The 113312-nt window shown below is 67.7% G+C and carries 110 protein-coding genes and 4 tRNA genes (1 of these 114 running past the window's edge); 28 read left to right on the forward strand and 86 right to left on the reverse strand.

The features are described 5' to 3' along the window. Positions 1-74 precede the first annotated feature (74 nt). The 5 genes from CUR96_RS06895 to dusB form a co-directional block, all read right to left on the reverse strand. Positions 75-150, reverse strand: a tRNA-Asn gene (locus CUR96_RS06895). A 96-nt stretch (positions 151-246) separates the two neighbouring features. Continuing rightward, entirely contained in the window at positions 247-1020 is a 774-nt protein-coding gene (locus CUR96_RS06900) for an ATP-binding cassette domain-containing protein (RefSeq protein ID WP_102192572.1), read from the reverse strand. A gap of 36 nt (positions 1021-1056) precedes the next feature. Beyond that, positions 1057-2913 carry a DNA primase gene (dnaG, locus tag CUR96_RS06905; RefSeq protein WP_102192573.1) on the reverse strand — a complete coding sequence of 619 codons (1857 nt, stop codon included), beginning with the start codon at positions 2911-2913 and terminating at the stop codon, positions 1057-1059. Continuing rightward, complete coding sequence (locus tag CUR96_RS06910) at positions 2913-4286, reverse strand: deoxyguanosinetriphosphate triphosphohydrolase (RefSeq protein WP_102192574.1); 1374 nt, start codon at positions 4284-4286, stop codon at positions 2913-2915. The genes dnaG and CUR96_RS06910 overlap by 1 nt, the downstream gene beginning before the upstream one ends. Then, positions 4276-5430, reverse strand: a complete 1155-nt coding sequence (gene dusB / locus CUR96_RS06915) for a tRNA dihydrouridine synthase DusB (protein ID WP_102192575.1) — start codon at positions 5428-5430, stop codon at positions 4276-4278. The genes CUR96_RS06910 and dusB overlap by 11 nt, the downstream gene beginning before the upstream one ends. Positions 5431-5490: 60 nt before the next feature. Here dusB and CUR96_RS06920 point away from each other — a divergent pair, with 60 nt between their 5' ends. Both CUR96_RS06920 and CUR96_RS06925 read left to right on the forward strand, forming a co-directional pair. Continuing rightward, positions 5491-5994, forward strand: coding sequence for a glutathione peroxidase (locus CUR96_RS06920; protein WP_102192576.1), 504 nt, complete (start codon positions 5491-5493; stop codon positions 5992-5994). Between the two features lie 108 nt (positions 5995-6102). After that, positions 6103-7326, forward strand: a complete 1224-nt coding sequence (locus CUR96_RS06925) for a metallophosphoesterase family protein (RefSeq protein WP_245861111.1) — start codon at positions 6103-6105, stop codon at positions 7324-7326. Positions 7327-7407: 81 nt separating this feature from the next. Here the strand turns inward: CUR96_RS06925 and CUR96_RS06930 are convergent, their stop codons facing one another. Then, positions 7408-8082 carry a DsbA family oxidoreductase gene (locus tag CUR96_RS06930; RefSeq protein WP_102192577.1) on the reverse strand — a complete coding sequence of 225 codons (675 nt, stop codon included), beginning with the start codon at positions 8080-8082 and terminating at the stop codon, positions 7408-7410. A gap of 53 nt (positions 8083-8135) precedes the next feature. Here CUR96_RS06930 and CUR96_RS06935 point away from each other — a divergent pair, with 53 nt between their 5' ends. Beyond that, the gene (locus tag CUR96_RS06935; RefSeq protein ID WP_102192578.1) at positions 8136-8747 is read left to right on the forward strand and encodes an AAA family ATPase; all 612 of its coding nucleotides are present in this window, start codon (positions 8136-8138) and stop codon (positions 8745-8747) included. On the opposite strand, the gene CUR96_RS06940 is transcribed toward CUR96_RS06935, so the two are convergent. Continuing rightward, positions 8690-9490, reverse strand: a complete 801-nt coding sequence (locus CUR96_RS06940; RefSeq protein ID WP_102192579.1) for an isoprenyl transferase — start codon at positions 9488-9490, stop codon at positions 8690-8692. The genes CUR96_RS06935 and CUR96_RS06940 overlap by 58 nt on opposite strands. After that, a complete protein-coding gene (gene recO, locus CUR96_RS06945) occupies positions 9487-10230 on the reverse strand; it encodes a DNA repair protein RecO (protein WP_102192580.1) in 744 nt (247 codons plus the stop codon). The genes CUR96_RS06940 and recO overlap by 4 nt, the downstream gene beginning before the upstream one ends. A gap of 34 nt (positions 10231-10264) precedes the next feature. Here recO and CUR96_RS06950 point away from each other — a divergent pair, with 34 nt between their 5' ends. After that, complete coding sequence (locus CUR96_RS06950) at positions 10265-10951, forward strand: trimeric intracellular cation channel family protein (RefSeq protein WP_102192581.1); 687 nt, start codon at positions 10265-10267, stop codon at positions 10949-10951. Here the strand turns inward: CUR96_RS06950 and leuA are convergent, their stop codons facing one another. Beyond that, a complete protein-coding gene (leuA, locus tag CUR96_RS06955; RefSeq protein ID WP_102192582.1) occupies positions 10952-12706 on the reverse strand; it encodes a 2-isopropylmalate synthase in 1755 nt (584 codons plus the stop codon). Between the two features lie 195 nt (positions 12707-12901). Between leuA and CUR96_RS06960 the strand changes: the two genes are divergently transcribed. Beyond that, positions 12902-13555: a hypothetical protein gene (locus CUR96_RS06960; protein ID WP_102192583.1), complete on the forward strand. Its 654-nt coding sequence runs from the start codon at positions 12902-12904 to the stop codon at positions 13553-13555. On the opposite strand, the gene CUR96_RS06965 is transcribed toward CUR96_RS06960, so the two are convergent. The 16 genes from CUR96_RS06965 to lepA form a co-directional block, all read right to left on the reverse strand. Next, complete coding sequence (locus CUR96_RS06965) at positions 13552-14541, reverse strand: NADP-dependent oxidoreductase (RefSeq protein WP_102192584.1); 990 nt, start codon at positions 14539-14541, stop codon at positions 13552-13554. The two genes, CUR96_RS06960 and CUR96_RS06965, sit on opposite strands and share 4 nt — an antisense overlap. After that, the gene (locus tag CUR96_RS06970; RefSeq protein ID WP_146008133.1) at positions 14493-14921 is read right to left on the reverse strand and encodes a hypothetical protein; all 429 of its coding nucleotides are present in this window, start codon (positions 14919-14921) and stop codon (positions 14493-14495) included. The genes CUR96_RS06965 and CUR96_RS06970 overlap by 49 nt, the downstream gene beginning before the upstream one ends. A gap of 50 nt (positions 14922-14971) precedes the next feature. Further along, positions 14972-15955, reverse strand: coding sequence for a hypothetical protein (locus CUR96_RS06975; protein ID WP_102192795.1), 984 nt, complete (start codon positions 15953-15955; stop codon positions 14972-14974). Then, the gene (locus tag CUR96_RS06980; RefSeq protein WP_102192586.1) at positions 15948-16469 is read right to left on the reverse strand and encodes a sigma-70 family RNA polymerase sigma factor; all 522 of its coding nucleotides are present in this window, start codon (positions 16467-16469) and stop codon (positions 15948-15950) included. The genes CUR96_RS06975 and CUR96_RS06980 overlap by 8 nt, the downstream gene beginning before the upstream one ends. Positions 16470-16523: 54 nt before the next feature. Further along, complete coding sequence (era, locus tag CUR96_RS06985; protein WP_245861113.1) at positions 16524-17420, reverse strand: GTPase Era; 897 nt, start codon at positions 17418-17420, stop codon at positions 16524-16526. Beyond that, entirely contained in the window at positions 17413-18708 is a 1296-nt protein-coding gene (locus tag CUR96_RS06990) for a hemolysin family protein (protein ID WP_102192588.1), read from the reverse strand. The genes era and CUR96_RS06990 overlap by 8 nt, the downstream gene beginning before the upstream one ends. After that, a complete protein-coding gene (gene ybeY, locus CUR96_RS06995) occupies positions 18705-19163 on the reverse strand; it encodes an rRNA maturation RNase YbeY (protein ID WP_102192589.1) in 459 nt (152 codons plus the stop codon). Before ybeY ends, CUR96_RS06990 begins: the two co-directional genes overlap by 4 nt. A gap of 16 nt (positions 19164-19179) precedes the next feature. Continuing rightward, a complete protein-coding gene (locus tag CUR96_RS07000) occupies positions 19180-20205 on the reverse strand; it encodes a PhoH family protein (RefSeq protein WP_245861133.1) in 1026 nt (341 codons plus the stop codon). Positions 20206-20254: 49 nt separating this feature from the next. After that, positions 20255-20605: an HIT domain-containing protein gene (locus CUR96_RS07005; RefSeq protein ID WP_102192591.1), complete on the reverse strand. Its 351-nt coding sequence runs from the start codon at positions 20603-20605 to the stop codon at positions 20255-20257. 55 nt (positions 20606-20660) lie between these two features. Further along, positions 20661-21389, reverse strand: a complete 729-nt coding sequence (locus tag CUR96_RS07010; protein ID WP_102192592.1) for a 16S rRNA (uracil(1498)-N(3))-methyltransferase — start codon at positions 21387-21389, stop codon at positions 20661-20663. A gap of 15 nt (positions 21390-21404) precedes the next feature. Further along, a complete protein-coding gene (dnaJ, locus tag CUR96_RS07015; protein WP_102192593.1) occupies positions 21405-22520 on the reverse strand; it encodes a molecular chaperone DnaJ in 1116 nt (371 codons plus the stop codon). A 40-nt stretch (positions 22521-22560) separates the two neighbouring features. Further along, the gene (gene hrcA, locus CUR96_RS07020; protein WP_102192594.1) at positions 22561-23595 is read right to left on the reverse strand and encodes a heat-inducible transcriptional repressor HrcA; all 1035 of its coding nucleotides are present in this window, start codon (positions 23593-23595) and stop codon (positions 22561-22563) included. Positions 23596-23749: 154 nt separating this feature from the next. After that, the gene (locus CUR96_RS07025; protein WP_102192595.1) at positions 23750-24313 is read right to left on the reverse strand and encodes a DUF6630 family protein; all 564 of its coding nucleotides are present in this window, start codon (positions 24311-24313) and stop codon (positions 23750-23752) included. Between the two features lie 57 nt (positions 24314-24370). Next, entirely contained in the window at positions 24371-25588 is a 1218-nt protein-coding gene (gene hemW, locus CUR96_RS07030; protein WP_102192596.1) for a radical SAM family heme chaperone HemW, read from the reverse strand. A 16-nt stretch (positions 25589-25604) separates the two neighbouring features. Beyond that, positions 25605-26258, reverse strand: coding sequence for a DUF1990 family protein (locus CUR96_RS07035; RefSeq protein ID WP_102192597.1), 654 nt, complete (start codon positions 26256-26258; stop codon positions 25605-25607). 73 nt (positions 26259-26331) lie between these two features. After that, positions 26332-28182 (reverse strand): translation elongation factor 4, encoded by a 1851-nt coding sequence (gene lepA / locus CUR96_RS07040; protein ID WP_102192598.1) that lies wholly within the window; start codon positions 28180-28182, stop codon positions 26332-26334. A 239-nt stretch (positions 28183-28421) separates the two neighbouring features. Here lepA and CUR96_RS07045 point away from each other — a divergent pair, with 239 nt between their 5' ends. From CUR96_RS07045 to CUR96_RS07065, 5 genes are all read left to right on the forward strand, one after another. Next, positions 28422-29405 carry an ABC transporter permease gene (locus CUR96_RS07045; RefSeq protein ID WP_102192599.1) on the forward strand — a complete coding sequence of 328 codons (984 nt, stop codon included), beginning with the start codon at positions 28422-28424 and terminating at the stop codon, positions 29403-29405. Next, on the forward strand, positions 29405-30331 hold the full coding sequence (locus CUR96_RS07050) for an ABC transporter permease (protein WP_245861114.1): 927 nt from the start codon (positions 29405-29407) through the stop codon (positions 30329-30331). Before CUR96_RS07045 ends, CUR96_RS07050 begins: the two co-directional genes overlap by 1 nt. Next, positions 30328-32259, forward strand: a complete 1932-nt coding sequence (locus CUR96_RS07055; RefSeq protein ID WP_102192601.1) for an ABC transporter ATP-binding protein — start codon at positions 30328-30330, stop codon at positions 32257-32259. Before CUR96_RS07050 ends, CUR96_RS07055 begins: the two co-directional genes overlap by 4 nt. A gap of 117 nt (positions 32260-32376) precedes the next feature. Further along, positions 32377-34089, forward strand: a complete 1713-nt coding sequence (locus tag CUR96_RS07060; protein ID WP_102192602.1) for an ABC transporter family substrate-binding protein — start codon at positions 32377-32379, stop codon at positions 34087-34089. A 70-nt stretch (positions 34090-34159) separates the two neighbouring features. Beyond that, positions 34160-34924, forward strand: coding sequence for an alpha/beta hydrolase (locus CUR96_RS07065; protein WP_102192603.1), 765 nt, complete (start codon positions 34160-34162; stop codon positions 34922-34924). Here the strand turns inward: CUR96_RS07065 and CUR96_RS07070 are convergent. Then, the gene (locus CUR96_RS07070; protein ID WP_245861115.1) at positions 34890-36110 is read right to left on the reverse strand and encodes an MFS transporter; all 1221 of its coding nucleotides are present in this window, start codon (positions 36108-36110) and stop codon (positions 34890-34892) included. The genes CUR96_RS07065 and CUR96_RS07070 overlap by 35 nt on opposite strands. Beyond that, entirely contained in the window at positions 36107-37483 is a 1377-nt protein-coding gene (locus tag CUR96_RS07075) for a GH1 family beta-glucosidase (protein WP_102192604.1), read from the reverse strand. Before CUR96_RS07075 ends, CUR96_RS07070 begins: the two co-directional genes overlap by 4 nt. 255 nt (positions 37484-37738) lie before the next feature. Here CUR96_RS07075 and rpsT point away from each other — a divergent pair, with 255 nt between their 5' ends. Beyond that, positions 37739-37999, forward strand: a complete 261-nt coding sequence (gene rpsT / locus CUR96_RS07080) for a 30S ribosomal protein S20 (protein ID WP_102192605.1) — start codon at positions 37739-37741, stop codon at positions 37997-37999. Positions 38000-38048: 49 nt separating this feature from the next. Here rpsT and holA read toward each other — a convergent pair whose 3' ends face one another. The 5 genes from holA to CUR96_RS07105 all read right to left on the reverse strand — a co-directional run bounded on the left by holA (position 38049) and on the right by CUR96_RS07105 (position 46163). Beyond that, positions 38049-39086: a DNA polymerase III subunit delta gene (gene holA / locus CUR96_RS07085; protein ID WP_102192606.1), complete on the reverse strand. Its 1038-nt coding sequence runs from the start codon at positions 39084-39086 to the stop codon at positions 38049-38051. A gap of 9 nt (positions 39087-39095) precedes the next feature. Beyond that, positions 39096-41447 carry a ComEC/Rec2 family competence protein gene (locus tag CUR96_RS07090; protein WP_102192607.1) on the reverse strand — a complete coding sequence of 784 codons (2352 nt, stop codon included), beginning with the start codon at positions 41445-41447 and terminating at the stop codon, positions 39096-39098. Further along, on the reverse strand, positions 41444-42040 hold the full coding sequence (locus tag CUR96_RS07095) for a ComEA family DNA-binding protein (RefSeq protein WP_102192608.1): 597 nt from the start codon (positions 42038-42040) through the stop codon (positions 41444-41446). Before CUR96_RS07095 ends, CUR96_RS07090 begins: the two co-directional genes overlap by 4 nt. Before the next feature lie 209 nt (positions 42041-42249). Further along, positions 42250-44829 (reverse strand): leucine--tRNA ligase, encoded by a 2580-nt coding sequence (gene leuS, locus CUR96_RS07100; RefSeq protein ID WP_102192609.1) that lies wholly within the window; start codon positions 44827-44829, stop codon positions 42250-42252. Between the two features lie 32 nt (positions 44830-44861). Further along, a complete protein-coding gene (locus CUR96_RS07105; protein WP_102192610.1) occupies positions 44862-46163 on the reverse strand; it encodes an anthranilate synthase component I family protein in 1302 nt (433 codons plus the stop codon). A 42-nt stretch (positions 46164-46205) separates the two neighbouring features. On the opposite strand from CUR96_RS07105, the gene CUR96_RS07110 reads away from it, so the two are divergent. Genes CUR96_RS07110 through CUR96_RS07120 form a run of 3 tightly spaced genes read left to right on the forward strand, consistent with a single transcriptional unit; the run spans position 46206 to position 48844 of the window. Then, on the forward strand, positions 46206-46877 hold the full coding sequence (locus CUR96_RS07110) for a DedA family protein (RefSeq protein ID WP_102192611.1): 672 nt from the start codon (positions 46206-46208) through the stop codon (positions 46875-46877). 4 nt (positions 46878-46881) lie between these two features. Then, entirely contained in the window at positions 46882-47907 is a 1026-nt protein-coding gene (locus CUR96_RS07115; protein ID WP_102192612.1) for an App1 family protein, read from the forward strand. A gap of 1 nt (position 47908) precedes the next feature. Beyond that, positions 47909-48844, forward strand: coding sequence for a 3-methyladenine DNA glycosylase (locus CUR96_RS07120; protein WP_245861116.1), 936 nt, complete (start codon positions 47909-47911; stop codon positions 48842-48844). Here the strand turns inward: CUR96_RS07120 and CUR96_RS07125 are convergent. From CUR96_RS07125 to CUR96_RS07150, 6 genes are read right to left on the reverse strand one after another with little or no spacing between them, the layout of a single operon-like run. After that, positions 48748-49929: a glycoside hydrolase family 3 N-terminal domain-containing protein gene (locus CUR96_RS07125; RefSeq protein WP_102192613.1), complete on the reverse strand. Its 1182-nt coding sequence runs from the start codon at positions 49927-49929 to the stop codon at positions 48748-48750. The two genes, CUR96_RS07120 and CUR96_RS07125, sit on opposite strands and share 97 nt — an antisense overlap. Positions 49930-49968: 39 nt before the next feature. Then, complete coding sequence (locus tag CUR96_RS07130; RefSeq protein ID WP_102192614.1) at positions 49969-50625, reverse strand: SDR family oxidoreductase; 657 nt, start codon at positions 50623-50625, stop codon at positions 49969-49971. Positions 50626-50646: 21 nt separating this feature from the next. Continuing rightward, entirely contained in the window at positions 50647-51174 is a 528-nt protein-coding gene (locus CUR96_RS07135) for a hypothetical protein (protein ID WP_102192615.1), read from the reverse strand. Next, the gene (locus CUR96_RS07140; protein WP_102192616.1) at positions 51171-51962 is read right to left on the reverse strand and encodes a hypothetical protein; all 792 of its coding nucleotides are present in this window, start codon (positions 51960-51962) and stop codon (positions 51171-51173) included. Before CUR96_RS07140 ends, CUR96_RS07135 begins: the two co-directional genes overlap by 4 nt. Positions 51963-51966: 4 nt before the next feature. Continuing rightward, positions 51967-53073: an NAD(P)-binding domain-containing protein gene (locus tag CUR96_RS07145; RefSeq protein ID WP_102192617.1), complete on the reverse strand. Its 1107-nt coding sequence runs from the start codon at positions 53071-53073 to the stop codon at positions 51967-51969. A gap of 47 nt (positions 53074-53120) precedes the next feature. Then, a complete protein-coding gene (locus tag CUR96_RS07150; RefSeq protein WP_219721968.1) occupies positions 53121-53561 on the reverse strand; it encodes a GNAT family N-acetyltransferase in 441 nt (146 codons plus the stop codon). A gap of 115 nt (positions 53562-53676) precedes the next feature. Between CUR96_RS07150 and CUR96_RS07155 the strand changes: the two genes are divergently transcribed. Then, positions 53677-53752: transfer RNA gene (locus tag CUR96_RS07155), tRNA-Ala, on the forward strand. A 56-nt stretch (positions 53753-53808) separates the two neighbouring features. Here the strand turns inward: CUR96_RS07155 and CUR96_RS07160 are convergent. After that, a complete protein-coding gene (locus CUR96_RS07160; protein WP_102192619.1) occupies positions 53809-54366 on the reverse strand; it encodes a dihydrofolate reductase family protein in 558 nt (185 codons plus the stop codon). Between the two features lie 116 nt (positions 54367-54482). On the opposite strand from CUR96_RS07160, the gene CUR96_RS07165 reads away from it, so the two are divergent. Then, positions 54483-54680, forward strand: coding sequence for a hypothetical protein (locus tag CUR96_RS07165; protein ID WP_102192620.1), 198 nt, complete (start codon positions 54483-54485; stop codon positions 54678-54680). 12 nt (positions 54681-54692) lie between these two features. After that, positions 54693-55613 carry a magnesium transporter CorA family protein gene (locus tag CUR96_RS07170; RefSeq protein ID WP_102192621.1) on the forward strand — a complete coding sequence of 307 codons (921 nt, stop codon included), beginning with the start codon at positions 54693-54695 and terminating at the stop codon, positions 55611-55613. Between the two features lie 8 nt (positions 55614-55621). Here the strand turns inward: CUR96_RS07170 and CUR96_RS07175 are convergent, their stop codons facing one another. From CUR96_RS07175 to rplU, 12 genes are all read right to left on the reverse strand, one after another. Then, the gene (locus CUR96_RS07175; RefSeq protein ID WP_245861117.1) at positions 55622-55849 is read right to left on the reverse strand and encodes a hypothetical protein; all 228 of its coding nucleotides are present in this window, start codon (positions 55847-55849) and stop codon (positions 55622-55624) included. A 151-nt stretch (positions 55850-56000) separates the two neighbouring features. Beyond that, entirely contained in the window at positions 56001-56306 is a 306-nt protein-coding gene (locus CUR96_RS07180; protein ID WP_102192623.1) for a hypothetical protein, read from the reverse strand. A gap of 53 nt (positions 56307-56359) precedes the next feature. After that, a complete protein-coding gene (locus CUR96_RS07185; RefSeq protein WP_245861118.1) occupies positions 56360-57655 on the reverse strand; it encodes a threonine/serine exporter family protein in 1296 nt (431 codons plus the stop codon). A 46-nt stretch (positions 57656-57701) separates the two neighbouring features. After that, positions 57702-58079: a ribosome silencing factor gene (gene rsfS / locus CUR96_RS07190; RefSeq protein ID WP_102192624.1), complete on the reverse strand. Its 378-nt coding sequence runs from the start codon at positions 58077-58079 to the stop codon at positions 57702-57704. Further along, entirely contained in the window at positions 58079-59266 is a 1188-nt protein-coding gene (locus CUR96_RS07195) for a hypothetical protein (RefSeq protein ID WP_102192625.1), read from the reverse strand. The genes rsfS and CUR96_RS07195 overlap by 1 nt, the downstream gene beginning before the upstream one ends. Next, the gene (gene nadD, locus CUR96_RS07200) at positions 59263-59865 is read right to left on the reverse strand and encodes a nicotinate-nucleotide adenylyltransferase (protein ID WP_102192626.1); all 603 of its coding nucleotides are present in this window, start codon (positions 59863-59865) and stop codon (positions 59263-59265) included. The genes CUR96_RS07195 and nadD overlap by 4 nt, the downstream gene beginning before the upstream one ends. Positions 59866-59871: 6 nt before the next feature. Then, positions 59872-60096, reverse strand: a complete 225-nt coding sequence (locus CUR96_RS07205; protein WP_102192627.1) for a hypothetical protein — start codon at positions 60094-60096, stop codon at positions 59872-59874. Between the two features lie 51 nt (positions 60097-60147). Further along, the gene (locus tag CUR96_RS07210; protein WP_102192628.1) at positions 60148-61401 is read right to left on the reverse strand and encodes a glutamate-5-semialdehyde dehydrogenase; all 1254 of its coding nucleotides are present in this window, start codon (positions 61399-61401) and stop codon (positions 60148-60150) included. A 9-nt stretch (positions 61402-61410) separates the two neighbouring features. Continuing rightward, positions 61411-62196 (reverse strand): glutamate 5-kinase, encoded by a 786-nt coding sequence (gene proB, locus CUR96_RS07215; protein ID WP_102192629.1) that lies wholly within the window; start codon positions 62194-62196, stop codon positions 61411-61413. Then, a complete protein-coding gene (obgE, locus tag CUR96_RS07220) occupies positions 62193-63692 on the reverse strand; it encodes a GTPase ObgE (protein ID WP_102192630.1) in 1500 nt (499 codons plus the stop codon). Before obgE ends, proB begins: the two co-directional genes overlap by 4 nt. Before the next feature lie 77 nt (positions 63693-63769). After that, a complete protein-coding gene (gene rpmA / locus CUR96_RS07225) occupies positions 63770-64027 on the reverse strand; it encodes a 50S ribosomal protein L27 (protein WP_028501603.1) in 258 nt (85 codons plus the stop codon). A 19-nt stretch (positions 64028-64046) separates the two neighbouring features. After that, the gene (gene rplU, locus CUR96_RS07230; protein WP_102192631.1) at positions 64047-64355 is read right to left on the reverse strand and encodes a 50S ribosomal protein L21; all 309 of its coding nucleotides are present in this window, start codon (positions 64353-64355) and stop codon (positions 64047-64049) included. 235 nt (positions 64356-64590) lie between these two features. Between rplU and CUR96_RS07235 the strand changes: the two genes are divergently transcribed. After that, positions 64591-64857, forward strand: a complete 267-nt coding sequence (locus CUR96_RS07235) for a DUF4031 domain-containing protein (RefSeq protein ID WP_102192632.1) — start codon at positions 64591-64593, stop codon at positions 64855-64857. Here the strand turns inward: CUR96_RS07235 and CUR96_RS07240 are convergent. Further along, positions 64822-66522, reverse strand: a complete 1701-nt coding sequence (locus CUR96_RS07240; protein WP_432612416.1) for an Rne/Rng family ribonuclease — start codon at positions 66520-66522, stop codon at positions 64822-64824. The genes CUR96_RS07235 and CUR96_RS07240 overlap by 36 nt on opposite strands. On the opposite strand from CUR96_RS07240, the gene CUR96_RS18870 reads away from it, so the two are divergent. After that, positions 66454-67569, forward strand: coding sequence for a pentapeptide repeat-containing protein (locus CUR96_RS18870; protein ID WP_432612417.1), 1116 nt, complete (start codon positions 66454-66456; stop codon positions 67567-67569). The two genes, CUR96_RS07240 and CUR96_RS18870, sit on opposite strands and share 69 nt — an antisense overlap. A 33-nt stretch (positions 67570-67602) precedes the next feature. Beyond that, positions 67603-68214, forward strand: a complete 612-nt coding sequence (locus CUR96_RS07245; RefSeq protein WP_102192634.1) for a vitamin K epoxide reductase family protein — start codon at positions 67603-67605, stop codon at positions 68212-68214. A gap of 60 nt (positions 68215-68274) precedes the next feature. Here the strand turns inward: CUR96_RS07245 and ndk are convergent, their stop codons facing one another. The 5 genes from ndk to CUR96_RS07270 all read right to left on the reverse strand — a co-directional run bounded on the left by ndk (position 68275) and on the right by CUR96_RS07270 (position 75058). Continuing rightward, a complete protein-coding gene (gene ndk, locus CUR96_RS07250; RefSeq protein WP_102192635.1) occupies positions 68275-68691 on the reverse strand; it encodes a nucleoside-diphosphate kinase in 417 nt (138 codons plus the stop codon). A gap of 1 nt (position 68692) precedes the next feature. Continuing rightward, positions 68693-69109 (reverse strand): DUF4233 domain-containing protein, encoded by a 417-nt coding sequence (locus tag CUR96_RS07255; RefSeq protein ID WP_245861119.1) that lies wholly within the window; start codon positions 69107-69109, stop codon positions 68693-68695. After that, entirely contained in the window at positions 69106-70458 is a 1353-nt protein-coding gene (locus CUR96_RS07260; protein WP_102192637.1) for a bifunctional folylpolyglutamate synthase/dihydrofolate synthase, read from the reverse strand. The genes CUR96_RS07255 and CUR96_RS07260 overlap by 4 nt, the downstream gene beginning before the upstream one ends. Beyond that, on the reverse strand, positions 70455-73820 hold the full coding sequence (ileS, locus tag CUR96_RS07265) for an isoleucine--tRNA ligase (RefSeq protein WP_102192638.1): 3366 nt from the start codon (positions 73818-73820) through the stop codon (positions 70455-70457). Before ileS ends, CUR96_RS07260 begins: the two co-directional genes overlap by 4 nt. Positions 73821-74164: 344 nt before the next feature. Further along, positions 74165-75058, reverse strand: coding sequence for an endonuclease domain-containing protein (locus tag CUR96_RS07270; RefSeq protein ID WP_245861120.1), 894 nt, complete (start codon positions 75056-75058; stop codon positions 74165-74167). Positions 75059-75246: 188 nt separating this feature from the next. Here CUR96_RS07270 and CUR96_RS07275 point away from each other — a divergent pair, with 188 nt between their 5' ends. Then, a complete protein-coding gene (locus CUR96_RS07275; protein WP_102192640.1) occupies positions 75247-75897 on the forward strand; it encodes a pentapeptide repeat-containing protein in 651 nt (216 codons plus the stop codon). Between the two features lie 12 nt (positions 75898-75909). Here CUR96_RS07275 and CUR96_RS07280 read toward each other — a convergent pair whose 3' ends face one another. Genes CUR96_RS07280 through CUR96_RS07295 form a run of 4 tightly spaced genes read right to left on the reverse strand, consistent with a single transcriptional unit; the run spans position 75910 to position 80816 of the window. Further along, a complete protein-coding gene (locus tag CUR96_RS07280) occupies positions 75910-77406 on the reverse strand; it encodes a dipeptide ABC transporter ATP-binding protein (protein ID WP_245861121.1) in 1497 nt (498 codons plus the stop codon). Continuing rightward, positions 77403-78215, reverse strand: coding sequence for an ABC transporter permease (locus tag CUR96_RS18770; RefSeq protein WP_102192642.1), 813 nt, complete (start codon positions 78213-78215; stop codon positions 77403-77405). Before CUR96_RS18770 ends, CUR96_RS07280 begins: the two co-directional genes overlap by 4 nt. Further along, a complete protein-coding gene (locus CUR96_RS07290; protein WP_102192643.1) occupies positions 78212-79159 on the reverse strand; it encodes an ABC transporter permease in 948 nt (315 codons plus the stop codon). The genes CUR96_RS18770 and CUR96_RS07290 overlap by 4 nt, the downstream gene beginning before the upstream one ends. Positions 79160-79202: 43 nt before the next feature. Further along, positions 79203-80816: an ABC transporter substrate-binding protein gene (locus CUR96_RS07295; protein WP_102192644.1), complete on the reverse strand. Its 1614-nt coding sequence runs from the start codon at positions 80814-80816 to the stop codon at positions 79203-79205. 169 nt (positions 80817-80985) lie between these two features. Here CUR96_RS07295 and valS point away from each other — a divergent pair, with 169 nt between their 5' ends. Beyond that, on the forward strand, positions 80986-83610 hold the full coding sequence (gene valS / locus CUR96_RS07300; protein ID WP_102192645.1) for a valine--tRNA ligase: 2625 nt from the start codon (positions 80986-80988) through the stop codon (positions 83608-83610). Next, on the forward strand, positions 83610-83825 hold the full coding sequence (locus CUR96_RS07305) for a hypothetical protein (protein WP_102192646.1): 216 nt from the start codon (positions 83610-83612) through the stop codon (positions 83823-83825). Before valS ends, CUR96_RS07305 begins: the two co-directional genes overlap by 1 nt. A 10-nt stretch (positions 83826-83835) precedes the next feature. Here the strand turns inward: CUR96_RS07305 and CUR96_RS07310 are convergent, their stop codons facing one another. From CUR96_RS07310 to tdh, 4 genes are read right to left on the reverse strand one after another with little or no spacing between them, the layout of a single operon-like run. After that, the gene (locus tag CUR96_RS07310) at positions 83836-84054 is read right to left on the reverse strand and encodes a hypothetical protein (RefSeq protein ID WP_102192647.1); all 219 of its coding nucleotides are present in this window, start codon (positions 84052-84054) and stop codon (positions 83836-83838) included. A gap of 2 nt (positions 84055-84056) precedes the next feature. After that, complete coding sequence (locus tag CUR96_RS07315) at positions 84057-84662, reverse strand: ArsR/SmtB family transcription factor (RefSeq protein WP_102192648.1); 606 nt, start codon at positions 84660-84662, stop codon at positions 84057-84059. A 60-nt stretch (positions 84663-84722) separates the two neighbouring features. Beyond that, a complete protein-coding gene (locus CUR96_RS07320) occupies positions 84723-85901 on the reverse strand; it encodes a glycine C-acetyltransferase (RefSeq protein ID WP_102192649.1) in 1179 nt (392 codons plus the stop codon). Beyond that, positions 85901-86944, reverse strand: coding sequence for an L-threonine 3-dehydrogenase (tdh, locus tag CUR96_RS07325; RefSeq protein WP_102192650.1), 1044 nt, complete (start codon positions 86942-86944; stop codon positions 85901-85903). Before tdh ends, CUR96_RS07320 begins: the two co-directional genes overlap by 1 nt. Positions 86945-87025: 81 nt before the next feature. On the opposite strand from tdh, the gene CUR96_RS07330 reads away from it, so the two are divergent. Genes CUR96_RS07330 through CUR96_RS07340 form a run of 3 tightly spaced genes read left to right on the forward strand, consistent with a single transcriptional unit; the run spans position 87026 to position 90590 of the window. Beyond that, positions 87026-87934, forward strand: a complete 909-nt coding sequence (locus CUR96_RS07330; protein WP_102192651.1) for a LysR family transcriptional regulator — start codon at positions 87026-87028, stop codon at positions 87932-87934. Further along, entirely contained in the window at positions 87931-89982 is a 2052-nt protein-coding gene (locus tag CUR96_RS07335; RefSeq protein ID WP_102192652.1) for a M3 family metallopeptidase, read from the forward strand. Before CUR96_RS07330 ends, CUR96_RS07335 begins: the two co-directional genes overlap by 4 nt. Beyond that, positions 89979-90590, forward strand: coding sequence for a class I SAM-dependent methyltransferase (locus CUR96_RS07340; RefSeq protein ID WP_102192653.1), 612 nt, complete (start codon positions 89979-89981; stop codon positions 90588-90590). Before CUR96_RS07335 ends, CUR96_RS07340 begins: the two co-directional genes overlap by 4 nt. Before the next feature lie 15 nt (positions 90591-90605). Here CUR96_RS07340 and CUR96_RS07345 read toward each other — a convergent pair whose 3' ends face one another. From CUR96_RS07345 to CUR96_RS07395, 11 genes are all read right to left on the reverse strand, one after another. Next, positions 90606-91319: a peptidase E gene (locus tag CUR96_RS07345; RefSeq protein ID WP_102192654.1), complete on the reverse strand. Its 714-nt coding sequence runs from the start codon at positions 91317-91319 to the stop codon at positions 90606-90608. After that, positions 91316-92584, reverse strand: coding sequence for an ATP-dependent Clp protease ATP-binding subunit ClpX (gene clpX / locus CUR96_RS07350; RefSeq protein ID WP_102192655.1), 1269 nt, complete (start codon positions 92582-92584; stop codon positions 91316-91318). Before clpX ends, CUR96_RS07345 begins: the two co-directional genes overlap by 4 nt. Positions 92585-92709: 125 nt before the next feature. Further along, positions 92710-93561, reverse strand: coding sequence for an aldehyde dehydrogenase family protein (locus CUR96_RS07355; RefSeq protein ID WP_102192656.1), 852 nt, complete (start codon positions 93559-93561; stop codon positions 92710-92712). After that, positions 93558-95000 (reverse strand): aldehyde dehydrogenase family protein, encoded by a 1443-nt coding sequence (locus CUR96_RS07360; RefSeq protein WP_102192657.1) that lies wholly within the window; start codon positions 94998-95000, stop codon positions 93558-93560. Before CUR96_RS07360 ends, CUR96_RS07355 begins: the two co-directional genes overlap by 4 nt. A gap of 13 nt (positions 95001-95013) precedes the next feature. Beyond that, complete coding sequence (gene deoC / locus CUR96_RS07365; protein ID WP_102192658.1) at positions 95014-96015, reverse strand: deoxyribose-phosphate aldolase; 1002 nt, start codon at positions 96013-96015, stop codon at positions 95014-95016. Continuing rightward, a complete protein-coding gene (locus CUR96_RS07370) occupies positions 96012-96947 on the reverse strand; it encodes a sugar-binding transcriptional regulator (protein WP_102192659.1) in 936 nt (311 codons plus the stop codon). The genes deoC and CUR96_RS07370 overlap by 4 nt, the downstream gene beginning before the upstream one ends. Before the next feature lie 188 nt (positions 96948-97135). Then, positions 97136-97777, reverse strand: a complete 642-nt coding sequence (locus CUR96_RS07375; RefSeq protein WP_102192660.1) for an ATP-dependent Clp protease proteolytic subunit — start codon at positions 97775-97777, stop codon at positions 97136-97138. A 19-nt stretch (positions 97778-97796) separates the two neighbouring features. After that, positions 97797-98393, reverse strand: a complete 597-nt coding sequence (locus tag CUR96_RS07380) for an ATP-dependent Clp protease proteolytic subunit (RefSeq protein ID WP_102192661.1) — start codon at positions 98391-98393, stop codon at positions 97797-97799. Positions 98394-98474: 81 nt separating this feature from the next. Continuing rightward, a complete protein-coding gene (locus tag CUR96_RS07385) occupies positions 98475-98969 on the reverse strand; it encodes a tetratricopeptide repeat protein (RefSeq protein WP_102192662.1) in 495 nt (164 codons plus the stop codon). A 72-nt stretch (positions 98970-99041) separates the two neighbouring features. After that, positions 99042-100523, reverse strand: coding sequence for a trigger factor (gene tig, locus CUR96_RS07390; protein ID WP_102192663.1), 1482 nt, complete (start codon positions 100521-100523; stop codon positions 99042-99044). A gap of 63 nt (positions 100524-100586) precedes the next feature. Beyond that, a tRNA-Pro gene (locus tag CUR96_RS07395) sits at positions 100587-100660 on the reverse strand. A 107-nt stretch (positions 100661-100767) separates the two neighbouring features. On the opposite strand from CUR96_RS07395, the gene CUR96_RS07400 reads away from it, so the two are divergent. After that, a tRNA-Gly gene (locus CUR96_RS07400) sits at positions 100768-100838 on the forward strand. 101 nt (positions 100839-100939) lie between these two features. Continuing rightward, on the forward strand, positions 100940-102133 hold the full coding sequence (locus tag CUR96_RS07405) for a hypothetical protein (RefSeq protein WP_102192664.1): 1194 nt from the start codon (positions 100940-100942) through the stop codon (positions 102131-102133). A gap of 58 nt (positions 102134-102191) precedes the next feature. On the opposite strand, the gene CUR96_RS07410 is transcribed toward CUR96_RS07405, so the two are convergent. The 10 genes from CUR96_RS07410 to uvrA all read right to left on the reverse strand — a co-directional run. Next, a complete protein-coding gene (locus CUR96_RS07410) occupies positions 102192-102545 on the reverse strand; it encodes an RNA polymerase-binding protein RbpA (RefSeq protein WP_102192665.1) in 354 nt (117 codons plus the stop codon). Next, entirely contained in the window at positions 102545-102793 is a 249-nt protein-coding gene (secG, locus tag CUR96_RS07415; RefSeq protein WP_102192666.1) for a preprotein translocase subunit SecG, read from the reverse strand. Before secG ends, CUR96_RS07410 begins: the two co-directional genes overlap by 1 nt. 81 nt (positions 102794-102874) lie before the next feature. Continuing rightward, entirely contained in the window at positions 102875-103666 is a 792-nt protein-coding gene (tpiA, locus tag CUR96_RS07420; protein WP_102192667.1) for a triose-phosphate isomerase, read from the reverse strand. Next, positions 103657-104871 carry a phosphoglycerate kinase gene (locus tag CUR96_RS07425; protein ID WP_102192668.1) on the reverse strand — a complete coding sequence of 405 codons (1215 nt, stop codon included), beginning with the start codon at positions 104869-104871 and terminating at the stop codon, positions 103657-103659. The genes tpiA and CUR96_RS07425 overlap by 10 nt, the downstream gene beginning before the upstream one ends. Positions 104872-104878: 7 nt before the next feature. Beyond that, on the reverse strand, positions 104879-105889 hold the full coding sequence (gene gap, locus CUR96_RS07430) for a type I glyceraldehyde-3-phosphate dehydrogenase (protein ID WP_102192669.1): 1011 nt from the start codon (positions 105887-105889) through the stop codon (positions 104879-104881). Between the two features lie 103 nt (positions 105890-105992). Further along, entirely contained in the window at positions 105993-106619 is a 627-nt protein-coding gene (locus CUR96_RS07435; protein WP_102192670.1) for a superoxide dismutase, read from the reverse strand. A 137-nt stretch (positions 106620-106756) separates the two neighbouring features. Then, positions 106757-107734 (reverse strand): DNA-binding protein WhiA, encoded by a 978-nt coding sequence (gene whiA, locus CUR96_RS07440; protein WP_102192671.1) that lies wholly within the window; start codon positions 107732-107734, stop codon positions 106757-106759. 68 nt (positions 107735-107802) lie between these two features. Further along, positions 107803-108675 carry an RNase adapter RapZ gene (gene rapZ / locus CUR96_RS07445; RefSeq protein ID WP_102192672.1) on the reverse strand — a complete coding sequence of 291 codons (873 nt, stop codon included), beginning with the start codon at positions 108673-108675 and terminating at the stop codon, positions 107803-107805. 28 nt (positions 108676-108703) lie between these two features. Next, complete coding sequence (gene uvrC / locus CUR96_RS07450; protein ID WP_102192673.1) at positions 108704-110614, reverse strand: excinuclease ABC subunit UvrC; 1911 nt, start codon at positions 110612-110614, stop codon at positions 108704-108706. After that, positions 110614-113312, reverse strand: partial view of an excinuclease ABC subunit UvrA gene (gene uvrA, locus CUR96_RS07455; protein ID WP_102192674.1) — the 3' portion only. It continues 190 nt past the right edge of the window; only the last 2699 of its 2889 coding nucleotides appear in the window; the start codon falls outside the window, past its right edge; its stop codon occupies positions 110614-110616. Before uvrA ends, uvrC begins: the two co-directional genes overlap by 1 nt.

Raw genomic sequence — 113312 nt, forward strand, 5'->3', positions numbered from 1 at the left:
GTCGTGCGCGTATCAACGCGCAGTACATGGGAGAAGGCGCCCCTCCCGCGACTCGCGGGAGGGGCGCCTTCTATTGGCTCCCCGGCTTGGACTCGAACCAAGAACCTGCCGGTTAACAGCCGGCTGCTCTGCCAATTGAGCTACCGAGGAATGTGCTCCGCTGCGCGGGCAACTCGACAAGCTTAGCAAACTCCGGACGATGCTCGTGACACGGGGCAGCCTCTTCGAGAGGCGTGTCGCGCCGGATCAGTGTCGAGAATCGGCCTCGGCGTTCGGCACCCAGAGCAGGTCCTTGCCGACCCCTCTCGCGACGACGTGGCCGCCGCGGAGCATCAGAGTCTCGGCGTTCAGCTCGCGGATGAAGTCCGCGTCGTTCGTGACGAGCAGCGCCCCCATCCCCTGCTCCTTGCGGCGCCGGGTGATCGCGCCGAACACGACGGGGCGCACCTCCAGATCGAGGTTGGCGAGCGGCTCGTCGGCGATGAGCACCTTGGGCTCCAGCACGAAAGAGCGGGCGACAGCGACGCGCTGACGCATGCCGGCGCTCAGCTCGTACGGGAACTTGTCGGCAGTTCCCAGCGGGAGATGGAGCTCGTCGAGGAGAGTGGCGACCCGGATCGAGAGCGCCTTCGTGTTGACCCGCTTCTCGCGCAGGAGGATGGGCTCGGCGATCACCTCGTTCACGGTCAGGCGCGGCGGGAGGTTCGCCCCCGCACCCTGGGGCAGGAAGCCCGTGTGGTAGGTGAGCAGTCGGTGCTTGCGCCCGGGCCTGCGTACGTCGACGCCGCACACCTGAGCCGTTCCGCCGACGATCCGCACGGAGGGATCCGTCGACCCGGCGAGGGCGGCGACGAGAGTCGACTTTCCCGACCCGGTCGGACCGGCGACGCAGATGAGCTCACCGGGGGCGAGGCTGAAGGTGACGCCGTCGACAGCACGCGTCGGCGCTCCATGCCCGATCCGATCGATGACCAGGTCGGTGCAGTCGATCACGTTCGAGGATTCGGGCCGACGCGACATGATCCCATCCTGCCCTGTATTGAAGCGGGCCGGACGTTACGACTCGGTGAAGCGCTGCCGCTCCGCGTCGAGGTCTCGCAGGCGCATCCGCAGCGCGCGGCCGCCATCGGAGTCCGCCGGCACCCGCTGCAGGGCCGAATTCAGCTCGAACTTGTCCTGCTGGAGCCGGCGCAGGATGAGCCGCCGGGCGAGATCGGTCGTCGAGGCTACTGCACCCTCCTCGTTCCGCGCCGGAAACGGAGTCATCAGGAGCTCTCCGGCCAGCGACCGGTACGGCTCGCGCACTGCGTTCACCGCGTCGGTGGCCCATCCCGCTCTGGCACGGTTCGCGGCGGATGCCACCGCCTCGCGCACCGCATCCAGACCGGGGGTCCGGAATTCGTCTGCCAGCGCACGGGTGAGCAGGTCATGGTCGACCTGATGGCCGTACTGCAGCGCGCCCATGAGCGCGTCGCGCTCCAGCGCCGCATCCGCCGTCCGCGGCAGACTGCCCAGCGTCACCGGCGCGATCCCCGTGGTTCCGGAGCCCGCATCAACCGGAACGGGTTCCCGTCGGGTCTGCGTCTGCGCGCCACCGCGCGCGGCTCGCTCCACCTCGCCGTGCACCTCTGTGGGATCCATGCCCAGACGCCGCGCGAGCACGCGCTCGTATCCGGGGCGCAGCAGCCGATCCCGGATCTCGGCGACGATCGGCGCTGCCGCCCGCAGCGCGCCGACGCGTCCTTCGACCGTGGAGAGGTCGAAGCCTCCGAGCTTGCGGTCGAGCGCGAACTCGAACATCGGCACCTTGGCGTCCATCAGAGCACGCACGGCGGCATCGCCGCGCTGCAGCCGGAGATCGCACGGGTCCAGCCCGTCCGGGGCCACCGCGACGAATGTCTGCGCATTGAAGCGGTCGTCCTCGGTGAACGCGCGCAGGGCCGCCTTCTGCCCGGCCTCGTCGCCGTCGAAAGTGAACACCACCTCGCCCGAGGCGTTGTCGTCGCCCATCACCCGGCGCAGCACCTTGATGTGGTCGGTGCCGAATGCCGTACCGCAGGTGGCGATCGCCGTCGTGAGTCCGGCCAGGTGACAGGCCATCACGTCGGTGTAGCCCTCGACGACCACGACCCGCCGCGGATCTCCCCTGGCGATGTCGCGCTTGGCCAGATCGAGCCCGTAGAGCACCTGTGCCTTCTTGTAGATCGGCGTCTCGGGGGTGTTCAGGTACTTGGGACCCTGGTCGTCATCGAACAGCTTCCTGGCTCCGAAGCCGATCGTCTGACCGGATACATCGCGGATCGGCCAGACCAGCCGCCCACGGAACCGGTCGTACACGCCGCGCTGCCCTGTGGACACCAGACCGGCGGTGCTCAGCTCGTCGCGGGTGAAGCCCTGCGCGGTGAGGGCCTTCAGCATCGCATCCCAGCCCTTGGGGGCGAAGCCGACTCCGAAATGCGCAGCGGCACCCGCGTCGAAGCCCCGCTCGCCGAGGAACCGGCGGCCGATCTCCGCTTCCGGAGACAGCAGCTGCGCACGGAAGAACTCCGCAGCCGCCGTGTTCGCGGCGTACAGACGGCTGCGGCCGCTCGTCTCCGGAGCCGAGCCGCCGTCCTCGTAGTGCAGGGCGAAGCCGATGCGACCGGCCAGGCGCTCCACCGCCTCGGTGAAGCTGACGTGGTCCATCTCGCGCAGGAACGAGTACACGTCGCCCGACTCGCCGCAGCCGAAGCAGTGGTAGTAGCCGACCTGCGGGCGCACGTGGAAGCTCGGACTCTTCTCATCGTGAAAAGGGCACAGGCCCTTGAGGGATCCGACCCCAGCCGACTTCAGCGCGACCCGCTCCCCCACGATGTCCGCGATGTTCGTCCGCGCCTTGACCTCGTCGACGTCCGCCTGCCGGATCCGGGGCATCAGACTGCCCCTTCGGGGACCGTCTGCCTGCCGGCGTGCCCACGGGCACCCGGACGCGCGTGACGCGGGCTCCAGATCCCGACCTCGGCCGGATCGATCTCGCCGACCAGCCGGTTATGCCAGTCGATGGCGCTCTGGTCCGTCAGACTCGCGACCTGATCCACGACGACCCTGGCGCGTTCGGCGTCGGTGGTCGCGGCGACGAAGTCCGCCGTGAATGCCGGTTCGAGCACCTCGGCGCCGGCAGACCACAGCGCATCCGTCGACCAGAGCGAGTCCGCGAGCCGGCGCAGCACGCGCCGCTGCTCCTTGTAGACGCCCTTGCGCGCCTCGATCGTGACGATGGCCTGCCCCATGATCCCTTTGAGCACTGCGATCTCGGCCTCGACGACTCTGGGCACCACGACGTGAGCGTTGTAGCGCACCAGCGCGGTCCCCGGGTACGCCTCGCGCGTGGCCGACACCGCAGCACGCGCGAAACGTCCGATGAGGTCGCTGGTCAGGTTCTTGAGGCGGGCGAGGTCCCGTCGTGAGCGGTCGAAAGACGACAGCCACATCGACTGCGTGGCCAGCCGGTACAGGGCATCGGCCAGCTCATCGCGGGTGAAGTCGTACCCCACCCACTGCTGGATCCTGCCCACGAGGGCGTCATGCTCCAGGGGGTCGGCCAGCTGTCCCACGTCGAGGTAGCCGTTCACGATGGCGTCCTCGAAGTCGTGGACGGAGTAGGCGATGTCGTCGGAGAGGTCCATGATCTCGGCCTCGATGCAGCGCAGCCGCCGCGGCGCTCCCTCGCGCATCCAGCGGAACACCGCCTCGTCCTCGGGGTAGACACCGAACTTCAGCCGTCCGCCGGGGTCCGGCACCGGGCTGTCGACCGTCCACGGGTACTTGCAGGTCGCATCGAGGGTCGCCCTGGTGAGGTTCAGGCCGACCGAGTGGTCGTCGTCGTCGAGGACCTTCGCCTCCAGCCGGGTCAGGATGCGCAGCGACTGCGCGTTGCCCTCGAAGCCGCCGATGTGCTCGGCCCACTCGTTCAGGGCGCGCTCGCCGTTGTGGCCGAACGGCGGGTGCCCGAGGTCGTGACTCAGGCAGGCCGTGTCGACGACGTCTTCGGAGACACCCAGCGCGGTCGCGAGCTCACGTCCCACCTGCGCCACCTCGAGCGAGTGCGTCAGGCGGTTGCGGGCGAAGTCGGCGGTGCTGGCCGGGCTCAGGACCTGCGTCTTCGCAGCCAACCGCCGCAATGCCGCCGAGTGCAGCACGCGGGCCCGGTCTCTGGCGAAGTCGTTGCGCTCGGAGCGATGGGTTTCGGCGAAGAAGCGCTCGGCGTCGCGCGGGTCGTAGCCGTCCGTACGCAGATCAGCCACCACTGTTCTCGATCTCCGCTCCTCGCATCATCTCCGATGCCGATGACGCGAGTTCCCGCGACTCCAGCCACTTGTCCGGCAGGGCTGTGCGCTTGGCGTGGCCTGCGCGTCCACGCTGGCCCTCCGCATCCGCACCCGGATACGGGGCGGTGTGGTCGAGCTGGCCGAGGAGGTCGTCGATCTCGGCGAGGCTCGACGCGGTCGCGAGTCCGGTGCGGATGTCGCCGCCGACCGGGTAGCCCTTGAAGTACCACGAGACGTGCTTGCGGATGTCGCGGCATCCGTGCGCCTCGTCCTCATAGAACTCGACGATCAGTTCGGCGTGACGGCGGAAGGCGTTCGCGACGAAGCCCAACGTGGCATCGACGGGACGCGACGGCGCCCCGAAGGCGGCGGCGAGCTCGCCGAACAACCAGGGGCGGCCGAGGCATCCGCGCCCGACCACCACGCCGTCGCAATCGGTCTGCGCCATCATCCGCACGGCGTCGTCCGCCGACCAGATGTCGCCGTTGCCCAGCACCGGGATGCTGGTGACGGCCTGCTTCAGTTCACCGATGGCGTTCCAGTCGGCGTGCCCCGAGTAGTACTCTCCCGCGGTTCGCGCATGCAGCGCGACCGCTGCCGCGCCGGCATCCTCCGCGGCCCGGCCCGCTTCGAGGAAGGTGAGGTGATCCTTGTCGATGCCCTTGCGCATCTTGACCGTCAGGGGCACCGGCCCCGCTGCCTTGACCGCCTGGTCGACGATGTCGGCGAACAGCCGGCTCTTCCACGGCAGCGCCGCGCCACCGCCCTTGCGGGTGACCTTCGGCACCGGGCATCCGAAGTTCAGATCGATGTGGTCGGCGTGATCCTCGGCGACGATGATGCGCACCGCCTCGGCGATGGTCTTCGGGTCGACGCCATAGAGCTGGATCGAACGAGGCGTCTCGGACTCGTGGTGGCGGATGAGTCGCATCGTGGTCTCGTTGCGTTCGACGAGCGCGCGCGAGGTGATCATCTCGCTGACGTAGAGACCCGCACCGTACTCACGGCAGAGACGCCGGAAGGCGGTGTTGGTGATCCCCGCCATGGGTGCGAGGACGACGGGCACGTCGAGGGCGATCGGCCCGATGCGGAGCGGGCGCACGGTGGCTGGAGCAAGAGTCATGACCTCTCCATTCTCCCAGACGCGGAGCCTGTGGCGGGCAGCCGCGTTTAGGCTGGGGATATGACCGATTCCGCACTCCGTTCCATCCCCTTCACCGACGCTCAGGGTGCCGAGAAGACCATCGATGATCTCGGCGCAGACGTGGTGCTCGTCGTCAACGTGGCGTCGAAGTGCGGCCTCACCCCGCAGTACGAGCAGCTCGAGGAACTGCAGCGCCTCTACGGCGACCGCGGCTTCACGGTGCTCGGCTTCCCCAGCAACCAGTTCTTCGGGCAGGAGCCGGGGTCGGTGGAGGAGATCCTCGAGTTCTGCTCCACGACCTACGGCGTGACCTTCCCGCTGGCGGACAAGGTCAAGGTCAACGGGCGCAACGCCACGGAGCTCTACAAGGCCTTGAAGCAGACCCCGGATGCGGGCGGCAAGGCCGGACGCGTGGAGTGGAACTTCGAGAAGTTCCTCGTACTGCCGGACGGCGAGGTGCGCCGCTTCCGGCCGAAGCAGACGCCGGACTCCCCGGAGATCGTCGACGCGATCGAAAGCGCCCTGGTCACAGCCCGCAGCTGAGGACAGGTGCCCGACGGCAAGCGCCGTTCATCTGCAGGCCAGTCCCCCGCCATCTGCGCTCCCTAGTCTCACCGCGGCGAATCCGCCAGGAGACGAAGGAGACCAGTAATGCCCGATGGACTGTCGATGAGCCGACGCAGCGTGATCACTGCAGGGGCGCTGGGCGCTCTCAGCGCCGCGCTCCCGCTCGGCGCCGCGCACGCGGAGTCCGCGACACCCTCCGATTCCGCGACCGTCACCGGTTTCGCCTCGGGGAGCCCGCGTCCGAACGCCCCGCGACTTCGCTTCCGGGCCGACGGAACCTTCAAGATCGTGCAGTTCAATGACACGCAGGACGACGAGCAGACCGACCGCCGCACGGTCGAACTCATCGAGAAGGTGCTCGACCAGGAGCAGCCCGACTTCGTCGTCATCAACGGCGACGTGATCTCGAGCGGCTGCGAGACGCCCTTGGCCGTCAAGCAGGCGATCAACAACGTCGTGTGGCCGATGGAATCGCGCCGCATCCCCTGGGCGGTGACCTACGGCAACCATGACGAGGACTCGCTGCCCGAGTCGGGCGTCGATGAGGCCGGGATGCTCAGGATCTACCGCTCGTACGACTACAACCTGAACGCAGACAACGCCCGCGGGCTGACCGGCACGAGCAACACGATCGTGCCGATCTCGTCTTCACGGAAGAAGAACCGCGACGCGTTCTCGCTGTGGATGATGGACTCGGGCCGCTATGCGCCCGACGCGATCAGCGGCCAGGACTTCGCCGGTTATCCCACCTGGGACTGGCTGCGAATGGACCAGGTCGCCTGGTATCGCGAGCAGTCGCAGCGGCTCGAGCGGCGCAGCGGCCGCAAGGTTCCCGGTCTCATGTTCATCCACATCGCCCTGTGGGAGCACCGCTTCATGTGGTGGGGCGGGGTCGACACCCGTACGGAGGCCGACGCCGCGCGCGGCAGGGCGCGCCACGGCATCGTCGGTGAACGCAACGAGGACGAGTGCCCAGGGCCGTTCAACTCCGGCATGTTCAACGCGATCCTCGAGCGAGGCGATGTGAAAGGCGTCTTCGTCGGTCACGACCACGTCAACGACTACGTGGGCGACTACTACGGCGTCAAGCTCGGCTATGCCCCCGGCACGGGCTTCGGCGCCTACGGCCTGTCGGGAGACGAGCGCAACCGCATGCGGGGCGGCCGCGTCTTCGAGCTCACCGAGACGGGCGACGACGTGTCGATCGCGACGCGCGTCGTTTACGCGCGTGATCTCGGTATCGATCTGACCGCGGACGACCAGCCCATGGAGCCGCTGCCGCTGGCACCCGCGCAGGAGCATATCTGACCGTCACCGGCCGTGACGACGAGGCGGAGACCCGGGCATGGGTCTCCGCCTCGTCTCGCATCGTCGACGCGAGTCGAGGGGTCAGGCCTCGACCGGTGCTCCGCGCTTTGCCCAGAGATCGCGCAGCACGTTCTCGAAGGCGGCCGGAGGCTGCGCGCCACTGATGCCGTACTGGCCGTCGATGACGAAGAACGGCACCCCTTGGATGCCGTAGGCGCGTGCCTGATCCTGATCCTGACGCACGGCAGGCAGGTAGCGGTCGGACTCGAGGGCTTCGCGTGCCTCGGCGGCGTCGAGGCCGACCTCGGCCGCGAGCTCCACGAGATCGTCGACGCGACCGACGTGCTTGCCCTCGGTGAAGTAGGCCGACATCAGCCGCTCCTCCATCTCGTGCTGCAGATCCTTCGCCTTCGCGAAGTGGAGAAGCTCATGCGCCTTCACGGTGTTGGTGTGCTGGAGCAGATCGAAGCGGTACTCGAGTCCCGCCTTCTCAGCGACGCCCGTGACGTGAGACAGCATCTGCTCGACCTGGTCCCTGGGCATCCCCTTGTGGCCGGCGAGGAAGTCCACCTCGTCGCCGTCGAAGTCGACCGGGGTGTCCGGGGAGAGCTCGAAGGAGTGGAAGGTCACCTTCACCTCCGGGGCATCCTCATCCGCGGCGACCGCGGCGAGGCCGGTCTCGAGGTTGCGCTTGCCGATGTAGCACCAGGGGCAGGCGATGTCGGACCAGATGTCGATGGAGATGGGTTCAGTCACGTCTTCATCCAACCGCATGCACCGAGCGGCTATTCCGCCGATAGGATTTCCGAATGCTCTCCGCGGACGATCCTCTGCCGTTCCGGCCGCAGCGCGTGCTCATCGCCGGTGTCACGGGCTCGGGGAAGACCACGCTCGCTGCTCGCATCGGAGGCTTGTGGGATCTCCGCCACGTCGAGATCGACGCCCTGTTCCACGGGCCGAACTGGACGCCCCGACCGGAGTTCCTCGACGATGTCCACGCCTTCACGGCCGAGGAGCGCTGGATCACCGAGTGGCAGTACACCAGCAAGGGCACGGACGAGATCATGACACCGCGCGCCCAGCTCGCGATCTGGCTCGACTACCCGTATCCGGTGGTGCGCTCGCGGCTGATACGCCGCACACTCGGACGCAGCATCCTGCGCACCCGCATGTACAACGGCAACGTGGAGAAGCCGATCTGGAAGCTGCTCGCGACCGGCGACCCCGACGAGAACATCCTGGCCTGGCAGACGAAGACCCTCGGGAACTGGAGGCAGCGGATGCCGGAGATCGAAGCACGATTCCCGCACCTCACGATCGTGCGACTCCGTCATCCCCGCGAGGCCGATCGATGGCTCCGCGCTCAGGCACTGCCGGGAGCGTCCACCGCGCCGCCGAAGCGGCGGTCTCGCGAGAGGTAGATCCCGATCGCGCGCCACAACTCCTCACGGGAGAAGTCCGGCCAGAGCGTATGGAGAAACACCATCTCGGCATAGGCCGACTCCCAGAGCAGGAAGTTCGAGGTGCGCTGCTCGCCGGAACTGCGCACGAACAAGTCGACGTCCGGCATGTCCGGCACGTAGAGGTTCCGGCGCACCATCCTCTCGGTGATCGCGTTGGGCTTCAGCCGCCCGGCCGCGACCTCCGACGCGAGAGCGCGCATCGCGTCGACGATCTCCACGCGCCCGCCGTAGTTCACGCACATCGTGAGTGTGAGCACGTCGTTGCCGCGGGTGAGTTGCTCGGCGTACTGCAGCTCCTTGATGACGCTGCCCCAGAGGCGCGGCTTGCGCCCGGCCCAGCGCACCCGCACGCCCCACTCGTTGAGCTGATCGCGGCGGCGATGCAGCACGTCGCGGTTGTACCCCATCAGGAAGCGCACCTCCTCGGGGGAACGCGCCCAGTTCTCGGTCGAGAAGGCGTACACCGAGAGGTGCTTCACTCCGGCCTGGATCGCGCCGGCGACGACGTCGAGCAGCACCTCTTCACCCGCCTTGTGCCCTTCGATGCGGCTGAGACCCCGACGGTTCGCCCAGCGACCGTTGCCGTCCATGACGACGGCGACATGCTCGGGGACCGCGGGGAAGGCCGGCGGGTGGATGCCGGTCCAGTCCAGCGGGCGATACGCGACGGCGTCCTTGTGGGTGTACGGCTTCGGGGTCACCGGAGTCCTTCCCGTGGCGGGGCGGAGATGTGAGCGAGCGAGCGGATGCCGCGCTCGAGATGCCACTGCGCGTAGGCGGCGATCAGGCCTGATGCGGATGCGGTGGCGATGGGTGACGCCGCGTCGACCGCATCCCACTCCCCCGCCATCAGCGAGCGCAGGAGCGCCAGCGTCGCCTCCGCGATGCGAGGGCTTCCTGCCGGAGCGCAGTTCCCGCAGACGAGCCCGCCGAGCTGACCCACGAACGTCGTGTGCGGCCCCGGCGCGGCGCACCGAGCGCAATCGTCGAGCGACGGCGCCCAGCCGGAGAGCGCCATCACCCGCAGCAGGTAGGAGTCCAGGATGCTGCGCGGCGCATGCTCACCGCGCGACAACGCGCGCAGCCCGCCGACGAGCAGCAGGTACTGGTCCGGCGTCGCCTCGGAGTCGCTGAGACGGTCGGCGGTCTCCACCATCGCACTGGCCGACGTGAAGCGTTCGTAGTGCGCGGCGATCTCGCTGCCATACGACCCCAGGGACTCCGCCTGCTGGACGATGTCGAGAGAACGACCCTGGTAGAGCTGCACATCGGCAACCATGAACGGCTCGAGGCGCGATCCGAACTTCGATGAGGTGCGCCGCACGCCCTTGGCGACAGCACGCACCTTGCCATGCCGACGCGAGAGCATGATGACGATGCGATCGGCCTCACCCAGTTTGTGAGTGCGCAGGATCACCGCTTCATCTCGATAGGTGGGCACCGTTCGATTATCCTCCGTGCGGGAGAATAGAAGGGTGACCGAACCGCAGTTCTTCATTCCCCTCTGGGCCGACCTCCTCGGAGTCGGCCTGGGCGGCATCCAGGGAGCGATGTTCGCCTCCGGATTCCAGGGCCAGCGACGACTCGATCTGCTGGGCGTGGCGATCATCGGCATCCTGATCGGAATGGGCGGCGGTCTCATCCGCGACCTGCTGCTGGGGCAGCCGCCGGCGACGCTCCAGAACAACTGGTATCTGGTCACCGCCGGCGGCGCCGCCATCATCGGCATGCTTCTGGCCGGTCTTCTGAACCGTGCCAACGCGATCATCGTGGGTCTCGATGCCGTCGTCATCGGGATGTTCGGTGCTTTTGGCACCAGCAAGGCACTGGGACTGGGGGTTCCCCCGGTGCCCGCGGTCTTCATCGGCGTGTGCGCCGCCGTCGGGGGCAGCATCCTCCGCGACGTCATCATGGGGCTGCCGGTCGCGATCATGCACGTCGGATCACTGTATGCAGTGGCGGCAGCAGCCGGATGCGCCGTGATCGTTATCGCGAACGCGCTCGGCGTGAACCTCGCGCTCGCCGGAGTGATCGGCATCGTGGTCACGGCCGTCATCCGGGTGCTGGCCGTCGCCTTCGACCTCTCGCTGCCGGAACAGCGCCGTCTCTACCGCCGCAAGGTGGCGGCAGAGACGGGCACCATCCCGATCGTCAAGCCGTGATCAGACGGCGGCGAGTTCCTGCTGGCGGGTGCGGATCGAGCGGTTGACGCCCGAGACGATCGCCTTGAGGGATGCCGTGGAGATGTCGCCGTCGATGCCGACGCCCCAGAGCCGCTGGTCGCCGACCTGCAGTTCTACGTAGGCCGCTGCCTGGGCGTCGCCGCCGGCACTGAGAGCGTGCTCGACGTAGTCGTAGACCGTGATGTCGAAACCCTGCGCCCGCAGCACCTCGACGAATGCGGCGACCGGGCCGTTGCCCGAGCCGGCGACCGCGAGTTGCTGCTCGTCGTCGCGGAGCACGACGTCGAGCACGACCTCGCCCGACATGTCGCTGCGCGTCTGCGTGGCGAGGAGTTCGAATCGTCCCCACTTGGCCGCCGCATCCGCGGCGGGCAGGTACTCGTCGTTGAAGATCGACCAGATCGCGTCGCTGGTGACTTCGCCGCCCTCTGCATCGGTCTTGGCCTGCACGACGCCGGAGAACTCGATCTGGAGCTTGCGGGGCAGATCGATCGCGTGATCGGCCTTCAGCAGGTAGGCGACGCCGCCCTTGCCGGACTGCGAATTGACGCGGATGACGGCCTCGTAGGAACGGCCGAGGTCCTTCGGGTCGATCGGCAGGTACGGAACCGCCCACTCGATCTCATCGACGGTGACACCCTCGGCATCGGCACGGGCCGCCATGGCCTCGAACCCCTTCTTGATGGCGTCCTGATGCGATCCGCTGAAGGCGGTGAACACCAGATCGCCAGCCCAGGGGCTGCGCTCGGGCACCGGCAGCTGGTTGCAGTACTCCACGGTGCGCTTGACCTGATCGATGTCGCTGAAGTCGATCTGAGGGTCGATGCCCTGGGTGAACAGGTTGATGCCCAGGGCGACGATGTCGACGTTGCCGGTGCGCTCGCCGTTGCCGAACAGGCAGCCCTCGATGCGATCGGCGCCGGCCATGTAACCGAGCTCGGCCGCGGCGATCGCGGTGCCGCGGTCGTTGTGGGGGTGCAGGGAGAGGATGACGTTCTCACGGTGCGCGAGGTGACGGCTCATCCACTCGATCGAGTCGGCATAGACGTTCGGGGTCGCCATCTCCACCGTGGCGGGCAGATTGATGATGACCTTGCGGTCCGGCGTCGGCTCGAAGATCTCGATCACCTGGTTGCAGACGTCGACGGCGAACTCGAGCTCGGTGCCCGTGTAGCTCTCCGGTGAGTACTCGTAGTACACCTGCGTGTCCGGAATCGTCTTCTCGAACTTCCGGCACAGGCGCGCGCCCTCGAGGGCGATGTCGATGATGCCCTGTTTGTCGGTGCGGAACACGACCTCGCGCTGCAGCACGCTGGTGGAGTTGTACAGGTGCACGATCGCCTGCTTCGCACCGACGATCGACTCGTAGGTGCGCTCGATGAGGTGCTCGCGCGCCTGGGTCAGCACCTGGATCGTGACGTCATCGGGGATCAGGTTCTCCTCGATGAGCTGGCGGACGAAGTCGAAGTCGGTCTGGCTCGCGGAGGGGAAGCCGACCTCGATCTCCTTGTAGCCCATGCTCACGAGCAACTCGAACATGACGCGCTTGCGCTCGGGCGACATCGGGTCGATGAGAGCCTGGTTGCCGTCCCGGAGGTCGACGGCGCACCAGCGGGGAGCCTGCGTGATGCGGGCGTCCGGCCAGGTGCGGTCAGGCAGGTGGACGGAGATCTGCTCGTGGAACGGCCGGTACTTGTGGATCGGCATCGTGGACGGGCGCTGAGTGTTCTGCATGATGGGCTTCTTCTCTTCGTCAAAATGATCGGGCCAACACGAGCGCCGCGACGAGGAAGGCCCTAGCTGGAGGACTCGTCGCGGCAGCTAAGAAGAAGCAGACCGCCGAAAGGCATGCGGCAATGGTAGCAGTCCTCGCCGGACGGATCGAGCGGCGGTGCTGAGACGAATCGCCTCGACCTGACACTGTGAGGTATGAGCACTCTGCGCCGTCCTCTGGTTCTCGCGTCGACCGCCCTGGTCGGGCTGCTGCTGATGAGCGGCTGCACGTCTGGGCCGGGAGATTCGCCCGCCCCGACGAGCGCCGCGGGCGATCCGGCCGTCGAGCGTCTCGGTGCCATCGCCCCCGCTGCTCCCCCGGACGGCCGCGTCCTGGGAGTCGGCATGGTGATCGACGTCGCCGGCGAAGCCAGACTGTGCGACGGACAAATCATGGAGTCGTATCCCCCGCAGTGCAACGGAATTCCCATCGATGACTGGACCTGGGAGGGTCTCGACGGCTTCGAGACCAGCGGTGACACCCGATGGGGTTCCTATGCGGTCTACGGCACCTACGACGGCGCCAGGATCACCCGCACCGATGAGCCGATCATGCTGGCACTCTTCGATCCGATCGCACCGGCCGACCCGACCGGCGGCGTTGAGGGCACCACCTCGGAGGCCGAACTCACGCGCATCCAGGATGATCTCGCCGCGCGACTCGATACGGATGCCTTCCGCGTGGGAACACACGAGGGCTACGTCTGGGTGGATGTCCCGTGGGACGACGGGAGCTGGCAGCAGGCGGCCGATGCGGAGTTCGGCGAAGGAGTGGTGATCGTCGTCTCGCACCTGCGCGAGGTCGACTAGGGCGGCGGCAGCAGCGCGATCTTGCCGCCGGGGTGCCCCTCGGCGAGCATCCGCAGGGCGAGCGGAGCCTGGTCGAGCGGGAAGGTGCGCGCCATCGGCACCACGAGATCACCGTTCCCGGCGAGGGCGATCAGTTCGGGCCGGACGCGATCGCGAAAGCGCGCGCTGTCAGGCATCGATCCCGCGATTGCGCGGATGCCGTCGGATGCCGCGCGGCCCGGGGCTGCGATCGTCACCACCCGTGAGCGATCCGCCACGAGTTCGAGTGAGACGTCCACGGCCTCGTCGGTCCCCACCGCGTCGAGTGCGGCGGAGATCGGGGCATCCGCGATCGCGCGGACGCGATCCGCGAGTCCGGGACCGTATCGGACCGGGACGCCACCGAACCGTCGCACCTCGTCCGCGCGCGTGTCGCTCGCGGTGCCGATGACGCGGATGCTGCGCAGGGCGGCCTGCTGCAGCACGCTGACGCCGACCGCCCCCGATGCTCCGTGCAGCAGGATCGTCTCCCCCGCTGCGGCACCCGAGACGGCGAGCATCTCGGCGGCGGTCGTGCCGGCCAGAAGCAGGTTCGCCGCTTCCGGGTGGCTCAACCTCGCGGGTTTGGCGAACACCTTCTCGGCCGGCACCGTGAGTTCGGCGGCGTAGCCGCCCTGCACCCGGAACGCGAGAACCTCGTCGCCCACCTCTGCGGGTCCCGATCCGATGACGGTGTCGGGACCGAGCGCGGAGATCACGCCGGATACCTCGTAGCCGATGGGGACCGGCGGCGTCACGCCGGGACGAGGTGCAGCCACATGCTTTGAATCGGCAGGATTGACACCCGCCGCGTGCACGCAGATCGTCACCTCTCCCCGCACGGGCATGGGGGCGTCGTACTCGACGAAATCCCAGGATTCAGGTGGTCCCCAGACCGTGGCGACCCAGTGCCGCCCCACTACAGGACGCAGCGAACATAGGTGGCCGCGCCCAAGATGTTCGCCCATCTACCGGCATAGGCAGTGGCGAAGACCGATCCGCCGTTCCGCGCCTGCGCGTAGCCCGAGGATCGAGCGTTCGCGAGCGACAGCGCGGTGAAGTTCGATGGGATCGAGTGGTCGCCGCAGGAGCCCCAGCTGAGCGACGGGCCGGTCAGCGAACGGCCACTGAACACGCATATGCGTCCGCCAGGGCACGCCCCGACGGATGTGAACGTCGTCCCGGCGTGCGCTCCCGGGACGGTCATCTCCATGTCCAGCGCTGGCCAGACCGCATGATTCGCATCGACGAGGACGCCGCCGGGTACCGCATCCATCATCTCGACGATCCGCGGATCGGCGTCGGGACCGTCCGGCGGCCCCTCCGCGACGGCAGGGGCCGCCGCCAACACACTGACAATCAGTCCGAGTACCACTCCGACAACTGGTCTCCAGCGCTTCATCGCACCATCTCGTCCGTCATGTCCCACAGCCGGTAAGCGATGATCGCTCCCTTCGGAAGGACGTCATCGCCCTTCACGCTCGTCGTCTCCATGCCGACGATCCGGCCGGTCTCCAGCGAGATCAGAATGACCTCGGTCGCCGCCAGATTCGGTGAAGGCACGCTGATCCCTGCGACCGGACGACCGAGCCGGTCGGTCGTCTCGCCGAGCGCCGTTGCTCCGCCAGTCGAAGCCACGAGATCCAGGAGGTGTCCCTCCTGCTCGTTCGTGAGCGTCCACTGACCGACGGCGTCGCTGATGCCCCGCATGAGCTCGCCGGCGGACGGATCGGCAGGCACGCCCAACGCCGTGAGCATCGCGCGCATGTCCTCCGCCGAAGGTCCGGGCGGGTCGGCGATCGGGCTGCCGAACTGTCCGGGTTCCATGATGAGTTCCGTCACGACCTCTCCGCTGCTGGAGACCTCCGCATTCACATTGGCTGCGGCGTCATCCGGATCGTACGGTTCGCCTTCGACGATCGTCACCCGGCCGGATTGATCCGCCTCCCAGCTCAGGGTCGACAGCTGGGGAACGATCTTCGACTCCTCCATCGTCATGTCGATCGAGTAGCCCCACCAAGCGGTGCGGACGAATCGCAACGGCTCCGGCGGCCCCGGCGTCGCGGCGAGAGCCATCTGCGCGTCGTCGACGATCTGCTCCACCGTGCTGGATCCGGTGAACGTCAGAGGATCCGGCGTCCCGGCGACCGCCTGGCCCTGCGAGCTGAAGGCCGCGAAAGCGGCGACACCGGCGACGACGACGAACGCGGCGACCGCAGTCGCCCAGCGCACGCCGACAGCGCGATCGCGCTTCGGTTTGATCTCACCGCTGATGATCCGGTCCCGGATCGCCAGCGCCTCGGCATCCGGTTTCGCATCCCGAGGCGTTCTGGCCGGATCTGCGTCCATCAGCACCTGGTCGAGCAGTGCACGGTCAGTCATCGCGTCCACCCTCCACGTCCAACCGGAGACGCAGCTTGTCCTGTGCCCGGCTCAAGATCCTGCTCACCCAGGGATGCGGCCTGCGCAGAACCTCCGCGATCTCCCCCACGGACAGCCCGTCCCAGTGCGTGAGCATGATGATACGCCGCTCTCGCCCGCTGAGGGCGACGAAAGCTTCTCGGACGGCTGCCCGACCCACGACGCCGATACTGAGCGGATCCCCGCCCAGTCCCTCGTGCACGGCATCGAGGGCCTTCGTCCGGGGGCATGGACGCCGAGCACGCCCGTGCAGCCTGGCGTCTGCGGCACGGAGCAGCCAGACGAGGCCCATCGGCCGTTCCGGATCCAGTCGTGCCCATGCCAGCAGGAAGACCTCCGAAAGAGTCTCCGAGACCTCGGCATCGTCGTCGACGATCCACTCGATGTGATGCCGGACCGGCGCCCAGTGCGCGTCGAAGACCTTGTTGAAGACCTCGTTGCGCCGCGTCGCCCGGTCGTGGCTTCTGCGGTTCATTCCCGCCGAGCCGAGGAGGGTGGGACCCCGGCCGGCGCTGTTCGGACCGCCACGTCAGAACCCGAGCCTGCCGAGCTGCTTCGGATCGCGCTGCCATTCCTTCGCGACCTTCACGTGCAGTCCCAGGAACACTCTGGTGCCGAGCAGCTCCTCGATCCCGACTCGAGCGCGCTTGCCGACATCCGCCAGCCGAGAGCCCTTGTGGCCGATGATGATGGCCTTCTGGCTGTCACGCTCCACGACGATCTGCGCGTGCACATCGGTCAGGTCGCTGTTCTCGCGGGGTGCGATGTCATCGATGACGACGGCGATGGAGTGCGGCAGCTCATCGCGCACGCCTTCGAGCGCGGCCTCGCGGATGATCTCGGCGATCCTGTCCTCCTCGGACTCGTCCGTCGTGATCCCCTCGGCATACAGCGCGGGGCCCTCCGGCATCAGCGACAGGACCTCGTCGCACAGCACCTCGAGCTGGTCGCGGGTCAGCGCCGACAGCGGGATCACGGCCGCCCAATCCTCGCGGAGAGCGTCGACCTCCATCAGCCGCTCCGTGATCTCATCCCGGCCGGCGGCATCCGTCTTCGTCACGATCGCGATCTTCTTCGCCCGCGCGTACCCGTCGAGCGATGCCGCGATCCTGCGATCACCGGGTCCGACCTTCTCGGTCGCCGGCACGCAGAATGCGATGACGTCGACGTCGCCGAGGACCTGCTCGACGAGGTGGTTCAGACGTTCACCGAGGAGCGTCCTCGGCTTGTGGATGCCGGGGGTGTCGACGATCACCAGCTGCCCCTCCGGGCGATTCACGATTCCGCGGATCGCCCGCCTGGTCGTCTGCGGCTTCGCGCTCGTGATCGCGATCTTCTCGCCGACCAGGGCATTCGTCAACGTTGACTTGCCCACGTTGGGCCTGCCGACGAACGTCACGAACCCGCTTCGCGTCTGTTCATTCATCTCGTCGTTCTCCTTCATGCTGCATTCTTCCCGCGTTCGACGCCGCCCGCTCCACGAACACGGTCGCAATCCCGCGACCACGCCCTCGCGATGCGCCGCCGGTGAGTTCCAGACCCTCGACCGTGGCGGCCGACCCGGGCTGCGGGACCTGGCCGAGGGCCTTGCCGAGCAGTCCGCCGATCGAGTCCACGTCCTCGTCCTCGAGCTCGAGGCCGAAGAGGTCGCCGACGTCTTCGAGCGAGAGACGCGCGCTGACCCGGTATCGCCCGTCGCCGAGCTCGACGATCTCAGCAGACACCTGGTCGTACTCGTCAGCGATCTCGCCGACGAGTTCCTCGATGAGATCCTCCAGAGTGACGAGCCCGGAGATGCCGCCGTGCTCGTCGATGACGAGGCACACGTGAACGGCGTCGCGCTTCATCTGCTGAAGCAGCGTCTCTGCGCGCATCGACTCGGGCACGAACGTCGCGGGTCGTGCGATGGGCCGGACGGAGGCTGTTCGCCAGGCGTTCTCGTCGCGGAACGCGAACTGCACGAGGTCCTTGAGGTAGAGGACACCGACGACATCGTCGGCCTCGTCGTCGACGACCGGCATCCGGGACACACCCCGGTTCAGGAACAAGGCCATCGCCTCGCTCGTGGAGGCGGTCGCGTCGACGGTCACCATCTCGGTACGCGGCACCATCACCGCGCGGACGAACTGGTCGGTGAAGTCGAAGACCGAATGGATGAGGTCGCGGTCGTCCGCCTCGATCAGGTCGTTGGATGCCGCCTCGTCGACCATGCTCAACAGCTGCTCCTCGGACGTGAAGGAGCTGCGCCCGGTGCCGGGGGTCACCCGGTTGCCGAGAGCCACGAGCCCCTGCGCCAGCGGGCCGAGGAGAATGCGCAGTCCCCGCACGATCGGCGCGTTCGCACGCAGCATCCGATCGGAATGGCTCCGGCCGAACGTTCGCGGACTCGCGCCGACCAGCACGAACGTGATCCCGGTCATCAGCACGGCGGCGGCGAGCATCGCCCACCAGATGTTGTCGAAGATGCTCGTGAAGGCGACGGTGACGAGAACTGCGGCTGTCACCTCCGCGAGGACGCGGATGAACGCCACGGCGTTGACGTGCACATCGGGGTCTGCCGCGATCTTGGCCAGTTGGCGGGCGTTTCGACCCTCTGCACCCATCTCCTCGAGGTCGGAGCTGGACGTCACGCCGAACGCGGAGTCGATCGCCGCCATCAGGCCGCCGAAGGCGACGAGCAGAACGGCGGCGGCGAGCAGGAACGCGGCTGTCATCGACTGCGCTCGGACGCAGCGAAGCCCACGATGAGCTCCTTCTGCAGCCCGAACATCTCGCGCTCCTCGTCGGGCTCGGCGTGGTCGAATCCGAGGAGGTGCAGCAACCCGTGGGTGGTGAGCAGGATCAGTTCGTCCATCAGCGAGTGACCGGCGGCCTGCGCCTGCGTCTCGGCGACCTGCGGGCACAGCACGATGTCACCGAGCAGGCCGGGAGCGGTCGGGCGATCCTCGGTCCCAGGGCGCAGCTCATCCATCGGGAAGCTCAGCACATCCGTCGGGCCCGGCTCGTCCATCCACTGCACGTGCAGCGCCTCCATGGCGCCCTCGTCGACCAGCACGATCGCCACCTCTGCGTCGGGGCTGACGTGCATCTGCGCGAGGTTGTGATCCGTGAGACGCTGCAGCACCGTCTCGTCGACATCGATGGCCGACTCGTTGTTGATCTCGATCATGCCTGTGCTCGTTTCATCAGGAGAGGCCTCGTTTCGGCATCCGGTCTCTGGGCCCGGGTCGCTGTGGTCCTCGGCGCTCGGCTCGATTCGCGAACTCCGCCGCCTGCTCGCGCTCGAAGCGCTGCGCCGTGCGGCGCTCGTCGTACTCGCTGTACGCGTCGACGATCCGCCCGACCAGCGAGTGACGCACGACGTCGTCGCTGGTGAGCCGGGCGAAGTGGATGTCCTCGATGTCGTCGAGCACACGCGTCACCAGACGCAGACCGGACGCTCCCTGCGGGAGGTCGACCTGGGTGATGTCACCGGTGACGACCATCTTCGTGCCGAAGCCGAGACGGGTGAGGAACATCTTCATCTGCTCCGGTGTGGTGTTCTGCGCCTCGTCGAGCACCACGAATGAGTCGTTCAGAGTGCGGCCGCGCATGTAGGCGAGCGGGGCCACCTCGATCGTGCCCGTGGCCATGAGCCGCGGCACGATCTCGGGATCCATCATCTCGTTGAGCGCGTCGTACAGGGGGCGCAGGTACGGATCGATCTTGTCGCTCAGCGTTCCGGGCAGGAATCCCAGGCGCTCTCCGGCCTCGACGGCCGGACGCGTGAGGATGATCCGGGTGACCTCCTTGCGCTGCAGCGCCTGAACCGCCTTCGCCATGGCCAGGTACGTCTTCCCGGTGCCGGCGGGGCCGATCCCGAACACGATCGTGTTCTCCTCGATCGCGTCGACGTATTGCTTCTGGCCGAGCGTCTTCGGACGGATGACCTTGCCCCTGGTGGACAGGATGGCCTCGCCGAGCACTTCGCTCGGGCGCGGACCGCCCTCGTGACGCAGCATCCGCGCGGAGTTCTCCACGTCGCTGGGGACCAGGTCATGCCCTGCCCGTGTCATCGCGAGCAGCTCATCGACGAGCGTCTTGGCCTTCGCGACGGCCTCGGCGCCGCCGCTCAGGGTGATCTCGTTTCCGCGGACGAGCACCTGCACGTCACGGTGCTCCTTCTCGAGCATGCGCAGCAGTCGGTCCTGCGGGCCGAGAAGCTGGACCATCGCGACGCCGTCGGCGTAGATCCGCTCGACCACTTCGGGTTCTGTGGAGTCAGGCACCGACGCTCCGCTCGTTCAGTCCGCCACCGAGCACATGGGCGTGCACGTGGAAAACGGATTGACCGGCGTTCGCGCCGGTGTTGAAGACGAGGCGGAAATCGCCGTCGTCGGTGTGCTCGGCAGCGAGCTTCTCGGCGAATGCGATGAGTTCGGCCAGCAGCGCGGGGTCACCGGCCGCGAGCTCGACGACGCTCCGGTACTCCTGGGTCTTCGGGATCACCAGGAGATGCACCGGCGCCTGCGGAGCGATGTCGCGCAACGCGAAGAGGCTGTCGGTCTCGGCGATGATCTCACCGGGGATCTCCCCGGTCAGGATGCGCGTGAAGATCGAGGGTTCCGTCATGGGTCCAGCTTACTTGCGGGGGTGCGGCCCATGGGTCTCTGAACCCGTCGCCGCCTCACCAGCGCCCGAGCGCCACCGACAGGACGGCGATCGCCGCGGGACCCGCGGTCGAGGTGCGCAGCACGGTGTCGCCCAGGAGCACGCGCTCGGCTCCGGCGTCCGTCAGCCGGCGAAGCTCGTCGTCGGAGATTCCGCCCTCAGGGCCCACGACCAGCACGATGTCCCTGTCGTCGGGCGTGAGTTCGGACAGCCGCAGCACGGCCGTCGGATCCAGCAGCAGCATGCGCTGCGTCGCCGCGCGGTCGGCGAGCTGCGCCGTCGACACCGGCGCCGAGACGCCGGGAACCCAGGCCCGATGCGCCTGTTTCGCGGCCTCCCGCACGATGCTCGCCCAGCGCTCGCGGCCCTTGGCGGCCTTCGGCCCCTCCCAGCGCGAGACGCTGCGGCTCGCCTGCCACGGCACGATCTCGTCGACACCGAGCTCGCATGCAGCCTGGACGGCGAGCTCGTCTCGGTCGCCCTTCGCCAGCGCCTGTGCGAGCACGATCCTCGGGCTGGGCGCCGCCTGCTCGCTCCGCTGCGATATCCGCACGTCGACCTGCGACGGCGACACGTCCTCAGCCGAACCCGCGAGCCAGACACCGGCACCGTCGCCGACCGTCACGGCCTCACCGACACGCAGCCGACGCACGACGGCGGCGTGCTTCGCCTCAGCTCCGATCAGCGACACCACGTCGCCGGGCACAGCATCAGACGATGACTCGAGCAGGAAGTGCAGGGCCATGGCTCAGTCTCTCGCTCAGTGCGTGCGGAAGCGATCGCGCAGCTTCGAGAACAGTCCCTGCTGGAACTGCGCAAGCTGCGGAGCGGGTGCTTTGGACTTCTTCGCGAAGTCCTCGATCAGCGCACGCTGGGCGGAATCCAGCTTCGTCGGAGTGACGACCTGAACGCCGACGCGAAGGTCGCCGCGCTGACTTCCTCGCAGCGGCGTGATCCCCCGGCCCTTGATCGTGAGCACATCGCCGGCCTGCACGCCCGGGCGGATCTCCAGGTCCACGGCGCCGTCGAGGCCCTCGATCGAGGTCTCCGTGCCGAGGATCGCATCGGTCATCGACACTTCGAGCGTCGCGAGCAGGTCGTCGCCGTCGCGGCTGAAGGCGGCGTGCGGCGACACCGTCACCTCGACGTAGAGGTCGCCGTTCGGGCCGCCTGCCTTGCCCACCTCACCGGAGCCGGGAAGCTGCAGACGCAGCCCCGTCTCGACACCGGAGGGGATGTCCAGTGAGACCGTGCGACGGGAGCGCACCCGCCCCTGGCCACCGCAGGTCGAGCACGGGTACGGGATCGTGGTGCCGTATCCCTCGCAGGTCCCGCAGGGGGCGGAGGTGACGACGTTGCCGAGGAGACTGCGCACCTGCCGTTGCACATGGCCGGAGCCGCCGCAGATGTCGCAGGTGACCGGGGAGGTGCCCTCCTGGCAGCAGGAACCCTGGCACGTCCCGCAGAGGATGGCGGTGTCGACCTCGATATCGCGGTGCGCACCGAACACGACATCGCCGAGTTCGAGGGTGACCCGGACCAGCGCGTCCTGGCCGCGCTCGCGGCGCGACCGCGGCCTGGCACCGCGGCCGCCGCCCTGCCCCGCACCGAAGAACTGCTCGAAGATGTCGCCGAATCCGCCGAAGCCGCTGAAGTTCGCGCCGGCACCGTCACCGCCGCCCATGTCGTAGCGCCGACGGGACTCGTCGTCGCTGAGCACGTCGTAGGCGTGCGTGACGAGCTTGAAACGCTCCGATGCATCGTCACCCGGGTTCACATCGGGGTGCAGCTGCCTCGCCAGACGTCGGTAAGCCTTCTTGATCTCGTCAGTGGAAGCGTCCCGGGAAACTCCGAGAACCTCATAGTGGTCCGCCACAATCACCTTTCCGCGTACGCGTGTTCGTGCGGGAGCCGCGTCAGCGGCTTCCCTCGTCTTCATCGAGCAGCCGCGACAGATAGCGGGCGACAGCCCGTGCTGCTGCGAGGTTGCTCGGGTAGTCCATGCGGGTCGGCCCCATCACGCCGACCCTCGCCGTTCCGCTGGGGGCGGCGTAGTTGCTGGCGACGATCGAGGCCTCACCGAGTCCGAACGGAGCGTTCTCCGTGCCGATGCTCGTTGCGAGGCCGTGCTCGTCGCTCACCATCTCGCTCATCAGCCGCAGCAGCGTGACCTGCTCCTCGATCGCCTCGAGGATCGGATGGATGCTGCCGCGGAAGTCCTGCTCGCGACGGGCGAGCGTCGCCGCCCCCGCCATCACCAGACGCTCCTGGCGGAATTCTCCGAGCTCGTCGATGATGACCGACGCGAGAGCATGCAGCGCCGCATCCTTCGTCCTGGATTCGTCGGCAGCCAGAAGCGTGCCCATGCGATCGGCCGCATCGCTGACCGCACGACCGGTGATCAGGGCGGACAGGCGCGCACGCAGTACCGCCATCTCGGCTTCGTCCACGTCGACGGGCAGCGGCGCGAGACGCTGCGAGACACCCCCTGCGTCGGTCACGAGCACGACGAGCATCCGATTCGGCGCCAGCGCGACGAGTTCGATGTGGGTCAGATGCGCACGGGCGAACGACGGATACTGGGCGAGGGCGACCTGGCCGGTGAGCTGTGTGAGCACGCGGACGGTGCGTGCCATCAGGTCGTCGAGATCGGCGGGAGCGGCGAGGAACGACTCGATCGCCGTGCGCTGGGCGGCGGAGAGCGGTCGCAGCTGCGCGAGATGGTTGACGAAGACGCGGTAACCCTTGTCGGTCGGCACTCGACCCGACGAGGTGTGCGGTGCGGCGATCAGCTCTTCGTCTTCGAGCTGCGCCATATCGTTGCGGATGGTCGCCGCGGATACGCCGAAGGAATAACGGTCGACGATCGACCTGCTGCCCACCGGCTCGCGGGTCTCGACGTAGTCCTGCACGATCGCGCGGAGGACCTGCAGCCCTCGTTCTGTGACCATCACGCAGCTCCTTCCGCTGTCTCGCCGCCGATCCTGCCATCCGGACACCCACTGGCACTCGAATGATCCGAGTGCCAATTCTACCCCGCGTTGCCTGAGCCGCGCCGTAGCGCGCGGGAACCGTGGCTGCGCACCCCGCGCCGGGGCTCCGGACTCAGGCCGGCTCGCCGGACATCGGAAAGATCGAGGCACCCGAGGAATCGAAGAGGTCACGGCCGCAGGAGTCGCACTCCCCCTCGTCGGGCTTCGGCGATTCGGACGGGAGCTGCCAGACGTTCATGCCGCCGCACGGACAGTCGATCACATACAGCCGTTCGTGCACGGGCCGGTCAAGACCCCACGCTTCCAGCGATGTGTCACTTCGTCGCATCACGCCGATCACGTATGCGTCGTCACCGCGACGCAACTCGCCGATTGCGACACGCGTCCCTTCGAGTGCGGCGTCGATGGCGCGGAGGATCGCAGGAACGTGCTCACCGCGTTCAAGGTCGGCTTCGGCCGCCGTCGCTGCAGCCGAACGCACGGCGTCTGCGGTGCCGGGCCCCACGCCGAAGGCATCCAGGCGATGCACCACGAACCGCACGATCTGTCCGGGCTCGTCTTCACCGGACCAATCGATCACCTCGAGGAGCCCGCGCGTGATCAGAACGTCCTCGGCATCGGTCGCGCTGAGGTCGACGCCGTCTTCGGGCGCGAGGAAGTGGCCGTAGTTCGTCACCGGACCATTCTCTTATACGCCGTGGAAATCGACCACGCGATACTCGCGCTCTACGCTCTAGTCGGTGAGTTCCCTGACCACGGCGTCGGCCAGAAGCCGTCCGCGCAGGGTCAGCCGCACCTGACCGTGCAGGGCGGATGCCGGGTCGACGAGTCCGTCGGCGATGAGTCCCGCGACGCGCGATCGCTTCGCCGTCGGCAGATCAGCCACCGGGAATCCTTCTGCCAATCGGCTCTCGAGCAGCACCCGCTCCAGCATCCGCGCCTGTTCGCCCGGTCGTTCGGTGCCGGCAGCGGGCGATTCGGATGCCGCGAGCCGCTGGGCGTATGCGGCGGGATGCTTCACGTTCCACCATCGGAGCCCGCCGACGTGACTGTGCGCCCCCGGCCCGAAGCCCCACCAGTCGCTCCCCCGCCAGTATGCGAGGTTGTGACGCGACCGCTGGTCGGGATCGCGGGCCCAGTTGCTGATCTCGTACCAGTCGAAACCGGCGGCGGCGAGGCGCGCGTCGGCCAGTTCGTACATGTCGGCCTGCACGTCGTCGTCGGGCGTCGGCACCTCGCCGCGCCGGATCTGGCGGGCGAGCTTCGTGCCGTCCTCGATGATCAACGCGTACGCCGAGATGTGGTCGGACTCGAGTGCGAGCGCCGCATCGAGAGAAGCCTCCCAGTCGGCGAGCGATTCGCCGGGTGCTCCGTAGATGAGATCGACGCTCACAGCGAGCCCCGCGTCCTTGGCGGCGGCGACGGCGGTGCGCACGTTCTCCGGGTCATGGGTGCGATCCAGGGCCGCGAGCACGTGCGGCACGGCGGACTGCATGCCTATCGAGAGGCGGGTCACGCCGGCATCGGCCAGCGTCCTCGCGACAGACGGCGTCACGGTGTCGGGGTTGGCTTCGACGGTGACCTCGGCGCCGTCGACGATCCCGAACGCCGAGACAGCGGCACCCAGCATCCGGGCGAGGTCCCCGGCCGGAAGAAGCGTCGGGGTGCCGCCTCCGAAGAAGACCGTGTCCATCGGCCGGAGGGCGCCGGCGTCGCCGAGCACGGTGCGAGCCAGGGCGATCTCGGCCTCGAGCGTCGAGGCGTAGTCCTCCTGCCGCGCGCCGCGCAGCTCACCGGACGTGTAGGTGTTGAAATCGCAGTAGCCGCAGCGCACCCGGCAGAACGGGATGTGCAGGTAAGCCGAGAACGGCACCGCGAGATCGATCGGGAGATCGTGCGGCAGACGTCCGTCCGCGGGTGCGGGATCGCCGAGAGGGAGCGACGCGCCCATCAGAGAGTGCGCGCCATCAGACGGGCGTCGCGTACAGCGGGGAGATCGCTCGGAGGTAGCGGGCGAACAGCTCGCGGCGGCGGCGCTTCACCAGGGCCGGCACCGTCCGGTAGAGCAGAGCGTTCGGCGCGTCGAACGCACGCACCGTGAACCACACCTCGTCGTTGTCCTCGCGCCACTCGAGGTCGAAGGACTCCTCGCCGCTCACGACCGAGCCGCCGACCGTGCCGAGCACGAAGCCGACGCGTCGCGGCTCCTCCGTCACGGAGATCACACGCAATTCGGCATCCGCCCGCATGCCCGAGACCCGGCCGTGCAGGCGCAGCGTCATACCGGGCCCGACGAACGGGGTGCCCTCCGCATCGAAGCGCTGCTCGACGTCGCGCTTGCTCGGGGCGACCGGGTTGCCCTCGGCGTCGAAGCTCACGCCGGCATAGGCAGGACCCGACGCCGGGCGGACGTCTTCGATGCTCAGGCCGGCCGCGCGTTGCGCCGTCCAGGTCAGCAGGGATTCGCCCGCGGACTGGAATCTCTCCGCACCGCTGCCGATCCGCCAGGACTGCTCCGCCGGGATGCTGCGCTCCGGCGGGTACTGCATCAGATCGGGCGCGTGGGTCGCACCCACGGCCGCATAGTCAACCGTGTCGTCTCGGAAAGTCCCGCGCCGCATGAGTTCCAGCCTACTTCCCGTTCCCTGGGCGAACACTCCCCACGCGCCGCCGGGCGTCACATCCCGCAGAGATCTACTTCTTGTCCTTGCTGTCGACGTCGCCGGAGAGAGCGGCGATGAACGCCTCCTGCGGAACCTCGACACGGCCGACCATCTTCATGCGCTTCTTGCCCTCCTTCTGCTTCTCGAGCAGCTTGCGCTTGCGGCTGATGTCACCGCCGTAGCACTTGGCGAGCACGTCTTTGCGGAGGGCGCGAATCGTCTCACGGGCGATGATCCGCGCACCGATCGCCGCCTGGATCGGTACTTCGAAGTTCTGCCGAGGGATGAGCTTGCGCAGCCGCTCCGTCATCAGCGTGCCGTAGGCGTACGCCTTGTCGCGGTGCACGATGGCGCTGAACGCGTCGACCTTGTCGCCCTGCAGCAGGACATCGACCTTGACCAGGTCGCCGTCCTGCTGGCCGGCGGGCTCGTAGTCGAGGCTCGCGTACCCCTGCGTCTTCGACTTCAGCTGATCGAAGAAGTCGAACACGATCTCGCCGAGCGGCATCATGTATCGCAGCTCGACGCGCTCCTCGGAGAAGTACTCCATGCCCAGCAGCGCACCGCGGCGCGTCTGGCAGAGCTCCATCACGGTTCCGACGTAGTCCTTCGGCAGCAGGATCGCCGCCTTGACCATCGGCTCGGCGACGGACGCGACACGGCCATCCGGGTACTCGCTCGGGTTCGTGACGATCACCTTCTCGCCGATGTCGGTGGTCACTTCGTAGATCACGCTCGGGGCCGTGGTGATGAGGTCGAGGTCGAACTCACGAGCCAGTCGCTCGGTGATGATCTCCAGGTGCAGCAGCCCGAGGAATCCGCAGCGGAATCCGAAGCCGAGCGCCACGGACGTCTCCGGCTCATACACGAGAGAGGCGTCGGAGAGCTTGAGCTTGTCCAGCGCCTCCCGAAGCTCGCCGTAGTCGCTGCCGTCGATCGGGTACAGCCCGGAGTACACCATCGGCTTCGGGTCGGTGTAGCCGGGAAGGGCATCGGATGCCGGCTTCCTGGCGGTCGTGACGGTGTCGCCGACCTTGGACAGGCGCACATCCTTCACGCCGGTGATGAGGTAGCCCACCTCGCCGACGCCGAGGCCCTTCGACGGCACGGGCTCCGGGCTGGACACGCCGATCTCGAGGAGGTCGTGCGTGGCCCGCGTCGACATCATCTGGATCCGCTCACGCGGCTCGAGGGAGCCGTCGATCATGCGGACGTAGGTGACGACGCCGCGGTACGCGTCGTAGACGGAGTCGAAGATCATCGCGCGGGCGGGAGCATCCGGGTCGCCCTTCGGCGCCGGGATCTGCTCCACGAGGCGGTCGAGGAGGTCCTCCACGCCGAGGCCGGTCTTGCCGGAGACGCGCAGCACGTCCTCAGGGCGACCGCCGATCAGCGAGGCGAGCTCCTTCGCGTACTTCTCGGGGTCGGCCGCCGGCAGATCGATCTTGTTCAGCACCGGGATGATGTGCAGATCGTTCTCCAGCGCGAGATAGAGGTTCGCGAGGGTCTGGGCCTCGATGCCCTGCGCGGCGTCGACGAGGAGGAGCGCCCCCTCACACGCAGCGAGCGAGCGGGACACCTCATACGTGAAGTCCACGTGACCGGGCGTATCGATCATGTTCAGTGCGAAGGTCTCGCCGTTCAGCATCCAGGGCATGCGCACGGCCTGGCTCTTGATGGTGATGCCGCGCTCGCGCTCGATGTCCATGCGGTCCAGGTACTGCGCCCGCATGTCGCGATCCGAGACCACGCCGGTGATGCCGAGCATGCGGTCGGCGAGGGTCGACTTGCCATGGTCGATGTGGGCGATGATGCAGAAGTTGCGGATCTGCGTCGCCGGAGTCGCGGCAGGCTGAAGGGAGGTGAGAGCGCGTGGTGACATGTCCCCACGATTCTACGGTCAGGCGATGCTAATCCTCGATTCGCCTGAACCGGTGATAGTCTCCCGAGGTTGCCCCAGACGGTTCCGTGACACTGAATCCCGCAGTCGTCACGACTCCGTCACAAGTCAGGAGCCGGTCGCGCGTCGCGTGGATCGTCGGATGGTGCTTGAATTGCAACCGACCCAGCGCTGCGTCGGCAGATCCCGAGCGCGTCTGTAAACGAGAAAGAATCATTACCTTGATCAAGTTTCTGTTGCGCCGCCTCGTGGGGTGGGTGCTGATGATCGTCATCGCGACGAACATCACCTACTTCCTCGCCTGGAACTTCCTCGATCCCGAGAACAACTACGTCGGTCGCCGCCCTCCGAAGACAGCTGATGAGATCGCTGCCCTCCTCGAGCCGCGCAACCTCAGCGAGAACGTGCCGCTGATCGAGCGGTGGTGGACCTGGTTCTCCGGCATCCTGTTCCGCTGGGATTGGGGCCAGGGCCCGACCGGCGACTCGGTCAACGAACAGGTCGCCTACCGGATCTGGATCAGCGCCGAGCTCGTGCTCGGCGCCACGATCATCACCACCATTCTCGGCATCGCGCTGGGCGTGTACACGGCGTCGCGCCAGTACAAGCTCGCCGACCGGATCGGTCAGGCCACGTCGATCATCACGCTGAACATCCCGAGCGTGGTCGCGGGTCTCGCGATCGTGCTCCTCGCGATCGGCTTCAACAACCTCGTCGGCGTTCGCGTCTTCTACGTCACCGGCTCCGCCAGTCAAGGCGTCGAAGGCTTCTTCCCGGTCCTCGTCGACATACTCCAACACGTGACCCTGCCCACCTTGGCGCTGGTTCTCGTCGGCTACGCGCAGATCCACTTCTTGCAGCGATCCCTGCTGCTGGACAACATCAAAGCCGACTACGTGCGCACGGCGCGAGCCAAGGGACTCACCAAGCAGCAGGCGATTCGCAAGCACGCGCTGCGCACCTCCTTGATCCCGGTGGCGACCCAAGTCGCCTTCACGATCCCACTCGTGTTCACCGGTGCGGTGCTCACCGAGACGATCTTCAACTGGAAGGGCATGGGGAAGTACTTCCTCGAGACCCTGAACACCAACGACGTCCACGGCGTCGTCGCAGTCGCCGCCTTCGGCGCCCTGATGACGGCGATCGGCGCCATCCTTGCCGACATCGCCGTGGTAGTCCTCGATCCGAGAGTGCGGGTGAGCTGATGTCCATCGAGACAATGGGATTGAACCCCGATCTGAACGTGGAGATGGCACCGCCGACGCGACGTAAGCGCACTTCGATGTGGCGGCTGTACAGCCGTCGCTTCCTCCGCAATCGCGGGGCCATCATCGGCCTCGTCGTGCTCGCTGCACTCGTCGTGTTCGCGATCGTCGGGCCGCTGGTCGCCCAGTACGGCCACACCGAGCTCGACTTCCTCGCACTGCGCAAGGGTCCGTCTGCCGAGCACTGGTTCGGCACCAACGGATCCGGAAACGACAACTTCGCCCAGGTCGCTGTCGGCCTGCAGCGATCGATGATGATCGCCCTGCTCGTCGCCGTCGGCACCACCGTGCTCTCCGCGGTCATCGGCGCGACGGCCGCCTACTACGGCGGTCTTTACGAGCGCGTCGCACTGATCGTGATCCACTTCATGATGGTGGTCCCGAACTTCCTGATCCTCGCGATGATCTCGAACGATGCCGGCGGAAACTGGCTCGTGATCTCCTTGGTCATGATCTTCGTGGTCGGCTGGTTCATGCCGGCCCGCATCATCTGGACGCTCTGCCTCTCCATCCGCGAACGCGAGTACGTCCACGCCGCCCGTTACGCGGGACTGTCCGGCATCCGCATCGTGCTGCGTCACATGCTTCCGAACATCGGTTCATTGCTGGTGATCAACTTCACCCTGGGCGTCGTGTTCGCCGTCCTGACCGAGACCGCGTTGTCCTTCCTCGGCTTCGGCGTGAAGCTCCCCGATGTCTCGCTCGGCGCGCTCATCGGGGCGGGCTCCAGCACACTCGCCAGCGCACCGTGGCTGTTCTACTTCCCCGCTGCCGCCCTCACGATGCTCACCGTCTCGATGGCCCTCATCGCCGACGGCCTGCGCGACGCCCTTGATCCGACCTCGGCGGCTGGAGGTCGCGCATGAGTACTGTTCTCTCCGTCAGAGACCTGCGGGTCAGCTTCGCCTCCGAAGCCGGTCGCGTCGATGCCGTCCGCGGTGTCTCCTTCGACCTCGAAGCCGGGAAGACGCTCGGCATCGTCGGCGAGTCCGGTTCAGGCAAGTCCGTCACCTCGCTCGCGATCATGGGGCTTCTCGACGAGAACGCCAAGGTCACCGGCTCGATCGTGTTCGACGGTCAGGAGCTCATCGGCAAGTCCGACAAGCAGCTCTCCATGATCCGCGGCAACGGCATGGCGATGGTCTTCCAGGATCCGCTCACCTCGCTGACGCCGGTGTTCACCATCGGCGACCAGCTCATTGAGGCGCTCACCGTGCACAGGCGTCTGTCCAAGCGAGAGGCGTGGGACCGCTCCGTCGAACTGCTCAAGCTCGTCGGCATCCCCGAGCCGGAGCGACGGATGAAGTCGTTCCCGCACGAATTCTCGGGCGGCATGCGTCAGCGCGTCGTGATCGCCATCGCGATGGCGAACGATCCGAAGCTGATCATCGCCGACGAGCCGACCACTGCTCTCGATGTCACCATCCAGGCGCAGATCCTCGACCTCATGGACAAGGCGCAGGAGGAGACCGGCGCCGCGATGATGATGATCACTCACGACATGGGCGTGGTCGCCAAGACGGCAGACGACGTCCTCGTGATGTACGCAGGCAAGCCCGTGGAGCACGCAGAGGTGCGCGAGCTCTTCTACCACACGCGGATGCCGTACTCGATCGGGCTTCTCGGCGCGATCCCGCGCGTGGACAAGACCGAGAAGGTGCCGCTGATTCCGATCAAGGGCAACCCGCCCCTGCTCATCAACCTTCCCGACGCCTGTCCGTTCGCCGACCGCTGCCCGATCGCCATCGACGCCTGCCGTCAGCGTGAACCAGAGCTGCTGCCCGTGGTCACGGATGGTCACCAGGCGCACACCGCGGCCTGCATCCGTGCACACGACATCACGGATGGCGGCCTCATCGGCGGACTGCCGGTGTTCCCCCTTCCCGAGATCCCGGAGAGCCCCCTGGCCCGGCTCCCCCGCGAGCAGCGCCCGATCACGCTCGAGGCGGTCAACCTCACGAAGACCTTCCCGTTGCTCAAGGGCGCGTTCCTCAAGCGCAAGGTCGGCGAGGTGCAGGCGGTCAAGGGCATCAGCTTCGACGTCCGCGAGGGCGAGACCCTCGCGATCGTCGGCGAGTCCGGCAGCGGAAAGACGACCACGCTCCTGCAGATCATGGATCTCGTCAAGCAGGAGGACGGCGACATCCGCATCGCCGGCAAGAGCGTCGCCGACATCCGCTCCCGCTCCGAGGAACGCGAAGTGCGACGCAACCTCCAGATCGTGTTCCAGGACCCGATGGGGGCACTGGATCCGCGCATGACGGTGTGGGACATCATCGCCGAGCCGATGTTCGCCATCGGCATGGAGAAGGATGAGGTGCACGACCGCGTCGAGGAGTTGATGGCGCTCGTCGGCCTCGACCCCGCACACAGCGACCGGTTCCCGACGGCGTTCTCGGGCGGACAGCGGCAGCGCATCGGGATCGCGCGCGCCCTCTCCACCAACCCGAAGGTCGTCGTGCTCGACGAACCGGTCTCGGCGCTCGACGTCTCGATCCAGGCCGGCGTCATCAACCTGCTCGATGAGTTGAAGGCGAAGCTGGGGCTGTCCTACCTCTTCGTCGCGCACGATCTGGCTGTCGTCCGGCACATCGCCGACCGCGTCGCCGTGATGTACAAGGGCGAGTTCGTCGAACACGGCGACGTGCATCAGGTGTTCGACGATCCCCAGCATCCCTACACGAAGGCGTTGCTCTCGGCGATCCCGATCCCCGATCCCGACATCGAGCGCACGCGTCAGCGCATCATCCTCCCCGTCGAAGGCTTCGACGCCGTGGCGGCTGCTGCTCTCTGAGCCGTCGGCACAATGTGCACGGTCCGATAACATTCGGTGCCCATGCGCGTGAGCCGCAGTTCCACTGACTTATCCTGCCTCTATCCCAAGTAAGGCCGACAGGCACTAAGGAGTACCATGAAACGGCATCAGAAGCTGATGGGCATTGCAGCTCTCGGCGGCGCCCTTGCACTCGTCATGAGCGGATGTGCAGCAGGCAACGGCGGCGGCAACGAAGGTGAGGGCGAAGGCCCCAAGACCGTCACAGGCGCTGACTACAACCCGCAGCCCCGCGAGAACCTGAAGCAGGGCGGCGAGCTCCGCATCCCGATCTCGAACATCGCCGAGCAGCTGAACTACTTCCACAGCGACGGCGACGCCCGCGTGACGCAGGTCGGAACCTGGTTCCGCCCGCAGGTGCTGCTGATGGACCCGGACGGCACGGTCAAGCCCAACCCGGCCTACCTCGACGACTACAGCTTCGGAGTCGAGGACGGCAAGACCGTCCTGCACTTCAAGGTCAACGAGAAGGCAGTCTGGAATGACGGCACGCCGATCGACGTGACCGCGTTCGAGGCCACCTGGAAGGCCAACAGCGGCCAGGACGAGGCATACCTGCCGAACGCCACCGACGGCTGGAAAGAGATCGAGTCCGTCGAGGCTGGCGAGAACGACCGCGACGTCATCGTCACCTTCAAGGGCGAGTTCGCCTGGCCGGAGATGGTGTACTCCCAGCTGCTGCACCCGGCTGTGAACACGCCTGAGCTCTTCAACACGGCGTTCCTCGGAGACTGGCACCCGGAGTGGGGCGCAGGTCCCTACACCGTCGAGAACTTCGACAAGAACGGCGGCGTCGTCGAGCTCGTCCCGAACGACAAGTGGTGGGGCGAGAAGCCGCTGCTCGACAAGGTCTCCTTCATCCAGATGGAGCCGACCGCTGCGGTCAACGCGCTGCTCAACGACGAGGTCGACATGGCCGAGACCGGCAGCGCCGAGCTGCTCGCTCAGGTCGAGGGCCTCGAGGGCGTCACGACCTACTCCGGTCAGGCCACCGCGAACGCGCTCTTCATCCTGAACTCCGAGACCCCTGCTCTGGCAGACCTCGAGGTGCGCGAGGCGATCATGTCCGCGATCAACCTCGAGCAGGTCAAGGAGATCGTGTTCAACGGTCTCAACTACACCGAGGAGCCGGCCGGATCGCTCACGCTGTTCTCGTTCCAGCCCGACTACGTCAACGCTCTGGAAGAGGCCGGCCGCAAGGACGGCGACGCCGAGGGTGCGAACAAGATCCTCGACGACGCCGGCTGGGTCGCAGGTGCCGACGGCATCCGCGAGAAGGATGGCGTCCGCCTCGCGATCACGTTCCCGGGTCACAGCGACACGGAGACGGCACGCGCCCGCATGGTCGCGGTGCAGGCTCAGCTGAAGGAGATCGGCGTCGAGGTGACGGTGGACATCCGTCCGTCGGCAGACTTCGCCGATGACTTCACGACGAAGAACTGGGACATGTTCTTCCTGAACTTCACCTCGTCCGACCCGTTCGGCGCTGCCTGGTACTGCCAGCTGTACTGCTCGGACAGTGGCCTGAACCTCTCGGGCACCGGCACCGAGGAGATCGACAAGAAGATCCACGAGCAGGTCGAGTCGCTCTCTGACCCGGTCGAGCAGACCAAGGCCGCGATGAAGCTCGAGTCCGAGATCTTCGCCGAGACCTGGGGCGTCCTCCCCGCGTTCAACGGTCCGGAGATCTGGACCGTGAAGAACGGCCTCGCCAACCTCACGCCCGAGCCCTACGTGGGTCTCGACCTCTTCGGCATCACGCCGGTGGAGAACGTGGGCTACGAGAAGTAAGCCTTCTGGCACAAGTACAGCGGGGCCGGTGGTTAATCCACCGGCCCCGCTGTTGTTTATGCTGGCACCTGTGAGCATCCAGGTCGTCTTCGTGCACGGCATCCGCACGTCCAGAACGATGTGGCTGTCGCAGCAGAAGCACCTCACAGAGCGAGGGATCCCCTCGGTCGCCATCGACCTCCCCGGCCACGGCGCCACTCTCGGTGAGACGTTCACCATCGAGGCGGCCCTGTCCGTCGTGGATTCAGCGATACGGAAGGCCGCACTCGACGGGCCGGTACTGCTGGTCGGGCATTCGATGGGCGGGCTGCTCTGCCTGTCGATCGCCGGGTCGGACGATCCCCCGCCGATCGCCGGTGTGGTCGCGGCATCCTGCACGGCGTTCCCGCGTGGTGCGGCGCTGCGCGCTTACCGGCTGCTCGCCAGCGCCATGAACGCGCTGCCCGGCCGGGGTTCCTGGCTCACCAGGCGGGTGCTGGCTGCGACGCTCCCTGTCGAGACCCGCGAGCACTTCGGTGCCGGCGGCTACGCGTACGACGCGCAGGACGCCGCGCTGCGCAGCCTCGAGTCGCTGGATCTCGCGGATGCTGTGCAGCGCATCCGGGTGCCTCTCTGGTACGTGAACGGCCAGTACGACCAGCTGCGGGTGCATGAGGCGCTTTTCCAGGGCCTCTCACCGCACGCCGAGCTCATCGTCGTGCCGCGTTCGACGCACCTGGTCACCGCGATGCGCCCCGGTGTGTTCAACAAGGTTCTGGATCTCGCCGTCGCGACGATCGCGCAGCAGACCGACTCGGCCTCTACGACCGGGAGCGCGGACGCGCCATCGCCGTGAGCGCACCGCCCGCGAGCGACAGCACGGCCGCCGCGGCGAAGACCAGCCAGAACCCGCCGACGAGCGCCACGAGCGCCGCACCGAGCACGGGGCCGATCAGCTGGCCGAGCGCTGCCGTCACGTTGACGATCCCGAGGTCGCGTGCATGATCCTGCTCGTCCGGCAGCAGGTCCGCGGCGAACGCCAGGCCGACCGTGGAAAACGCGCCATAGCCGACGCCCATAAGTGCGGCGGCGACCATCGTCGCCTCGAAGGTCGGAACGAGAGCGATGACCACACCCGATGCCGCCTGCACGACCGTGGCGGCGATGGCGAGACCACGACGATCGCCGCTGCGATCGGAGAGCACGCCGGTCAGCACCGACGCCGCAACGACGAAGACGGTGTACACGACGATCAGCAGCAGCAGGTTGTCCTGCGCGACGCTGCTCGGCTGGTTCAGCCCGTGCAGCAGGAAGAACAGGAAGAGCGCCGTCCCCAGGGCATTGCCGATGTTCGTGACGAGGCGGCCGGACAGCATCCACGCGAAATCGCGATCACGGAGCGATGCAAGCCGACGGCCGGCCGCACGCGGCGGTCGCATCTGCGCGGTCGAGGGCGGATCGGCGAGGAGGAGTGCTGCGGCCGTACCGATCGCCGCGATGATCGCTGCCAGGAGCAGGTATCCGGCGAGGACGTCCAGACCGAGCAGCACGACCAGAGCCACGCCGAAGACGATTCCGACCGCCTGGCTGGACCCGACAGCGGCGGATGCGGCGCCGCGCTGCGTGACCGGGAGCTGATCGGCGATGAGCGCGGTGAAGGCCGCGGATGCGACGGCGACGCCGACCGACACGCCGATCCATGCGGCGCCGACCGCCCACGGTCCTTCGGTGAAACCTGTGATGACGAGACATATCGCCGTGAGCCAGACGCCGCCCAGAGCCCAGGGCCGACGCCGGTGCCGCCCCGCGCGTGCCCGATCCGAGAGCGCTCCGGCGACGGGTCCCGCGATGACCCCGGCCAGGCCGCCGATCCCGAGCACGATTCCCGAGGACACGACGCCCGCGATCCAGTCGCCGTCCGTCGTGTCCAATTGCAGTGGGAGAAGCAGCTGGACCGGCGTGAGCTGAACCGTCCAGATCGCCAGCCACGCGAGTGAGAACAGCGACATCCAGCGGAAGCCGACACGCGTCGAGCTGCTCACCGTGCGACCTCCGCGTGCGCGCTCGCTTCCGCCCGCGCATCCGCGATGAAGCTCCGGTACCAGTCGTACGAGGCCTTGGGAGTGCGCTCCCCCGTGGCGAAATCGACGTGCACGAGGCCGAAACGCTGCGTGTAGCCGTCGGCCCACTCCCAGTTGTCCAGCAGCGACCACACCGTGTACTCCTCCACCGGGACCCCCGCGTCGATCGCCTCTGCGACCGCGGCGATGTGTCCGGAGAGATAGCCGATCCGGTCGGTGTCCTCCACCCGTGTCGCGCTCTCCGGCTCAGGGAAGGATGCTCCGTTCTCGCCGATGATCACCGGCGGAAGATGCGGATGCCGCGCGTGCAGGTCGACCAGCAGATCGCGCAGCGCCTCGGGCATGATCGGCCATTCGGGACCGAAGCCCGTGACGGGTACCCCCGGGGTCGGGACGATCTCGAACGGGATGGGGCTCTCGCCGTGCGCGGCGGTGACCGTCGTCGGGTTGTAGAAGTTGATGCCGTAGAAATCGATCGACCAGCGGATGAGGTCGAGATCGCCAGGCTGCACCGGCATGGGAGGAAGGCCCAGCGCCTCGAGATCGGGGTATGCGCCTTCGAGCAGCGGCTCGCTGAAGATCCGGTTGTGGATCGTGTCGTACACCGCCGCGACCATCCGGTCCTCGTCGGTGTCGTGCAGGGGCAGCACCCACGTGTGGTTGTTCACCAGCCCGACCCGACGCGCCCCGTTGGCCTTCAGCACCTCTGCCGCTCGAGCGTGCGCGAGCAGCTGATGGTGCACCGTGGGCAGGGCGCCGAAGAGAAGCTGCTTCCCAGGGGCGAGCGCGCCGGTCGCGTAGCCCTGCAGGGTCGTCATCGCCGGTTCGTTGAGCGTGTACCACTGCGGCACCCGATCACCGAGGCGTTCCGCGACGAGCGCCGTGTAGTCGGCGAAGCGCTCCGCTGTGTCGCGGTTGAGCCAGCCGCCGTCCGCTTCGACGGCGCTCGGCATCTCCCAGTGGTACAGCGTGGGAAACGGGGCGACGCCCGCTTCCAGCAGCGCGTCGACGAAGCGGGAGTAGTGATCGAGGCCCGCCATGTTCGCGGGGCCGCTGCCGTCCGGCTGCACGCGCGCCCACTGGATCGAGAAGCGGTAGTGGTCGACGCCGAGTCCCGCGGCCAGCGCGACGTCGGCCTCGGGGCGGCGGTAGCTGTCGCAGGACGGGTCAGCGGTCGAGCCGTCCTTCACCGCCCCGGGGACATCGATGAAGTCGTCCCAGATGGATCTCCCCCTGCCGTCCGCATCGCGGGATCCTTCGATCTGGAACGCGGAGGTCGCGGTGGACCAGCGGAATCCGTGAGGGAAGACCGGCCGGGCGTGATCGGAGTACATGTCGCTCCTTGACGTCGATGTCGGGGACACTGCTGATTCTGTACCCAGTGCCGTTCCCAGCGCGACTGGGTATCGTCACAAGTCGTGCGTGTTGCGGCGTCCGCCGACGCCGCCGACGCCGTTTCGCGCTATCCGGCCGACTGCTGATAGACTCGACTCTTGGCTTGCGTGTGGGTTCTTCCCTCACGACCGCTGTGCACCAGCCCTCTTCTGTTGCCGGCATTTCCATCACTCCTGTACAGAAAGCGTCCACACGTGGCAAACATCAAGTCGCAGATCAAGCGCAACAAGACCAACGACAAGGCTCACGAGCGCAACAAGGCCGTGAAGAGCGAACTCAAGACGGTCATCCGCTCCACTCGCACCGCCATCGCCACCGGCGACAAGGCTGCCGCCGAGGCCGCCCTGAAGACGGCTTCGCGCAAGCTCGACAAGGCCGTCAGCAAGGGCGTCGTGCACAAGAACCAGGCGGCGAACCGCAAGTCGGCCATCGCCAAGAAGGTCGCCGCTCTCTGAGCAGCATCCTCTTCTGAAGAAGGCCCGCACCTCACGGTGCGGGCCTTCTTCATTCCCCGAACGGCTGGCGGGTCGCGATGACGGTCACCATGCGCTCAAGGGCGAAGATCGGGTCGCGTGCGGCACCCTTGACCTCGGCATCCGCTCGCGCGGTCGCCTGAACGGCCATACCCAGCGAACGCTCGTTCCAGCCCGACAGGTCGCGGCGGGCCCGATCGACCTGCCAGTCCTTCATGCCCAGACGCTGGGCGAGCTGCCGGCTGGGCTCACGGTTTCCGGCGACACGCGCCATGGTGCGCAGCTTCATCGCGAAGGCGGCCACCATCGGCACGGGGTCCGCACCGGATGCCAGCGCATGCCGGAGCGCGATGAGCGCCTCGCCGTAGCGCCCGGCGATCGCGGTGTCGGCGACGACGAAGGCCGACACCTCGACGCGGCCGCCGTAGTACTTCGTGACGACGTCCTCGCTGATGTCGCCCTCGACATCGCCGATGAGCTGCTGGCAGGCGGCGGCGAGCTCGGTGAGGTCGTCGGCGAAGGCGGAGACCAGGGCGCGCAGTGCTGCGGGAGCGATGCGCTTCTTCGCCGTGCGGAACTCCCCTGCCGCGAAGTCGACGCGGTCGCCGTCGCGCTTGATCGCCGGGCATGCGATCTCGATGCCGCCGCCGGTTCCGGCGCGGAGCGCATCGAGGAGCTTCTTCCCCCGAACGCTCGCACCGGTGTGGCGGAGCACGATGGTCGCACCCTCCTGTGGCTGATCGAGGTACGAGACCGCCTCCTGCAGGAAGGCGTCGGAGCACTTCTCGACGCCGGAGATGCGCACCAGCCGCGGTTCGCCGAACAACGACGGCGACGCCATCGCGAGCAACGTGCCCGGAGCGTAGTCGTCTGCGCGGACGTCGCTGACCTCGAGGGCCGGGTCCTCTGCGCGGAGGTAGTCGCGCAGGCCCGCGATCGCGCGCTCGGCGCAGATCTCCTCCGGACCGGAGACGAGCACCAGCGGAGCCGGTCGCGGTTCCCGCCACGAGACCTGGGAGATCTTCGTCGGCTTCGCGCCGCCACGGGATGAGGAACGCGGAGCAGCCATGCTGCCAGCCTACCGGGGGTCGCCGACGCTCGATCCGGAGGCCGCGACCTCTTCCCCCGCGCTTCGCTCGGTCCATACCTCCAGCTCCCCCTCATGCAGCCCGAGCAGGATGCGACCCTGCTCGTCGGTGCGCAATACATGGGCGCCGACTGCGGTGAGGATGTCGATCGTCTCCTGCCGTGGGTGGCCGTAGTCGTTGTCCGCGCCCGCACTGAACAGCCCGACGACCGGACGAAGGGCTTCGTAGAGCCCCGGGTCCTGGTCGGCGCTGCCATGATGGGCGACCTTGACGACCGGATACGTGCCACGGAGCTGGCCTGATGCGAGAAGCATCCGCTGCGGCGTCGCCGCCAGATCCCCCAGGAAGATCGCCCTCGGCACCTCGCCGCCGCTGATCTCCATGACCACGCTGGCGTCGTTGCCGGCGGGAAAGGCCAGCGAATCCCGGCGCGGCCACAGCACGCGCCACGATGCCGCACCCAGCTCACCGCGCATTCCCGCAGCGGCGTCCACGAGCATCGCACCTGCCGCGGCCAGATCGTCGAGCATCCGCTGATCGGCCGGCTCGCCGATCGGCCCGTGCAGCACTGTTCCCACCCGGCCGCGTACGGCTTCCACTCCGCCGACGTGATCGAGATCGAAGTGCGTGAGCACGAGCAGGTCGATGCGATCGACACCGAGCGATCGCAGGCATCCTTCCACCGGCGCAGGTTCGGCCCCGGTGTCGATGAGGGCGATCTCGTCTTCGGATCGGACGAGCAACGCGTCTCCCTGGCCGACGTCGCACGCCGCGATCGCCCAACCCTCCGGTGTCGTGGCCGTCGCGAGCGGCCCGGTCAGCACCAGGTGCGCGCCGGCCAGAGACACGGCGACGACGACCACGGCGGCGGCGACCGAGCGCAACCGTCGGAGGAGCACCGGTGCCTGCGCCGGGCGGATGAGCACGAGCCCCAGCGCTGCACTGAGCAGCCCGACGAGAGCGGCGCTTCCGAGGCCGGGGACGACGTGCACCTGAGCGCCGGGCAATCGCGCTGTGGTGGTGGCCGTCGACGCGATCCAGGCGGCGGGGAGCCAGGCGGACGCTGCGAGCAGATCCGCCACCAGGGGAATCGGAGCGGCGAGACACGCGAGCAGGCCGATCACCGTCGCCAGCGGCGCCGCTGGAGCGGCCAGCAGATTGGCGGCGATGCCGACCAGCGACTGCTGCTCGGCGAAGAGCGCGATGATCGGCCCGCACACGAGCTGCGCCGCCAGCGGCACGGCGATGGCCAAAGCCATCGGTTCCGGCATCCAGCGACCGAGACCGGCCGCCAGCGGCCGCGCGAGCACGATGAGCGCACCCGAAGCCGCCGCCGACAGCGCGAAGCCCGGCGTCGCCGCCAGCCATGGATCGACGAGGAGGATCGCGACGGCGCAGATCGAGAGCACTCCGATCCCGGCGCTCGGCCGCCCGAGGAGCACAGTCAGCATCGCGAAGCCCGCCATCACCGCCGCTCGCACCACACTGGGCTCGGGCGTGACGAGTACGACGAACGCGGCCAGTGCGGTGAGAGACGCCAGCACACGCAGCGTTCGTCCGCCACGGCAGAGGGCGGTCAGCCAGAACACGGCACCGACCACGATCGCGCAGTTCGCACCGGACACCGCGGTGAGGTGACTGAGTCCGCTGGTGCGCATGTCGTCGTTCAGCTCCGTCGGCACCGCCCGGGTGTCGCCGACCGCGAGGCCGGGAAGGAGGCCGGCACCGGGCTCCGGCAGGCGCACCGAGCGCTCGATGAAGTCATGCCGCACCTGGGCGGCGATACCGAAGACACCGGTCGCGGGACTCACGATCTCGGCCTCGCTCACGAAGACGACCAGCGCGGCCCGCTCTCCGGCATCCGTCGCCATCGCCTCGCCCACCACCCGGATGTCTGCGCCCAGGTCGAAACCATCGCCGGGTTCGACGCCGACGCGCACGGGTGCAGTGGCCGGAGTCGCCGAGCCGGGCGGGCCGGCGCGCGTCGTCTGCGCATCGAACCAGAGGCGCCCGTCCTGACCGATCGACGCCGACGAGCTGATCGTGGCGAACAGCTCGACGACTCGGCCGTCGTGTGCGGTGATGTCTGTCCGTGACGGTACCGCGTAACCGACGGTCATGGCTGTCGCGCCCGCAGCCACGAACAGCACCACGACAAGGCCTCCGCGGACGACCTCGGTTCGTTCACGCTGCCGTGCGGCGAGCACGACCAGCAGCGTCGCCGTCAGGGCTCCGCAGACGGCCGCGCATGCCCAGGCGGCCTGCGGCAGGAGCACGCAGAGGAGCGCGGCGCCCCAGGCGGCCACGGCGAGCGGAACGAGCCGCAGCTCGCGCGCCTTCACACGCGCACCCCGTCACGAAGACCGGCGAGCATCTTCTCCCCGATACCGGGCACGGCGAGAAGATCGTCGACGGACTGGAAGCGACCGTTCTCGTCGCGCCATGCGATGATCCGCGCCGCCAGCGCCGGGCCGATCCGCGGCAGCGTCTCCAAAGCCGCCTGGTCGGCCGCGTTCAGGTCGAGGCGTGCGTCCCCCGGCGGCGCCGCGCCCGGCTGAGCACCGGGAACCCCCAGCGGCGGGACGACGATCTGCTCGCCGTCGGTCACCACCCGCGCCAGGTTGACGGCCTGAAGGTCGGCCGCATCCGTGGTGCCCCCAGCGGCAGCCAGCGCGTCGACCAGTCTCGCGTCGAGATCGAGGAGGTACAGTCCTGGCTTCTCCACCTCGCCGAGCACGTGCACGTACAGTTCGCCGGCGACCGCGGATTCCCCACTGTCGCCGGCGAGTGGCAACGATTCCACCGGTGCCGCTTGGCCGCGCAGGATGCCCATACCGACGGCGCCGGAGAGCACGACCAAGGCCAGCACGACGGCCGCGCCGATGCTCAGCCGTCGCCGCGCACTGCTCCCGGATGCCGGTTCACTCGCTGTCACCCGGCAACGCTAAGCCGGAGCAGCCCGGGCCGAAGCGACGGATCACGCCATCGGTGGAAAGGTCACCGCGACCTCGTGGTGTGCAGACGATGACGACGCTGGCGTCGAACCGCCTGAGATCAGGAGGATGTCCCCAGATCAGGAGGTTTCAGGCAGAAACGTCCTGATCTGGGGCGAACGTCCTGATCTGGGGCGAACAGAGACGACGCTCAGCCCTTGACGACGAAGCTGACGATCTTCGGGGCGCGCACGACGACCTTGACGATCTCCTTGTCGCCGATCGACCGGATCACCCGCTCATCCGCACGGGCGAGGGCCTCGAGGTCCGCTTCGCCGATGCGAGCCGACACCTCCAGCTGTGCGCGCACCTTGCCGCCGACCTGGACGACAGCGGTGATCGTGTCCTCGACCAGCAGAGCCGGATCGGCGGAGCGCCAGGTGACCAGTCCGACGGACGGCTCGTGACCGAGGGCCTCCCACATCTCCTCCGCGGTGTGCGGAGCGATGAGGTCGAGCATCACGGCGATCGTCTCGGCCGCCTCGCGCACGGCGGGATCACCGGCCCCGGCAGCTCCGTCGATGGTCTTGCGCGTGAGGTTGACGAGCTCCATCAGTCGCGCGACGAGCACGTTGAACTTGGTCTGCTCGACCAGCGCCGGAGCATCGGACAGAAGCTTGTGCGTCGCGCGCCGAAGCGCCGCATCGCCGCTGTCGAACACCACGTCGACCGGGCTAGAGACGTCATGCGCGATGCGCATCACCCTCGCGAGGAACTTCTGCGCACCGGTCGTCGAGACGTCGGACCAGTCCTTGTCGTCTTCGACCGGGCCGGCGAAGGCCAGCGCGACGCGGAGCGCGTCTGCACCGTGCGCATCCAGCTCCTCCTCGAAGAGCACCAGGTTGCCCTTGCTCTTCGACATCTTCGCGCCGTCGAGGAGCACCATGCCCTGATTGATCAGATTGGCGAACGGCTCCGTGAAGTCGATCAGCCCCATGTCGAACAGCACCTTAGTGATGAACCGCGCATAGAGCAGGTGCAGGATGGCGTGCTCCACGCCGCCCACGTACGAGTCGACCGGTGCCCAGCGATCCGCCTCTGACGGCTCGAAGGCAACAGTTTCGCTGTTCGCCGAGAGGAACCGTAAGAAGTACCAGGAGCTGTCCACGAAGGTGTCCATGGTGTCGGGGTCGCGCAGCACCGGGTCACCCGTTACCGGGTCGACGGTTCGCACCCAGGACTCCGCGGCGCCCAGCGGCGACGTGCCCTTCGGCTTCAGGTCGAGCCCCTCGACACTGGGCAGCTTCACCGGCAGCTGGTCTTCGGCGACCGGGATGATCCGGCCGTCCTCGGCGTGCAGCATCGGGATCGGGGTACCCCAGAAGCGCTGGCGCGAGATCAGCCAGTCACGGAGGCGATAGTTCTTCGCTGCACGTCCGGTTCCGGATGCCTCCAGCTGCTGGATCGCGCGGGCGATCGCATTGCGCTTGGAGAGTCCGTTGAGCGCGCCCGAGTTGATCAGGCGGCCCTCACCGGTGAGGGCGATCCCCGTGCTGGAGGGATGCTGCTCGTCGAGAGCGGCGCCGGTGTCGATCGGCACGCCCTCGTCGTCGACCTCGATGATCGGCATCGCGCCGGTGACCGGCGCGGTCGTGTCGACGACGACCTTGATCGGCAGGTCGAACGCACGGGCGAAATCGAGGTCGCGCTGGTCGTGCGCAGGTACCGCCATCACGGCGCCGTGGCCGTAGTCCGCGAGCACGTAGTCCGCAGCCCAGATCGGCAGCTTCTCGCCGTTCACCGGATTGATCGCGAACCGCTCCAGGAACACGCCCGTCTTCGGGCGGTCTGTGGACTGCCGATCGATGTCGGATTCCTTCTGCACCTGCGTCAGGTAGGACTGGAATCGCTCGCGCACGTCTGCAGGCGCATCGGAGGCGATCTCGGCCGCCAGGTCGGAGTCCGGGGCGACGACGAAGAAGGTCGCGCCGTGCAGCGTGTCCGGCCGGGTGGAGAACACCGTGACCGGCTCGTCGCGACCCTCGATGCGGAAGTCGACGTCAGCCCCGACGGAGCGGCCGATCCAGTTGCGCTGCATCTGCAGCACCTTGTGCGGCCAGAAGCCCTCGAGCTGGTTCAGGTCGTCGAGCAGGCGGTCGGCGTAGTCGGTGATCTTGAAGTACCACTGCGTGAGCTTCTTCTTCACGACCTCGGCGCCGCAACGGTCGCAGCGGCCGTCGACGACCTGCTCGTTCGCCAGCACGGTCTGGTCGTTCGGGCACCAGTTCACCGGGCTCTTCTTGCGGTAGGCGAGACCGCGCTCGTGCAGCTTCAGGAACAGCCACTGGTTCCAGCGGTAGTACTCGGGGTCGGACGTGTGCAGCACGCGCGACCAGTCGAAGGACACCCCGTAAGCCTGGAACGCCTTCTTCTGCTGGGCGATGTTCTGGTAGGTCCACTCCCGCGGGTCCGCGCCCTGGCGGATGGCGGCGTTCTCGGCCGGCAGACCGAACGAGTCCCACCCGATCGGGTTGAGCACGTTGTGCCCGCGGTGCCGCCAGAAGCGCGCCACGATGTCGGAGTAGAGGTAGTTCTCCGCGTGGCCCATGTGCAGGTCACCCGACGGGTACGGGAACATCGCCAGCACATAGCGTCGAGGACGCGTGTCGTCGGCCCCGCCGGCGAGGAAGGTCTCGTTCTCGGCCCAGTACTTCTGCCACTTGGCTTGGATGTCGTGCGCCGATGCGGGCGCGTCGACGGTCTCGGCAGAGGAGGACTGATGCTCGGACAACGAAAAACGACCAATCTGAGAAGAAAGCGGGGTCAGTTCAGGATATCGGAACCCCAGTGCTCGGGCAGGACTGCGCCGAGCGCCGCCAACGGCGCGCGTGCCTTGGTGGCGACCTCGGCGACTTCGGCCGCCGGCACCGATCCCCAGGTGATCCCGCCACCGGCGCCCACCACAGCCTCCGACTGCTCGACCACGATGCTGCGGATCACCATCGCGAGGTCGAGCGATCCGTCGACGCCGACGTACCCGAAGCATCCGGCATAGATCCCCCGCTGCCCGCCCTCCAGCTCGTGCAGCCGGGTCATCGCCGAGAGCTTGGGGGCCCCGGTCATGCTCCCCGCGGGGAACGTCGCCTCGAGCAGGTCGCCGACGGTCGTCCCCGGTGACGCCGTGCCGCTCACCGTGCTGACCAGTTGATGCACGGCCGGATAGCTCTCCACCTGCCACAGGCCGTCCACGCGGATCGAACCGGGTTCGCACACCCGGGAGAGATCGTTGCGCATGAGATCGACGATCATGACGTTCTCGGCCCGCTCCTTCACGTTCACCGCGAGCTCGGCGGCCAGCGCCGCATCCTCCCCCGGATCCGCGCTCCGCGGCCTCGTCCCCTTGATGGGGCGGGTTCGGATGACGCCGTCGGCCGCGTGCAGGAACTGCTCCGGGCTGGCGCTGAGCAGGGCACGTCCACCGATCCGCACGAAACCGCCGTGATGCGCCGGCGTCGCGGCGCGGAGCCGGAGATACGCGGCGACGGCGTCGTGCCGACCGGGAACGGTGAATCGGGTCGTGAGACAGAGCTGATAGGCGATGCCCGCCCTGATCAGTTCGCGGCAGCGCTCGATGAGGCGCATGTATTCGGCCGGCTCATGCCGGGCCTTGGCCAGGAGGCCCTTGCCGGATACGGCCGCACCGGCGGATACCGCTCGCGGTTCCTCCACGAAGGCCGTCCATTCGTCCAGGTCGGCCTCGTCGGCGAGAGCCCAGACGCGATCGCTCTCGTGGTCGAAGGCCACGACGCGGCGCACCCGCAGCCACGAACGTCCGATGGCCGGGGCGCTCGGCGCACCCGCTGCCGCCGCACCGCTCTCGTAGTCGCACCACCCCACCCAGCCGCCGCGGAACGGCGGAGCACCGGCGTCGCCCTGGTCGGTGTCGACGCGCACGGCATCCGGTTCTCCCGCACGCTCCCCCGTGCCGATGAAGCTCCACCCCTCGCGAGCATCCGTTCCGGCATCGAGCCAGAAGACGTCCGGCGAAACGGATTCGAGCGCCTCGAAGAGAGCTGCGGGGTCGGTCCACCCGGGCAGGACGCGACTACTCAGGCGATCGGACACGTTTCCAGGGTAGAGCCGCAGCGCGTCCCGTATCCTCATGGAGTGGATGACCTCCTGCTCTGGCTGCTCGACACCGTGCAATCAATCGACCCGGTCGCCCGCACACTGCTCGCCGGATTGGCCGTGATGCTGGAGACCAGCATCCTGATCGGACTCATCGTCCCCGGCGACACCATCGTGATCATCGCGTCGTTCGGCGTCACCACCCCGCTCGAAGGCGTCGCGATGGGCCTTGCCGTCGTCGTGGGCGCGCTCATCGGCGAGAGCATCGGATTCGGTCTCGGTCGCTGGCTGGGCCCGCACATCCGTCATTCCTGGATCGGCAGGCGCGTCGGTGAGCACAACTGGGTGCGCGCCGAGAACTATCTCCGCCGTCGCGGCGGCGTCGCCATCTTTCTCTCCCGATTCCTCCCCGTGCTGCACTCGCTGGTCCCCCTGACCGTGGGGATGAGCGGTTTCTCGTACCGGCGCTTCCTGGCATGGACGGCACCGGCTTGCATCCTGTGGGCCGCCGCCTACGTGAGTGTCACCTCGCTCGCCGCCGGGAGCTTCCGCGATCTCGTCGACCAGGTGCACTTCGCCGGCTACCTGTTCGTGGGCGCGATCCTCGTCTTCCTGCTCATCGTCTTCTTCGGCAAGAAGCTCCTGCATCGCCTCGAGGCCCGCCACCTCGACGCACCGGACGCGGATGCTGCGACCGACGTGAAAGACTGAGCCGATGCCAAAAGTTCCCCCGGCACCCCGGATCCACTGGTTCGCGCGACTCGAGCACCGTCTTCACGTGTGGCGCGAGGGCCGTGCGCGCCGTCGCGGCCGCGCGGCAACGATCCTGCCCTTCCCCGGTTATGGCGGCGCCGGCTGGGTGCGCGTCACGGGTCGGGTGCTCATCGTGCGCCCGCAGCGAGCCGCCAAGAACGGCGAGCCGGCGAGCGTGCGCGGCTGGCGCAGCTTCGTCGGCATCCCGGTGAGCTTCGCGACGGTGAGCATCGACATCGGCGGCAAGGTGCATGAAGTCGTCGCCGACCGCGGAGGCGTCGTCGACACCTCGATCGAGGCCGATCTCCCTCCGGGCTGGCAGACCTTCACGATGTCGGTCGAGGGGCAGGAGCCGGTCGAGGCCACCGCGTTCATCGCCGCCGACGACGTGCGATTCGGTGTCGTCAGCGACGTGGACGACACCGTCATGGTGACCGCGCTCCCCCGGCCCTTCATCGCGTTCTGGAACTCCTTCGTCGTCGACGAACATGCGCGGCTCCCCGTACCCGGGATGGCGGTCCTCCTGGATCAGCTTCTGCGCGAGCATCCGGGTGCGCCGATGGTGTACCTGTCGACGGGCGCCTGGAACGTGGCTCCGACACTGCGCCGGTTCCTCGGGCGGCACCTCTTCCCTGCGGGAGCGATGCTGCTCACCGACTGGGGTCCGACGCACGATCGATGGTTCCGCAGCGGCAGAGAGCACAAGCTCACGAACCTGCGCCGGCTGGCCGCCGAGTTCCCCGACGTGAAGTGGCTGCTGATCGGCGACGACGGGCAGCATGACGAGTCGATCTACACGCAGTTCATGGAGGAGCATCCCGACTCCGTGGCCGGCGTCGCGATCCGCCGGCTGCTGCCGGCTGAGGCCGTGCTCGCCGGTGGGCGCGCCGACCCGGAGCCGCACGCGGACGACCCCGCCCCCTGGGTGAGCGCCGAGGATGGCGCAGGACTGCGCGACCTTCTCGGCGATGTCGGCATCCTGCGCTGAGATGCCGATCTCGCGAAGCGACTGGTCGGCGCGGGAACGGGCGCATCAGGAGCGCGCGGACCGACTGACCGCCGAGCATCGCGCCCGATCGGCGCGGGGCGAGAAGCATCCGGTCTGGGACTTCCTGTTCACCTACTACGGATACAAGCCAGCTCAGCTCCGCCGCTGGCATCCGGGCGCCGGGGTCGAGCTCGAGGAGGCTGCGGAACGCGAGGGATGGCGCTGGTACTCCCCCGGGCTCTCCGTCGGTTCGGTCGTCCCCGACGCCGCCGCCTTCGCGCAGGAGAAGCCGGAGCTCGCAGGACTGATCGAGCGGATGCTGCGCCGCACGGCGTCGCGTCCCGGTCAGTTCGGCTGCTTCGGCCTGCATGAATGGGCGATGGTCTATCGCGCCGAGGATCATCGCCATCCCGTGCCGCTGCGACTCGGGCAGGCCGGCACCGACGCGGTCGTGGAGAATCACGAGCTCCGCTGCACCCACTTCGACGCCTTCCGCTTCTTCACCCCGGAAGCCGTGCCGCGCAACCGTACCGGCCTCAGCCGCGACACGCAGCCTCTGTTCGAGCAGCCCGGGTGCCTGCACGCCGGAATGGACCTGTACCGGTGGGCGATGAAGCTCGGGCCGCTGGTGCCGGGCGAGCTGCTGCTGGACACCTTCGAGCTGGCTCGCGACATCCGGCTGCTGGACATGCAGGCGGCCCCCTACGACCTGGCCGCGTGGGGCGTCGAACCGGTGCGGATCGAGACGACGGACGGCAAAGCGGAGTATGTGCGTCAGCAGCGATCGTTCGCCGACCGCGGAGCGCTGCTGCGGAGCCGGCTGCTGATCGCCTGGCTGGGTCAGGACGCGGGTTCGCAGTCCGCGCAGGGCGCCCATCGGCTGTCGGATGCCGCGATCTCCAATCGCAGCGTCAGCACCCGCTCCGCCGCATCCTGAAGACGTTCCGCGGGAAGCGTTCCGGCTTCGACCGCGGCGACGAGTCCCGCGGTCACCTGTGCGGCGGTATCCGGGGTGGAGTGCGCGATGGTGAGCACCATGTCGCTCCCCGCGGCCAGCGCGGCCACGGCATTCGCGACAGGGTCGGCGTAGGCGGCGATCCCGGTCGACTCCAGCATCCCGAGGTCGTCGGTGACGATGACGCCCTCGAAGCCGAGCTCGCCGCGGGCGATCTCGTGCCAGCGAGCGGAGAGCGAGGCGGGCGCCGCATCGACCGCCGTATAGGCGAGGTGCCCGAACATCAGCAGCGAAGCACCGGCATCGATCCCGGCGATGAAAGGCAGCGCGTCGGCGGCGCGCCACTGCTCGAGCGTGAGGCCCGTGGACGGGATCAGCTGGTGCGAGTCTCCCGGCGCCGCTCCGTGCCCGGGGAAGTGTTTCAGAGTCGAGGCGAGGAACTGTTCCTCCGCAGTCACCGCAGCGGCCACCCGGTCTGCTGCGCTGGTGGGATCGGCGCCCAGCGAGCGGTCGAAGATGAAGGACGAGCGATCGGCCGTCGTGTCCGCGACGATGCCGAAGTTCACATTCGCTCCGCCGCGCACGACGAGTGAGGCACGCCCGGCGAATGCCGCCGAAGTGGACGCCGGCGTCGCATCCTTGAGCGTGGTCGCTGCGGGGAAGCCGTCCCAGCCCAGGCGCGACACGGACCCGCCCTCCTGGTCGATCGCGATGAGCGGTGGGAGTGCCGGATCCGTGGTGAGCGCCGCGGTGACGGCGCGCAGTTCCTCCTCCGTCCCGGGGACGTTGGAGCCCATCAGGATGAAGCCGCCGAGGCCGCCCTGTGCCATATAGGCGCTGAGCGTGGACGCATCCGTGGTCGGGATGTGCCCCATCACGACACTCGCCGCCTGCTCCTGAAGGCTCATCGTCGAGACCATCGCGGCCGCCCGCTGCGCCGGACCGCGCTCCGGAGAGGCATCGACCGTGTCGTGTCGCCCCTGCGCCGGGGAGACGAGGGCAGTGGCTGTCGCCGCCACGGCGACGAGCAGGGCCCCCGCAACGCGGACAGAGAGGCTTCGACGCATCCTCTCAGCCTACGTCGCTCCGATGCACGATGCGTCGGCTCAGCGCGCGAGGGCGACCTCGATGGGCTCGCTGCATTCTCCGGTGCCGTTGCCGAAGCGGATCGTGCGGCCGATCGTGGATGGCGCCTGCAGCGCTGCGGCGATGACGGCGGCGACGTCGGCACGCGACACGGCGCCCCTGCCCGAAGGGTCGAGCTGGATCCTTCCCGTCGGCGGATCGAGCGTGAGGGTGCCGGGTGCGAGGACGGTCCCCTCGAGCTCCGTGACGCGCAGATGCTCATCGGCAGCCCACTTGGCGTCGGCGTAGGCGAAGAACCCGTCATCCTCCGGCACTCCGTGGTCGGCGGTCGACCCGAGCCACGACACCATGAGGTAACGGTGGACGCCGGCGATCTCCGCGGCATCCATCGTGCGGATCGCGGCGTCGCGATCGACGGCGTAGGTGCGCCGAGGATCGCCACCGCCGGCGCCCGCCGACCACACGACCGCGTCATGCCCGTCGATGAGGTCGGCGAGAGCCGGAGCATCCAGTTGTTCGATGTCGGCCACGACGGCCGTGGCCCCGGTCTCCTCGACCTCGGTGGTGTGCGCGGGATTCCGGATGATCGCTGTGACCTCGTCACCGCGATCGACGAGGAGGGGCGCGAGGAGAAGGGCGATGCGGCCGTGGCCGCCGAAGATGATGATGCGGGACATGAAGTCTCCTCTGGTCGGCGATCAGCGCGGCTGCTGCGAGCCGTCGATGACGTATGCCTGTGGATGGCTGGGCAGGTAGCGCACGACGACGTTGCCGGTCGACGGGATGCTGGTGTACCCACCGGGATGCACGGAGGGCGTGAAGAAGTTGTTCTCGAGGGTGTACTCCACGCCCTCGGCGGTCGTGAAGGTCACCCAGTCGCCGTCGATGGTCGCCGTGGTCGGGCGGCCGTTCTCATAGATGTAGGAGCGCGTGACCGGAACGCCGGTCAGGCCCAGGATGCCTAGGACCAGCGAACCGAGCATCACGAAGGCGAGCACACGGAAGACGATCCGCACCAGTCGGCGGAGGATCTCGCCCTGCGGACGCGCGCCCGGCGCGAGCAGACCTTCCCGCTCGCGGATGCTGCGCAACCGGCCACCGGGTGCCGTACCGCGCGCCGACATGGCGAAGAGTCCGAGGATCGAGAAGCCGGCGATGAAGACCATCGCGTACCCGTGCGACACGGGGAAGTTCACGAGCCAGATGAGCGTGTCCATCGGATTCATCGCGCCTCCTCCTTCTCGATCGTCACGGCCACGGTATGCGGGTCCTCCCGGCGGTAGAACGCCCAGATCGGCGCCCCGACCTGGAAGCGCGAGATCGCATCCGGGTGCACGAAGGCCGTGGTGTCGGCCTCCCAGGTCGACAGGCCGTCGGGTGCCATCAGCACCCGAAGGGCGAGTTCACTCTGTCCCTCCCGTCGTCGTCCGGTCGGTCGTACGGCGATGACGGATGCCGGAACCTGCGTTCCGGTGGTGCGCGCCTTGACCTGGCTCGGGTCGAGCAGGCCGCGCTCGATCCGCCAGTTCAGCATCGCCTCGCGCACGGCCGGGTCGGTCGGATCGGCGATCTCGACGGTGTCCTGATCGGTGACGCTGTAGCGCACCGGCACCGCCAGGCCGACCTGCAGTACGGAGAACTCGCTCGCATCCACGAGCATGCGCAGCTGGCCGACGAACTCGTCGCCCGTTCGCGGCGTCACCCGGATGAACAGATCGTACTGCGGCACGTCGTTGACGGTCAGGCCGGTGCGCGAGACCTCCACGATTCGCCCGACGCCGATCTGCGTCTCCCCGCGCACCCTCTTCCGACGGAGGAGACCGGACATGGTGCCGCCGAAGGTGAGGAGCAGTCCCCAGGCGACGCCGATCATGATCGGCGCTCCGAGTGTGTCCTCTCCTCCGAACGGAAGGATCGACTGCCGCTGATTCACCCCGAACAGGCCCTCGCCGACCCAGATGAGGAGCCAGACCGAGAGCAGCAGCCAGATGATCGCGAAGACGATGCGGAGCATGCGCTCAGCGTAGCGAGGTCGCCTGTCGTGTGCCCACCATCGGTTCGGCCTGTTGCAGCTCGCCTGACATCGCGAGCTGGCGCTGCACGCCTCGAGCCGCCGTCCGGCCGGCGCGGTTGGCTCCGATGGTGCTCGCCGACGGCCCGTAGCCGACCAGCTGAACCCGAGGATCGCGGACCGCGGTCGTGCCGCGTCCGTGACGGTCGAGCTGGATTCCTCCTGCTTCGCTGCGCAGGTGCAACGGGGCCAGGTGAGTGATCGCCGGGCGGAACCCGGTGGCCCAGAGGATGACGTCGACGGGCTCGAAGGCCCCGTCGGCCCAGCGCACCCCGTCGGGTTCGATGCGGGAGAACATCGGCCGCCGCGCCGCGTACGCTCCCCGTCGCTCCGCCTCTCGCTCCTGGGCGCGCAACGCGAGGCCGGTGACGCTGACGACGCTCTGCGGCGGGAGCCCCTGCGCGACGCGCTGCTCGACGAGAGCCACGGCGGCGGCACCCGCTTCGGGAGTGAAGTCCGATGTCATCCAGACCGGCTCTCGTCGTGTCGCCCAGAGCGTGTCCGTGATCGGGGCGAGGGCACCGAGGAACTGCACGGCCGATGCCCCTCCGCCGACGACGAGCACGCGCTTGCCGCGGAAGTGCTCAGGGCCCGGGTAGTCCACGGTGTGCAGCTGCTCCCCGAGAAAGGTCTCCATTCCCGGATAGTGCGGCATGAACGGCTGCGTCCAGGTTCCGGTCGCGTTCACGAGGGTGCGCGTGCGCCAGCGGCGATCTCCCGCGTGCACGACGAGGATGCCGTCGTCGTCCGTGACCTGATCGACGCGGACAGGGCGGATGATCGGAAGCGCGTGGACTCGCTCGTATTCGGCGAAGTACGCCGGGACGGCGGTGTTCGCTCGCGCGGTGTCCCGTGGAGGTGGAACGGCGCCCGGGAGCTCGGCGACGCCGTGCACATCCTGCATCGTCAGCGCGTCCCAGCGATGACGCCAGGCACCCCCGGCTTCCGCGTCCGAGTCCAGCACGACGTGCTCGATCCCGAGGCGGGCGAGGTGGTACGAGGTCGAGAGTCCGGCCTGTCCGGCGCCGATCACCACGCTCTCGAGAATGCTCACGAAGAAGTGAACGTCGCTCGCGGCGGAGTTGTTCCTGCCCTTCGAGCTCAGATCGAGATCTGGTAGTGCACGTAACCCGTGTGGGTCGCGACCCGGTCGTAGAGCGTGCGCGCGGTCGCGTTGCCCTCCTGAGTGAGCCAGTAGACCTTCTCGCAGCCGGATCGCTCCGCCCACTCGCGCACATGCCCGATCAGCGCCCGCCCGGCCCCGGTGCCGCGGGCATCGGCACAGACGAACAGGTCTTCGAGATAGCAGTACTCCCCCGTGCTCCAGGTCGCCGGATGCGAAAGCCAGTGCACGAGCCCGATCGCACGCCCTTCGTCGTCGACAGCGAGCGCGCCGTGCAGATCGCGATCATCCACGAGCCGCCCGAACGTCAACGTGGTGACCTCTTCGGCGATGTCGGATTCGTAGAACCGCAGGTAGCCCGCCCACAGCGCGGACCATTCCTCGAAGTCGCTCTGCTGGATCATTCGGATGCTCGTCACGGAGTCAGCCTATTCGCGTGCTCGGCTCGCACGCGCGAGCCTCACTCGATTGGCTCTTCGCCCGATCCGTGTAGTACGCTATTCGAGTTGCCCCGGCTTCTACGGGGCAGCGTCTGGGCCTGTGGCGCAGTTGGTAGCGCACCTGCATGGCATGCAGGGGGTCAGGGGTTCGAATCCCCTCAGGTCCACCAGATCAGCACGAAGAAACCCTGCTCCGCCTCATCGCGGAGCAGGGTTTCTTCGTCGTTCAACGGGTCTGGTAACGCGCGTACAGCAGCCCGCTCCGGAATGCCCGCTCCTCGACCAGCTCGAGATCCAGGCGAACGCCGTCGGGGAAGAACCGCTTGCCGCCGCCGACCACGCTGGCGGTGATGAAGAGGTGGTACTCGTCCACCAGCCCGGCGCTGATCGCCTGGGCGGCCAGGGTCGGCCCGTCGACGCTGAGATCGTGATCCGACTCGGCCTTGAGCAGGCGCACGGCCTCCGGATCGAACGACCGCTCGATCCGGGTCTTCGCGCTCGATGCCGACTCGAGGGTCGTGGAGTAGACGACCTTCTCCGCCGCCTGCCAGTCGCGCGCGTACTGCTCGATATGCGGCGGCACATCGGGCAGGGCGTGCGCAGTCTCCCAGAAGACCATCGTCTCGTACATGCGCCGCCCGTAGAGGTACGTCCCGACGTGCCGGAACGTGTCTCCGACGAAGGTGTGCACCTCCTCATCCTCGGCGCCGCTGCCGAGGTCGCCCTCCGCCGCTTCGGCGTACCCGTCGAGCGAGGTGAACATCGAGTAGATGAGCTTGGCCATGTCGCGCTCCTCCCGTTCTGATGCTTATAGCGCGCGTCACGCCACTGGTCAAGCCGCTCTGAGCGCGCAACCATCCGCTTTAGGGTCGATGCATCACCGCGACGAAAGGACCGATCATGTCGAACCCCATCCCGCCGATCGTCCCCCTCCCCGACGGAGATCCTGTGGACGACGAACCGTTCGACGAGGACCTCGTCACCATGGAGCAGGACGGGGAGACCACGCTCGATCCCGACATCGACGACGGCCTGATCGACAGCGCCACCGCCGATCGCCTCGCAGCCGGCGATGCAGAGGACGACGACGGCCTCTGAGACCGTCGCACTATGAGCAGACCGTGGCACCGCCTGGTGAATCCGTCTCGCCGTGAACTCGAAGAGGCGCAGTCGCAGTTCGGCCTGCATCCGCTCGTGATCGGCGACCTCGGCGAGGGCCGACAGCAGCCGAAGTTCGAGTCGTTCGACGAACACCTGTACCTCTCGATCTGGGACGTCGATCGGGGCGGCTCCGATCCTGCGACAACCAATGTAGACCTCGCGCTCGTCTTCAACGACGAGATGCTGTTGCTCGTCCAGCGCGGCGACGTCGACGAGATGCGCGACCTCGAGGGGTTGCTCGCCGGTCCCGGAGCGATCCCGATCGACTCGCCGATCGCCGCGGTCCACCGCGTGCTCGACGCAGTCGTGCACGACTTCGTCGAACTCGCCGCGCAGGTCGAGGACGACCTCGACGAACTCGAGACGGAGGTGTTCGACAGCGGAGTCCAGGAGGACTATCAGCGCATCTACCGGCTACGCCAGCGGATCGGTCGCATCGATCGGGCCGCAACGGGCCTCGCAGAGGCTCTTCGGTCGGCGCATCAGGAGATCGACATCGCGACTGCCGAGCATCCAGAACTGCGTCCGTACTTCCGTCATCTCGAACTCGACGCATCCGGCGTCGCCGAACTCTCCGCCACCGAGCATGCGTCACTCGACGTGGTCGTCTCCAGCCACGAGAGCAATGTCGCCACCCGGCAGAATCGTGACATGCGCACGATATCCGCGTTCGCGGCGCTCCTGGCGATCCCGACCGTGATCGGCGGACTCTACGGCATGAACTTCAAGAACCTCCCACTCCTGCAGTGGGAGTACGGATGGGTCGTCGTCGCAGGCTCCATCCTCGTGCTCGACCTGATCGCGTACGTCGCCTTCCGTCATCGCGGCTGGCTCGGCGACACCGACGACCAGGATGATCGGACGAGCTGAGAACGCCGTCAGGTCGCGAGAAGCGGCGGCAGATGCGGGATCGTGACGGGTCGCGTCGCGCGACTCACGCTCTGCATCCTTTCCACCGCCTCGAGCACGTCGAACGGAGAGGAATAGCGGGAGGCCAGCGGAAGCTCGCGCAACCACACCACCTCCACCTCGGTCTCCTCCAGTTGGTAGATACAGGCGACCACATGACGAGGATCATGCTCCTCGTAACGGAGGTCGTTGATCACCCACTCCAACGTTGTGATCCTTCGCAACGTGTACCGCGGATCCGGCACTCCCACCATCTGTCAGCCCTCCAAGTCGTCTTCTTGGAGTGTCCCTGCTGCCGCAGCCGGGAAAAAGACCCTTGACAGTTTCACAGGCAGCTGTCAGACCGCGTCAGGCGTCCAAAACCTCATCGATGAGGGTGATGCCGCCGGTCGAGTTGGCCGAGTGCATCAGATCTTCGATCCAGCGCATGTTCAGCTCGGGCGGTTCGGTCTCGTCGAACGTGAACCGGAGCGGAATGGACGGATGCAGCCAGATGGTCGAACGCCCGCCGGGCTCCCCCTCCGGATGCTTCCACGAAAGCGTGAAGCTCTCCTGCCGTCGGAGCTTGGTCGCGATGACCACTTTGAGGTGGGCGAGTGCACGATCCTCGATGTGGATCGGATGATCTTCGCCGTCATAGAGGATGGAGCCCATCCCAGAACCGTATCGCAGTTGGCGATGGGCGTCGCATCGAATCCCGGCTGGGCTCAGGCCTCGGGTCCTGGCGCCGAATGCGTGATCCGTGCGGCATCCGCCACCAGTGCTCCCACCTTCGTGCCGATGCAGAGACTCACGAAGATCATCGGCGCGGCAGCGAGTGCGTCCGTGTCGAATGAGGTCATCGCGACGAGCCCGACCGTTCCGGGCACGAGGAGCAGGAACGCCGGCTGGAACGATACGGTCGCCGGTACGGCGAGCGTCACTCGCTCCAGCAGGCGCGCCGCGACGAACAGCAGCGCGGCCGCGATCCCGGTCGCCACGGTGTTGCCGGTGAAGGGCGTGAGCGCCACCAGCGCGGCGTAGGTGCTGGTCATCACGAGAACGCTCACGACGGTGAGCCGGAACCCGGCGCCGAATGCGAGACCGATGCCGATCGCGAGGAAGACGACCCCGATCCAGGAGAGCCAGAGCGGGGGCAGCGCCTGCCACCCGCCGTGGTCGGCCGTCACACCGGCTGCCTGACCCACGAGGGCAGCAGAATCCGGATCGATGCGCAGTCCCGTGAGCGCACCGCCCGCGAAGATCCCCGCGCTCATGAAGCCGAGCATGATGATGCCGTAGGTGAGTCGGGCCGCCCCCGTGACGATGTCGGCGGCGGTGAGCTCGAGGAGGGCATTCGTGATCAGGGCGCCGGGAACGAGTAGCGCGATCGGTGCGCAGACCGCGAACAGCGGCACCGGGCCGAGGTCGAGCCAGGCGTCCGCCGCTCCGACGAGGACCGTCGAGACGAAGCTCGCCACGAACGGAACGATCGCCGCAGCCGGGCGGAACCTCGACATGAGGGTCGAGATCGCACCGACCACAGCGCCGACGAGCAGCGCGAGGACGATCGCCCACCACGGACAGCGGAACAACATCGCCAGTCCCGTCGACAGCAGCCCTCCGCCGACGAGCCATTGCAGCGCCGGATGCCGTCGCGGCAGGCCGCGGATCCGCTCGACGTGCGCAGGAACCTGATCGAGGCTCAGCTTGCCGACCTCGAGGCGCCTGGCGAGGCGGCTCGCATGTGCCGACTGACGGAAGGTGAGCTCCGCGCCCGTCGACGCTCCGATCGTGGTCGCCCCGGCGGTGCGCGGCCGGCTGACCAGCACATGCTGAGGAAGCACGGCGAACGCCAGCGCCTCCTCCGGTGCCGTCGCATCGCGCACCTGCTCGAGCGAGGCCCGAACGTCGGTCACCGACATCCCCGCGTCCAACAGCAGTGCACCGAGGTCGCCGAAGACGACTTCGGCATCGGTGTGCGCGAAGTCGGGAGTGTGCACCGGGCCGGTCGCATTCTCCACGAGCGGCAGCTCCTCGAGCGTGTCTGCGGTGGTCGGACGCGGAGGGCTACTCCCCCGCGACCGTCTCGGCGAGCTGGATCGGAACGACGGGGCAGTCCTTCCAGAGACGCTCCAGGCCGTAATAGACCCGCTCTTCCTGGTGGAAGACGTGCACGATGAGGTCGCCGAAGTCCAGAAGCACCCAGCGGGCCTCCGAACGGCCCTCACGGCGCACGCGCTTGTGCCCGGCCTCGATGAGGGTGTCTTCGATCTCATCGGCGATCGCGGCCACGTTGCGCTCGCTGTTCCCGGTGACGAGCAGGAAGATGTCGACGAGCGGAAGAGGCTCGGAGACGTTCAGCGCGATGAGATCCTCTCCGCCCTTGGAGGCGGCGGCTTGCGCTGCAAGCTGCAGCATCTCTTCGGCGGTTTCAGGTGATTGCATCAGAACACATTCGAGTTGAAGGCGACGATGAGAGCGACCGCCAGTGCGAGGGCCAGACCACCGGCGGTGATCGCCAGAGTCAGCATGAGTTTGTTGCCCTTCTCAGGGGCAGGGGGGCGGATGACCTCACCGGCGGACTTCATGGTGCTGATCGCCGAGCTCGCGGCGATCGGAGTCGGCGAGGATGCCGGTGCCAGCTCGCCGTCGATGAGAACCGCGTCGACGTCTTTGCCGTCGGTGGTCCCGTGCGCGTGCCCCTGGGATCCGAGTCCCTGGGGCAGCTCGTACGAGCCGGTGATGAGCACTTCGCCGGTGGACGCGACGGGACCCGAAAGGGATCCCTCGACCGGGGACTGCGTGAAGATGAGCGCGCTCGGAGCGATGTGCTGCGAGCCTGTCGAGTCGTTGACCGTGAGCAGCTCGTCGAAGGACGGCGTGAACGGCTTGTGGTCGGCGCCCTCGCCGAGCAGGTCACGTCCGAAGGCGGGGCTGACCGTCGGTCGTTCTTCAGCGAGCTCGGTCGGAGCGTCGAGCTCGGTCGGAGCGTCGACCTCGGCAGGGGCGAGGTGATCGCCCGGCGCCCACAAGGACGGGATCTCGGCGACCTCCTCGACGACGTCGGCCTCGACCGGTTCGGCGTCGTTCGCTTCGGCCTTGTCTGCTTCGGCCTCGGCGACTGCCGGCTCGGCGGCGTCCTCGGACGCCGCGGGCTCTTCGTTCCTGCTGAAGCGAGGGACGCCGGTCACGATCTCGGCTTCGACGACTTCTTCGAGCTCGAACACTTCTTCCGGCTCGTCGGCCTCTTCCGTCTCGACGACCTGGATCGCCACGGCGGGCTCGACGACCTCGATGGACTCAGGCGCCTCGGCCTCGGTGGTCTCGACGGGCGAGAGCTGTTCCTCGGAAGCCGCGGCATCAGCCCCCGCGACCGGCACGGATGCAGTGCGTACGCGCTCCTGCTCCCGCACCTGACGGCGCGTCAGGCGGCTCGCTGCGTCAGAGGAGTCGTCGGCCGGTGCCGGGAGTTCGACGGGTGCAACAGGCTGCTCGACCGGTGGCGCCTCCGGCGCAGCCGCTGCGGCTGCCGCCTCCTCGGCCGTGATGACCGGCGTGGAACCGGTCAGCCGGATCTCGCGCAACTGCTTGCGCGTCAGCGGACCATGTCCTTGCTGATCCGATGTACTCATGCCTTGCTCCGATACAGATGATGCTTTGCGATGTATTGAACGACTCCGTCGGGAACCAGATACCAGACGGGTTCATCTTCACGGACCCGCTGCCGGCAGTTGGTCGACGAGATCGACAGCGCCGGAACTTCCAGCTGACTGACGTGCGCGCTCGGGAGGCCGTCCGTGCTCAGGACGTGCCCTGGACGGGAGACCGCGACGAAATGCGCCAGGTCCCACAACTCATCATGGTCTCTCCAACTGAGAATTTGCGCTATGGCATCTGCACCGGTGATGAAGAAGAGCTCCGCATCCGGTCGATCGCGCTTCAGATCACGCAGAGTGTCGATCGTGTACGTCGGCCCGTCGCGATCGATGTCGACCCGGCTGGTGGTGAAATCGGGGTTGGATGCCGTGGCGATGACCGTCATCAGATAGCGGTGCTCGCTGGGCGTGACCTCTTCCTTCTGCCACGGACGTCCGGTCGGGACGAAGATCACCTCGTCGAGATCGAACGAGTGCGCGACCTCGCTGGCTGCGACCAGGTGACCGTGATGGATCGGGTCGAAGGTGCCGCCCATCACGCCGATGCGCGGAGCACGCGAGGTCTTGTTCGTCATGGGGGCCTAGTGGCCGTGTCCCGCCCCGTGGCCGTCCTTGCCGTGCTTCGCGGCCCATGCCTCGGCCTTCGCCGAGTGGCGGTTGGCGACGTTGCGGTACGAAAGAGTCACGAATCCGAGGAAGGCGAATCCGAGCGCGGCGATCACACCGAAGATGAGGGTTTCGAGCGCGACGTTTCCGTGATGCTCGGTTTCAGCTGCGGCCATCGCGATCTGTGCGATGAGATTCATCCTGACTCCGTTCGTGACCGGGTGCGAGAAGACGCCCCCTTAGTCTAGCCATCAGCCGCGGGTCTGCCCCGATCCACGCGCCAGCCACTTCGTGCTGGTCAGTTCGCTGAGGCCCATCGGGCCACGCGCGTGCAGCTTCTGCGTCGAGATTCCCACCTCGGCCCCGAATCCGAATTCGCCGCCGTCCGTGAACCGGGTGGAGGCGTTCACCATCACGACCGCCGAGTCGACCTCAGCGAGGAAGCGCTCGGCATTGCGTGAATCGGTCGTGATGATCGACTCCGTGTGCCCGGTGCTGTACCGGCGGATGTGGGCGAGAGCGTCGTCGAGGGTGTCGACCACCTTCATGGCGATGTCGAGGCTCAGGTACTCCGTCGCCCAGTCCTCCTCTGTGGCGGGGATCACGCCGGTGACGAGTCCGGAGACGATGTCGTCGCCGTGGATGGCCACGCCTTCGCTCTGCAAGGCGCTCGCGACGAGCGGGATCAGCCGGGGTGCCGCCTGTCGCAGGACGAGTACCGTCTCGACGGCGTTGCAGACGCTGGGCCGCTGCACCTTCGCGTTCACGACGATGTCACGAGCCCAGTCGTCCGGTGCGGACTCGTCGAGCACGATGTGCACGTTGCCGGCACCGGTCTCGATCACCGGAACGGTCGATTCGGTGACCACCGTCTCGATCAGGCCGGCGCTGCCGCGCGGCACCAGCACGTCGATGAACCCGCGGCCGTGCATCAGGGCTTTCGCGCCCTCGCGGCCGAAATCGTCGACGGTCTGGATCGCCTCCGCAGTGAGGCCCGCTCCCCCGAGCGCGTCGCGCATCACCTGCACGAGCACCGTGTTCGAGTCGCGAGCGGCACTGCCTCCTCGCAGCACGACGGCGTTTCCCGAGCGCAGCGCGAGAGCGGCGATGTCGACGGTCACGTTCGGACGTGCTTCGTAGATGGCTCCGACGACGCCGAAGGGCACCCGGATCTGCTGCAGGGCGACGCCGTTCGGCATCCGATGCCCGCCGACGACCTGGCCCACCGGATCCGGAAGGGCCGCGACCTCGCGCACGGCGGAGGCCAGTGCCGCGACGCGCTTCTCATCCAGCCGCAGTCGGTCGATCAGCGATTCGCCTATGGCTTCCTCGCGCCCTCGGGCGATGTCTCGCTCGTTCGCAGCGATGATGCGCGGCGACTCCGCCTCGAGCGCCAGCGCGATGGCCTCGAGTACCCGGGCCTTGTCGCCGCTGGTGAGGGTTGCGGTGGCGCGTGCGGCCTCCTTCGCGCGCTCCAGGCGCACGTGCGGGGTCTGGTCGGTCATCCGCCCAGTCTAGCCAGCGGCGGGTTCGAACCAGGTGCCGATGTCGTGGCCGGCGAGGGCCCTGTCGACGAGGTCGGCGCTGGTCACCAGCACGCCGATTCCGGATGCTGCCGCCAGCCTGGCGGCAGACACCTTCGTCGCCGCTCCCCCGGTGCCGACGCTGTTCACGACGGTCGCTCCGAATTCGAGGCCGGCGAGATCCGCGTCGGCGGCGACGACGTCGATCGGCGTCGCGCCCGGGTCGGACGGCGGCTTCGTGTACAGCGACTCGATGTCGCTGAGCAGCACCAGGGCGTCTGCGCCGACCAGCTGCGCGACGAGCGCGCCGAGGCGGTCGTTGTCTCCGAAGCGGATCTCCTGCGTGGCGACGGTGTCGTTCTCGTTGACGATCGGGATGATGCGCAGGCCGAGGAGCCGTTCCATCGCGCGACGGGCGTTGCTCCGAGAGGTCGGATTCTCCAGGTCGCCCGTCGTCAGCAGCACCTGACCGGCGATGATCCCGAAGGCGTGCAACGCCTCCTGGTAGCGGTAGATGAGCACGTTCTGCCCGACCGCTGCGGCCGCCTGCTGCGTGGCGAGGTCCGTGGGACGGGCATCGAGCTTCAGCAGCGGGATGCCGGAGGCGATCGCCCCCGAGGAGACGAGCACCACCTCGGTGCCGCGCGCGTGCGCAGCCGCCAGAGCCTCCACGAGCACCGGGATGCGCCAGGACGACTCACCGCTGATCGATGAGGAGCCGACCTTCACGACGATGCGCGCGGCGGTCGCGAGATCAGCCCTGACGCGAGCCGTCACTCGTCGGCTCCCAGATTGCTGGCGCGACGCTTGGCCTCCAGTTCCGCACGTGCTTCCGACTTCGCATCCATCCGCTCGTAGTACTGCTCACGACGCTCGGTCGTGGTGCGTCGGGCGTTCGGGGCGAGTCGAGGGTCGGTTCCGCGAGGAGCGGTCATGAGCTCGGCCGCGGAGCGCATGGTCGGCTCCCAGTCGAAGATCATGCTGTCGCCCTCGCCGATGACGACGGTCGAGCCCGGGGTCGCGCCGAGACGGAACAACTCGTCCTCGACACCCAGTTTCTCGAGGCGATCGGCGAAGTAGCCGATGGCCTCCTCGTTCTGGAAGTCCGTCTGCTGCATCCACCGCACCGGCTTCTCACCGAGGACGCGGTAGTAGTTGCCGTAGGAACCGCCGTCGATGCGGATCGTGAACTCCTTCTTGGAGCCCTTCGGGCGGATGACGACCCGCTCTTTCGGCACATCGACCGCAGTCTCGGCCTTGTGCTTCTCGACGATCTCGCCGAGTGCGTAGGTGAGCGGTCGGAGTCCCTCGTGGGAGATGGTGGAGATCTCGAAGACGCGGAAGCCTCGAGCCTCGAGGTCGGGGCGGACGAGCTCGGCGAGCTCACGGGCCTCTGGCACATCGATCTTGTTCAGGGCGATGAGCTGCGGGCGCTCCAGAAGCGGCGTCTGGCCCTCTGGAACCTCGTAGGCCGCGAGCTCGGTGAGGATCACGTCGAGGTCGGAGATCGGGTCGCGCCCTGATTCCAGCGTGGCGCAGTCCAGGACGTGCAGCAGGGCGGAGCAGCGCTCGACGTGGCGCAGGAACTCGAGTCCGAGTCCGCGTCCCTCGCTGGCGCCTTCGACCAGTCCAGGAACGTCGGCGACCGTGTAACGGGCCTCGCCGGCCTGAACGACGCCGAGGTTGGGGTGCAACGTCGTGAACGGGTACTCGGCGATCTTCGGCCGTGCGGCCGAGATCGCACCGATCAGGCTCGACTTGCCCGCGGAGGGATATCCGACGAGGGCGACATCCGCCACTGTCTTCAGTTCCAGAATGACGTCGCCCTCGAAGCCGGGCGTGCCGAGCAGCGCGAAGCCGGGTGCCTTGCGCTTCGGAGAGGCGAGCGCCGCGTTGCCGAGACCGCCCTGTCCGCCCTTGGCGACGACGAATCGCTCGCCGGGGATGATCATGTCGATCAGCACCTCGCCGGCGGGGTTCTTCACCACGGTGCCGACGGGCACGGGCAGCTCGAGGGTCTCGCCCAGCGCGCCGGAGCGGTGATCGCCCATGCCGGGTCCGCCGTTGCCCGAGGAACGGTGCGGAGCATGGTGGTACGTCAGGAGCGTGCCGGTCTGCGGATCCGCGACCAGCACGATGTCACCGCCGTCGCCGCCGTTGCCCCCATCGGGGCCGCCGAGCGGCTTGAACTTCTCCCGGTGCACCGAGACACAGCCGCCGCCGCCCTTGCCCGCGCGCAGATGCAGCGTCACGGTGTCGACGAATGAGACCATGTCGAAAACTCCCTTGGATACACGGACGGGGCGAGCCGAAGCCCGCCCCGAACCGGATGATTTCTGCTGTGCTGAGATTACTCAGCAGCGGCGACGATGTTGACGACCTTGCGGCCGCCCTTCGCGCCGAACTGCACTGCGCCCGCTGCGAGAGCGAACAGCGTGTCGTCGCCACCGCGGCCGACGTTCACGCCGGGGTGGAAGTGGGTGCCGCGCTGGCGGACGATGATCTCGCCGGCGAGGACCTGCTGACCGCCGAAGCGCTTGACGCCAAGTCGCTGTGCGTTGGAGTCACGACCGTTGCGGGTAGAGCTCGCGCCCTTTTTGTGTGCCATGTCTTCGTCTCCTCCGTGCTTACTTGATGCCGGTGATCTTGACGCGCGTGAGCTCCTGACGGTGCCCCTGGCGCTTCTTGTAGCCGGTCTTGTTCTTGTACTTCTGGATGATGATCTTCGGGCCGCGGAGGTTGCCGATGACCTCAGCCGTGACCTTGACCTTCGCCAGCTTGTCGGCGTCGGTGGTCACCGTGGTGCCGTCGACGAGCAGCACGGCGGGCAGCTCGATGTTCTCGCCCTGGGCAGCCTGAACACGGTCGAGCTGAACGATGGTGCCGACCTCCACCTTCTCCTGCCGGCCACCGGCGCGCACTACTGCGTAAACCACTTCATACCTGTTTCGTTGGGGAGCTCACGGCTCCGAGAATCTCACGGGAAGACTGTTGCTTGCTTTCATCGCTGGGCGATGGGTGCGAACACAAGACTCTCCGCACCGACCGACGAGGACGGAACGGCATACGCACCAAGGGACTACTTTACCGGATGCCGGACCATGTCGCAAAGCGAGCCGGACGGTGTGTCCGGTCCGCCCCGCGCTGCACGGGCGCCAATAGGCTGTCGACGTGACCGTTCTCGTCGATGACCCGCTGTGGCCCGCCCACGGGAGGCTGTGGGCGCACCTCGTCAGCGATGAGAGCCTGGCCGAGTTGCATGCCTTCGCCAGGACTCACGACCTGCCTGCGCGATCCTTCGATCTCGACCACTACGACGTGCCGGCGGAGCTCATCCCCCGGCTCGTCGCCGGGGGCGCAGAGCCGGTGGGCGGCAAGGAGCTGGTCCGGAGGCTGATCGCCTCAGGACTCAGGATTCCCGCCCGCGACCGGCGCTGACGTCTCGGCGTTCACCGAAACGGGAGTACCGGTGAGCGCGGCCGTGCTCACCCGACGGCGTCCACGCCCCTGCCCGGGAGCCTTGGGCTCAGGAAGAGCGTCGAGCACCGAGTCGAGCAACTGCTCGGCCGGGGACTTGGCCGCATTGCGGTCTGAAGGACGCTTCTTGCGCGGCTTCTTCGCACGCTCCGGTTGAGTCGGCTGCACCGGCTCGACGGCGGCGACGGGCTCCGCGGTCTCCTCGACACTGGGTGCGAGGGTGGATGCGGCGATCTGCGCGAGCGCCGATTTCGCCCCCTCGGGGATGCTGTGGGTGACGGCACTCGCGGGCGGAGCGCTCTGGCTCTGCCCGTTGCCGCCGCGCTGGCGACGGTTGCCGGCCTGCCCGTTGCCGTTGCCGTTTCCATTGCCGTTCGAGCTGGAGCGGTGCTTGACGACCGGATCGTGGTGCACGATGACGCCACGGCCGGCGCACACGTCGCACGCCTCGCTGAACGTCTCGAGCAGCCCGAGCCCGAGCTTCTTGCGCGTCATCTGCACGAGGCCCAGCGAGGTCACTTCGGCGACCTGGTGCTTGGTGCGGTCGCGACTGAGGCATTCGATGAGACGGCGCAGCACGAGGTCGCGGTTGGATTCGAGCACCATGTCGATGAAGTCCACGACGATGATCCCGCCGATGTCGCGCAGCCGCAGCTGACGGACGATCTCCTCGGCGGCCTCGAGGTTGTTCTTGGTGACGGTCTCCTCGAGGTTTCCACCGGAGCCGACGAACTTGCCGGTGTTCACGTCGACGACGGTCATCGCCTCGGTGCGGTCGATCACGAGGGAGCCACCCGAGGGCAGCCACACCTTGCGGTCCAGCGCCTTCTCGATCTGCTCCGTGATGCGGAACGCGTCGAAGGGGTCCGTCTCGTCCTCGTATGCTTCTAGGCGCTCCAGAAGATCAGGCGCGACGCTTTCGAGGTACGAGCGGATGGTGCGCTGCGACTCGTCGCCCTGGATGAGCATCTTCGTGAAGTCCTCGTTGAAGACGTCGCGGACGATCTTGACGAGGAGGTCGGGCTCGGCGTGCAGGAGCGCCGGAGCCTGCTGGTTCTCGACCTGCTTCTGGATGTGCTCCCACTGCGAGGTGAGCCGCTGCACGTCGCGCGTCAGCTGGTCCTCGGTGGCGCCCTCGGCCGCGGTGCGGACGATCACGCCGCTGGACTCGGGGAGAACCTCCTTGAGGATGCGCTTTAGGCGTGCCCGCTCGTTGTCTGGGAGCTTGCGGCTGATGCCGTTCATTGAGCCGCCGGGCACGTACACCAGGTACCGGCCGGGGAGCGAGATCTGGCTGGTCAGCCGAGCGCCCTTGTGGCCGATCGGATCCTTGGTGACCTGGACGAGCACACGGTCACCGGGCTTGAGAGCCAGTTCGATGCGGCGGGGCTGATTGCCGGTCTCGACGCCGTCCCAGTCGACCTCACCGGAGTACAGCACGGCGTTGCGGCCGCGGCCGATGTCGACGAAGGCGGCTTCCATGCTCGGGAGCACGTTCTGCACGCGGCCGAGGTAGACGTTGCCGATCAGGGACGCGTCCTGGTTGCGGGCGACGTAGTGCTCGACGAGCACGCCGTCCTCGAGGACGCCGATCTGAGTGCGGCCGTTCTTGGAGCGGACGACCATCTTGCGGTCGACCGACTCACGACGGGCGAGGAACTCGGCCTCGGTGACGACGGGACGACGACGACCGGCGTCACGCCCGTCGCGGCGGCGCTGCTTCTTGGCCTCGAGCCGGGTCGACCCCTTGATGGCCTTCGGCTCGGTGATGTACTCGACGACGCGCTGGCGCTGACGCGGTTCTTCGCGCGGCTGCTCGTCGACTTCGACTCCGCCACGACGACGACGGCCACGACGAGCCGACGCCGGCTCTTCCGCCTCGCGCTCGATGCTGCGGTCGAAACCGCGGTCCGGACCGCGGTCGAAGCTGCGCTCGCGACCCTGGCGCGCCGGGAGCGGCACGATCTCGGGCGCGTAGAACGCGAGCCGGGTGGACACCTGCGACACGAAGACCTCGGGGAGGAGCCCGAGCGAGACAGCCGTGAGCGGTACCGGCTCGGCGGCAGCTTCCTCGGCGGGAGCATCCTCAGCAGGAGCTTCCTCAGCAGGAGCTTCCTCAGCAGGAGCATCCTCAGCAGGAGCGTCCTCCGCAGGAGCGTCCTCCGCAGGAGCGTCCTCCGCAGGAGCGTCCTCCGCGGGAGCATCCTCAGCAGGAGCATCCTCAGCAGGGGCCGATTCCTCGAGGGACTCGGCGCCACCCTCCGCAGACTCTGCCCGCTCGACGGTCGTCTCTGCGGCGGACTCCTCGGGAGGAGCCGCCGACTCCGTCAGCGGCTCCGCGGCGTAAGCCGGGAAGTCGAGGGTAGGTACGTTGTTGTCATTGTTGTCATCGGCCATCTCTGGCTGCTCCCTGCGCGGGGCACTGCGTGCTCCGCGAAATCTCGTGCGACACCCGCAGGTGCCGCGAACTCACTCGGTGTGCGACCGGCTCATGGCTCTGGTCACGTGGGGCATAGGACCCCGAAGTCTGCGTCGATGCGTGCCACGGCAGCGCCGCGTGATGCATCACAGATCATTATCGCACCAAGTGCGCCGGTTCGCGGCATCCCGGCTCGCGCGCGCCGTACGCTGCACATCCGGCGCGCTTCACGTCCCGCGCATAGCCGACGCTGAGATAATCGCGATATGAGCGTGGAGAATCCCCAGATGAGCGAACATCGCCCCCGCCCGGTCGCCTTCGCCATCTGGCTGATCGTCGCCGGCGTCGTCGGCTGGTTCGCTGCCTTCCAGCTCACCATCGAGAAATTCGCGCTGCTGGAGAATCCTGAGGAGGCGCTGGCCTGCGACCTCAGTCCCTTCATCCAGTGCAGCACCAACCTGCAGTCCTGGCAGGGTTCCGTCTTCGGATTCCCCAATCCGATCCTCGGTCTCACCGGCTGGATGGCGCCCCTCGTCGTGGGCGTGGCGATCCTCGCCGGAGCACGATTCCCCCGCTGGTTCTGGGCCGCCTTCGGCGTCGGCATCACGTTCGCCTTCGGATTCGTGTGCTGGCTGATCGGGCAGAGTCTCTACGACCTGCTCGTGCTGTGCCCCTGGTGCATGGTGACCTGGGCCGTGACGATCCCGACGTTCTTCGCCACCATGGTGCATCTCGCCCGCAACGGCACCTTCACCTCTTCGGTGAAGGCCCAGGAGCGCGCCGGACGGATGATGATCTGGGTGCCGCTGGCGACGATCGTCGCATACGCCGTCCTCATCCTGCTGGCGCAGCTCCAGGACCTCGACTTCCTCGGCGAGATGGCGCGCATCCTGTTCTGACGTCGGACCGCGACACGAAAGCCCGTCCGCGGAAGCGGACGGGCTTTCGTGTCGGCTCGATCAGTCGAACCAGATGCCGAGCTCACGCGCGGCGGACTCGGGGCTGTCCGAGCCGTGCACGAGGTTCTGCTGCACCTTGAGACCCCAGTCGCGTCCGAAGTCGCCGCGGATCGTGCCGGGAGCGGCCGTGGTCGGGTCGGTCGTGCCCGCGAGCGAGCGGAAGCCCTCGATCACGCGGTTGCCGGCCAGGCGGATCGCGACCGACGGGCCGGAGAGCATGAACTCCAGCAGCGGCTCGTAGAACGGCTTGCCCTCGTGCTCTGCGTAGTGCGCGGCGAGGAGGTCGCGGTCGGGATCGACGAGGCGGATGTCGACGAGGGCGTAGCCCTTCGCCTCGATGCGCGCGAGGATCGCACCGGTGAGTCCGCGGGCGACGCCGTCGGGCTTGACGAGGACGAGGGTTTCTTCGGTGGCCATGTCATTCACTCTCTGTCTGAGTACGAGTCTGAGTCTCGGTCATGGGCTCCGCCGGACGTCGTGCGTCCAACCGAGCCCCCATGATCGTCGCATACCCCCACATGCCGCCGAAAATCAGGACGACGATGACGATCGTCGGCTCGAAGAACGCCGACAGGGCGATGATCGCCTGGATCGTCCAGCCCGCGCCGATCGCCCACGGCCGGGTGATCATGCCCGCGATGGCGATGCACGCCAGGGCGACCACCGCTCCCGCGACGATCGCCCACCACTGCTCGATGCCGTCCGGCAGCCTCTTGAGCCCGAAGATCGTGAGACCCACGAGCAGCACCACGATCGCCTCGAAGCCGAGCACGATCGGTGCGAGTTTCTGCACGAGTGTCCGCGGCGGACGCGGTGGACGCGCCTGCGCGCTCATGCGCTCCACCCGGATTTCCAATCCTCGGTCTCGGCCAGCGCGATCGCCTCGCCGGCGAGCACGACGGATCCGGCGATGGCGACGGCTCGGCGATCGGAGGATGCGGCCCATTCGCGCGCCGCCTCCGCCGCTTCGGCGAGCGTCGGGTGCACGGTCGCCCGCCCGCCGATCTGCTCGACCAGGTCGGCGATGACATCCGCGTCGCTGGCCCGCTCCGAGTCCGGCGCGGTCGCGAAGACATGCGCCGCGGCCGGAGCCAGGCGGGCGACGATGCCGGCGGCATCCTTGTCGGAGAGGATGCCCAGAACGATCCCCCACTCGTCGAAGTCGAAGCTGTCGTCGAGGGCAAGGGCGAGAGCGGCGGCCCCGTGCGGGTTGTGCGCGGCGTCGACGATCACCGTCGGCGCGATCCCGAGCAGCTGCAGGCGGCCCGGCGAGGTCGCCCCCTGCAGCCCTTCGGAGATCACGTCGGCCGCGATGCGCTGCGACCCTCCGCCGATGAGTGACTCGACCGCGGCCACGGCCAGAGCCGCGTTGTGACCCTGGTGAGCGCCGTACAGCGGCAGGTACTCCTCGATGTACTCCCCCGCGAGCCCGCGGACGGTGAGCAGCTGTCCGCCCACGGCGAGCTTCTGATCGACGAGACCGAACTCCGCGCCCTCGAATGCGATCGTCGCGCCGTTCTGGGCCGCGACCCGACGCAGGACCTCCATCGCCTCCGCGGGCTGCTGGGCGGAGACGACAGCCGCGCCCTCCTTGATGATGCCGGCCTTGACTCGGGCGATCTCGGCGATCGTCGAGCCCAGGCGGTCGGCGTGGTCGATGTCGATCGGCGTGAACACGGCGACGTCGCCGTCGGCGGTGTTCGTCGAATCCCACTCGCCGCCCATCCCGACCTCGAGCACGAGCACGTCGACCGGCGCGTCCGCCGCCGCCACGAACGCCAGCACGGTGAGCAGTTCGAAGAACGTCAGCGGGGCATCGCCCGCTGCCTCGAACTCGGCGTCGACGATGTCGACGAAAGGCTCGATCTCGTCCCAGGCATCCGCGACGGCCGCATCGTCGATCGGCTCGCCGTCGATCATGATGCGCTCCGTGAAGCGCTCCAGGTGCGGACTGGTGAACAGGCCGGTGCGCAGATCGTGGGCGCGCAGCAGGCTCTCGATCATCCGGGCCGTCGACGTCTTGCCGTTGGTCCCCGTGATGTGCACGACCCGATACGTGCGCTGCGGGTCGTCGAGAAACGCCAGGATGCGCGCGGTGCGCTCCTTGCGCGGCTGCACCCACCGCTCGCCCGCTCGGGCGAGCAGGGCCTCGTAGACGGCGTCTGCGCGTGCCCGGTCGCTCATGCTGTTGTCCCGTTCTTCTCGAAGCCCTCTCGGGCGATGCTCACACGGATGTTCCCGACGTTGGCGTAGGTGCCCGCTTCGACAACGGCCTCGTACTCGAAGCCGCCCTCCTGCCGCCCCCAATCACCGCCGCCGTGCTCCAGCACGACCTCGTCCTTCGCCCCGAGCGAGTACGAGACTGCGAGGGTCTCCTCGGCGACGCCCGCGACTGCGAATGCGCTCTTGACCGCGAACAGATCGTCGAGATCAGAGAACCACAGCTCCAGACGGATGCGGTCGCTGACGTCGAAGTCCGCGGACTTGCGGCTGTCCTGCACCGCGCGGATCACGTCGCGCGCGAGGCCTTCGGCCTTCAGCTCGGGAGTGAGGGCGGTGTCGAGCAGCACGAAGCCACCACTCGGGACGATGGCCAGAGCCTCGCCCTCCGGACGGCCCGTGGTCTCCAGGACCAGCTCGTACTCGCCGGGCTCCAGCGCGATGCCGTCGGCGGTGACGATCCCGTTCTCCTCGGTCCAGAACCCGCCGCGCGCCGCCTGGATGACCTTCTGCACCTCTTTACCGAGGCGCGGACCGGCAGCCCGGGCGTTGACGCTGAGGCGGTGGCTGACGCCGTATTCGGCCGCGGCGTTCTCCCCGAGCTGCACCAGTTCGACGTTCTTCACGTTGAGTTCCTCGCGCAGGATGTCCTCGAACTGGCCGAGCGACGAGGCCAGTGGCGACACGATCGTGAGCCGGGCGAGCGGCAGCCGCACCCGCAGCTTCTCCTTCTTGCGCAGCGCGTTGCCGACGCTGGAGAGCTCGCGCACCGCATCCATCGCATCTCGGATCTCGTCCGCGGCGGGGAACGCCGTGGCATCCGGCCAGTCCGTCAGGTGGACGCTCCGGCCGCCGGTGAGGCCCTGCCAGACCCGCTCGCTGACGAGCGGAACGAGCGGAGCCGCCACCCGGCTCAGGGTCTCGAGCACGGTGTACAGCGTGTCGAAGGCTTCACGGCTCTTCGGATCCTCGGTCACGCCGACCCAGAAGCGGTCGCGCGAGCGCCGGATGTACCAGTTCGTCAGCGTCTCGGCGAACTCGCGGAGGCGCCCAGCCGCGGTGGTCGAATCCAGTCCCTGCAGGTCGGAGCGCACCTCGCGGACGAGGTCGCCGAGCCGGGCGAGGATGTAACGGTCGAGCACGTCGGTGGAATCGGTGCGCCAGGTGGCCTCGTAGCCCCCGCCGGAAGCGTTGGCGTAGGTCGCGAAGAAGTACCAGGAATTCCACAGCGGCAGGAGGAACTCGCGGACACCGGAGCGGATGCCCTCCTCCGTGACCGCGAGGTTCCCACCGCGCAGCACCGAGCTCGACATCAGGAACCAGCGCATCGCGTCGGAGCCGTCGCGGTCGAGCACCTCGGAGACGTCCGGGTAGTTGCGCAGCGACTTCGACATCTTGTAGCCGTCGGAGCCCAGCACGATGCCGTGACAGCTGACCCCGGTGAACGCGGGACGGTCGAACAGCGCGGTGGACAGCACGTGCATGACGTAGAACCAGCCGCGGGTCTGCCCGATGTACTCGACGATGAAGTCCGCCGGCGAGTGCGAGTCGAACCACTCCTGATTCTCGAACGGGTAGTGCACCTGCGCGTACGGCATCGAACCCGAGTCGAACCACACATCGAAGACGTCTTCGATGCGGCGCATCGTGCTCCTGCCCGTGGGGTCGTCGGGATTCGGCCTGGTCAGGTCGTCGATGTAAGGACGGTGCAGGTCGATCTCGCCCTCGGGGTTGCGCGGCAGCGTGCCGAAGTCGCGCTCCATCTCGGCGAGCGACCCGTACGCGTCGACGCGCGGGTACTCCGGGTCGTCGCTCTTCCAGATCGGGATCGGCGAACCCCAGTAGCGGTTGCGGCTGATCGACCAGTCCCGTGCGCCCTCGAGCCACTTTCCGAACTGACCGTGCTTGACGTTCTCGGGCACCCAGGTGATCTGCTCGTTGTTCGCGAGCAGGTCGTCCTTGATGTCGGTGACCCGGATGAACCAGCTCGACACCGCCTTGTATATCAGGGGGTTCCGGCACCGCCAGCAGTGCGGGTAGGAGTGCTCGTAGCTCTGCAGGCGGATGAGGCGGCCATCGCCGCGCAGAAGACGCACCAGCGGCGTGTTCGCGTCCATCCACAGCTCACCGGCGACATCGGTGACGTTCGGCAGGAAGCGACCGCCGTCATCGAGGGAGAGGATCGTCGGGATGCCGGCGGCTTCGGCGACCCGCTGGTCGTCCTCACCGTAGGCCGGGGCCTGATGCACGACGCCGGTGCCATCGGTGGTCGTGACGTAGGCGTCGACGAGGATCTGCCAGGCGTTCTCGGTGCCGTAGGTCTCGACGTCGGCGTAGTAATCGAAGAGCGGCTCATAGCGGAGACCGCCCAGGTCGGAGCCGATGACCGTGCGCTCGACCGCTGCCGTCACGGCGGCGGCATCCTCGTAGCCGAGGTCCTTCGCGTAACCGCCGAGAAGGTCACGCGCGAGCAGGTAGCGGCCCTCGGCGGCCCCTTCGGCGACGCCGTTCGGCCCTGCGGGCACCACCACGTACTCGATCGCCGGACCCACGGCGAGCGCGAGGTTCGTCGGCAGAGTCCAGGGTGTCGTCGTCCAGGCGAGAACGCGTACGCCCTCGAGCCCCTGTGCCGCGGCATCCGCACCGGTGAGCGGGAACGAGACCGTCACCGACGGGTCCTGGCGCATCTGGTACACGTCGTCGTCCATGCGCAGCTCATGCGCCGAGAGCGGGGTCTCGTCACGCCAGCAGTACGGCAGCACGCGGTAGCCCTCGTAGGCGAGTTCCTTGTCGTAGAGGGTCTTGAACGCCCAGAGGACGCTCTCCATGTATCCCACGTCGAGGGTCTTGTAGCCGCGCTCGAAGTCGACCCATCGGGCCTGGCGGGTGACGTAGTCCTCCCAATCGCGGGTGTAGGTGAGAACCGAGTCTCTCGCCTTCGCGTTGAAGACATCGATGCCCATGGCCTCGATCTCGCTCTTCTCGGTGATGCCGAGCTGCTTCATCGCCTCGAGCTCAGCCGGGAGTCCGTGGGTGTCCCATCCGAAGACGCGGTCGACCTTGTTCCCGATCATCGTCTGGAAGCGCGGGAACACGTCCTTCGCGTAGCCGGTCAGCAGGTGGCCGTAGTGCGGCAGGCCGTTGGCGAACGGAGGACCGTCGTAGAACACCCACTCCGGCGCGCCCTCGCGCTGCTCGATCGAGGCGCGGAACGTGTCATCCGTCTTCCAGAACTCGAGGACGTCTGTCTCGATCTCGGGGAAGCGCGGGCTGGGTACGACGGTGGCCTCGGCGGCGGGGCCGAAGGATGAACGCGGGTATGTCATGTCGTCTCGCAGTGATCTGAGCTGGTGGCACGGGCGGATGCTGCTGCGAGGACGACCCTCGCGGACCGCGGTACCACCTCACGTGCTGCGCCTGGAGACGCAACCACTCTCACTGCGGCGATGACGGGCCTGCCCCGCTCGGTTCTACTTGCAGTCGCCTGCGTTCTTCCGAGAGCTCCCCGGTGATGGCCGGATCAGTGCTTGTGCTCTCATTCTACGCGCAGGCCGCGCCTACGGCATCCGCGATCTCTACCGTGCGCCAGCCTCGGCCAGATTCGCTTCCTTCGGCCACATTTCCGGAATCCGCCCGAGCGTGACGTACTTGGCCGAGCGAGACGTACAGCTCATGCGGCACGGTGCAGCCCCTGCGCCACCGCACGCATGATCAGGTCCTGCACCATCGCCCACTCGAATATCATCTGCGTGTACGACACTCGGATTACGTGATACCCCATGAGTTTCAGTTCGGCATCGTGGCGGATGTCCTCGGTTCGCTGTGCCCCGACGTGATGCGCGCCGTCGATCTGCAGTACGAGCCGATCCCCGATCAGCGCATCGACGCGGTGGCCGGCGATCCAGATCTGCACCCGGATCGGCACCCGCAGCCATCGCAATCGGTCCCGCAGATAGGTCTCCAGCCCCGCATCCGCGAACGGCATTGCATGCTCCAGAATGCGGCGGGCCGCCGGCCTCCACATGAATCCCTGCAGCGACTCGAGATTCACAAGCGACTTGTTGAGTGCCGATTCCCACGTCGCGAGCGCCTGTTCGAACGGTTCGCACTCGGCGATATACGCGAGGACATTCTCGATCGGGTCGACGAGCGCATCGGGATGGCGTGGGACGATCGGGCTTCCCCAGTGGATCTTCGCCTGCAACCGACGCCCGCTCGCGGCGTTCGGGGACAGCGCGACGTGCGGCTGACCAGTCGCATCATGCAGCCAGAGCCCAAGGCGCTGCGCCTGGGTCTGGCATGTGATCACCACCCCATGACGCGCCGCACCGACCAGCACAGCGTCCGCTGCTCTCAACGCCAGCCACCCGCGGCGAGGGCGAACGAGCGCGCCGCTCGCGACCGCGGCGTCCACGGTTCTACGTGTGAAGCCTTGCTTGTTGATGAGAGCGGCGCGCACGACCCCGCCCAGGTCCATGATCAGCGCAATCAGCTCATCGAGGCTCCTTCGCATCGCGCCAGTTTGCGCCGGTCGCCATCCCTCGGTGGCGCGCAACTTCAGCATCCGTGGACAACTCGACAGATTCGGGACCTGTGCAGGAACAATCGCGGGCGTCTTCGCTTACGCCAGCCTCGGCCAAGTGCGCTTGCATCGGCCCTATTCCCGAGATCCGGCCGAGGGAAGCGCATTTGGCCGAGTGAGGTGTATGGGTGCGACCTCCCCGTGTCCGCGCCACCGCCTACGCTCGAGGGATGGCCCGCTCCCCCGAATCCCCCGTCGCGCCGCGCGTCACCGCACCCGACCTCCCGGAGGATCTCGCACCGGCGGCCCCCTCGCGCCGGGCCGATCTGCTGGCCGCCCGCCTCGAACTCGGGGGCTCCGCCGATCTCGCCTACGCGACGCTCGAGCAGTGCGTGATCACGGCGGATGCCGACACCGTCGACCTCACCGGTGCCACGATCCTCGATGTCGCGATGACAGATATGAGAGTCGCGTCCCTCAAGCTCCGTGACGCCGGGATCCGCCGCCTTCGAATCACCGGCGGCCGCATCGGCACCCTCGACCTCAGCGGCGCCCGCATCGCTGAGCTAGAACTGCGCGACGTGCGCATCGACTACCTGAACCTCGGGGCGGCGCGAGCCGAGGATGTCGAGGTCATCGGATGCAGCATCCGCGCGCTCGACATGCCCCAGGCCGAACTCACCCGCGTGCGCTTCGCGAGTACGCGCAGCGACGAGGTCGACCCGCGCGGCATGCGTGCCAGCCACGTCGATCTGCGCGGACTGGACGCCCTCGCCTACCTCGACGCGAACAGCCTGCGCGGAACCACGCTCACCGAGTTCCAGGTGCAGCAGCTCGCGCCCGTCATCGCGGCCGGGCTCGGCATTCAGATCAAGGGCTGACAGGCAGGGAATTCACGGCACGACGCTCGCCGCGAGCAGTTCTCGAGTGAACGGATGCTGCGGCGCTCTGAAGACCTCGTCGGTGCGGCCCTGCTCCACGATCCGCCCGTCCTGCATCACGAGCACATCGTCCGCGACTGCGGCGATCACGTCGAGGTCATGCGAGACGAAGATCATCGTGAGCCCGCGGTCGAGCTGCAGCTGTCGCAGCAGCTGCAGGATCCGCTCGCGCACCGAGGGGTCGAGCGCCGACACCGGCTCATCGAGCACGAGAACGTCCGGATCGGCGGCCAGGGCACGAGCGATCGCGGCGCGCTGACGCTGGCCGCCGGAGAGAGCGGCGGGCCGCCGACCGGCGAGGGCGGCATCCAGGCCCACCTCTGCGAGGAGCTCGGTCACCCGCGACGACCGCTGAGAGCGCGGCACTTTGCCTGCGGCGAGCGCTTCGTGCAGTGACCGGCCGATCGTCCACCGCGGATCGAAAGCGCCGAGCGGGTTCTGGTGCACGAGCTGCACCCGGTGCGCGCCGTTCCAGCGCAGCTCACCGGCGTCGGGATGCTCAACTCCGACGAGCATCCGAGACAGCGTCGTCTTTCCGGAGCCGGACTCCCCGACGATCCCCAGCGTCCGCCCGCGACCCGCCACAAAGCTCGCTTCGGTCACCGCCGGCATCCGCCCGAAGGATTTCGACACCCGCTCCGATGTGAGCACCGGCTCGCCGGCACCGTCGACGGTCCCCCGCGGTTCGTGCATCGTCGCCGCGATGAGCTGCCGCGTGTACTCGTGCTGCGGGGCCTGGAGCACCTGCTCGACTGCGCCGGCCTCGACCACCCGGCCGTTCCGCATGACCAGCACCCGATCGGCGATCCTGCGCACGGCCGCGAAGTCGTGGCTGATGAACACCACCGCAGTGCCCTCATCCGCGATTCCTCGCAGCAGATCCAGGATGCGGGCCTGCACGGTCGCGTCGAGTGCTGTGGTCGGCTCATCCGCGACGACTACAGCGGGAGCGCCCGCAAGCGCCGAGGCGATGAGGGCGCGCTGACGCAGGCCCCCGGACAGCTCGTGCGAGTACTGCCCGACTCGCCGCGCCGCGTCCGGCATCACCACCGCGTCGAGCAGCTCGAGAACCCGACCGCGCCGCTGAGCCGCCGTGAGACGTCGATGTATCTCCAAAGGTTCGGCGATCTCTGCGCCGATGGTGCGGAGCGGGTCGAGTGAGACCAGAGCATCCTGCGACACGAGCGCGATCCGCTGCCCGCGCAGCCGCCGCCACTCCCGCTCTCCGTATCTCCGCGCATCGACGCCGTCGACGTCGAGGGTCGCGGCGGTGACCCGTGCCACGCTCGGAGCCAGGCCCAGCAGAGCCGACGCCGTCAGCGACTTGCCGGCACCCGACTCCCCGACGATCGCCACGCACTCCCCCGGACCCACTGTGAAGGAGACGGCATCCACCACTCTGGCGCCACCGATCGTCACGGAGAGGTCGCTGACCTCGAGCGCACTCACGAGCCCCTCCCCTCCGCACGGGCCCGCAGCAACCGTCCGACGATCGTCGCCGATACGACCGTGAGCGTGATCGCCGCACCGGGGAAGACCGAGATCCACCACGCCTGCCCGAGGACGTTGCGTCCACCGGCGAGCATGAGTCCCCATTCCGGCGATGGTTCGGCCGGGCCGAGACCGAGGAAGCTGAGCCCGGCAGCGGCGAGGATGCTGGACCCGATGCCGATCGTCGCGAGGACGCTCAGTGACCCCAGCACACCGGGCACAACATGCCGGAGGAACGCGCGTCCCGGGGGCACACCGAGGATTCGAGCAGCTTCGACATGCTCAGCGACGGCGAGCGTCCGCGTCTGCACGCGGCCCATGCGCACATACACAGGCACGGCGGCGAGCGTGACGGCGATCGCGACGTTCACCGGGCCGGGCCCGAGCACGGCGACGACGATCAGTGCAACGAGGAACTCCGGAAAGGCGAGGAGCACATCGGTGATGCGCATCGCCACGATGTCGACAGGACGGGGCGCGATGCCCGCCAGGGTGCCGAACAGCAGGCCGAGGGCGAGGGCGAGTCCGGTCGCGAGCAGACCGATGCCGACCGACCTGCCGGCCCCGTGCACGACCCGCGAGAAGACGTCGCGACCGCTCTGGTCGGTGCCGAAGGGGTGCACGGCGCTCGGCGCCTGCAAAGCGCCGCGCACATCCGTCCGCAGCGGATCCTGCGCGGCGATCAGGTCGGGCGCCAGCGCCGCAACGGCGATCACCGCGAGGACCAGCACGGCTGTGCCGAGAAGGATGCGACGGCCGATGCTCATGCCGGGATCCTCCTGTCCGAGGTTCTCGCGGTTGCCCGCATCCGAGGATCGAGCAGCGGATGCACGAGTTCGACGGCGAGATTCACGACGACGAATGTGAACGCGCTGAGCAGGATGATGCCGCTGAGCACCGGGAGGTCGCGGTCGGTGATCGCCGACAGCGTCACCCTGCCGAGACCCGGGCGCGCGAAGACCGTCTCCACGAGCACGGCACCGCCGAGCAGCGAGCCGACGAGGTAGGCGGTCAGCGTGAGCGCGCCGGCGGCACCGTGCCGCAGCGTGTGGCGCAGGGTGAGCCGCACGTGCCCCGCGCCGCGCGCGCGGACGGTCGTCGCGAAGGGCTGGCGCTCAGCGGACTCGATGCCGTCCCGCAGCACCTGTCCGAGCAGGGCGGCCACCGGTAGCGCCAGCGTCACCGCCGGAAGCACGATCGTCGCCGGGTTGCGCGTGCCGGAGACCGGGAACCACCCGAGGCCGAACGCGAAGACACTCAGCAGCACGAGGCCGATCCAGAACACCGGCGATGAGAGGAGGACGAGCTCGATTCCCGCGACGACCCCGCGTGAGACGGCACCGCGGGCGAGAAGCGCTGCCGCCAGAGCGAGCAGCGCGCCGATCAGCAGCGCCAGTGCGGTCAGCTGCAGGGTCGCACCGAGTTGCCGGCCGATCACCTCCGCAACCGGCATCCGCAACTGATATGACTCGCCCAGGTCACCGCGCAGCAGCTGCCCCAGGTACGAGACATACTGCTCGAACGGCGGCCGGTCGAGCCCCAGCTCCGCTCGGATGCCGTCCTTGACCGCTTCGCTCACCTGGGCCTGGGGCCCGAGCATGACGTCGACCGGGTCACCGGGGATCACCCGGAACGCCAGGAAGGCGAGCGTCGCCGCTCCCCACAGCACGACGACGAGGGATGCCGCGTGCCCGACGATCCTTCTGATCATTGCGCTCCTGACCACGGCATCGTATCGCTGATGCCGCGCCGGGTCACTCGACGGTCACGCCGAAGAAGAGCGGCCGCCCGTAGAAGTCGAACTGCAGGCCGGAGATGCGCTCCCCGACCGCCGTGATGGCGGACGGCACGTACAGCGGCACGATCGCGACGTGCTCGGCGTTCCATTCCTGCAGCTCGGCGTAGACGTCCGCGCGTGCGTCGGCATCGATCGTCGCGACGCCCTTCTCGAGCAGCTCGTCGACAGCAGGGTCGGTGACCTGCGAGGCGTTCTGGAACCCCTCGCTGTGCAGGTGGTTGCGCAGCAGATCGGCGTCGACGCCGGAGAAGCTCCAGTCCGTGAGGTCGAAGGTCTTCGGTCCGTACTGCTCGTTGTAGGCGCCCGGCTCGAGCTCTTCGCGCGTGATCTCGAAGCCGACCTCCTTCAGGTCGGACTGGATGGCGTTCGCCAGCGCGGCACGGTCGTCGGGAATAGGCGTCCAGGCGATCCAGCGCGCGGACAACCGCTGGCCGTCCTTGATGCGGATGCCGTCGGCACCGCGCTGCGTCCAGCCGGCCTCGTCGAGCAGGGCGTTCGCGAGTTCACGGTCCATCGGCCACGAGCCCTCGAGCGATGCGTCGTAGCCCGGCGTCGTCGGCCCGAGGATGCTCCACGCACGCGGGTACTCGCCGAAGAAGATCTCCTCGACGGACGCGTCGATGTCGATCGCACGGGAGAACGCCTGGCGCACCTTCTCGTCTGCGAACACGCCGTGCTTCTCGTTGAGGTACAGCGAGTAGGGAAGACCCGGCTCTTCGACGGCCTCGACCGTCACGTCGTCGCCGAGAGTGGAGACCAGGTTCGGCGGGATCTGGCCGACGAGGTCGGCCTCTCCGGAGCTGACGACGCCCGCGCGCACCGATGGCTCAGGGAGGATCTCCACGCGCAGCGTCTCGAATCCCGGCTTCTCGGTGCCTTCGGGTGCCCATTCGTAGTCGGCGTTCGCCGTGTAGACGATCTCCTGCTCCGGCGTGTACTCGGTGAGTTCGAACGGGCCTGTTCCGACCGTGATCCCGGGGCCGCCGACCTTCAGCTCGCCGGCGGAATCGGCGAGCACCTTCGGCGAGTAGAAGCCGAGCTGTGCGGTGCTCGCTGCCTGGAGGAACGGCGCGTAGGGCCGGGAGAAGCGCACCGTCACGGTGTGCTCGTCGACGACGTCGGTCCCCGCGTAGAACTCGCCGCCGAGCATGCTCGCGGCCTGCGCGGACTCCGTCTCTGGGTCGATGATCCGATCGAAGTTCGCCTTCACCGCTGCGGCGTCGAACGGTTCCCCGTCGTGGAACGTCACATCGTCGCGGAGCGTGAACGTGTACTCCGTGCTGTCGTCGGAGACGGTCCACTCCGTCGCCAGCCAGGGGGCGAAGGAGCCGTCGGGCTTCTGGAAGACCAGAGAATCGAGCACCGCCCGCTGCACGGCCGCGGAGATGTCGAGCTGGCTGGTCTGCGGGTCCATGTGGCCGGATGCCAGCAGGCTGCCGTCGACGCCCCAGACGACCTCGCCGCCACCCTCCTCGGTCGAACCAGGTGCGGCGCAGGCGCTCAACGCGAGTGCGGCGGCGGCGGACACCGCGAAGAAGGGCAGGAGGCGACGCCGGAGCGAGATGCGCATGAAAGTCCTCGGGAAGATGCGATGGGGTGACATCTCAGTCTACGGCCGCTTCTTGGACGGGGTCGATTTACGCCTCATCCCGCGCCCTCGGCGCTCCGTTAGACTGAACGCACAACCCACACTCAGGCACGCTCACACAGTGCCGCATACATCGCTCGAGGAGACCTCCATGGCCGCGTCCGTACAGAACCAGATTCCTGACAAGCCCGCACTCGAAGGTCTCGAAGCGAAGTGGGATGCCGCGTGGCGCGACCAGGGCACGTACCTGTTCGACCGCATCCGCGCCGCTGCCGCCGGCCGCGAGGGCGTCTACTCGATCGACACGCCCCCGCCGACGGCATCCGGCTCGCTGCACATCGGGCACGTGTTCTCGTACACGCACACCGACATCAAGGCTCGTTTCGAGCGGATGCGCGGCAAGACCGTGTTCTACCCGATGGGCTGGGACGACAACGGCCTGCCCACCGAACGCCGGGTGCAGAACTACTACGGCGTCCGCTGCGACCCGACTCTTCCCTACGATGCCGACTTCACTCCCCCGTTCGAGGGCGGTGACAACAAGTCCAGCCGTGCAGCCGATCAGCTGCCGATCAGCCGTCGCAACTTCATCGAGCTGTGCGAGCGGCTGACCGTCGAAGACGAGAAGCAGTTCGAGAGCCTGTTCCGCCAGCTCGGCCTCAGCGTCGACTGGACCCAGACCTATCGCACCATCTCCGACGACACGATCCGTCAGAGCCAGCTCGCGTTCCTGCGCAACATCGAGCGCGGCGAGGCGTACCAGGCACTGGCGCCGACCCTGTGGGACGTCGACTTCCGCTCGGCGATCGCACAGGCCGAACTGGAGGACCGCGACCAGCAGGCGGCATTCCACACGATCGAGTTCCCGTTCGCGGACGGCTCAGGCACGATCGCCGTCGACACGACGCGCCCCGAGCTGCTGCCGGCGTGCATCGCGATCGTGACGCATCCGGAGGGCCCCCACAAGCACCTCATCGGCACGAAGGTGCGCACCCCGTTCTTCGACGCCGAGATCGAGATCCACGGCCATCACCTCGCCCAGCCAGACAAGGGAACCGGGGCCGCGATGGTCTGCACCTTCGGTGACGTGACCGACATCATCTGGTGGCGCGAGCTGCGCACGACGACCGGCGAATCGCTGCCGAACATGACCACGATCGGCCTGGACGGCCGGTTCCTCCCCGAAGCCCCCTCTCTGGTGTCGGGTGCGGATGCCCGCGACTGGTACGCCGAGAGCATGGGGGGCAAGACGGTCTTCAGTGCGCGCAAGGCACTCGTGGAGAAGCTGCAGGAGACCGGCGACATGACGGCCGTCGGCAAGCCGTTCAACCACGCGGTGAAGTTCTTCGAGAAGGGCGACCGTCCGCTCGAGATCGTCTCGACCCGTCAGTGGTACATCCGCAACGGCGCCAGGGATGCGAAGCTCCGCGATGAGCTCATCGCCCACGGTGCCGGACTCGCCTGGCATCCCGACTTCATGCGCGTGCGCTACGAGAACTGGGTGGGCGGACTCACCGGCGACTGGCTGGTGTCCCGTCAGCGCTTCTTCGGCGTGCCGATCCCGCTCTGGTACGCGCTCGATGAGAACGGCGAACGCGACTACGAACGGGTGCTGACTCCCGACGCCGCCATGCTGCCGATCGACCCGACGACCGACGTGCCCGCAGGTTACACCGAGGCACAGCGCGGTGTCGCAGGCGGATTCGACGCCGAGGCGGACATTCTCGACACCTGGGCCACGTCGTCCCTCACTCCCCAGCTGGCCGGCGGCTGGAAGCGCGACGAGGAGCTGTGGAACCTCACCGCACCGTTCGACCTCCGCCCGCAGGGCCAGGACATCATCCGCACCTGGCTGTTCTCGACGATGCTGCGCTCGACTCTCGAGGACGACCGCGCGCCGTGGCGCAACGCCGCGATCAGCGGCTTCATCGTCGACCCCGACCGCAAGAAGATGTCGAAGTCCAAGGGCAACGTCGTCACGCCGGCCGACATCCTCGCATCCCATGGCTCGGATGCCGTGCGCTACTGGTCCGCGTCCAGCCGTCTCGGGATGGACGCCGCGTTCGACCCGCAGAACCCGACGCAGGTGAAGATCGGCCGCCGTCTGGCGATCAAGGTGCTGAACGCCGCGAAGTTCGTGCTGTCGTTCCCGGTCCCCGAGGGCGCGCAGGTCACGCACGCGCTGGATGCGTCGATGCTCGCAGCCCTCGATGCCGTGATCCGCGATGCGACGAAGGCGTACGAGAACTACGACCAGGCGAAGGCGCTCGAGATCACCGAGGCGTTCTTCTGGACGTTCTGCGACGACTACCTCGAACTCGTCAAGGAGCGCGCGTACGACCAGACCGACATCGGGCAGGCATCGGCCGCACTCACGCTGCGTCTCGCTCTCTCGGCGCTGCTGCGGCTGCTCGCTCCGGTGCTGTCGTTCGCGACCGAGGAGGCATGGTCCTGGTTCGAGGACGGGTCGGTGCACACGGCGGCCTGGCCGGAGCCGCTCGGCTTCGACGGCGACCCGGCGGTCCTGTCCGCCGCGAGCGAGGCGCTCATCGGCATCCGTCGCGCGAAGACCGAGGCGAAGGCCTCCCAGAAGACGCCGGTCGCCCGCGCGGCGATCGCGGCTCCCGCTGCGAAGCTCGAAGCGCTCCGCGCCGCGGCCGACGACCTGCGTGCGGTCGGACGCATCGCCGAGCTGGAGTTCTCCGAGGCAGAGGCTTTCGCGGTCACCGCGATCGAACTCGCTCCCGTCGAGCCCGTCGTGGGCGAGGACAACTGATGCAGCTGGGCACGCGCTGGGCCGCTGGGTCCGAGGCGCCGGCTTCGGTACCCGCGGCGCTGCGCCCGGCGATCGCCGAGGTCGAGGCACGCGGCCTGCGCGGCCACTGGACGCTCACCTGGCTCGAGGGCCGTGCGACCGCGGAACTCGACTCGGGCTGGGAGGTCCTGCAGACCGCCTCGGGCGACGTGATCGCGCGGCCGTTCGAGGACTGATCCGGGTTTTTCAGCGCCGCGGCAACCCGAGTTGCGCGAGGGCGTGATCCACGGCCCGCGGGTCGTGTCGGCGCGCCTGCTGCTCGCGGAGCATGTCGAGGGCGATCTCCCGGCGCTCGGCACGGGCGGCGATGCGTCGATCGACGTGCCGGGAGAGCCCGAGGGCGAGCTGCTGAAGAAACCGCTCGAAGCGCGTCGGGGCGGCGAGGCGAAGTGTGGCTGTGGTCATGATCACTCCTCAGGGCTGGTGCGGCGGCTGGCCGCCGTCGGAAGGTCGAAGATCTCGGCGCGCAGAGACACTCGACGCACATCGGGTCCGGTCTGCCCGCGGAAGCGCCGAATCGCACTCTCGACGATCGACTCCAGCTCCTCGCGCAACTCCATCACCTGGGCGGCCGTCATATCGAGGTGAGTCGTCATCGTGAGGCCGACGTCACGCCAGTCCTCCGGCACGTCCGTCTGCGGCCGGTTGAGGTAAGCCATGAGGGTCTCGTGGCGAAGACGGAAGAACTCCGAAGTCACGATCTGAGCGGCGGCACGATTCGCGGGCGACATGGCCTCGTCGGGTCCCGGGACCTCGATGCGACCCTTCGGACGCTCCCACCACCGTTCCCGGGCGGTGCCTCGCCCCTCGACCTCGTGGATGAGGCCATGGGCAGCGAGGGCTCGCAGGTGATAGCTGGTCGATCCGGACGTCTCGCCCACAAGCGCAGCGAGCGAGCTCGCCGTCTGCGGGCCCCGGGCGGCGAGCAGGTCGAAGATCTGCACGCGCAGCGGGTGTGCGAGAGCCTTCAGCGCGCTGGAATCGAGCTTCCGTACCTGAGTGTCATCTTGCATGCTTGCAAAGATACCTTTGCAAGTGTTTCTTTGCAAGTATTTCTTTGCATTGTGTGAGTGTCAGCCCACAGTCGCACGGGCCGCCACGAATGCCGCGACGCATCGCTCGATCTGCTCGGGGGTGTGAGCGGCCGAAAGCTGCACACGGATCCGCGCCGCTCCCCGCGGGACCACCGGGAAGCTGAACGCCGTCACGTACACCCCTTGGGCCTGCATCTCTCTCGCGATCTGTGCGGTGAGCGATGCGTCCCCGAACATCACCGGCACGATCGGATGCTCACCGGGAAGCAGATCGAACCCCTCGGCGGTCATCCGCTCGCGGAACAGTGCGGCGTTGTTCCGCAACTGCGCCCGCAGATCGGCCGAGCCCTCGACGAGGTCGAGCGCGGTCAGCGTCCCCGCGACGATCGCCGGCGCGAGCGTGTTGGAGAACAGGTAGGGCCGGGAACGCTGGCGCAGCAGTGCGACGACATCCCGGTGCGAGGCGACGTAGCCTCCGGATGCGCCGCCCAGGGCCTTTCCGAAGGTGCCGGTGTAGATGTCGACGCGGTCCGCGACGCCGCAGAGCTCGGGCGTGCCGCGGCCGTTCTCGCCGACGAAGCCGACGGCATGGGAGTCGTCGACGAACACCAGCGCGTCGTAGCGCTCGGCCAGATCGCAGATCTCGGCGAGCGGGGCGATATAGCCGTCCATCGAGAACACGCCGTCGGTGACGACCACGCGGAACCGCGCATCCGCCGCCGCCCGCAGCTGCTCCTCGAGGTCGGCCATGTCGCGGTTGCGGTACCGAAGCCGTCTGGCTTTCGAGAGCCGGATGCCGTCGATGATCGACGCGTGATTGAGCTCGTCGGAGATGATCGCGTCCTCCGCACCGAACAGCGTCTCGAACACTCCCCCGTTCGCGTCGAAACAGGAGGAGTACAGGATGGCATCGTCGGTACCGAGGAAGCCCGAGAGGCGACGTTCGAGCTCGAGGTGCTGCTCCTGGGTGCCGCAGATGAAGCGCACGCTGGCGAGGCCGTAGCCCCACTCCTGCAGAGCCGTGGTCGCAGCATCCAGGATCCGCGGGTCGTCGGCGAGCCCCAGGTAGTTGTTCGCGCAGAAGTTCAGCACCTCCGCACCGTCGGCGGTGATCTCCGCCCGCTGCGGGCCGCGGATCCCGCGCTCATGCTTGGTGAGCCCGGCATCCTCGATGGCGGCCAGCTCGGTCGCCAGGTGCTTCTGGAAAGTCCCGTACATCACAACTCCGTCCAATCGAGGATGATCTTGCCCGTTCCCGCCGACTCCGCAGCCGCGAAGCCCTTCTCCCAGTCGCGCGCCGGAATCACATCGGCGATGACCCGCCCGATCGAAGCGCGCAGCGTCGCGCTGCTCTGCAGCATCGCGCCCATCGCGTTCCAGGTCTCGAACATCTCGCGGCCGTAGATGCCCTTGATCGTGAGCATGTGCGTGACGAGCTTGCCCCAGTCGACGCCGAATCCGCTGGTCGGCAGGCCGAGCATCGCGATGCGTCCGCCGTGGTTCATGTTGTCGATCATCGCCGGCAGAGCGGAAGCGGCCCCGCTCATCTCGAATCCGATGTCGAAGCCCTCGCGCATTCCGAGGGTCGCTTGAGCCTCCCGGATGTCGCGCTTCGAGACGTCGACGACCTCATCGGCGCCCATCTGCCGAGCCATCTCGAGCCGTGGAGCACTGACGTCGGTGGCGACGATGAAACGTGCGCCGGCGTGACGTGCCACGGCGATCGCCATCAGCCCGATCGGTCCGCACCCGGTGATGAGGACGTCCTCGCCGATGAGCGGGAAGGTCAGGGCGGTGTGCACGGCGTTGCCGAGCGGGTCGAAGATCGCCCCCAGCTCCGGACTCACGTCGGAGTGGTGCACCCAGACGTTGGTCGCCGGCAATGAGAGGTACTCGGCGAATGCGCCGTCGCGCTGCAGCCCCAGCCCGATGGTGCGGATGCACATCTGGCGGCGGCCGGCACGGCAGTTGCGGCACGTGCCGCACACGATGTGTCCCTCTCCGGAGACGCGGTCACCGACGGTGATGTCGTGCACGAGGGGTCCGACCTCGACGACTTCGCCGTAGAACTCGTGTCCGGGGATCAGCGGCGCCTCGATCGCAGAAGCAGCCCAATCGTCCCAACGGCGGATATGGAGGTCGGTGCCGCAGATGCCGGTCCGGAGCACGCGGATGACCACCTCGTCGGCACCCGCCACCGGATCCGGGCGATCGACGAGTTCGAGTCCCGCTGCGCGTTCAGCTTTGAACAGTGCCTTCATGCTTCGATCACACCGTACGCGACGTTGTAGAGCCATCGTCAATATCTGCATCGTCGATGTAGATGGGGCTAATGTTTGAACGTGGAACTCCATCACCTCCAGATCCTTCGGGAGCTGGGCGCTCTGGGCAGCGTCACCGCGGTCGCCGAGGCTCTGAACGTCACGCCCTCCGCCGTCTCGCAGCATCTGGCCGCGCTGCAGCGGGGCTTCCGCACGCCGCTCACACGCAGAGAGGGGCGCCGGCTCATCCTCACTCCGGCCGGCGAGGTGCTCGCCGCCGCCGGCGCTGAGGCGATCGATGCCATGGCCGCCGCCCGAAGCGCACTCGACGAGTTCGAGGGCGCGAGGGCCGGCGTCGTGTCGATCAGCGGCTTCCACAGCGTCGGCCAGGTGCTCTTCGGACCTCTGATCCGCGAGCTGGCCAGCACGACGGACTCCCCCACCGTCCGCCTGACCGACGAAGACGTCGCGCAGAGCGACTTCCCGGCTCTCACCGCCCGCTACGACCTGGTGCTCGCACACCGCATGGAGCATTCGGCTCCATGGCCGACGGACGGCGTCCGCAGCCTCACCCTCGTCCGTGAGCCGCTGGACGTCGCCGTCTCGGCATCCCATCCCCTCGCCTCCCGGCGAACCGTCTCACCCGACGAGGTCGTCGACCACCCCTGGGTGACCAGCCGCATCGGATACTCCCCCGACGACGTCCTGAAGGCCGTCTCCGCCGTGGCGGGGCGGTCGGTCGACGTGCGTCACCGAATCAACGACTACGGCGCCGTCGCGGCCGTGGTCGCGGCGGGCGAGGTGCTCGGGATGCTGCCCAGGTACACCTCGCGCAGCGTCGACGATCGCGACATCACCCGCCTTCCGCTGCGCGGTGTGAGCACCCACCGCATGATCGACGTACTGGCCAGGCCGGAGAATCTTCGACGGCGCTCCGTCCGCGTCGTCGTCGAGGCACTCGAGCGAGTGATGGCTAGGCTCAGAGAATGATCGACGTCTCGAATCCGCTTCTCCAGCCGTCCGCTCTTCCCTATGGGCTTCCCGACTACGACGCGATCCGGCCGGAGCACTATCTCCCGGCCTTCCGCGCCGCCTTCGACGAACATCTGAAGGAGATCTCCCGCATCACGATGGTGCGCTCGATGCCGACGTTCGAGAACACCATCGAGGCACTGGAGCGCTCGGGCGAGCAGCTCGATCGCGTAGCGCATGCCTTCTACACCGTCAGCTCCGCCGATGCGACGCCTGCGATCCAGGACGTCGAAGAGCAACTCGCCCCGCTGATGGCCGCGCACCAGGATGCGATCACGCTCGACGGAGCTCTCTACTGGCGCGTGCAGCAGGTGCACGATCAACTCGATCAGCTGGACCTCGACCCGGAGCAGCGCTATCTCGTCGAACGCCACCACCGCGAGATGACGCATGCGGGAGCGGCGCTCGACGACGAGGCCAAGGCGCGGCTGACAGCGCTGAACCAGCAGCTCTCGACCCTCAGCAACACGTTCGAGCGCAATCTGCTGAACGACACGAACGACCTGGCGGTCGTGTTCGATTCCGTCGACGAACTCGACGGCCTCAGCAGCGGCGAGTTGTCTGCGGCGTCGCGGTCCGCGCAGGAACGAGGGCTCGACGGCAAGTTCGTGATCTCGCTTCCTCTGTTCACCGGGCACCCCCACCTCGCTCAACTGCGGAACCGGGAATCTCGGCGCCGCATCATGGCGGCGTCACGATCGCGCGGGGGCCGAGACAACGCGAACGACAACAGACCGGTGCTGGCCGAGATCGTGCGCCTGCGCGCCGAACGGGCTGCACTCCTCGGCTACGACTCGCACGCCGCCTACGTGACGGCGGATGAGACGGCGGGCAACCCTGAGGCGGTCGAACGGATGCTCCGCGAGCTCGCCGCGCCCTCCGCGCGCAACGCCGCCGCCGAACGCGAGTCGTTGCAGAGCCTCGTCGATGAGACCGAGGTCGAGCCGTTCGCCGTCGAAGCGCACGACTGGGCGTTCTACACGGAGAAGGTCCGCGCGGCGCGCTACGACATCGACACCGCCGCGCTGCGCCCATGGTTCGAGGCCGAGCGCGTGCTGCGGGACGGCGTGTTCCATGCCGCGACGATGCTGTACGGAGTGACCTTCACCGAGCGCGAGGACATTGTCTCGTACCACCCGGGCGCTCGGGTTTTCGAGGTGCACGACGAGGACGGCAGCCCTGTGGGCCTGTACGTCCTCGACCTGTACACCCGGGATTCCAAGCGCGGTGGCGCCTGGATGAATCCGATCGTGAGCCAGTCCCATCTGCGCGGCACACTCCCGGTCGTCGTCAACAACCTCAATGTGCCGCAGCCGGGCGACGGCGAGCCCACGCTCCTCACGCTCGACGAGGTCACGACCCTGTTCCACGAGTTCGGGCACGCCCTCCACGGTCTCTTCGCGGTCGTCACCTACCCGCACTTCGCGGGCACGAACGTGTTCCGCGACTTCGTCGAGTTCCCCAGCCAGGTCAACGAGATGTGGATCCTCTGGCCGGAGGTGCTCGACAACTATGCGAGGCACCACGAGACGGGCGAGCCGCTGGACCCGGGTGTGGTCGAGCGGCTGCGCGCCACCGAGACCTTCGATCAGGGGCACGCGACGAGCGAGTACCTCGCGGCGGCATGGCTGGATCAGGCCTGGCATCGTGTCGGCCCGCCAGACGCGGCGGTCGACGTCGCGACGTTCGAAGTGGCAGCGCTGGCGGACATCGGGCTCGACAACCCGGCAGTCCCCACGCGCTACTCGTCGACGTACTTCGCGCACGTGTTCTCCGGCGGCTACAGCGCCGGGTACTACTCCTACATCTGGAGCGAGGTGCTCGACGCCGACACCGTGGACTGGTTCCGGTCGAACGGAGGCCTGACCCGGGAGAACGGCGACCGCTTCCGTCGGCGTCTTCTCGGCGTCGGCGGGTCGAAGGATCCGCTCGATGCGTACCGCGACTTCCGCGGCCGCGACGCCGAGATCGCCCCGTTGCTGAAGCGGCGTGGCCTGAAAGCATGACCGACGCGTCGCTTGTGGCGATCCGGTCCGAGTTCAACGGGCGGGCAGCCGATTACGACGACGGCATCTTCCACCGCGACCTGGCGGAAGCCGTGGCCGAGTTCGCCGACCTGACCGGAGTGCGCACCGTTCTCGACGTCGCGACCGGCACAGGGCTCGCACTCCGGGCCCTGGAAGACCGCGCTCCGGGGCTCGATCTGATCGGCGTGGACATCTCGCCGGCAATGCTGGCCGTCGCCCGCACTGCGCTGCCGCGCGCACGGTGGATCGAAGCGGAGGCGGCAGCGCTTCCGCTCCCCGATCAGGCCGTCGACCTGATCACCTGCGTGACTGCGCTGCACCTCATCCCTGACACGGCCCGCGCGACTGCCGAGTGGCGACAAGTGCTGCGGCCGGGAGCCACGGTCGTGACGGCGACGTTTCTGCGCGGCGGTCGTCATCTGGCACCGCCGAAGCAGCGGCCCTTCGCTGTGGACCACGATTCATTCGACACCGCGGGCACCCTGCGCGCGACGTTCGCGCCATTCGGCTTCGCCGTGGCACGGCACCACGAGTGGCGAGGAAACGAGATGGGGATGCTCATCGCGGAACTCCGCGCAGAAGGCTAGGCCGGAATCGGCGTGTCAGGATGCGCGCCGGAGAACACGAACGGGAACCTCGTGTTCGACGGCCGTGCCACCATCGCGTTCGACACGGAAGACGGGACGATCGGGTCGCTCAGCGATCGCCTCGTGAAGGGTGCCGTCACGCACGACGATCGCCGCGTAGTCGTCGACCGCGTATCCATCGGGCAGAGCGCCGATGCCGACCCAGTCCAGATACTTCTCCCGCCGATCGGGCTCACCGAGGTAGTGCGGGCACGCACTCCCCTCGACGAAGCCGAGTCCATCGGTCAGTGGTGCCAGCGAACCGAACGAATCCGTCGAAGACGCCTCGAACCAGCAGTTCATTCCTGCGCTGATGCCGGCCAGCACCGTCCCACTGCTCGCGGCGTCACGCAACAGCCCGGTCAGGCCGTGCAGACGCCAGAGCGCGAGAAGGTTCGCCGTCGAACCGCCGCCCACGTACACCAGATCCTGGTCGAGCAGCATCCGCGGGTCGGAATAGCCCCACGGATCCCGGCCGTACAGCGACAGCACGGACGTCTCAGCGCGTCCCGCGAAGGCTGTCTCGAAACGCCTGCTGTATGAGTCCGAGTCCCCGCTGGCGGTCGGTATGAAGCAGACGCGGGGGTTCGCCGCCCCGGTCAGATCGAGAAGGTGGTCATCGATGAGCGAGCTGCCGTCGTCCGACATCGAGAACCCGCCGCCTCCGAGGGCGACGACGGTACCGATCACGCGCTCTTGCGCTTGCGCTCCATGATGATCGTCGGCGGCGCACCCTCGTCGACCGCGGCTTTGGTGACGATGACCTTGGCCACGTCGTCGGCCGACGGGATCTCGAACATGATCGGGCCGAGAACGTCTTCGAGGATCGCGCGGAGTCCGCGGGCGCCCGTCTTGCGATCGACCGCGAGGTCGGCGATCGACCGAAGCGCCTCCTCATCGAACTCCAGCTGCACGCCGTCGAGCTCGAACATGCGCTGGTACTGCTTCACGAGCGCGTTGCGCGGACCGGTGAGGATCTCCATCAGCGCCTCCTGATCCAGCGGCGACACGTTCGTGACCACCGGCAGGCGGCCGATGAACTCCGGAATGAGCCCGAACTTGTGCAGATCCTCCGGCAGCACCTCGCTGAAGAGGTCGAGGTCCTTGGTCTTGTCGTGCAGCGGGGCGCCGAAGCCGATGCCGTGCTTGCCGACGCGAGCCGACACGATGTCCTCGAGCCCGGCGAAGGCGCCAGCGACGATGAACAGCACGTTGGTCGTGTCGATCTGCAGGAACTCCTGATGCGGGTGCTTGCGGCCACCCTGCGGCGGAACCGAGGCGACCGTGCCCTCGATGATCTTCAGCAGCGCCTGCTGCACGCCTTCTCCGGACACATCGCGCGTGATGGAGGGGTTCTCCGCCTTGCGGGCGATCTTGTCGACCTCGTCGATGTAGATGATGCCCTGCTCGGCGCGCTTCACGTCGTAGTCGGCGGCCTGGATCAGCTTGAGCAGGATGTTCTCGACGTCTTCACCGACGTACCCCGCCTCGGTGAGGGCGGTGGCATCGGCGACGGCGAACGGCACGTTCAGACGCTTCGCGAGAGTCTGTGCGAGGTACGTCTTTCCGCAACCCGTCGGTCCGATCAGCAGGATGTTGCTCTTCGCGATCTCGACCTCTTCGGCCTTCTGCTCCGCCGTCTGCAGAGTGCCGTGCGCGCGGACGCGCTTGTAGTGGTTGTACACCGCGACCGAAAGAGCGCGCTTTGCCGGATCCTGTCCGACGACGTACTCCTCGAGGAAGGCGAAGATCTCACGCGGCTTGGGCAGATCGAATTCCGCCGTGCCCTCGGCGGACGACTCCGCCATCCGCTCCTCGATGATCTCGTTGCACAGCTCGACGCATTCGTCGCAGATGTACACACCGGGGCCAGCGATGAGCTGCTGCACCTGCTTCTGGCTCTTTCCGCAGAACGAGCACTTGAACAGGTCAGCGCTTTCACCGATACGGGCCATGCGCGTCCTCCTAGGGGGGATCCAGAGATCGTCATCTGAGCCTAACCGCTGCAACGGACACTGGGCCGCATTGGCGCGGGGCCGCTCGCCCATGGCGAACGGCCCCGCATCGGATCAGGTTGCGATCAGACCATGCTCTTCGTGTGCCACACCGTCTTGATCTCGGTGAACGCCGAGATCCGCTCCGGCGACGCCGTGACCTCGCCCGGCGCGAGAACGCGCTTCAGCGTGTCGGCGGCGGCGATCTGCAGGTCGACCCAGTCGAGGTCGCCGGCGCCGGCGAGGTCGAGCGCGTTGACGTCCTGATGGGAGGCCAGCCAGGGCGTCATCTCAGCCGGCGAGCCGGTGAGGACGTTGACGACTCCCCCGGGCACGTCGCTCGTCGCGAGCACCTCCGCCAGGCTGATCGCCGAGAGCGGGTAGCGCTCGCTGGCGATCGCGACGACCGTGTTGCCTGCGACCAGTGCCGGAGCCACGACCGAGACGAGTCCCAGCAGAGCCGAATCCTGCGGGGCGACGATGGCCACCACGCCCGTCGGCTCCGGCACCGAGATGTTGAAGTACGGACCGGCGACCGGGTTCGCGTTGCCGGCGAGCTGGGCGTGCTTGTCGCACCAGCCCGCGTACCAGACCCAGAGGTCGATCGCCTCGTCGACCTGCGCTCCGGCCGCGGCGAAGGACACGCCCTCCTGAGCCATGATCTCGTCGACGAACTGCGCCCGGCGCCCCTCGAGCACCTCGGCGACGCGGTAGAGCACCTGCCCGCGGTTGTAGGCGGTCGCACCGGACCAGCCCTTCACCGCAGCGCGGGCGGCCACGACGGCATCCCGAGCATCCTTCCGCGATCCCTGCGCGGCATTCGCGAGGAATGCGCCCTTCGCCGAGAGCACCTCGTAGGTGCGGCCGGATTCGCTCCGAGGGAACGCCCCGCCGATGGCGAGCTTGTACGTCTTCGGCACGGTCAGTCGCTTGCTCATGCTGCAGACCCCTTCAGGTAGGCGGTGAGTCCCTGGCGTCCGCCCTCGCGGCCGTAACCGGACTCCTTGTAACCGCCGAACGGGCTCGACGGATCGAAACGATTGAAGGTGTTCGCCCAGATCACACCCGCGCGCAACCGGTCCGCGACCGCGAGGATGCGGGATCCCTTGTCCGACCAGATGCCGGCGGAGAGCCCGTACGGCGTGTTGTTCGCCTTCGCGATGGCCTCGGCAGGTGTGCGGAAGGTCAGCACCGAGAGCACCGGCCCGAACACCTCGTCGCGCGCGATGCGGTGCGAGGCCTCGACACCGGTGAAGATGGTCGGAGCGAACCAGAATCCCTTGTCCGGGATGACGCAGTCCGCCGTCCAGCGCTCCGCCCCTTCCGCCTCGCCGATGTCGCTGAGTTCGCGGATGCGGGCCAGCTGGGCGGCGGAGTTGATCGCCCCGATGTCTGTGTTCTTGTCCAGCGGGTCGCCGAGACGCAGGGTCGAGAGGCGGTTCTTCAGCCGGTCGATGACCTCGTCGTGGATCGACTCCTGCACGAGCAGGCGGCTGCCGGCGCAGCAGACGTGTCCCTGATTGAAGAAGATGCCGTTGACGATCCCCTCGACGGCCTGGTCGATGGGAGCGTCGTCGAAGACGATGTTCGCAGCCTTGCCGCCGAGTTCCAGAGTGAGCTTCTTGTTCGTGCCGGCGACGGCGCGTGCGATGTCGCGGCCGACGCCGGTGGAACCGGTGAATGCCACCTTGTCGACATCGGGATGCCGGACGAGGGATGCTCCGGTCGAACCCGCGCCGGTGATGATGTTCACCACCCCGGCCGGGAGGTCGGCCTGCTGCAGGATCTCGGCGAAGATGAGCGCCGTCAGCGGCGTCGTCTCCGCAGGCTTCAGCACCACCGTGTTGCCGGCGGCGAGGGCCGGAGCCAGCTTCCAGGCCAGCATCAGCAGGGGGAAGTTCCACGGGATGATCTGACCGGCGACGCCGAGCGAACGCGGGTTCGCGCCGAGGCCGGCGTGATCGAGCTTGTCGGCCCAGCCCGCGTAATAGAAGAACCAGGCGGCGACGAGCGGCACGTCGACGTCGCGACTCTCCTTGATCGGCTTGCCGTTGTCGAGGCTCTCCGCGACGGCGAGTTCGCGGGCGCGCTCCTGCACGAGGCGGGCGATGCGGAAGAGGTACTTGCCGCGATCGCGGCCGCTCATCTTCGACCACGTCTTCTCGTAGGCGCGTCGCGCTGCGGCGACGGCACGGTCGACGTCTTCATCGCTCGCCGCGGAGACCTCGGCGATGCGTGATTCGTCGGCCGGCGAGATCGTGACGAAGCTCTTGCCGGAGCCGTCGACGAACTCCCCGTCGATGAACAGCCCATAGCTGTCCTTGAGGTTCAGAACCGCCTTGGATTCCGGCGCGGGGGCATATTCCAGAAATGACATGTGCTTGTCCCTGTCAGTCGATCGTGACGTAGTCGGGGCCGGAGTAGTGGCCGGTGGTGAGCTTCTGGCGCTGCAGGAGCACATCGTTGAGCAGGCTGGAGGCGCCGAAACGGAACAGGTGCGGCTGCAGCCAGTCCTCGCCCACCGTCTCGGCGACCGTGACGAGATACTTGATCGCGTCCTTCGACGAGCGGATACCACCGGCCGGCTTCACGCCGATCTTCTCCCCCGTCGCCTGGTGCCAGTCGCGGACGGTTTCCAGCATGAGCAGCGTCGTGGGCAGGGTCGCGGCCGGTTGCACCTTGCCGGTCGAGGTCTTGATGAAGTCGCCGCCGGCGAGGATGCCGAGCCACGACGCCCTCTTGATGTTGTCGTAGGTGTTGAGTTCACCGGTCTCCAGGATGACCTTCAGCGAGGCGTAGCTGCCATCCGCGCGGCGACAGGCCTCCTTCACCCGGGCGATCTGGTCGAAGACGAGGCCGTAGCGGCCGGAGAGGAACGCGCCGCGATCGATCACCATGTCGATCTCGTCGGCACCGGCGGCGACCGCGTCCGCCGTGTCGGCGAGCTTGATCTCGAGGGAGGAGCGTCCGCTCGGGAATGCGGTGGCGACGGCGGCGACCGAGATCAGTCCGTCATCGGGATCGCCGTGCAGAGCGCCGAGCGCAGTGACCGCATCGCCGACCATGTCGCCGTAGACGCAGACGGCCGCGACCTTCGGGCACGTCGGGTCGGCGGCATCCGGGTTCTTCGCCTTGGCGACGAGCGAGCGCACCTTGCCCGGCGTGTCCGATCCTTCCAGCGTGGTGAGGTCGATCAGCTTGATGATCGTGTCCAGCGCCCATGCCTTCGACGTCGTCTTGATGGAGCGGGTGCCGAGGCCGGCCGCGCGCTGCTCAAGGCCCACCGCATCCACCCCGGGGAGGCCGTGCAGGAACCGCCGGAGCGTCGCGTCGTCGGGCTCACCGCCCAGCACGTCTACCGCGGTTCTGCGGCTCAATTCCTTGGTCGTCACTGTTCCTCCAACAATGCTCGGGCTGTGGTCTCATCGGTCACCAGAACGCTGCACAGGCCGCTGGTCACGACTGTACGCGCGATGTCATGTTTCGCGGGGCCCGCGGTGACGAAGATCGCCGTCTTCGCCGCACGGAGGCGTCCGAGTTCGACTCCGACGGTACGGGCGTCCAGCTGCGGATCGACGATGTTGCCGTCGGCGTCCACGTAGCGCCCGAGCACGTCGCCGACGGCGCCGCGCCTGGCGAGCTCCTCGACGTCCTGGACGCTGAGGTAGCCGTTGTCGACATGCGCCGAAGTGGCGTCGCAGGGGCCCGCGGTGAACAGGAACGCCTGAGCGTGAGCCGCCTCCTCCAGAACGGCGGCGACGGTCCGATCGGCCTCGATCGCCAGCTTCGTCTCCACCCGTTCCAGGATGGCCGGGCTCGGCAAGAGGGAGACGTGCCCGGACGCGCGCTGCGCGATCGTTCCTGCGAGGCCCGCGGCTCCGCCGGAGCGGCGGTTCAGGCTCACGCCGCCGTTGAGCTGGACCACGGTGACGCCGTGCGCCCAGCCGTCGGTGAGCGCCTCGGCGACCGCTCGGAGCGTTCGGCCCCAGCTCACGCCGAGGGTGCGCGGCACCGGTCGAAGGGTCGTCAGGAAATCGGCTGCGGCCTGCGCGACGCGCTCGAGAGTGCTCTCCTCACCGGAGGGCGACGGCACGACGACCGCCTCGGTGAGACCGAACCGCTCGACGAGCACACGCTCGAGTCCGAGGCGGCGAGCCCGAGGATGCACGATCTCGATGCGGACGATGCCGCGCTCGCGCGCCTGCGTGAGTAGGCGGCCGACCTTCCACCGTGAGATCTTGAGAAGGGAGCCGATCTCGTCCTGCGTCTTGTCCTCGTCGTACGAGAGTTCGGCGACTCTGACCATGAGCAATTCGTCGTCCACAGCATCCTCCTTCTCCTCCAGCGTAGGCGCTCTGCCCCATCCGCGCACGTCTCTGCTCATATGAGCAAGTCGGGTCGAGCCTACGCGCATTCGCGCTGAACGCACTGTCGAAGTCGCCGGCAGAGAATCCCTCCCGCGGGCATGCGAAAGGGCGGCCCGGATGACCGGGCCGCCCTTCCAGCGAGGTACTACGAGCGCTTGCGCGTGGTGAGCACCTGGTCGACGATTCCGTACTCGAGCGCCTGAGCGGCCGAGAGGATGTTGTCGCGGTCGATGTCGCGGTTGACCTGCTCGACGGGCTTGCCCGTGTGCGCGGCCATCGTCTCCTCGAGCCAGGTGCGCATGCGGAGGATCTCCGCCGCCTGGATCTCGATGTCGGACGCCTGTCCCTGTCCTGCCTCGCCCATCGCGGGCTGGTGGATCAGCACACGGGCGTTCGGCAGCGCGAGACGCTTGCCGGGGGCACCGGCCGCGAGCAGCACGGCCGCCGCGGAGGCGGCCTGGCCGAGCACGACAGTCTGGATCTGCGGCGCGACGTACTGCATCGTGTCGTAGATCGCGGTCATCGCGGTGAACGAGCCACCGGGCGAGTTGATGTACATCGTGATGTCGCGCTCGGCATCCTGGCTCTCCAGGACGAGCAGCTGGGCCATCACGTCGTCGGCGGAGGCGTCGTCGACCTGCACGCCCAGGAAGATCACGCGATCTTCGAAGAGCTTGTTGTACGGGTCCTGGCGCTTGAAGCCGTAGGCGGTGCGCTCCTCGAACTGCGGGAGCACGTAGCGGCTGGAAGGCAGATTTCCTGCGGATTGGAAGGTCGGGGTGTACATGTGTGTCCTCTCGAATCCGTTATTCTGCGGCGTCCGCAGTGCCGCCGCCGCCGGTCACATCGCTCGCGTGCTCGCGGATGTGGTCGACGAAGCCGTACTCGAGAGCCTCGTCCGCCGTGAACCAGCGGTCGCGGTCGCCGTCGGCGTTGATCTGATCGACCGTCTTGCCGGTCTGCGCCGCCGTGATCTCGGCGAGGCGCTTCTTCATCGAGAGGATGAGCTGCGCCTGGGTCTGGATGTCGCTGGACGTGCCGCCGAAGCCGCCGTGCGGCTGGTGCAGCAGCACGCGTGCGTTCGGGGTGATGTAGCGCTTGCCCTTGGTGCCGCTGGTGAGCAGCAGCTGCCCCATGGATGCCGCCATGCCGATGCCGACGGTGACGATGTCGTTCGGCACGAACTGCATCGTGTCGTAGATCGCCATGCCGGCGGTGATCGAGCCACCGGGCGAGTTGATGTAGAGGTAGATGTCCTTCTCTGAGTCTTCTGCGGCGAGAAGAAGGATCTTCGCGCAGATCTCATTGGCGTTCGAGTCGCGCACCTCTGAGCCCAGCCAGATGATGCGGTCCTTCAGCAGCCTGTCGAAGACACTCGTCGCGACGAGGGGTTCTGCAGCCATGTCAGCTCCTGTTTCCGTGTTTCGGTGATTCGAATCTACCGGCGACAACGCGGCGCCCCGGCCGTGTTCGCCGTCGGCATATCAGCGTGGCGGGGCCGCGAGTTCCCGGGCGTACGCCGTCATCGATCGGTGATAGCGCGGCAGGTGCGGCACCAGCGCGAGCAGCGCGACGGACAGGCCTTCGGTCGGTCTGCCGCTGCTGGCCAACACGAGTGCGTGCATCGCGGCGATGGCGTCCCCGTACGGCGAATCCTTCGCGTTGTCCTGCTCCGCGGTGATCAGCGCGAGCGCCTCTTCGTTCTCACCGAGATTGCGCAGTGAGCTCGCCAGCTGGATCACGGCCTGCGGTCGGTGCTCTTCGTCGAGGCCGAGTTCGAGAGCGCGGCGGTACAGTGCCACGGCCTCTTCGGGTCGCCCGGCCGAGTCGCGTGCACCGGCCCGCTCGAACTCCGCCCTGGCGTCATCCGTTCCGCGCTCGGCCGCCAGAGCGTCGATCCGTTCGATGACCTCGTCGTCGACCGCTCCGCCGGCGGCATCGGCCCAGACCGCGTCGATCCGTTCTTCCCAGCTCGTCATCGCATCCTCCTCCTCGGATGAGAAAGGGGCGGATGCCGCAGCATCCGCCCCTTCACGTCGATCGCGTCGCGATCACTCGGCCTTGTCGGCCGCCTTCTTGGCCGGAGCCTTCTTGGCAGCGGGCTTCTTCGCGGCGGGCTTCTTCGCAGCGGGCTCGACCTCGGCGGCGTCGGCGGCGTCGTCCGCCTCCTTCGCGGGGGCCTTCTTCGCGGCGGGCTTCTTGGCCGGAGCCTTCTTGGCCGGCTTCTCGTCGGCCTCGGCGGCTTCCTGCTCGTCGTCGACGCCGATGAAGCCGGTGAGGTCGACGGGCTTGCCGTTCGTGTCGACGACCTTCACCTTGCCGAGTGCGATCGCCAGGGCCTTGTTGCGCGCGACCTCTCCGACGAGGGCCGGAAGCTGGTTCGAGGACTGCAGCGCCTCGACGAACTCCTGCGGCGCCATGCCGTACTGCGCGGCCGACTGGATCAGGTACTGGCTGAGCTCGTCCTGCGAGACCTGCACGTCGGCCTGCTCGGCGATCGTGTCGAGGAGGACCTGGGTGCGGAACTGCTTCTCGCTGGCCTCGGTCACCTCGGCGCGGTGCTCGTCGTCTTCGAGGCGGCCTTCGCCTTCGAGGTGGTTGTGCACCTCGTCCTCGATGAGCTTCGGCGGAACCGGGATCTCGATCTGCTCGAGCAGCGTCTCGACGAGCTTGTCGCGCGCCGCGGAACCCTGCGCGAACACGCCCTGCTGGGCGACGGTCTCGGCGAGGCTCGCACGAAGTTCGGCGATGGTGTCGAACTCGCTGGCGATCTGCGCGAAGTCGTCGTCGGCCTCGGGAAGCTCGCGCTCCTTGACGGCCTTGACGGTGACGGAGACCTCAGCCTCGGCACCGGCGTGGTCGCCACCGACGAGAGCCGAGCGGAACGTCGTGTCCTCACCGGCGGTGAGCGACTCGATAGCGTCGTCGATGCCCTCGAGCAGTTCGCCCGAGCCGACCTCGTACGAGACGCCTTCGGCGCGGTCGATCTCGGCGCCGTCGATCGCGGCGACGAGGTCGAGCTCGACGAAGTCGCCCTTCGCGGCGGGACGGTCGACCGGGATGAGCGTGCCGAAGCGGGCGCGCAGACGGTCGAGCTCCTCGTCGAGGGCGGACTCGTCGGTCTCGACGGCGTCGACGGTCACGGTGATGCCGTCGTAGGAGGGCAGTTCGATGTCGGGACGGACGTCGACCTCGATGTCGACGAGCAGGTCGCCGGAGAAGTCCTTCTCGTTCGGCCACTCGATGATCTCGGCGGCCGGACGGCCGACCACGCGGAGCTTGTGCTCGGCGGTGGCAGCGCGGAAGAACTGGTCGAGGCCCTCGTTGACGGCGTGCTCGATGACTGCGCCACGGCCGATGCGCTGGTCGATGATCGGAGCGGGGACCTTGCCCTTGCGGAAGCCGGGGATCTGGACATCCTGAGCGATGTGCTCATAGGCGTGAGCGATGCTCGGCTTGAGGTCGTCCGGGGTGACCGTGATGCTGAGCTTGACCCGGGTCGGGGTCAGCTTCTCGACGGTGCTGTTCGCCATGCTGGTTCGTTCTCCTTGTCATTTCCGCGCTGAATCGCGGCTGTGAGGCATGTGGAAGTCGTGTCGGGGCGACAGGAGTTGAACCTGCGACCTCCCGCTCCCAAAGCGGGCGCTCTACCAAGCTGAGCTACGCCCCGGGGAATCCGCGCGCGGATTCGGCCTCATGAAGTCTAACGGACGAGAGCACCCATGACAGTCCGCTATGATCGAAGAGTCCGGTAGGCGTCATTCGATGACGTTTTTCGGGGCTGTAGCTTAGTGGTAAAGCCTCTGTCTTCCAAACAGATGATGCGAGTTCGATTCTCGTCAGCCCCTCGTTCCCAGAAGGCCCCGCTTCGGCGGGGCCTTCTGCATTTCCGCCGGATTAGACTCGTGTCCACGACCGCACCGTGGTGCGGAGGCAGGAGACGAACAGCGTGAGCCACCCCTATCCGGTCGGCGGGCACGAGCTCCCGCCGCAGATCTCCGGTTCGGCCACTCCGCCGCCGGTTGCGCCGCGGAAGAAGCACACCGGCGCGATTCTCGCATCTCTCGCCGCCCTCGCGGCTGTCGTGACCATCGCCGGGGTGCAGCTCTCCGCCCATACCGGATACGACAGCGCCCAAGAGGCCTACCGGGATTCCGTCTCTGCGGCCGCAGTCTCCGCGGAGGAGCTCAGGGCCGAGGTCGGCACGCTTCGGGCGACGACGGATGCAGCCGCACTCATCCTCGAGAACAACAGCGGCACCCTGCTCGACGCGACGTCGTCGGAATCACTCGGTTCCGCTGTCTCTGAAGGCCAGGCCACGGCATCCGCGGCGGAAGACGCCCTCTCCGTGTCCCTTCCGGAGACCGGCCAGAAGCCGTTCTGGTTCTGGGAGCTGTTCGGGGAGACGCAACACCTCGACGAGCATCGCGAACGCGCCGATGAGCACGCCGAGAATCTCGAGGATCTGGGCGATGACGCCGGCACGGTTGCGACGAGCGTGAACGACTCCGGCGTCACCGCACTCGCGAGCGCCGCGAGCAGCGCCTCCACGCTCGAAGCGGCGCACGTCTCGGCGCGGAACCTCGACGTGATCGCCCTGCGCGATGCTGCCGAGGACGTTTCGTCCACGACCTCGATCGACGCCTACGCCGCCGACGCGTTCATCGCGCTGGAGTCGGCGGCGATGCAGGTCGTCGCCTCGGCACAGGCGGAGATCGCCGAGAAGGCGGGGCCGCTGCAGGGCACGCGTCTCGAAGTGGAGGCGTTCGCCCGGAGCCTGGCGCCCGGCGTGCTGCTCGAGTTCGACTGGTCCCAGATCGTGAACGGCTTCGGACTCGACGGCGGAATGGGCGGCTACACGACCTGGTGGTACGACGATCCCGGCTACGCGACGATCGAGCTGTCGGACTCCGTCGCCGAGCAGTGGCCGTCCGCGATGAGTCAGGCCCTGGTAGCCCACGAGGTCGGCCACGCGATCAGCGTGAAGTGCGCCGACATGTACGACGACTCCACTCAGGACAGCATCGAGAAGTGGGCGACGGGCTGGGCCATCAGCATGGGCTTCACGGACGATGCCAACGGCGTGTGGGCATACGGCTATCCCCCGCAGTCGTACATCGACGCGGCTGCCGGGTGCCGTTGACCGCAGACGAAGAAACCGCCACGACTCTGTCGTGGCGGTTTCCTCATCGGAGCGTGGGTCACTGACCTCGGCGCTCGCGGAGCTGGGTGAGGGCGTCTTCCAGGAGCTGGACGGCTTCCTCGTCGGTACGACGTTCCTTCACGTAGGCGAGGTGCGTCTTGTACGGCTCGGGCTTGGCGAGGGCAGGAGGGTTCTCCTTGTCCCGGCCGGCGGGAAGACCCGACTGCGGGTGGTCGATGGTCTCGGGGATCTCCTCATCCGGGAGACCGGCGGCGAAGTAGCGGACCGTCTCGTTGCCGAGTCCGTCCCAGTACGACACCGCGATGCGGTCGGCGTGGTAGCCGTGGTCCTGCTCGCCCATCGGGCCGGAGCCGACACGCGTGCCGCGAATGGCGTTGCCACCGGTAGCCATCAGATCACCTCGAACTTCGTGATGAGCCCCAGCGCGACGATGGCGACGAACCACACCAGCGCCAGGACCACAGTGAAGCGATTGAGGTTCCGCTCCGCGAGACCGGACGAGCCGACCGCCGACGACATTCCTCCACCGAACATGTCGGACAGGCCGCCACCGCGGCCCTTGTGAAGGAGGATGAGGAGGGTCAGCAGGACGCTGGTGATACCCAGCACGACCTGCAGGACGAACTCGAGAATTGCCACGAAGAAGAGCCTTTCGCCAGGGCAGAATTGCCCCCGTAACGGTCAAGTATACGGTGTGACGGGGCCGCAGCCCCGTCACACTCACACGCCGACGTGCTTCTGGAAACGGATGATCGCCGCGAATTCGTCGACGACGAGGCTCGCGCCGCCGACGAGAGCGCCGTCCACATCGGGCTCGCGCATGAAGCTGGCGATGTTCGACGACTTCACAGAGCCCCCGTACAGGATGCGGGTGCGAGCAGCCGCATCATCGCCCAGGACCTTCGCGATCACGCCGCGCAGAGCGGCGCAGACGTCCTGCGCTTGCTGCGGCGTCGCTGCCTGACCCGAGCCGATGGCCCAGACCGGCTCGTACGCCACGACGATGTCGGCATCCTTCGCCACGCCCTGGAGCGCGACCTCGAGCTGACCGGCGGGAACCGCGCTGGCACCGAACTTCTCGAGATCCTCCGCGGTCTCACCCACGCAGATCACGGGGACCACCGCGTGCTTCAGTGCGGCCTGCACCTTCGATGCGACGACCTCATCGGACTCGGCGTGGTACTCACGACGCTCCGAGTGGCCGATGATCACGTACTTCGCGTCGAGCTTGGCGAGGAAGGCCCCCGACACCTCCCCGGTGTACGCACCGGAGTCGTGCGCCGAGATGTCCTGCGCACCGAGCGCGAACGGGATCTTGTCGGCGTCGATCAGGGTCTGCACGCTGCGGATGTCCGTGAAGGGCGGGAAGACCGCGACCTCGACCGAACCGTCTTCGTGCTTGGCGTCCTTCAGTGTCCAGTGCAGCTTCTGCACGAACGCGACCGCCTGCAGGTGGTCGAGATTCATCTTCCAGTTTCCCGCGATCAGCGGGATCCGATTGTTCATGCCCATCCGAGCACCTCCAGGCCGGGTAGTTTCTTGCCCTCGAGGAACTCGAGGCTGGCGCCTCCACCCGTCGAGATGTGACCGAACTGGTCATCATCGAATCCGAGCTGACGTACGGCTGCTGCGGAGTCGCCCCCGCCGACGACACTGAGGCCGTCGACCTCGGTGAGCGCCTGAGCGACCGTCTTGGTCCCGGCAGCGAAGGCCGGGAACTCGAACACACCCATCGGGCCGTTCCAGAACACGGTCTTCGAGCTGCGGATGACCTCGGCGAAGCGTGCAGCCGTCTCGGGTCCGATGTCCAGACCGATTCCGGACGCGCCGAACGCCGTGGCCTCGATGGAGTCCGCCGCAGCGATCTCATGCGCGGCATCCGCCGAGAAGGATGCAGCCACGACCACGTCGGTCGGGAGCACGATCTCGACGCCGCGCTGCTCGGCCTCGGCGAGGTAGCCGCGGACGGTGTCGAGCTGGTCCTCTTCGAGGAGGCTGGCCGCGACGGGATGACCCTGCGCCTTGAGGAACGTGAACAACATGCCGCCGCCGACGAGGATCCGGTCGACCCTCGGAAGCAGGTGTGAGATCACGCCGAGCTTGTCACTGACCTTCGAACCGCCGAGCACGACCGCATAGGGCCGCTCCGGGGTCTCGGTGAGACGGTCGAGCACATCGAGCTCTGCGGCGATGAGCAAGCCGGCCGAGGACGGCAGGAGCTCGGCGAGCTCGTACACGCTGGCCTGCTTGCGGTGCACGACGCCGAAGCCGTCGGACACCAGCGCGTCGCCGAGCTCTGCGAGCTGAGCAGCGAAGGCCTGACGCGTCACGTCGTCCTTCGCCGTCTCACCCGGGTTGAAGCGCAGGTTCTCGATGACGACGACGCCGCCGTCCTCCAGGGACTCGACGGCATCGTGCGCGGACTCCCCCACCGTGTCACGTGCGAACGCCACCGGCTTGCCGAGCAGCTCGGACAGTCGCTGAGCGACGGGCTCCAGGCTGTACTGCGGGTCGGGCGCCCCATCAGGGCGACCGAGGTGGGAGCACACGATCACGCGTGCTCCGGCGTTGATGAGGGCGTTCAGGGTCGGCAGCGAAGCGCGCACACGACCATCGTCCGTGATGACCCCGTCCCGCAGGGGGACGTTGAGGTCACAACGGACGATGACGCGCTTGCCTTCGAGCGAACCCAGTGAGTCCAGGGTGCGCAGAGTCATGCGAAGCTCAAAGACGCTCTGCGACGTACTCGGTCAGGTCGACGAGACGGTTGGAGTAGCCCCACTCGTTGTCGTACCAGCTCGAGACCTTGACCAGGTTGCCGCTGACGTTGGTCAGCGTCGAGTCGAAGATCGACGAGTGCGCGTTGTGCACGATGTCGGTCGAGACGATGTCGTCGGCGTTGTACTGCAGGTAGCCGGCGAGGCGACCCTCGTCGGCGGCCTTCTTGTACGCGGCGTTGATCTCGTCGACGGTGAGGTCCTCGCGCTCGGTGATCAGCGTGAGGTCGACGATCGAGCCGACCGGAACCGGAACGCGGTACGAAGAGCCGCTGAGCTTTCCGTTGAGCTCCGGCAGGACCGTTCCGATGGCCTTCGCCGCGCCGGTGGATGCCGGGACGATGTTGATGGCGGCGGCGCGTGCGCGGCGCAGGTCGCCGTGCGGGCCGTCCTGGAGGTTCTGGTCGGCGGTGTAGGCGTGCGCGGTCATCATGAAGCCGCGGACGATGCCGAACTCGTCGTTGAAGACCTTCGCGAGGGGCGCGAGGCAGTTGGTGGTGCAGGATGCGTTGGAGATGATGTGATCCGTCTCCGGGTTGTACGTCTCCTCGTTCACGCCCATGACGATGGTGCGGTCGTCGCCCGTTGCGGGAGCGGAGATGAGAACCTTCTTCGCGCCGGCCTCGATGTGCTTCTTGGCGAGTTCCGCCTTGGTGAAGAAGCCGGTCGACTCGATGACGATGTCGACACCCAGCTCGCCCCACGGGAGGTTGGCGGGGTCGCGCTCGGCGAACGCCTTGATGACCTTGCCGTTGACCGTGATGCTGGCCTCGTCGTAGCTGATCTCCGCGTCGAGGACCCCGGCGGAGGAGTCGTACTTCAGCAGGTGTGCCAGGGTCTTGTTGTCGGTGAGGTCGTTAACCGCGACGATTTCGATGTCCGCGCCCTGCGCGAGAGCCGCGCGGAAGTAGTTGCGTCCGATGCGGCCGAAGCCGTTGATACCGATCTTGACAGACACTAAGGTCTCCTGATTTCTCGAGCGCTCACGCGCGGTTTCAACTAGAGAAGCATGGACAACGGCGTCCCGACGGGCGGTTGGCCCGTCGGGGCGCCCGTCTTGATTACGACAGTACCAGCAGGCCTGCGGTCTTCTCGCGGGCTGTTACGAAGCGCTGAGCGACGTTCTCCCAGTTGGCGATGTTCCACGCGGCCTTGACGTAGTCGGCCTTCACGTTCAGGTAGTCGAGGTAGAAGGCGTGCTCCCACATGTCGAGCTGGAAGATCGGCACGGTGCCCTGAGCGGTGTTCGACTGCTGATCGAACAGCTGCTGGATGATCAGGCGCTGGCCGATCGAGTCCCAGCTGAGCACGGACCAGCCGGAGCCCTGGATGCCCATCGCGGTGGCGGTGAAGTGCGCCTGGAACTTCTCGAACGAGCCGAAGAACTCGTCGATGGCGGCCTTCAGCTCGCCCTCGGGCTGCCCGCCGCCGTTCGGCGACAGGTTCGTCCAGAAGATCGAGTGGTTGACGTGGCCGCCGAGGTTGAACGCGAGGTCCTTCTCCAGCTTGTTGACGTTCGCGAGATTGCCGCTCTCGCGTGCTTCTGCGAGTCCGTCGAGCGCGGCGTTCGCGCCGGCGACGTAGGCCGCGTGGTGCTTGTCATGGTGGAGTTCCATGATCTTCCCGCTGATGTGCGGCTCAAGGGCTGCGAAGTCGTAGGGGAGGTCGGGGAGCGTGTAGGTTGCCATATCGCTTTCATCCAATCCGCGCCGCGCCGCGGCGCTTGCCGATCCTCCGCGCCACCGAAGTGCGGCGTGGAGCAGACGTTATTCATCCTAGTGACGAGAACGCCGGTGCGGTCCGGATCCTTCCGGCTGTGACGGGCTCAGACGTCCAGACCCGCGGGCACCGCGGCCTCGGTGCCCGGGATGCCCTCCTGCTGCGCGCGCTTGTCGGCGGTGGCGAGCAGGCGGCGGATGCGGCCGGCGACGGCGTCCTTGGTCAGCGGCGGATCCGCATGGTGGCCGAGCTCGTCGAGGCTCGCGTCGCGGTGCGCGAGGCGCAGTGCGCCGGCGAGACGGAGATGATCGGGCACGTCATCGCCGAGGATCTCGAGGGCGCGCTCCACGCGCGCACAGGCGGCGACGGCGGCCTGTGCCGATCGCCGGAGGTTCGCATCATCGAAGTTGACCAGTCGGTTGACCCCGGCACGCACCTCGCGACGCTGACGGAGTTCCTCCCATGCCACGGCCGTTCGCTGGGCGCCCATCTCGTTGAGGATCGTGCGGATGGCCTCGCCCTCGCGCACGACGACGCGCGGCATCCCGCGCACTTCACGCGCCTTGGCTGCAACGCCGAGCCGGTGGGCGGCGCCGACGAGCGCCATGGCCGCCTCGGACGAGGGGCAGGCGACTTCGAGCATGGCCGAACGACCGGGTTCGCTGAGCGTTCCGGCAGCGAGGAAGGCACCCCGCCAGAGGCCGGCGACCTCTTCGCGGGAGCCGGTGGTGAGGCGGTTGGGCAGGCCGCGCACGGGGCGCCGGCGCTGGTCGAGGAGTCCGGTCTGCCGGGCCAGGGTCTCCCCTGCGCCGATGACGCGGACGGCCCATCGGGCACCCTCGTTGGCTGTGCTCGACTGCACCTGTGCGATCTCGGGGCGCACACCGTAGATCTCGGCGAGGTCCCGCGCGACGCGGCGCGCGAGAGTCTCGGCATCCACTTCCGCCTCGACCGCGACGCGACCCGCGATGGAGTGCAGTCCACCGGCGAACCGGAGAATGGCGGTCACCTCCGCGACACGCACCGTGGGGGGTGCATTGCGGATGCTGACCAGCTCAGCCTTGACGTCGGTGGTTAGTGCCACGAGACTCCTCATACGCTCACGCGCCGGATCGCGGCGCAAACGTCCAGCTTACTCGGCCGAGCGCCCTGCTACTCCCGTCCGAGATCCCGGTGACGGACGTTGACGGCCACCCCGGGGATCGCTGAGAGCCGGCGCGCCAGCTCCTCTGACATCGCCACGGAGCGGTGTTTGCCGCCGGTGCAGCCGATCGCGATCGTCGAGTGGCTCTTGTTCTCGCGCTGATACCCCTCGAGCACCGGCGACAGCGCCGCGGCATAGGCGTCGAGGAACTCCGTGGCCCCCTCACGGGAGAGGACGTAGTCCCTCACCTGTGCGTCCTGACCGGTGAGCCCTCGGAGTTCTTCGTTCCAGAACGGGTTCGGCAGGAACCGCATGTCGGCGACGAGGTCGACGTCGGTCGGGAGCCCGTACTTGAACCCGAAGCTGAGCAGCGTGACGCGGTGCCGGGCAGCGCCCTCCTCGGAGAACATCTGAGACACCTGCGTGGCCAGCTGGTGGATGTTCAGGTTCGACGTGTCGATGATCAGGTCGGCCGCCTCGCGGATGGGCGCGAGCTTGGTGCGCTCGATCCGGATGCCGTCGAGGAGCGTGCCATCCCCCTGCAGCGGCTGCGGGCGCCGGACGGACTCGAATCTCCGGACCAGGACGTCGTCGGAGGCGTCGAGGAACAGCACCCTGACGGAACCGCGATCGCGAAGAGCCATCGCCACACCGGGAAAGTCGTCGAAGAGGTTGCGGCCGCGCACATCGACGACGGCCGCGACCTTCGGGAGTGCGCCGCCACCCATGTCGGTGAGATCGAGCAGCGGGCGGAGTATCTGCGGTGGGAGGTTGTCGACGACGTACCAGCCCAGGTCCTCCAGAGCGTTTGCGACGGTCGTGCGGCCCGCGCCCGACATGCCCGTGACGATGAGGAACTCGCCCTTGTCCTCGTCTGCCATGCTGCTCCTTCTCCGTGTACCCGCAAGCCTAGCGAGTGGAGAGATGCGTATGGATGTTCTGGGCAAGGACCGGGCCGATACCCGGCACTTCTTCGATCTCCCCCGGCTGCGCCGCGCGCAGGGCGGTGACCGAGCCGAAGTGCTTCAGCAGGGTCTTGATGCGCGATGCACCGAGCCCCGGCACCTCGGTGAGCACGGTGGAGATGTCGCGCTTGCGTTTCCTGCGCTGATGGACGATCGCGAAGCGGTGCGCCTCATCGCGCAGTCGTTGCAGCAGGTACAGCGACTCGCTCGTCCGCGGCAGGATCACCGGGAAGTCCTCTCCCGGCAGCCAGATCTCCTCGAGGCGCTTGGCGATGCCGCACACCGCGATCTCGGTGTGGCCGGCGTCGCGGAGGGCTCGTGCCGCCGCTTCGACCTGCGGCTTTCCGCCGTCGACGAGCAGAAGCTGCGGCGGATAGGCGAACCGCGGCTTCTTCTTCGCCTGGATCACCGCGTCCGCCGACAGTTCGTTTGCGTCCTCCGCGAGTGCGATCTCGGGGCCCGCCTCCAGTTCCGGCCGGTCGAGATACGCGAGTCGGCGTCGGAGGACCTGGTACATCGAGTCGGTGTCGTCGGTCGTCTCGGCGATGTTGAAGGACCGGTACTGGTCCTTCCGCGGAAGCCCGTCTTCGAACACGACCATGGAAGCCACGACGTTGGTGCCGCCGAGGTGCGAGATGTCGAAGCACTCGATCCGCAGTGGCGCCTCTTCCAGCTCCAGCGCCTCCTGCAGATCGGTGAGCGCCTGGGTGCGGGCGATGTAGTCGCTGGTGCGACGGGTCTTGTGCCTGATCAGAGCCTGCTGCGCGTTCAGCGTCGCGTTGCGCATCAGATCTGCCCGCTGGCCGCGTTGGGCGACGGCGATCTCGACCTTCTTCCCGCGACGCTCGCGCAGCCACAGCTCCAGTTCGAGCGCATCATCGGGAAGCGAGGGCACCAGGATGCGGCGGGGCACATCGGCCGCTTCGCCGTATGCCCGCTGCAGCACCTGATCCACGAGCTCGGCGGTGGTGATGTCGATCTCCTTCTCGATCGTCATCGCCCTCACTCCGCGCACGCGGCCGCCGCGGATCACGAACTGCTGAACGGCGGCTGCCAGCTCATCCTCGGCGATGCCGAACAGGTCCGCATCCTCGTCGGCGGCGAGCACCAGCGCGCTCTTGCCCAGCACCGCTTCGATCGCGGAGAGCTTGTCCCGGTACTTCGCGGCCGCCTCGTAGTCCATGGCCGCTGATGCCGCCTGCATCCGCTTCGTGAGTTCCTTGGTGAAGCGTTCGTCTCCGCCCGCCATGAAGGCGACAAAATCGTCGACCATGGCGCGGTGCTCTTCGATCGTCACGGTCATCGAGCAGGGTCCGCCGCACTTGCCGATCTGACCGGGGAAGCACGGACGCCCGGTCTGCATCGCGCGCTTGTAGCTGGCGTCGCTGCACGTGCGGATCGGGAATGCCTTGACCATGAGGTCGATGGTGTCGTGCACCGCCCACACCTTCGGATAGGGACCGAAGTACCGAGCGCCGGGGATGCGATGGTTGCGGGTGACGATCACCCGAGGCGCCTCGTCGCCGAGGGTCACCGCCATGAACGGGTAGGACTTGTCATCCTTGTAGCGGACGTTGAACGGCGGATCGAACTCCTTGATCCACATGTACTCCAGCTGCAGGGAGTCGACGTCGGTGGGGACCACCGTCCATTCCACGGATGCCGCGGTGGTGACCATCCGCCGGGTGCGCTCGTGCAGCGTGCGCAGCGGCGCGAAGTAGTTCGAGAGCCGCTGACGCAGGTTCTTCGCCTTGCCGACGTAGAGCACCCGACCCTCGGCGTCGCGGAATCGGTACACGCCGGGGTCGGTGGGGATCTCCCCCGCCCGCGGCTTGTAGGGCAGGACGTCGGCCATCAGCTGGCCTTCCGCGCGGAGCGCCCTTCCCCGAGGATCTCGGCGAGGAACTGCCCGGTGTGGCTCTCCTCGACGCGTGCGATCTGCTCCGGGGTGCCGGTGGCGAGGATCTCGCCGCCGCCGGAGCCACCCTCCGGTCCGAGGTCGATCACCCAGTCCGCCGACTTGATGACGTCGAGGTTGTGCTCGATGACGATGACCGTGTTGCCCTTGTCGACGAGGCCGTTCAGCACCTCCAGGAGCTTGCGGACGTCTTCGAAGTGCAGGCCGGTCGTCGGCTCGTCGAGCACGTAGATGCTGCGGCCGTTGCTGCGGCGCTGGAGCTCGGTGGCCAGCTTCACGCGCTGCGCCTCGCCACCGGAGAGAGTCGTCGCCGACTGTCCGAGGCGGACGTAGCCGAGCCCGACGTCGACGAGAGTCTTCATGTAGCGGTGGATCGCCTGGATCGGCTCGAAGAAGTCAGCCGCCTCCTCGATCGGCATCTCGAGGACCTCGGCGATGTTCTTGCCCTTGTAGTGCACCGCGAGGGTGTCGCGGTTGTAGCGCTTGCCGTGGCAGACCTCGCAGTCGACGTAGACGTCGGGCAGGAAGTTCATCTCGATCTTGATCGTGCCGTCGCCGGAGCACGCCTCGCAGCGGCCGCCCTTGACGTTGAAGCTGAAGCGTCCGGGCAGGTAGCCGCGCACCTTCGCCTCCGGAGTCTCGCTGAAGAGGGTGCGGATGCGGTCGAACACACCGGTGTACGTGGCCGGGTTCGACCGAGGAGTGCGGCCGATCGGAGCCTGGTCGACGTGCACGACCTTGTCGAGGTTGTCGAGTCCCGTGACCCGGGTGTGCTTGCCAGCGAGGGTGCGGGCGCCGTTGAGCCTGGATGCGAGCACCCGGTACAGGATGTCGTTCACCAGAGAGGACTTGCCCGAGCCGCTCACACCGGTGACGGCGGTGAGCACGCCGAGCGGGAAGTCGGCGGTGACGTTCTTGAGGTTGTTCGCCCTGGCCCCGACGACGCTCAGCAGCCGCTTCCTGTCGATCTTGCGCCGCTTCTTCGGCATCGGGATGGAACGGCGTCCGGTGAGGTAGTCGCCGGTCATCGAGTTCTCATCGCTGAGGAGAGCGGAGTATGGACCGGAGTGGACCACTTCGCCTCCGTTGACGCCGGCCCCGGGTCCGATGTCGACGACCCAGTCGGCCGCCTCGATGGTCTCCTCGTCGTGCTCGACGACGATGAGGGTGTTGCCGAGGTCGCGCAGCTTCAGCAGCGTGTCGATGAGACGGCGGTTGTCGCGCTGGTGAAGGCCGATCGACGGCTCGTCGAGCACGTACAGCACACCGGTGAGGCCGGAGCCGATCTGGGTGGCCAGGCGGATGCGCTGCGCCTCGCCGCCGGAGAGCGAGCCGGCGGAGCGGCTGAGGTTGAGGTACGACAGACCGACCTGCAGCAGGAAGTCCAGACGGAGACGGATCTCACGGAGCACCTGGGCGGCGATCTGCGCCTCGCGCGAGGTGAGGACGAGCTTCTCCATGAATTCGCGCGCATCGGCGAGACTCAGGTGCGACACCTCGGCGATGGAGTGTCCGTGCACCTGAACGGCGAGGACCTCCGGCTTGAGCCTGTTGCCGTCGCAGACCGGGCACGGCACCTCGCGCAGGTACTCTGCCCAGCGGTTGCGCTGGTTGTCGGATTCCGCCTGCAGGTACTGCCGTTCGATGTAGGGGACGACGCCCTCGAAACCGGATGCGTAGCGCATCTCCCGCCCGTAGCGGTTCTTCCACTTGACGGTCACCTTGTAGTTCTCGCCGCGCAGGATCGCGTCCTGCACGTCGGAGTGCAGCTTCCGCCAGGGGGTGTCCAGCGAGAAGTCGAGGTCGTTGGAAAGCCCCTCGAGCAGCCGCTCGTAGTACTGGAAGAGACCCTTGCCCTGAGTCGTCCACGGGATGATGACGCCCTCACGGATGGAGAGGTCCTCATCGCCCAGCATGAGGTCGACATCGACGGACATCCGGGTGCCGAGGCCGGAGCAGGACGGGCACGCGCCGAACGGCGCGTTGAACGAGAAGGTGCGAGGTTCGATCTCGGTCAGCGTGAGCGCGTGGCCGTTCGGGCACGCCAGCTTCTCGGAGAAGGTCTGCCACGCATCTTCTCCCTCGCCGTCGACGAAGTTGACCTGCACGACGCCGCCGGCGAGGCCCAGCGCGGTCTCGACGGAGTCGGTGACACGGCCGAGGATGTCGTCGGAAGCCACGAGCCGGTCGACGACCACGGCGATGTCGTGCTTGTAGCTCTTCTTCAGCGTGGGCGGTTCGGCGAGCTGGATGAGCTCGCCGTCGACGATCGCACGCGAGTAGCCCTTGGCGCCGAGCTCGCGGAACAGGTCGACGAACTCGCCCTTCTTCTGCGAGACGATCGGGGCGACGATCTGATACCGGGTGCGCTCGGGCAGCTCCATGAGCTGGTCGGCGATCTGCTGCACGGTCTGGCGCTGGATCCTCTCGCCGCACTCCGGGCAGTGCGGGATGCCGATGCGTGCCCAGAGCAGACGCATGTAGTCGTAGATCTCGGTGATCGTGCCGACCGTCGAGCGCGGATTGCGGTTCGTGGACTTCTGGTCGATCGACACCGCCGGGCTCAGGCCTTCGATGAAATCGACATCCGGACGGTCGACCTGACCGAGGAACTGGCGCGCGTACGCGCTCAGCG

Origin of the sequence: Microbacterium aurantiacum (assembly GCF_002872075.1) — a bacterium.
Taxonomy (GTDB): domain Bacteria; phylum Actinomycetota; class Actinomycetes; order Actinomycetales; family Microbacteriaceae; genus Microbacterium; species Microbacterium aurantiacum_A.

Excerpts from the sequence above, each read along its gene's own strand:
- CUR96_RS07035 (WP_102192597.1), bottom strand. The coding sequence starts at position 26,258 with ATGCGGCGCGGGACTTTCCGAGACGACACGGTTGACTATGCGGCCGTG.
- CUR96_RS07165 (WP_102192620.1), top strand. The coding sequence starts at position 54,483 with ATGTCGAACCCCATCCCGCCGATCGTCCCCCTCCCCGACGGAGATCCT.
- CUR96_RS07170 (WP_102192621.1), top strand. The coding sequence starts at position 54,693 with ATGAGCAGACCGTGGCACCGCCTGGTGAATCCGTCTCGCCGTGAACTC.
- CUR96_RS06975 (WP_102192795.1), bottom strand. The coding sequence starts at position 15,955 with ATGACTGACCGTGCACTGCTCGACCAGGTGCTGATGGACGCAGATCCG.
- CUR96_RS07410 (WP_102192665.1), bottom strand. The coding sequence starts at position 102,545 with ATGGCTACCGGTGGCAACGCCATTCGCGGCACGCGTGTCGGCTCCGGC.
- CUR96_RS07180 (WP_102192623.1), bottom strand. The coding sequence starts at position 56,306 with ATGGGCTCCATCCTCTATGACGGCGAAGATCATCCGATCCACATCGAG.
- CUR96_RS07075 (WP_102192604.1), bottom strand. The coding sequence starts at position 37,483 with ATGTACTCCGATCACGCCCGGCCGGTCTTCCCTCACGGATTCCGCTGG.
- CUR96_RS07340 (WP_102192653.1), top strand. The coding sequence starts at position 89,979 with ATGACCGACGCGTCGCTTGTGGCGATCCGGTCCGAGTTCAACGGGCGG.
- CUR96_RS07240 (WP_432612416.1), bottom strand. The coding sequence starts at position 66,522 with ATGGTCGTCCGCTCCAAGAACGGCCGCACTCAGATCGGCGTCCTCGAG.
- rpmA (WP_028501603.1), bottom strand. The coding sequence starts at position 64,027 with ATGGCACACAAAAAGGGCGCGAGCTCTACCCGCAACGGTCGTGACTCC.
- ndk (WP_102192635.1), bottom strand. The coding sequence starts at position 68,691 with ATGGCCACCGAAGAAACCCTCGTCCTCGTCAAGCCCGACGGCGTCGCC.
- tdh (WP_102192650.1), bottom strand. The coding sequence starts at position 86,944 with ATGAAGGCACTGTTCAAAGCTGAACGCGCAGCGGGACTCGAACTCGTC.
- CUR96_RS07060 (WP_102192602.1), top strand. The coding sequence starts at position 32,377 with ATGAAACGGCATCAGAAGCTGATGGGCATTGCAGCTCTCGGCGGCGCC.
- CUR96_RS07310 (WP_102192647.1), bottom strand. The coding sequence starts at position 84,054 with ATGACCACAGCCACACTTCGCCTCGCCGCCCCGACGCGCTTCGAGCGG.
- CUR96_RS07275 (WP_102192640.1), top strand. The coding sequence starts at position 75,247 with ATGGCCCGCTCCCCCGAATCCCCCGTCGCGCCGCGCGTCACCGCACCC.
- CUR96_RS07245 (WP_102192634.1), top strand. The coding sequence starts at position 67,603 with ATGAGCGAACATCGCCCCCGCCCGGTCGCCTTCGCCATCTGGCTGATC.
- nadD (WP_102192626.1), bottom strand. The coding sequence starts at position 59,865 with ATGACGAACAAGACCTCGCGTGCTCCGCGCATCGGCGTGATGGGCGGC.
- dusB (WP_102192575.1), bottom strand. The coding sequence starts at position 5,430 with ATGACTCTTGCTCCAGCCACCGTGCGCCCGCTCCGCATCGGGCCGATC.
- clpX (WP_102192655.1), bottom strand. The coding sequence starts at position 92,584 with ATGGCCCGTATCGGTGAAAGCGCTGACCTGTTCAAGTGCTCGTTCTGC.
- CUR96_RS07270 (WP_245861120.1), bottom strand. The coding sequence starts at position 75,058 with ATGCTGAAGTTGCGCGCCACCGAGGGATGGCGACCGGCGCAAACTGGC.
- CUR96_RS06960 (WP_102192583.1), top strand. The coding sequence starts at position 12,902 with ATGAGCACTCTGCGCCGTCCTCTGGTTCTCGCGTCGACCGCCCTGGTC.
- tig (WP_102192663.1), bottom strand. The coding sequence starts at position 100,523 with ATGGCGAACAGCACCGTCGAGAAGCTGACCCCGACCCGGGTCAAGCTC.
- ybeY (WP_102192589.1), bottom strand. The coding sequence starts at position 19,163 with ATGATCGAGATCAACAACGAGTCGGCCATCGATGTCGACGAGACGGTG.
- rapZ (WP_102192672.1), bottom strand. The coding sequence starts at position 108,675 with ATGGCAGACGAGGACAAGGGCGAGTTCCTCATCGTCACGGGCATGTCG.
- CUR96_RS06990 (WP_102192588.1), bottom strand. The coding sequence starts at position 18,708 with ATGACAGCCGCGTTCCTGCTCGCCGCCGCCGTTCTGCTCGTCGCCTTC.
- CUR96_RS07010 (WP_102192592.1), bottom strand. The coding sequence starts at position 21,389 with ATGGCCCTGCACTTCCTGCTCGAGTCATCGTCTGATGCTGTGCCCGGC.
- CUR96_RS06900 (WP_102192572.1), bottom strand. The coding sequence starts at position 1,020 with ATGTCGCGTCGGCCCGAATCCTCGAACGTGATCGACTGCACCGACCTG.
- valS (WP_102192645.1), top strand. The coding sequence starts at position 80,986 with ATGGCCGCGTCCGTACAGAACCAGATTCCTGACAAGCCCGCACTCGAA.
- dnaG (WP_102192573.1), bottom strand. The coding sequence starts at position 2,913 with ATGCCCCGGATCCGGCAGGCGGACGTCGACGAGGTCAAGGCGCGGACG.
- CUR96_RS06920 (WP_102192576.1), top strand. The coding sequence starts at position 5,491 with ATGACCGATTCCGCACTCCGTTCCATCCCCTTCACCGACGCTCAGGGT.
- CUR96_RS06935 (WP_102192578.1), top strand. The coding sequence starts at position 8,136 with ATGCTCTCCGCGGACGATCCTCTGCCGTTCCGGCCGCAGCGCGTGCTC.
- CUR96_RS07305 (WP_102192646.1), top strand. The coding sequence starts at position 83,610 with ATGCAGCTGGGCACGCGCTGGGCCGCTGGGTCCGAGGCGCCGGCTTCG.
- hemW (WP_102192596.1), bottom strand. The coding sequence starts at position 25,588 with ATGGGCGCGTCGCTCCCTCTCGGCGATCCCGCACCCGCGGACGGACGT.
- CUR96_RS06925 (WP_245861111.1), top strand. The coding sequence starts at position 6,103 with ATGCCCGATGGACTGTCGATGAGCCGACGCAGCGTGATCACTGCAGGG.
- holA (WP_102192606.1), bottom strand. The coding sequence starts at position 39,086 with ATGGCTGCTCCGCGTTCCTCATCCCGTGGCGGCGCGAAGCCGACGAAG.
- CUR96_RS06965 (WP_102192584.1), bottom strand. The coding sequence starts at position 14,541 with ATGGGCGAACATCTTGGGCGCGGCCACCTATGTTCGCTGCGTCCTGTA.
- era (WP_245861113.1), bottom strand. The coding sequence starts at position 17,420 with ATGAATGAACAGACGCGAAGCGGGTTCGTGACGTTCGTCGGCAGGCCC.
- CUR96_RS07380 (WP_102192661.1), bottom strand. The coding sequence starts at position 98,393 with ATGGCTGCAGAACCCCTCGTCGCGACGAGTGTCTTCGACAGGCTGCTG.
- CUR96_RS07295 (WP_102192644.1), bottom strand. The coding sequence starts at position 80,816 with ATGCGCATCTCGCTCCGGCGTCGCCTCCTGCCCTTCTTCGCGGTGTCC.
- CUR96_RS07135 (WP_102192615.1), bottom strand. The coding sequence starts at position 51,174 with ATGAATCCGATGGACACGCTCATCTGGCTCGTGAACTTCCCCGTGTCG.
- obgE (WP_102192630.1), bottom strand. The coding sequence starts at position 63,692 with ATGGTCTCATTCGTCGACACCGTGACGCTGCATCTGCGCGCGGGCAAG.
- CUR96_RS07290 (WP_102192643.1), bottom strand. The coding sequence starts at position 79,159 with ATGATCAGAAGGATCGTCGGGCACGCGGCATCCCTCGTCGTCGTGCTG.
- CUR96_RS07005 (WP_102192591.1), bottom strand. The coding sequence starts at position 20,605 with ATGACGGAACCCTCGATCTTCACGCGCATCCTGACCGGGGAGATCCCC.
- CUR96_RS07320 (WP_102192649.1), bottom strand. The coding sequence starts at position 85,901 with ATGTACGGGACTTTCCAGAAGCACCTGGCGACCGAGCTGGCCGCCATC.
- CUR96_RS07425 (WP_102192668.1), bottom strand. The coding sequence starts at position 104,871 with ATGACTCTGCGCACCCTGGACTCACTGGGTTCGCTCGAAGGCAAGCGC.
- CUR96_RS07315 (WP_102192648.1), bottom strand. The coding sequence starts at position 84,662 with ATGCAAGATGACACTCAGGTACGGAAGCTCGATTCCAGCGCGCTGAAG.
- CUR96_RS07130 (WP_102192614.1), bottom strand. The coding sequence starts at position 50,625 with ATGTCCCGCATCATCATCTTCGGCGGCCACGGCCGCATCGCCCTTCTC.
- rsfS (WP_102192624.1), bottom strand. The coding sequence starts at position 58,079 with ATGCAATCACCTGAAACCGCCGAAGAGATGCTGCAGCTTGCAGCGCAA.
- CUR96_RS06980 (WP_102192586.1), bottom strand. The coding sequence starts at position 16,469 with ATGAACCGCAGAAGCCACGACCGGGCGACGCGGCGCAACGAGGTCTTC.
- CUR96_RS18770 (WP_102192642.1), bottom strand. The coding sequence starts at position 78,215 with ATGAGCATCGGCCGTCGCATCCTTCTCGGCACAGCCGTGCTGGTCCTC.
- CUR96_RS07255 (WP_245861119.1), bottom strand. The coding sequence starts at position 69,109 with ATGAGCGCGCAGGCGCGTCCACCGCGTCCGCCGCGGACACTCGTGCAG.
- CUR96_RS07210 (WP_102192628.1), bottom strand. The coding sequence starts at position 61,401 with ATGACCGACCAGACCCCGCACGTGCGCCTGGAGCGCGCGAAGGAGGCC.
- lepA (WP_102192598.1), bottom strand. The coding sequence starts at position 28,182 with ATGTCACCACGCGCTCTCACCTCCCTTCAGCCTGCCGCGACTCCGGCG.
- CUR96_RS07375 (WP_102192660.1), bottom strand. The coding sequence starts at position 97,777 with ATGTACACCCCGACCTTCCAATCCGCAGGAAATCTGCCTTCCAGCCGC.
- CUR96_RS07435 (WP_102192670.1), bottom strand. The coding sequence starts at position 106,619 with ATGGCAACCTACACGCTCCCCGACCTCCCCTACGACTTCGCAGCCCTT.
- CUR96_RS07160 (WP_102192619.1), bottom strand. The coding sequence starts at position 54,366 with ATGGCCAAGCTCATCTACTCGATGTTCACCTCGCTCGACGGGTACGCC.
- CUR96_RS07205 (WP_102192627.1), bottom strand. The coding sequence starts at position 60,096 with ATGAATCTCATCGCACAGATCGCGATGGCCGCAGCTGAAACCGAGCAT.
- CUR96_RS07385 (WP_102192662.1), bottom strand. The coding sequence starts at position 98,969 with ATGACGAGCTGGGAAGAACGGATCGACGCGGTCTGGGCCGATGCCGCC.
- CUR96_RS07140 (WP_102192616.1), bottom strand. The coding sequence starts at position 51,962 with ATGCTCCGCATCGTCTTCGCGATCATCTGGCTGCTGCTCTCGGTCTGG.
- CUR96_RS07120 (WP_245861116.1), top strand. The coding sequence starts at position 47,909 with ATGCCGATCTCGCGAAGCGACTGGTCGGCGCGGGAACGGGCGCATCAG.
- CUR96_RS07360 (WP_102192657.1), bottom strand. The coding sequence starts at position 95,000 with ATGTCATTTCTGGAATATGCCCCCGCGCCGGAATCCAAGGCGGTTCTG.
- hrcA (WP_102192594.1), bottom strand. The coding sequence starts at position 23,595 with ATGGTCACAGAACGAGGGCTGCAGGTCCTCCGCGCGATCGTGCAGGAC.
- tpiA (WP_102192667.1), bottom strand. The coding sequence starts at position 103,666 with ATGGGCATGAACAATCGGATCCCGCTGATCGCGGGAAACTGGAAGATG.
- uvrC (WP_102192673.1), bottom strand. The coding sequence starts at position 110,614 with ATGGCCGACGTCCTGCCCTACAAGCCGCGGGCGGGGGAGATCCCCACC.
- CUR96_RS07355 (WP_102192656.1), bottom strand. The coding sequence starts at position 93,561 with ATGAGCAAGCGACTGACCGTGCCGAAGACGTACAAGCTCGCCATCGGC.
- CUR96_RS07335 (WP_102192652.1), top strand. The coding sequence starts at position 87,931 with ATGATCGACGTCTCGAATCCGCTTCTCCAGCCGTCCGCTCTTCCCTAT.
- CUR96_RS07000 (WP_245861133.1), bottom strand. The coding sequence starts at position 20,205 with ATGGTCCAGCTTCTCGGCCCGCAGGACCGACTGCTGCGCATGCTCGAG.
- CUR96_RS07050 (WP_245861114.1), top strand. The coding sequence starts at position 29,405 with ATGTCCATCGAGACAATGGGATTGAACCCCGATCTGAACGTGGAGATG.
- ileS (WP_102192638.1), bottom strand. The coding sequence starts at position 73,820 with ATGACATACCCGCGTTCATCCTTCGGCCCCGCCGCCGAGGCCACCGTC.
- leuA (WP_102192582.1), bottom strand. The coding sequence starts at position 12,706 with ATGCAGAACACTCAGCGCCCGTCCACGATGCCGATCCACAAGTACCGG.
- CUR96_RS07055 (WP_102192601.1), top strand. The coding sequence starts at position 30,328 with ATGAGTACTGTTCTCTCCGTCAGAGACCTGCGGGTCAGCTTCGCCTCC.
- CUR96_RS07125 (WP_102192613.1), bottom strand. The coding sequence starts at position 49,929 with ATGCGTCGAAGCCTCTCTGTCCGCGTTGCGGGGGCCCTGCTCGTCGCC.
- CUR96_RS07195 (WP_102192625.1), bottom strand. The coding sequence starts at position 59,266 with ATGAGTACATCGGATCAGCAAGGACATGGTCCGCTGACGCGCAAGCAG.
- CUR96_RS07115 (WP_102192612.1), top strand. The coding sequence starts at position 46,882 with ATGCCAAAAGTTCCCCCGGCACCCCGGATCCACTGGTTCGCGCGACTC.
- CUR96_RS07260 (WP_102192637.1), bottom strand. The coding sequence starts at position 70,458 with ATGAGCGACCGGGCACGCGCAGACGCCGTCTACGAGGCCCTGCTCGCC.